99 protein-coding genes and 1 pseudogene are annotated in these 98,065 nt (G+C 38.5%); 76 read left to right on the top strand and 24 right to left on the bottom strand.

The annotated features are described in order from the left end of the window. Positions 1-86 precede the first annotated feature (86 nt). Complete coding sequence (locus ACTQX6_RS01695; RefSeq protein ID WP_294689272.1) at positions 87-1,508, top strand: DUF438 domain-containing protein; 1,422 nt, start codon at positions 87-89, stop codon at positions 1,506-1,508. Between the two features lie 15 nt (positions 1,509-1,523). Here the strand turns inward: ACTQX6_RS01695 and ACTQX6_RS01690 are convergent, their stop codons facing one another. Beyond that, complete coding sequence (locus ACTQX6_RS01690) at positions 1,524-2,201, bottom strand: Crp/Fnr family transcriptional regulator (protein ID WP_117447091.1); 678 nt, start codon at positions 2,199-2,201, stop codon at positions 1,524-1,526. Between the two features lie 86 nt (positions 2,202-2,287). On the opposite strand from ACTQX6_RS01690, the gene ACTQX6_RS01685 reads away from it, so the two are divergent. The 15 genes and pseudogenes from ACTQX6_RS01685 to ACTQX6_RS01615 all read left to right on the top strand — a co-directional run. Then, entirely contained in the window at positions 2,288-2,620 is a 333-nt protein-coding gene (locus ACTQX6_RS01685; protein WP_117447092.1) for a cupin domain-containing protein, read from the top strand. Positions 2,621-2,635: 15 nt separating this feature from the next. Then, entirely contained in the window at positions 2,636-4,204 is a 1,569-nt protein-coding gene (gene hcp, locus ACTQX6_RS01680; RefSeq protein ID WP_181965668.1) for a hydroxylamine reductase, read from the top strand. Positions 4,205-4,338: 134 nt separating this feature from the next. Beyond that, complete coding sequence (locus tag ACTQX6_RS01675) at positions 4,339-5,685, top strand: replication-associated recombination protein A (RefSeq protein ID WP_294689296.1); 1,347 nt, start codon at positions 4,339-4,341, stop codon at positions 5,683-5,685. Then, a complete protein-coding gene (gene tsaE / locus ACTQX6_RS01670) occupies positions 5,682-6,134 on the top strand; it encodes a tRNA (adenosine(37)-N6)-threonylcarbamoyltransferase complex ATPase subunit type 1 TsaE (protein ID WP_294689295.1) in 453 nt (150 codons plus the stop codon). Before ACTQX6_RS01675 ends, tsaE begins: the two co-directional genes overlap by 4 nt. Further along, positions 6,127-6,726, top strand: coding sequence for a tRNA (adenosine(37)-N6)-threonylcarbamoyltransferase complex dimerization subunit type 1 TsaB (gene tsaB, locus ACTQX6_RS01665; RefSeq protein WP_195222725.1), 600 nt, complete (start codon positions 6,127-6,129; stop codon positions 6,724-6,726). Before tsaE ends, tsaB begins: the two co-directional genes overlap by 8 nt. Further along, the gene (gene rimI / locus ACTQX6_RS01660) at positions 6,723-7,157 is read left to right on the top strand and encodes a ribosomal protein S18-alanine N-acetyltransferase (RefSeq protein WP_117447095.1); all 435 of its coding nucleotides are present in this window, start codon (positions 6,723-6,725) and stop codon (positions 7,155-7,157) included. The genes tsaB and rimI overlap by 4 nt, the downstream gene beginning before the upstream one ends. Before the next feature lie 12 nt (positions 7,158-7,169). Then, positions 7,170-8,171: a tRNA (adenosine(37)-N6)-threonylcarbamoyltransferase complex transferase subunit TsaD gene (tsaD, locus tag ACTQX6_RS01655; RefSeq protein ID WP_195222727.1), complete on the top strand. Its 1,002-nt coding sequence runs from the start codon at positions 7,170-7,172 to the stop codon at positions 8,169-8,171. A 92-nt stretch (positions 8,172-8,263) separates the two neighbouring features. Next, positions 8,264-8,683, top strand: coding sequence for a hypothetical protein (locus ACTQX6_RS01650; protein WP_272002593.1), 420 nt, complete (start codon positions 8,264-8,266; stop codon positions 8,681-8,683). A 48-nt stretch (positions 8,684-8,731) separates the two neighbouring features. Next, positions 8,732-10,405, top strand: a complete 1,674-nt coding sequence (locus ACTQX6_RS01645) for a hypothetical protein (RefSeq protein ID WP_294689294.1) — start codon at positions 8,732-8,734, stop codon at positions 10,403-10,405. 33 nt (positions 10,406-10,438) lie between these two features. Then, the gene (locus ACTQX6_RS01640; RefSeq protein WP_195222732.1) at positions 10,439-11,509 is read left to right on the top strand and encodes a chorismate mutase; all 1,071 of its coding nucleotides are present in this window, start codon (positions 10,439-10,441) and stop codon (positions 11,507-11,509) included. 1 nt (position 11,510) lies between these two features. Further along, the gene (locus ACTQX6_RS01635) at positions 11,511-12,740 is read left to right on the top strand and encodes a pyridoxal phosphate-dependent aminotransferase (protein WP_294689293.1); all 1,230 of its coding nucleotides are present in this window, start codon (positions 11,511-11,513) and stop codon (positions 12,738-12,740) included. 62 nt (positions 12,741-12,802) lie between these two features. Next, a complete protein-coding gene (locus ACTQX6_RS01630; RefSeq protein WP_294689291.1) occupies positions 12,803-13,645 on the top strand; it encodes a patatin-like phospholipase family protein in 843 nt (280 codons plus the stop codon). Positions 13,646-13,748: 103 nt separating this feature from the next. Then, positions 13,749-14,417 carry a hypothetical protein gene (locus tag ACTQX6_RS01625; RefSeq protein ID WP_195222736.1) on the top strand — a complete coding sequence of 223 codons (669 nt, stop codon included), beginning with the start codon at positions 13,749-13,751 and terminating at the stop codon, positions 14,415-14,417. 145 nt (positions 14,418-14,562) lie between these two features. After that, positions 14,563-15,222 (top strand): hypothetical protein, encoded by a 660-nt coding sequence (locus tag ACTQX6_RS01620; protein ID WP_294689289.1) that lies wholly within the window; start codon positions 14,563-14,565, stop codon positions 15,220-15,222. 220 nt (positions 15,223-15,442) lie between these two features. Further along, positions 15,443-15,847, top strand: a pseudogene (locus ACTQX6_RS01615) (helix-turn-helix domain-containing protein); the annotation flags it as partial. A 156-nt stretch (positions 15,848-16,003) separates the two neighbouring features. Here ACTQX6_RS01615 and ACTQX6_RS01610 read toward each other — a convergent pair. Then, complete coding sequence (locus ACTQX6_RS01610) at positions 16,004-17,137, bottom strand: PTS transporter subunit EIIC (protein ID WP_294689287.1); 1,134 nt, start codon at positions 17,135-17,137, stop codon at positions 16,004-16,006. Between the two features lie 125 nt (positions 17,138-17,262). Here ACTQX6_RS01610 and purF point away from each other — a divergent pair, with 125 nt between their 5' ends. Next, positions 17,263-18,642: an amidophosphoribosyltransferase gene (gene purF / locus ACTQX6_RS01605; RefSeq protein ID WP_294689286.1), complete on the top strand. Its 1,380-nt coding sequence runs from the start codon at positions 17,263-17,265 to the stop codon at positions 18,640-18,642. A gap of 140 nt (positions 18,643-18,782) precedes the next feature. Here purF and ACTQX6_RS01600 read toward each other — a convergent pair whose 3' ends face one another. Further along, complete coding sequence (locus tag ACTQX6_RS01600; protein WP_272002125.1) at positions 18,783-19,160, bottom strand: SdpI family protein; 378 nt, start codon at positions 19,158-19,160, stop codon at positions 18,783-18,785. A 167-nt stretch (positions 19,161-19,327) separates the two neighbouring features. Between ACTQX6_RS01600 and ACTQX6_RS01595 the strand changes: the two genes are divergently transcribed. Together ACTQX6_RS01595 and trxA are read left to right on the top strand one after the other, a co-directional pair. Beyond that, positions 19,328-20,209 carry a Cof-type HAD-IIB family hydrolase gene (locus tag ACTQX6_RS01595; RefSeq protein WP_294689284.1) on the top strand — a complete coding sequence of 294 codons (882 nt, stop codon included), beginning with the start codon at positions 19,328-19,330 and terminating at the stop codon, positions 20,207-20,209. A 31-nt stretch (positions 20,210-20,240) separates the two neighbouring features. Beyond that, on the top strand, positions 20,241-20,549 hold the full coding sequence (gene trxA, locus ACTQX6_RS01590) for a thioredoxin (protein ID WP_022790038.1): 309 nt from the start codon (positions 20,241-20,243) through the stop codon (positions 20,547-20,549). 60 nt (positions 20,550-20,609) lie between these two features. Here the strand turns inward: trxA and ACTQX6_RS01585 are convergent, their stop codons facing one another. Beyond that, positions 20,610-22,250, bottom strand: coding sequence for a hypothetical protein (locus tag ACTQX6_RS01585; protein WP_294689283.1), 1,641 nt, complete (start codon positions 22,248-22,250; stop codon positions 20,610-20,612). Continuing rightward, entirely contained in the window at positions 22,243-22,965 is a 723-nt protein-coding gene (locus tag ACTQX6_RS01580) for an ABC transporter ATP-binding protein (protein WP_205139545.1), read from the bottom strand. The genes ACTQX6_RS01585 and ACTQX6_RS01580 overlap by 8 nt, the downstream gene beginning before the upstream one ends. Before the next feature lie 310 nt (positions 22,966-23,275). Between ACTQX6_RS01580 and ACTQX6_RS01575 the strand changes: the two genes are divergently transcribed. The 6 genes from ACTQX6_RS01575 (at position 23,276) to ACTQX6_RS01550 (ending at position 29,451) form a co-directional block, all read left to right on the top strand. Beyond that, the gene (locus ACTQX6_RS01575) at positions 23,276-23,779 is read left to right on the top strand and encodes a GNAT family N-acetyltransferase (protein ID WP_272002152.1); all 504 of its coding nucleotides are present in this window, start codon (positions 23,276-23,278) and stop codon (positions 23,777-23,779) included. After that, on the top strand, positions 23,780-24,484 hold the full coding sequence (locus ACTQX6_RS01570; protein ID WP_294689279.1) for a YoaK family protein: 705 nt from the start codon (positions 23,780-23,782) through the stop codon (positions 24,482-24,484). It abuts the gene before it with no gap. A gap of 57 nt (positions 24,485-24,541) precedes the next feature. Beyond that, complete coding sequence (locus tag ACTQX6_RS01565; RefSeq protein WP_272005121.1) at positions 24,542-26,176, top strand: putative manganese-dependent inorganic diphosphatase; 1,635 nt, start codon at positions 24,542-24,544, stop codon at positions 26,174-26,176. Positions 26,177-26,372: 196 nt separating this feature from the next. Next, positions 26,373-27,719, top strand: coding sequence for a TrkH family potassium uptake protein (locus ACTQX6_RS01560; protein ID WP_294689278.1), 1,347 nt, complete (start codon positions 26,373-26,375; stop codon positions 27,717-27,719). 1 nt (position 27,720) lies between these two features. Beyond that, entirely contained in the window at positions 27,721-28,374 is a 654-nt protein-coding gene (locus ACTQX6_RS01555) for a potassium channel family protein (RefSeq protein WP_168965955.1), read from the top strand. 129 nt (positions 28,375-28,503) lie between these two features. Continuing rightward, positions 28,504-29,451, top strand: coding sequence for a class I mannose-6-phosphate isomerase (locus ACTQX6_RS01550; protein WP_294689275.1), 948 nt, complete (start codon positions 28,504-28,506; stop codon positions 29,449-29,451). A gap of 35 nt (positions 29,452-29,486) precedes the next feature. Here the strand turns inward: ACTQX6_RS01550 and ftsH are convergent, their stop codons facing one another. Then, entirely contained in the window at positions 29,487-31,364 is a 1,878-nt protein-coding gene (gene ftsH, locus ACTQX6_RS01545) for an ATP-dependent zinc metalloprotease FtsH (RefSeq protein WP_320863127.1), read from the bottom strand. A 261-nt stretch (positions 31,365-31,625) separates the two neighbouring features. Next, positions 31,626-31,871 carry a hypothetical protein gene (locus ACTQX6_RS01540; protein WP_320863128.1) on the bottom strand — a complete coding sequence of 82 codons (246 nt, stop codon included), beginning with the start codon at positions 31,869-31,871 and terminating at the stop codon, positions 31,626-31,628. A gap of 324 nt (positions 31,872-32,195) precedes the next feature. Here ACTQX6_RS01540 and ACTQX6_RS01535 point away from each other — a divergent pair, with 324 nt between their 5' ends. Beyond that, positions 32,196-32,447: a hypothetical protein gene (locus tag ACTQX6_RS01535; RefSeq protein ID WP_205141694.1), complete on the top strand. Its 252-nt coding sequence runs from the start codon at positions 32,196-32,198 to the stop codon at positions 32,445-32,447. Positions 32,448-32,472: 25 nt separating this feature from the next. Here ACTQX6_RS01535 and ACTQX6_RS01530 read toward each other — a convergent pair whose 3' ends face one another. The 8 genes from ACTQX6_RS01530 to ACTQX6_RS01495 all read right to left on the bottom strand — a co-directional run bounded on the left by ACTQX6_RS01530 (position 32,473) and on the right by ACTQX6_RS01495 (position 40,367). Beyond that, positions 32,473-33,312, bottom strand: coding sequence for an NAD(P)-dependent oxidoreductase (locus ACTQX6_RS01530; protein ID WP_294688646.1), 840 nt, complete (start codon positions 33,310-33,312; stop codon positions 32,473-32,475). Beyond that, complete coding sequence (gene bilS, locus ACTQX6_RS01525) at positions 33,309-33,818, bottom strand: flavodoxin family protein BilS (protein WP_117445982.1); 510 nt, start codon at positions 33,816-33,818, stop codon at positions 33,309-33,311. Before bilS ends, ACTQX6_RS01530 begins: the two co-directional genes overlap by 4 nt. Then, positions 33,815-34,126: a TIGR04076 family protein gene (locus ACTQX6_RS01520; RefSeq protein ID WP_167698349.1), complete on the bottom strand. Its 312-nt coding sequence runs from the start codon at positions 34,124-34,126 to the stop codon at positions 33,815-33,817. The genes bilS and ACTQX6_RS01520 overlap by 4 nt, the downstream gene beginning before the upstream one ends. Positions 34,127-34,143: 17 nt before the next feature. Further along, on the bottom strand, positions 34,144-34,980 hold the full coding sequence (locus ACTQX6_RS01515; RefSeq protein WP_294688650.1) for a prephenate dehydrogenase: 837 nt from the start codon (positions 34,978-34,980) through the stop codon (positions 34,144-34,146). Continuing rightward, positions 34,977-36,242, bottom strand: a complete 1,266-nt coding sequence (gene aroA, locus ACTQX6_RS01510) for a 3-phosphoshikimate 1-carboxyvinyltransferase (RefSeq protein WP_294688651.1) — start codon at positions 36,240-36,242, stop codon at positions 34,977-34,979. The genes ACTQX6_RS01515 and aroA overlap by 4 nt, the downstream gene beginning before the upstream one ends. After that, a complete protein-coding gene (gene aroC / locus ACTQX6_RS01505) occupies positions 36,232-37,347 on the bottom strand; it encodes a chorismate synthase (RefSeq protein WP_294688652.1) in 1,116 nt (371 codons plus the stop codon). The genes aroA and aroC overlap by 11 nt, the downstream gene beginning before the upstream one ends. After that, a complete protein-coding gene (aroB, locus tag ACTQX6_RS01500; RefSeq protein WP_294688653.1) occupies positions 37,337-38,350 on the bottom strand; it encodes a 3-dehydroquinate synthase in 1,014 nt (337 codons plus the stop codon). The genes aroC and aroB overlap by 11 nt, the downstream gene beginning before the upstream one ends. Positions 38,351-38,447: 97 nt before the next feature. Next, a complete protein-coding gene (locus tag ACTQX6_RS01495; protein ID WP_294688654.1) occupies positions 38,448-40,367 on the bottom strand; it encodes a BglG family transcription antiterminator in 1,920 nt (639 codons plus the stop codon). A gap of 236 nt (positions 40,368-40,603) precedes the next feature. Here ACTQX6_RS01495 and ACTQX6_RS01490 point away from each other — a divergent pair, with 236 nt between their 5' ends. The 12 genes from ACTQX6_RS01490 (at position 40,604) to ACTQX6_RS01435 (ending at position 53,580) form a co-directional block, all read left to right on the top strand. Then, positions 40,604-41,605 carry a Gfo/Idh/MocA family protein gene (locus tag ACTQX6_RS01490; protein WP_206198272.1) on the top strand — a complete coding sequence of 334 codons (1,002 nt, stop codon included), beginning with the start codon at positions 40,604-40,606 and terminating at the stop codon, positions 41,603-41,605. Positions 41,606-41,625: 20 nt separating this feature from the next. Further along, on the top strand, positions 41,626-43,056 hold the full coding sequence (locus ACTQX6_RS01485) for a PTS mannitol transporter subunit IICB (protein WP_117445974.1): 1,431 nt from the start codon (positions 41,626-41,628) through the stop codon (positions 43,054-43,056). A 62-nt stretch (positions 43,057-43,118) separates the two neighbouring features. After that, entirely contained in the window at positions 43,119-43,781 is a 663-nt protein-coding gene (locus ACTQX6_RS01480; RefSeq protein ID WP_294688658.1) for an HAD family hydrolase, read from the top strand. A 15-nt stretch (positions 43,782-43,796) separates the two neighbouring features. Further along, positions 43,797-44,246: a PTS sugar transporter subunit IIA gene (locus ACTQX6_RS01475; RefSeq protein WP_117445972.1), complete on the top strand. Its 450-nt coding sequence runs from the start codon at positions 43,797-43,799 to the stop codon at positions 44,244-44,246. Positions 44,247-44,250: 4 nt separating this feature from the next. Then, positions 44,251-45,135, top strand: coding sequence for an ROK family protein (locus tag ACTQX6_RS01470; protein ID WP_168966410.1), 885 nt, complete (start codon positions 44,251-44,253; stop codon positions 45,133-45,135). 80 nt (positions 45,136-45,215) lie between these two features. Then, positions 45,216-45,701 carry a MarR family winged helix-turn-helix transcriptional regulator gene (locus ACTQX6_RS01465; RefSeq protein WP_022790063.1) on the top strand — a complete coding sequence of 162 codons (486 nt, stop codon included), beginning with the start codon at positions 45,216-45,218 and terminating at the stop codon, positions 45,699-45,701. A gap of 255 nt (positions 45,702-45,956) precedes the next feature. Beyond that, complete coding sequence (locus ACTQX6_RS01460; RefSeq protein ID WP_220412065.1) at positions 45,957-47,357, top strand: FAD-dependent oxidoreductase; 1,401 nt, start codon at positions 45,957-45,959, stop codon at positions 47,355-47,357. A gap of 12 nt (positions 47,358-47,369) precedes the next feature. Beyond that, a complete protein-coding gene (locus ACTQX6_RS01455; protein WP_272005154.1) occupies positions 47,370-48,650 on the top strand; it encodes a citrate transporter in 1,281 nt (426 codons plus the stop codon). 18 nt (positions 48,651-48,668) lie between these two features. Further along, positions 48,669-50,801, top strand: coding sequence for a hydantoinase/oxoprolinase family protein (locus ACTQX6_RS01450; protein ID WP_294688663.1), 2,133 nt, complete (start codon positions 48,669-48,671; stop codon positions 50,799-50,801). A 13-nt stretch (positions 50,802-50,814) separates the two neighbouring features. Beyond that, positions 50,815-51,432: a hypothetical protein gene (locus tag ACTQX6_RS01445; protein WP_117445969.1), complete on the top strand. Its 618-nt coding sequence runs from the start codon at positions 50,815-50,817 to the stop codon at positions 51,430-51,432. A gap of 108 nt (positions 51,433-51,540) precedes the next feature. Next, complete coding sequence (locus ACTQX6_RS01440; protein ID WP_117445968.1) at positions 51,541-52,395, top strand: MurR/RpiR family transcriptional regulator; 855 nt, start codon at positions 51,541-51,543, stop codon at positions 52,393-52,395. Positions 52,396-52,761: 366 nt separating this feature from the next. Next, a complete protein-coding gene (locus ACTQX6_RS01435; protein ID WP_294686563.1) occupies positions 52,762-53,580 on the top strand; it encodes an Rpn family recombination-promoting nuclease/putative transposase in 819 nt (272 codons plus the stop codon). Between the two features lie 88 nt (positions 53,581-53,668). Here the strand turns inward: ACTQX6_RS01435 and ACTQX6_RS01430 are convergent, their stop codons facing one another. Next, the gene (locus ACTQX6_RS01430) at positions 53,669-54,247 is read right to left on the bottom strand and encodes a hypothetical protein (RefSeq protein WP_117445966.1); all 579 of its coding nucleotides are present in this window, start codon (positions 54,245-54,247) and stop codon (positions 53,669-53,671) included. 19 nt (positions 54,248-54,266) lie between these two features. Then, complete coding sequence (locus ACTQX6_RS01425) at positions 54,267-56,165, bottom strand: BglG family transcription antiterminator (protein ID WP_117445965.1); 1,899 nt, start codon at positions 56,163-56,165, stop codon at positions 54,267-54,269. Positions 56,166-56,426: 261 nt separating this feature from the next. On the opposite strand from ACTQX6_RS01425, the gene ACTQX6_RS01420 reads away from it, so the two are divergent. The 21 genes from ACTQX6_RS01420 (at position 56,427) to ACTQX6_RS01320 (ending at position 73,063) form a co-directional block, all read left to right on the top strand. Further along, positions 56,427-56,831: a PTS sugar transporter subunit IIA gene (locus ACTQX6_RS01420; RefSeq protein WP_117445964.1), complete on the top strand. Its 405-nt coding sequence runs from the start codon at positions 56,427-56,429 to the stop codon at positions 56,829-56,831. 4 nt (positions 56,832-56,835) lie between these two features. Then, positions 56,836-57,327: a PTS sugar transporter subunit IIB gene (locus ACTQX6_RS01415; RefSeq protein ID WP_117445963.1), complete on the top strand. Its 492-nt coding sequence runs from the start codon at positions 56,836-56,838 to the stop codon at positions 57,325-57,327. Between the two features lie 15 nt (positions 57,328-57,342). Then, entirely contained in the window at positions 57,343-58,137 is a 795-nt protein-coding gene (locus ACTQX6_RS01410) for a PTS mannose/fructose/sorbose/N-acetylgalactosamine transporter subunit IIC (RefSeq protein ID WP_320863129.1), read from the top strand. A gap of 1 nt (position 58,138) precedes the next feature. Then, on the top strand, positions 58,139-58,984 hold the full coding sequence (locus tag ACTQX6_RS01405; protein WP_205140433.1) for a PTS system mannose/fructose/sorbose family transporter subunit IID: 846 nt from the start codon (positions 58,139-58,141) through the stop codon (positions 58,982-58,984). 11 nt (positions 58,985-58,995) lie between these two features. Beyond that, a complete protein-coding gene (locus ACTQX6_RS01400) occupies positions 58,996-59,814 on the top strand; it encodes a sorbitol-6-phosphate dehydrogenase subunit (RefSeq protein WP_117445960.1) in 819 nt (272 codons plus the stop codon). Between the two features lie 51 nt (positions 59,815-59,865). Continuing rightward, on the top strand, positions 59,866-60,951 hold the full coding sequence (locus ACTQX6_RS01395) for an NAD(P)-binding domain-containing protein (protein WP_294686548.1): 1,086 nt from the start codon (positions 59,866-59,868) through the stop codon (positions 60,949-60,951). After that, positions 60,948-61,715, top strand: coding sequence for a Cof-type HAD-IIB family hydrolase (locus ACTQX6_RS01390; RefSeq protein WP_272005174.1), 768 nt, complete (start codon positions 60,948-60,950; stop codon positions 61,713-61,715). The genes ACTQX6_RS01395 and ACTQX6_RS01390 overlap by 4 nt, the downstream gene beginning before the upstream one ends. A 157-nt stretch (positions 61,716-61,872) precedes the next feature. Next, positions 61,873-62,100, top strand: coding sequence for an acyl carrier protein (locus ACTQX6_RS01385; protein WP_117445957.1), 228 nt, complete (start codon positions 61,873-61,875; stop codon positions 62,098-62,100). A 60-nt stretch (positions 62,101-62,160) separates the two neighbouring features. Beyond that, positions 62,161-62,592: an acetyl-CoA carboxylase biotin carboxyl carrier protein gene (accB, locus tag ACTQX6_RS01380; RefSeq protein WP_168965287.1), complete on the top strand. Its 432-nt coding sequence runs from the start codon at positions 62,161-62,163 to the stop codon at positions 62,590-62,592. Further along, positions 62,589-63,956 (top strand): acetyl-CoA carboxylase biotin carboxylase subunit, encoded by a 1,368-nt coding sequence (accC, locus tag ACTQX6_RS01375; protein ID WP_441657223.1) that lies wholly within the window; start codon positions 62,589-62,591, stop codon positions 63,954-63,956. Before accB ends, accC begins: the two co-directional genes overlap by 4 nt. Further along, positions 63,940-64,812, top strand: a complete 873-nt coding sequence (accD, locus tag ACTQX6_RS01370; RefSeq protein ID WP_294688002.1) for an acetyl-CoA carboxylase, carboxyltransferase subunit beta — start codon at positions 63,940-63,942, stop codon at positions 64,810-64,812. Before accC ends, accD begins: the two co-directional genes overlap by 17 nt. After that, positions 64,809-65,744: an acetyl-CoA carboxylase carboxyltransferase subunit alpha gene (locus ACTQX6_RS01365; RefSeq protein WP_117445953.1), complete on the top strand. Its 936-nt coding sequence runs from the start codon at positions 64,809-64,811 to the stop codon at positions 65,742-65,744. The genes accD and ACTQX6_RS01365 overlap by 4 nt, the downstream gene beginning before the upstream one ends. Next, positions 65,726-66,703 carry a beta-ketoacyl-ACP synthase III gene (locus ACTQX6_RS01360; RefSeq protein ID WP_294688001.1) on the top strand — a complete coding sequence of 326 codons (978 nt, stop codon included), beginning with the start codon at positions 65,726-65,728 and terminating at the stop codon, positions 66,701-66,703. Before ACTQX6_RS01365 ends, ACTQX6_RS01360 begins: the two co-directional genes overlap by 19 nt. After that, positions 66,700-67,647 (top strand): nitronate monooxygenase, encoded by a 948-nt coding sequence (locus ACTQX6_RS01355; protein WP_294688000.1) that lies wholly within the window; start codon positions 66,700-66,702, stop codon positions 67,645-67,647. The genes ACTQX6_RS01360 and ACTQX6_RS01355 overlap by 4 nt, the downstream gene beginning before the upstream one ends. Next, positions 67,641-68,702 carry an NAD(P)H-dependent flavin oxidoreductase gene (locus tag ACTQX6_RS01350; protein WP_294687999.1) on the top strand — a complete coding sequence of 354 codons (1,062 nt, stop codon included), beginning with the start codon at positions 67,641-67,643 and terminating at the stop codon, positions 68,700-68,702. Before ACTQX6_RS01355 ends, ACTQX6_RS01350 begins: the two co-directional genes overlap by 7 nt. Positions 68,703-68,705: 3 nt before the next feature. Beyond that, positions 68,706-69,641 (top strand): ACP S-malonyltransferase, encoded by a 936-nt coding sequence (fabD, locus tag ACTQX6_RS01345; RefSeq protein WP_294687998.1) that lies wholly within the window; start codon positions 68,706-68,708, stop codon positions 69,639-69,641. Then, positions 69,629-70,372: a 3-oxoacyl-[acyl-carrier-protein] reductase gene (gene fabG / locus ACTQX6_RS01340; protein WP_294687997.1), complete on the top strand. Its 744-nt coding sequence runs from the start codon at positions 69,629-69,631 to the stop codon at positions 70,370-70,372. The genes fabD and fabG overlap by 13 nt, the downstream gene beginning before the upstream one ends. Before the next feature lie 9 nt (positions 70,373-70,381). After that, positions 70,382-71,617, top strand: a complete 1,236-nt coding sequence (fabF, locus tag ACTQX6_RS01335) for a beta-ketoacyl-ACP synthase II (RefSeq protein ID WP_294687996.1) — start codon at positions 70,382-70,384, stop codon at positions 71,615-71,617. A 2-nt stretch (positions 71,618-71,619) separates the two neighbouring features. Further along, entirely contained in the window at positions 71,620-72,051 is a 432-nt protein-coding gene (gene fabZ / locus ACTQX6_RS01330) for a 3-hydroxyacyl-ACP dehydratase FabZ (protein WP_022789553.1), read from the top strand. Continuing rightward, the gene (locus tag ACTQX6_RS01325) at positions 72,051-72,377 is read left to right on the top strand and encodes a holo-ACP synthase (RefSeq protein WP_272002245.1); all 327 of its coding nucleotides are present in this window, start codon (positions 72,051-72,053) and stop codon (positions 72,375-72,377) included. The genes fabZ and ACTQX6_RS01325 overlap by 1 nt, the downstream gene beginning before the upstream one ends. Beyond that, the gene (locus tag ACTQX6_RS01320; protein ID WP_022789551.1) at positions 72,368-73,063 is read left to right on the top strand and encodes a lysophospholipid acyltransferase family protein; all 696 of its coding nucleotides are present in this window, start codon (positions 72,368-72,370) and stop codon (positions 73,061-73,063) included. Before ACTQX6_RS01325 ends, ACTQX6_RS01320 begins: the two co-directional genes overlap by 10 nt. Here the strand turns inward: ACTQX6_RS01320 and ACTQX6_RS01315 are convergent. Next, the gene (locus ACTQX6_RS01315) at positions 73,027-73,794 is read right to left on the bottom strand and encodes a biotin--[acetyl-CoA-carboxylase] ligase (RefSeq protein ID WP_294687995.1); all 768 of its coding nucleotides are present in this window, start codon (positions 73,792-73,794) and stop codon (positions 73,027-73,029) included. The two genes, ACTQX6_RS01320 and ACTQX6_RS01315, sit on opposite strands and share 37 nt — an antisense overlap. Before the next feature lie 89 nt (positions 73,795-73,883). On the opposite strand from ACTQX6_RS01315, the gene ACTQX6_RS01310 reads away from it, so the two are divergent. Further along, positions 73,884-74,861: an asparaginase gene (locus tag ACTQX6_RS01310; protein ID WP_294687994.1), complete on the top strand. Its 978-nt coding sequence runs from the start codon at positions 73,884-73,886 to the stop codon at positions 74,859-74,861. A 32-nt stretch (positions 74,862-74,893) separates the two neighbouring features. Here the strand turns inward: ACTQX6_RS01310 and ACTQX6_RS01305 are convergent, their stop codons facing one another. Further along, on the bottom strand, positions 74,894-75,136 hold the full coding sequence (locus ACTQX6_RS01305; protein WP_117445941.1) for a hypothetical protein: 243 nt from the start codon (positions 75,134-75,136) through the stop codon (positions 74,894-74,896). Positions 75,137-75,201: 65 nt separating this feature from the next. After that, the gene (locus ACTQX6_RS01300) at positions 75,202-75,876 is read right to left on the bottom strand and encodes a DUF975 family protein (RefSeq protein WP_294687993.1); all 675 of its coding nucleotides are present in this window, start codon (positions 75,874-75,876) and stop codon (positions 75,202-75,204) included. Between the two features lie 180 nt (positions 75,877-76,056). On the opposite strand from ACTQX6_RS01300, the gene uvrB reads away from it, so the two are divergent. From uvrB to ACTQX6_RS01230, 14 genes are all read left to right on the top strand, one after another. Continuing rightward, positions 76,057-78,024: an excinuclease ABC subunit UvrB gene (gene uvrB, locus ACTQX6_RS01295; RefSeq protein WP_205141677.1), complete on the top strand. Its 1,968-nt coding sequence runs from the start codon at positions 76,057-76,059 to the stop codon at positions 78,022-78,024. 93 nt (positions 78,025-78,117) lie between these two features. Further along, positions 78,118-79,557 carry a hypothetical protein gene (locus ACTQX6_RS01290; RefSeq protein ID WP_294687992.1) on the top strand — a complete coding sequence of 480 codons (1,440 nt, stop codon included), beginning with the start codon at positions 78,118-78,120 and terminating at the stop codon, positions 79,555-79,557. A 98-nt stretch (positions 79,558-79,655) separates the two neighbouring features. Further along, positions 79,656-80,243, top strand: a complete 588-nt coding sequence (locus ACTQX6_RS01285) for a TVP38/TMEM64 family protein (protein ID WP_168965317.1) — start codon at positions 79,656-79,658, stop codon at positions 80,241-80,243. Positions 80,244-80,255: 12 nt separating this feature from the next. Continuing rightward, positions 80,256-80,963, top strand: coding sequence for a response regulator transcription factor (locus ACTQX6_RS01280; protein WP_294687988.1), 708 nt, complete (start codon positions 80,256-80,258; stop codon positions 80,961-80,963). Continuing rightward, complete coding sequence (locus tag ACTQX6_RS01275) at positions 80,960-83,002, top strand: sensor histidine kinase (RefSeq protein ID WP_441657222.1); 2,043 nt, start codon at positions 80,960-80,962, stop codon at positions 83,000-83,002. Before ACTQX6_RS01280 ends, ACTQX6_RS01275 begins: the two co-directional genes overlap by 4 nt. Before the next feature lie 155 nt (positions 83,003-83,157). Continuing rightward, on the top strand, positions 83,158-84,132 hold the full coding sequence (locus tag ACTQX6_RS01270) for an amidase family protein (RefSeq protein WP_294687983.1): 975 nt from the start codon (positions 83,158-83,160) through the stop codon (positions 84,130-84,132). Between the two features lie 5 nt (positions 84,133-84,137). Next, a complete protein-coding gene (yhfZ, locus tag ACTQX6_RS01265; protein ID WP_272012556.1) occupies positions 84,138-85,067 on the top strand; it encodes a GntR family transcriptional regulator YhfZ in 930 nt (309 codons plus the stop codon). Between the two features lie 137 nt (positions 85,068-85,204). Beyond that, positions 85,205-85,546, top strand: coding sequence for a PRD domain-containing protein (locus ACTQX6_RS01260; protein WP_117445931.1), 342 nt, complete (start codon positions 85,205-85,207; stop codon positions 85,544-85,546). A gap of 17 nt (positions 85,547-85,563) precedes the next feature. Then, positions 85,564-85,929 (top strand): DUF2620 domain-containing protein, encoded by a 366-nt coding sequence (locus ACTQX6_RS01255; protein WP_117445930.1) that lies wholly within the window; start codon positions 85,564-85,566, stop codon positions 85,927-85,929. Positions 85,930-85,949: 20 nt separating this feature from the next. Continuing rightward, the gene (locus tag ACTQX6_RS01250) at positions 85,950-87,254 is read left to right on the top strand and encodes a YhfT family protein (protein ID WP_117445929.1); all 1,305 of its coding nucleotides are present in this window, start codon (positions 85,950-85,952) and stop codon (positions 87,252-87,254) included. A 12-nt stretch (positions 87,255-87,266) separates the two neighbouring features. Next, complete coding sequence (locus ACTQX6_RS01245; protein WP_294687972.1) at positions 87,267-88,145, top strand: phosphotriesterase family protein; 879 nt, start codon at positions 87,267-87,269, stop codon at positions 88,143-88,145. 12 nt (positions 88,146-88,157) lie between these two features. Continuing rightward, positions 88,158-89,264 carry an aminotransferase class V-fold PLP-dependent enzyme gene (locus tag ACTQX6_RS01240; RefSeq protein WP_294687969.1) on the top strand — a complete coding sequence of 369 codons (1,107 nt, stop codon included), beginning with the start codon at positions 88,158-88,160 and terminating at the stop codon, positions 89,262-89,264. Continuing rightward, positions 89,255-90,415, top strand: a complete 1,161-nt coding sequence (locus tag ACTQX6_RS01235) for a YhfX family PLP-dependent enzyme (protein ID WP_117445926.1) — start codon at positions 89,255-89,257, stop codon at positions 90,413-90,415. Before ACTQX6_RS01240 ends, ACTQX6_RS01235 begins: the two co-directional genes overlap by 10 nt. Then, entirely contained in the window at positions 90,408-91,619 is a 1,212-nt protein-coding gene (locus tag ACTQX6_RS01230) for a phosphopentomutase (RefSeq protein ID WP_195222442.1), read from the top strand. The genes ACTQX6_RS01235 and ACTQX6_RS01230 overlap by 8 nt, the downstream gene beginning before the upstream one ends. A 69-nt stretch (positions 91,620-91,688) precedes the next feature. On the opposite strand, the gene nudC is transcribed toward ACTQX6_RS01230, so the two are convergent. From nudC to ACTQX6_RS01215, 3 genes are read right to left on the bottom strand one after another with little or no spacing between them, the layout of a single operon-like run. Next, positions 91,689-92,510 carry an NAD(+) diphosphatase gene (gene nudC / locus ACTQX6_RS01225; protein ID WP_294687967.1) on the bottom strand — a complete coding sequence of 274 codons (822 nt, stop codon included), beginning with the start codon at positions 92,508-92,510 and terminating at the stop codon, positions 91,689-91,691. A gap of 38 nt (positions 92,511-92,548) precedes the next feature. Beyond that, positions 92,549-94,210, bottom strand: coding sequence for a glutamine--tRNA ligase/YqeY domain fusion protein (locus ACTQX6_RS01220; RefSeq protein WP_294687965.1), 1,662 nt, complete (start codon positions 94,208-94,210; stop codon positions 92,549-92,551). A gap of 39 nt (positions 94,211-94,249) precedes the next feature. Continuing rightward, a complete protein-coding gene (locus tag ACTQX6_RS01215; protein WP_294687963.1) occupies positions 94,250-94,786 on the bottom strand; it encodes a GNAT family N-acetyltransferase in 537 nt (178 codons plus the stop codon). A gap of 95 nt (positions 94,787-94,881) precedes the next feature. Between ACTQX6_RS01215 and namA the strand changes: the two genes are divergently transcribed. Both namA and ACTQX6_RS01205 read left to right on the top strand, forming a co-directional pair. Beyond that, a complete protein-coding gene (namA, locus tag ACTQX6_RS01210) occupies positions 94,882-95,919 on the top strand; it encodes an NADPH dehydrogenase NamA (RefSeq protein ID WP_294687961.1) in 1,038 nt (345 codons plus the stop codon). 616 nt (positions 95,920-96,535) lie between these two features. Beyond that, on the top strand, positions 96,536-97,201 hold the full coding sequence (locus tag ACTQX6_RS01205) for a hypothetical protein (protein WP_441657221.1): 666 nt from the start codon (positions 96,536-96,538) through the stop codon (positions 97,199-97,201). 418 nt (positions 97,202-97,619) lie between these two features. On the opposite strand, the gene ACTQX6_RS01200 is transcribed toward ACTQX6_RS01205, so the two are convergent. Further along, positions 97,620-98,036, bottom strand: coding sequence for an RrF2 family transcriptional regulator (locus ACTQX6_RS01200; RefSeq protein ID WP_022789536.1), 417 nt, complete (start codon positions 98,034-98,036; stop codon positions 97,620-97,622). Between the last annotated feature and the right edge of the window lie 29 nt (positions 98,037-98,065).

Genomic DNA, 98,065 nt, shown 5'->3' with positions numbered 1-98,065 from the left:
AAAGATTGAGAGGACAAGTTAGTTACTTTTTTATTCGTCAAATACGAAAAGAAGATCTTTTTAAATTTGCGATTACTTAAAAGGCTATGTCAACAAATTGGAGGTTAAGCGAAATTGATTTACAGAAAAGTGTATTTGAAATCTGTACGCAATATCCGGAAGTAAAGGATATTTTATTTCGACTGGGATTTACCGAGATTACTAAACCAACTGCCATGCAGACGGCAGGACGTGTCATGACACTTTTAAATGGCGCCAAAATCAAAGGGATTGATTTAAAGTTGATTGTCGAAGCTTTACAGAAAGCCGGTTTTGAAGTAGAAGGTTATGTGGATCGTCAGGCTTTATTAAAAAGTTATATCCAACGATTGAATGAAGGAGAAGACTTAGAAAGTGTACGTGCTGACTTTGTGCACAACTTTAAAGAAGTGGATGCTTCTGAAATCATGCAGGCCGAGCAGGAAATGATCATGTCCGGTGTGCCTTACTGGGAAGTGCAGCAGCTTTGTGATGTACATTCCGCTCTGTTTCACGGAGCGACAAGACAGGAAAAAATCGATCAGGCCGAACAAGCGGTAGAGGATTCGCTACATCACCAAAAGGCGGATGCACTGATTGCCATTCCCGGTCATCCTCTTTCTACGTTTGCCTTAGAAAATGTCTATATTGACAAGCTTTTAGAAAAGGCACAGGAACAGATAGAAAATGCCAAAGAAACCTTGGAGTTGTTGAACCAGCTTCGAGATATCTCCATTCACTATGCGAAAAAGGGAGATCTTTTATATCCGTTATTAAAGGTGCGTTATGGTATATCAGGTCCATCAGATGTCATGTGGGGTGTGGATGATGAAATTCGTGATCAGCTTCGCCGCTTAGCTAAAAATCCAACGATGGATGCGGATTGGAAAGAAACGTATCTAAACACCATTCAAAGAGCGCAGGAGATGATCTATAAAGAAAACAATATTTTATTTTCTTTATGTGCCGAAAACTTCACAAAAGATGAATGGGAGCAGATTTATAAAGATTCATTAGGCTATGAACCATGTCTTATGGATACCATCCCGGTTTGGGAAGAAGCTCGAACAAAACAGGGGGAAATGAAGTTGCAGGATCAGGAAATCATTTTACCGAGTGGGCATATGAATCCAAAACAACTGCAAGCGTTATTGAATACGATCCCTATGGAAATTTCCTTTGTCGATGAACAAAATATCAATCGGTATTTTAATGAAGGTTATAAATTGTTTAAACGACCGAATATGGCAATCGATCGAGAAGTTTTTTCTTGCCACCCGCCTAAAATCGAACCGATGGTTCGTAAGATCATCGATGATTTCAGAAATGGAAGAAAAGATTCGGTCGATGTATGGATGGAAAAGATGGGCAAAACGGTACTGGTACGATATATGGCCATTCGTGATGCGAACGGAGACTATGTTGGAACCGGAGAATTTGTACAGGAAATGGATTTTGCCAAAGAACATTTTTTAAAACAGACGAAGTAAAAGAAAAATCTGGTGTCATGCCAGATTTTTTTCATCCCAGGAAGTTAAGATAAATTCATTTTTATGATATTGAAGCAGTCCGTCTTTTTGCATCTTGGAGAGTTCATTGGATAAAGCGCTGCGATCCACACCCAGATAGTCAGCTAACTGCTGGCGGGAAAAAGGAATATAAAATCGATTGGTTCCATGCTGCAAAGCTTGTTCAGATAAATAAGATACCAGTCTTCCACGAATCGATTTGGGTGCTGTATGCAACATTCGTTTGGATAAATTCAAATTCTTTTGCGCAGAGATGCGAATCAAATTGTGGATAGCCCGCTGATGGTAAGGACAGGCGTGTTGACAAGTCGTCATAAGTTTGTATGTATCGACAAATAAGATATGACTGTCTTGATCAGCTATGACATTAACCAATAATTCTTCCTTACCCATGGCACTATAGGTTTCCGCAAAGATTTGACCGGGTGCCATATGACTAAAGATTGTACTGTTGCCCCAGTAATCATAGACAACAATATTGACACCACCGCTTAAAACCAGTCCTAAATCTTTAACTGTTTGTCCGGCCTGATAGATGGTTTGTCCCTTTTTATATTCTTTTTCATGGGCCCCTAAACATCTCAACATGGTTTCGATCTCATGCTCCCGGATTCCCTGAAATAATAGCGTTTTGGATAAGAAAGCTGTATTCATAAAAATCATCCTTTTTTGTTGTTAAAACAACATATTATTTTGTTTTATTGTAGTACTCTGTTTTCAGTAAGACAAGGAGGATGCCTATGGAAAGTCTTTTAAAGAATATTGAAAAATCACAGGTGCTTCGTTTGAAAGAAGAATTAGCCTACCAACAAGGCCAAATCATTTCGAAAACATTGGTGCAGAATGATGCGATAAGTATCACACTGTTTTCTTTTTCTAAAGGAGAAGAGATCAGTACTCATGAATCGAAGGGCGATGCATTTGTGACCGGTTTAGATGGTGTCGGTCTTATCACAATCGATGGAAAAGACTATGAATTGAAGGAAGGCGAATCCATCGTCATGCCGGCTCGACATCCTCATGCGGTGCTTGCCAAAGAGAACTTCAAGATGTTGTTAGTGGTTGTATTTTAGAAAAGAGGAATAAAAATGGAAAATCAAATGTTTTGTTTTCAATGTGAACAGACAGCCGGATGTACTGGTTGTATGGCACAAGCCGGTGTTTGCGGAAAACCCGCAGCCGTTGCCCGTCTGCAAGATCAACTGACTGGAGCCCTGATCAGTTTTGCCGATGCCCTAAAAGGCAAAGAGAATGTAGAAGATACGGTTAGAAAATTGTTTGTCGATTGTTTATTCACAACTGTCACCAATGTCAACTTTAATGAAGAGACAGTGCAGGCTTTGATCGATCAGGTGCACGCCCAGGAACAGGCAACTTTATCAGAGGTTCCTGTGGATTATGATATGAATCAAATCTGGAATGATAATGAAGATGTTCGTTCTTTAAAATCGTTGATCTTATTTGGACTTCGAGGCATGGCAGCCTATGCCTATCATGCCCGTGTGTTAGGGTATACCGATTCCGGTGTGGATATGTATTTTATTGAAGGCCTTCGCGCCATCAAAGAAAATAACAGTATGGAATCCTTATTGCCATATGTGATGAAAGTAGGCGAACACAACTATACGTGCATGGCTTTGTTGGATCAGGCCAACACCGAAACCTACGGAACACCGGAGCCGACCGTAGTACCATTGATGGTTGAAAAAGGACCGTTTATCGTAGTATCCGGACACGATCTATATGATTTAAAACAACTTTTGGAACAGACAAAAGATAAAGGGATCAATATTTATACACATGGAGAAATGCTTCCGGCGCATGGTTATCCTGAATTAAAGAAATATCCGCATTTAAAAGGAAATTTCGGAACCGCCTGGCAGAATCAACAGAAAGAATTTATGGACATTCCGGCACCGGTATTGTTCACCACAAACTGTCTGATGCCGCCACGTGCCAACTATAAAGACCGTATTTTTACCACAGAGCTTGTTTCATTCCCGGAATTAGTGCATATTGGAGAAGATAAAGACTTTACACCGGTGATCGAAAAAGCTTTGGAATTAGGCGGTTATGAAAAAGATACACAATTTACCGGTATCAATGGCGGTACGACAGTCACCACAGGATTTGGCCATGGAACGGTATTAGGTGTGGCCGATCAAGTTGTACAGGCGGTTAAAGAAGGAAAAATTTCTCGTTTCTTCTTAGTTGGTGGTTGTGATGGTGCAAAACCGGGAAGAAATTACTATACACAGATCGTAGAACAGGCACCTAAAGACAGTGTGATCCTTACATTGGCTTGCGGTAAATATCGTTTTAACGATTTAGATTTAGGAACCGTTGCCGGACTGCCAAGATTGATGGATATGGGACAATGTAATGATTCCTACAGCGCCGTACAAGTGGCCCTGGCTTTGGCCAAAGCCTTTAACTGCAGTGTTAATGAATTGCCACTTTCCATTATCTTATCGTGGTATGAACAAAAAGCAGTTTGCGTATTGTTGACCCTTCTTTATCTGGGCATCGAAAATATCAAGCTGGGACCAACCTTACCGGCCTTTGTATCACCAAATGTATTAAACTATCTGGTAGAAAACTATCATATTGCACCAATTACTACGGTGCAGGATGATCTACAAGCTATCGTGGGATAAAGGATCAATATAGGATCTATCTTTTCTGATAAATGATGAAAGAAAGGGTAGATCTTTTTTTATGGAAAGGAATTTTTTGATAACGAAGTGCTTTTTGAAGCACTCGAATTTGATTGTGCTATAATAAAAACACTATGGAACAAGAAGGTTTATTACAGGCAGAAGATATCCGTCCTTTGGCCGATCGAATGCGTCCGGAATCTTTAGAGGAATATGTAGGACAAAAACAACTGGTTGCCAAAGGAAATCTATTATGGAGAATGATCGAAAATGACAAAGTGACTTCTATGATCTTTTGGGGACCGCCCGGTGTAGGAAAGACAACACTGGCCAGGATCATCGCTCACCAGACGAAGAGTTATTTTGTCGATTTCAGTGCGGTCACATCCGGAATTAAAGAAATCAAAGAAGTGATGAAGCAGGCCGATTTGCGGAAGAATTTAGGCCAGAATACGATTTTGTTTGTGGATGAAATTCATCGCTTCAACAAGGCACAACAGGATGCGTTTTTACCGTATGTGGAAAAAGGCAGTATTATCCTGATTGGAGCAACCACGGAAAATCCAAGCTTTGAGGTCAACAGCGCCTTATTGTCAAGGTGTAAGGTCTTTGTGCTGAATTCTTTAGAAAAGGAAGATCTGATCGATCTGATTCATCGTGCCTTAACTTCCCCGAAAGGGTTGGCAAATTTAGATATCGAGATCGATGATGAGGCAGTTGATGCGATTGCTTCCTTTGCCGGAGGAGATGCCAGAATTTGTTTAAATACGCTGGAAATGGTCGTGAATAATTCACCCGGCGATATTGAGGGCATCCATGTGTCGAAGGAAATTCTTCAACAGTGCCTGCAAAGAAAAACATTATTATATGATAAACATGGGGAAGAGCATTATAATGTGATCTCCGCTCTTCATAAAAGTGTACGCAACAGCGATGTGGATGCGGCTTTGTATTGGCTGGCGCGTATGTTGGAAGCCGGGGAAGATCCGCTTTATGTCGCAAGGCGTCTGGTGCGTATGGCCAGTGAAGATATCGGTATGGCCGATTCCAGAGCTTTGGAGATTACTGTAGCGGCGTATCATGCGGCACATTTTTTGGGAATGCCGGAATGCAATGTGCATTTGGCGCATGCGGTCGTATATTTAGCTTTAGCACCGAAGTCCAATGCTTTGGAGGTGGCCTACAACACCGTTAAAGTGGATGCGATCAAGACCTTAGATCAGCCGGTTCCTTTACACATTCGCAATGCGCCGACACGGCTCATGAAAGATCTGGGCTATAGTGATGGGTATGAATACAGTCATGATTATGCGTTTCATATGACAGATATGACCTGTCTTCCGGATATCTTGATCGGTAAGGAATACTATCATCCCAGTAATCAGGGCTCCGAGGTCAAAGTGCAGAAACGATTGGCTCAAATCAAGGCCATTAAAGCCAATTATCATAAGATCAGACAACAGAAAGGAACAAAAAAATGAGAATAGAAATTCATTCGATAGAAGAAACACAAGCTTTGGCGCAAGCAATCGCCAGGCTGTGTCAGAATAAACATGTGGTGATCACGCTGGATGGTGATCTGGGAGCCGGTAAAACCACCTGGACCAAGGCTTTTGGAAAAGCATTAGGGGTGACAAGTACAATCAATTCCCCTACGTTTACAATCTTAAAGTCGTATGCACAGGGCAATGGGCAGCCTTTACATCATATTGATGCCTATCGTCTGGAAGGAGCCAGTCAGGATCTCGGCTTTGAAGATTGTTTTGATGAAGGAATTACCGTCGTCGAGTGGTCACAGTTTATTCAAGACCAGTTGCCGGAAGACAGACTTTCGCTTTCTTTTGAAGAAGGAATCGATGAAAACAGAGTGATCACTATGGAAGCCAAGGGAGATGTCTCCAAATCGATCCTGGAGGGATATCATGATTAGTTTATGTATGGACAGTGCGTATAAGCAGTTGGTTTTAGGACTTTATAAAGATCAAGAGCTGTTGGCCGGTATTAGCTTAGAAGCCTTTAAGAAACAAAGTGAAACGATTTTTGTGGAGTTGAATCGGCTTTTAAAGGAAACAAATTTAGACTATAAAGATATTGATCGTGTCATCATCACAAAAGGACCGGGTTCTTATACCGGTATTCGTATTGCGATGACCATTGCCAAAGTGCTGTGTTCACAGATGCACAAAGAATTATATACGATCTCAACGATGCAGTTGTATGCCGGTATCGAAAAACAGGCCAATGTGATTTTGGATGCCCGCAGTCAAAGAGCCTATGTGGCACATTTGGAAGATGGACAAATTCAGGGAAATACACAGATCCTGACACTGGATGAAGTCAAAGAATTTATCGAAACAAATCCGGGAATCGTATTGGGCGATGCGGATTTGATGGGACAGGATGTACAGAAAGTGGATTTCTTAAAGAATTTCATCGAATTGGAACCCTACTATGAAAAAGTAGAAAACATTCACGCCCTGGTTCCGGACTATTTAAAAGAAAGTGATTCCTACAAAGTATGAATGTAACAGAAATGAAGGAATCAGACTTAGATATCGTTGTTGAACTGGAAAAACAATGTTTTAAACAACCTTGGAATAAAGAACAGTGCTTGTATGAGCTTCAGGAAAATCCATTTAGTACCGGTTATCTTTTAAAAGAAGATGATCACATCGTCGGTTATGCCTTTTTATGGATCACATTTGAGATTGCTCAGCTTGCTCGTATCGGTATTGATTCTGCCTGTCGAAAGAAAGGTTATGGGACATATCTTATGGATGCTTTATGTAAGCATGCAAGAGAAGCACAAAGCGAGTTTCTTTCATTAGAAGTGCGAGAATCTAACCAGGCGGCTTTAAAATTGTATGAAAAGCTGGGTTTGATTCCTGTCAATGTATCGAAGAATTATTATCCGGATGGAGAAAATGCCGTAGTGATGTCTATGGCCTTATAGAGAGGAGTTTCTATGATCGTTTTAGGAATTGAGAGCAGCTGTGATGAAACGGCAGTTGCCCTTGTCAAAGATAAAAAAGAAGTACTTTCATCGATCGTTGCCAGTCAGATCGATGTACATAAAGAATTTGGCGGTGTCGTTCCGGAAGTCGCCAGTCGTATCCATATTGAAAATATTTCCTATTGTATTGAAGCCGCTTTAAAGGAAGCCGGATGTACGATGGAGGATGTTGATGTGGTTGCGGTGACAAAGGGACCGGGTTTGATCGGTTGTCTGCATGTCGGTGTGCAGGCGGCCAAGACGTTGGCTTTCGCCTATCACAAGCCACTGATACCGGTGCATCATCTGGCAGCCCATATTTACGCCAATGAGTTGGTGGTGGATATGAAATATCCTTTATTGGCCCTTGTTGTATCCGGAGGTAATACCGAACTGGTCTATATGAAAGATGAAACCAGCTTTGAGATTTTAGGCGAAACACAGGATGATGCGATTGGAGAAGCGTATGATAAAGTCGCCAGAGTGTTAGGCTTGGGCTATCCTGGCGGTCCCAAGATCGATAAAATGGCTAAAGAAGGAAAACCGGTTTATGAGTTGGCAAAGCCGAAAACACAGGGGCGTTACGACTTCAGCTTTTCCGGTTTAAAGAGCAGTGTTCTTCAGTTTACCAAACGTATGGAAAGACAGGGAAAGACTTATGATTTGAACGATTTGGCTTGTTCTTTTCAGGAGTGCGCGTTGGATGAAATCTTTTCCAGAATTCATGCGGCTTTGGATGATCATCCCGAAATTCGTCACTTTGTCGTAGGTGGTGGTGTCAGTGCCAATTCCAGACTTCGTGAAAAGATCGAAGAATTAAAAACGGAATATCCAAATATTACCTTTACCGTGCCACCGATGTATTGTTGTACAGATAATGCCGGAATGATCGGAGTGGCCGGAACGATTGCTTATGTATCCGGACGAAGAGGCGATGAAACCTTGACCGGAGATGCCAGCTGGCCTATTCAATAGTTTTATATTATCCTTACCCTATGTGGTAAGGCTTTTTTATAAGGTTGTGTGATTTGAATTCTTTTTGATAGAATGTTATATAGGTGATGAATATGGAAGATCAATTCAATAAGGAAATACAAGAAGCGATTCAGGCGGCCAATCATGCTTTGGCATGTTTAAGCCAAGCCGATGCCTATCTTCAAAGTGCCAAAAACTGGGGCTTGTTTGATATGCTTGGCGGAGGTGCGTTAACGACCTTTTTTAAACATTCGAAAATGGACGATGCCCGTTATGAAATGGAAAGAGCCAAAAGAGCACTGCAGGACTTTCGTAAAGAATTGGCGGATGTCGATCAACGCCTTCATTTAAGTTTGGAGATTGGAGATTTTTTGACTTTTGCCGACTATTTCTTTGATGGACTTATCGCGGATTGGCTGGTACAAAGTAAGATTCAAGATGCGAAAGCCCAAGTAGAAAACGCGATCATTCAAGTACGACAGATTCGTGAAGATCTGTTACGCTATCGATAAAAGAAGAAAAAAGATGCGATCCAATATATATGATTTAGGGAGATTGTTATGAAGAATAAACATTTTAAGACCAGTTTTAACTGGAAATACGAAGGGCCTTCCTTCACTAAGGATTTATCCACAAAACAAAAGATCATTTTATTGATTTTATGGCTTGTTGCCGGGGCTATCGGTTATTATGTGTTCCATCCGGTCATTAGCTATAAGACGGTTACTGGCTTTGCCTATGTGATCTATATCATCGTATTGGTTGGCATTGTATCCTTGTTCTTTCAGAAATCATCGATTTCGTATGGGAAATCGTCTTTTAAAATGACGGCTTTAAAGATCATTTTAGGACTATCTGTTATTTGGGTGCTTGGCTCTTTAGCCGTATGCAATCCAGTATTTATGGCTTCTTATTTTGCCGATCGTATTCAGATTGAAAATGTTGATTTTGATAAAGTAAAAGAAGTGGATTTTACTAAGACACCAATCATCGATCGCGATTCAACGATCGTTTTAGGCGACCGTGTAATGGGTGAGATGCCGGAGCTTGTTTCTCAGTTTGAAGTCAGTGAAGAATATACACAGATTTCTTATAAAGACAGCGTCTATCGCGTGACACCGCTTGAATATGCTGGTTTCTTTAAGTATCTGGGAAATCAAGAAGAAGGTATTCCTGCCTATATTCTGGTCAATTCTGTTACCGGAGAAGCTGAGCTGGTGAAACTGGAAGATTTGGGATTGGATGGAATGAAGTATGTTCCTTCCGGTTATTTTAATCATGATCTATATCGTAAGCTGCAAATGCAGTATCCAACTACGATTTTTGGAGAGCCCTCTTTTGAAATCGATGAAGAAGGGCATCCATGGTATATTTGCACAACGTATGATTATGCCGCTTTTGAAACTAGAAAAACGGTTTCCGGTGTTGTTTTATTTGATCCGATCACAGGAGAATCGACAAAATACGATGATGTGCTCGATGCGCCAACCTGGGTCGATCGCATTTATCCGGAAAGCTTGGTCACAGAACAGGTGAATCAAAATGGCTCCCTGCAAGATGGCTTTATTAACTCTGTTATCGGTCAAAAAAATGTCACTTATACCAGCGAAGGCTATAACTATCTGGCACAGGATGGGGATATTTATATTTATTCCGGTATCACATCGGCTAATAAAGATTCCAGTAATCTAGGCTTTGTGTTAGTCAATTTAAGAACGCATCAAGCCATGAAGATCTCATCACCGGGTGCCAATGAAACCAGTGCCATGGCCTCGGCAGAAGGCGAAGTGAAAAACTATGGCTATACATCTACCTTCCCGCTTTTGGTCAATGTCAATGGTTCACCGGTCTATATGATGGCTTTAAAGGATGACAGTGGCCTGATCAAAATGTATGCGATGGTAGATGCCAGCGATTATCAAAAAGTCGCAACGATTGCATCCGATGAGGGATTTGAGAATCTGAAAAAGAAATTTTTGGCCCTGGAAGGGACACAAACAATGGATAAGGATGGACTGGAAACCAAAGAGATCACGATCGAAAGCGTACAGATCTTAGCCATTGAAGATACGACAAAGTGTTTTCTGACAGATACCGAACACAATCGTTATAAGTTTACGATCACGGATCAAAATGAGGATGTAGCCGCCTTTTTAAAGGCACAGGATGTCGTAACGATCACATACAGTCCGCAGGAAGATGTCAATCTGATTCAATCGATTGAAACCAAATAAGTCAATTGTATGGTTTTGTGCTAAAATATCACTATGAATAAGTTAGAAAACGCAAGAAAAACGATCAATCAGATCGATCAGGAAATGGCAGCCTTGTATGAAAAGCGAATGAATGCGGTTCAGGAAGTGCTGGCCTATAAAAAAGAAAATGGACTTCCGGTCTTCGATGCATCCAGAGAACAGGAAGTCATAGAAAGAAATCTGGAGCATATTCAAAATCCGGATTACAAGCTCTTTTACAAAGATTTTCTACATCATGTGATGGAGAATTCAAAAGATTATCAAAAAACACTTTTAAGTGAAGATGTCGTTGCCTATGCCGGTGTACAGGGAGCTTTTTCTCAAATCATGGCACAGCGTTTATATCCGGAAAATCGGAAGCTGAATCTTAAAAACTTTGATGAAGTCTTCAAAAGCGTTGTGGAAAAGAAGGCACAGTATGGTGTCATTCCTTTTGAGAATACGAATTCCGGCTCGGTAGGAGAAGTGTTAGATGCTTTATTGGAGTATCCGGTCTATATTCAGGGAATCTATGATCTAAAGGTAGAACAATGTCTTTTAGGAACAATGGATGCGACATTAAAAGATATCGAATGGGTGTATTCCAAAGATCAGGCATTATGGCAAGCTAAAGATTTCTTAAAGGAATTGGGCGTGCAGACAGTCAGTTATCCCAACACAGCCATGGCTGCCCAATACGTTGCCAGTGAACAGGATAAGACCAAAGCCGCTATCGGCGCCAAAGAAAATGCACAGTTGTACGGCTTAAAGGTACTGGCTTCACAAATTGAGGCACATACCGAAAACACAACTCGTTTTCTGGTCATTGGTTTAGAGCCTTTGAACAAGGGTGATCGCTTTAGTGTGATCTTAAGCGTTAAGCACCAGAGTGGTTCTTTGGCAAGGATCATTGAGATCATTGCCCGCTATCACATCAATATGGAAAGTATTCAATCGAGGCCGATCAAAGGAAAACCATTTGAATATTTCTTCTTTATTGAGATGGATGGAGATTTAAACAATGCCCAGGCATGTTTAAAGGATATAGAAAAAAATTGCGAGAGTTTAAAGGTTTTAGGAACTTATGCGTTAGGAGGGAAATAAGATGAGCTTTGTCAAAGAAAATGTAAATCACCAACCGATTGTCGATACTGTATTCGCTATCGTGAAAAAGGCAAAAGAAGATAAAGAAAAGATCGGAGAAGAAAATGTTGTGGATGCGACAATTGGTTCTTTGTATAACGAACAAGGAAGTCTGGTTGCCTTAGACAGTGTATTTTCTTCGTTGAAAAGTCTGGACAACAAAGTATTGGCTGCGTATGCGGCAAGCTTTACCGGAAATGATGATTTTAAAGATCGTGTTTATAAGTGGGTGTTAGACGGAAATAGCCACTTACATCATGAAGTGATTGCGACACCGGGTGGTACCGGAGCTGTGGCAATGACCATTCAGGAATGTCTGGATGTCGGACAAACTGTCATCCTGCCGGAAATCGCATGGGGAAGCTATAACTTAATGGCACAGATGAATAACCTATCTGTTAAAACATATGCGTTGTTTGAAGAAGATCACTTTAATCTGGCTTCTTTTAAAGAAACTTGTGAAAAAGTTATGAAAGAACAGGATAAGCTGGTGATCGTCATCAATGATCCTTGCCATAATCCTACCGGATATTCACTGTCTTCACAGGAATGGAAAGATGTGATTGCGTTCTTGAATGAATGCTCTAAAACGCATAAAGTTGTTTTGTTGAATGACATTGCGTATATTGATTTTGCCTATGGACAAAAACAGGCTAAAGAATATTTCTCTGTCTTTGATGATATTTCTGAAAATATGGCAGTGATCGTAGCTTTTAGTTTAAGCAAATCTATGACAAGCTACGGTCTTCGCTGTGGTGCTGCCATCGTTATGGCACAAACGGAAGATATCGTACAGGAATTAAAAATTGTCTTTGAAAAAGATGCCAGAGCTACATGGTCAAACATCAACAACGGTGCTATGGCTGCCTTTGTCGATGTGATGGATCATCATTTAAAAGAATACGACCAGGAGCGTTTACAGTATGTTGCCTTATTAAAAGAGCGCAGTGATCTTTTTGTCAAAGAAGCCAATGAAGTCGGCTTGAAACATTATCCATATAAAGAAGGTTTCTTTGTGACACTTTCAATGGACAATACGACAAGAGATGCCTATCATGAAGCTTTGATGAAAAATCATATCTATACGGTAAAGGTCAACAAAGGAATTCGTGTTGCGGTATGTTCTTTATCTCTTGATAAAATCAAGGGATTGGCCAAGAAAATGAAAGATATTTTAGATACAATTCAATAAAAGAATGCAGATAGACAAAAAAATAAATGTGTCTATCTGCTTTTTTGTTTATAATAGAAAATATGAAATGGGGAATTATTGATGTAGGCGGTGGTATGCGCGATATTTTCGGTACCGGTGTACTGGATGCCTGCTTAGAAAAACAAATTCAATTTGATTATGCGATCGGTGTATCGGCCGGCAGCGCCAATCTTGCCAGTTTCTTGTCCTGTCAAAAAGGAAGAAACAAGCGCTTTTATACCCAGTATGCCAAACGTAAAGAATATATGTCTTTGTCCAACTGGATTCAAAAGAAAAACTATTTAGATCTGGATTATATTTATGGTACTTTAGCTAACAGTAATGGTGAAGATCCAATGGATTATGAAACATTTGCCAAGGATCCTACTGAATTTGAAGTTGTTTGTACGGATGCCGGCACAGGCAAACCAGTCTATTTTTCAAAAGAAGATATGCCTTTGGATCAGTATGACATCCTAAAGGCAAGCAGCTGCATGCCTATTGTGTGCCAGCCATATCCGATTTATGATGCCTTGTACTTTGATGGGGGAATATCCGATCCGATACCTGTTGAAAGAGCCTTACAAAAAGGATGCGATAAAGTTGTTGTGATCCTGACAAGACCAAAAGAAGAAAAAAGAAATCCGAAAAAAGATAATTTGACCTCTAAGATTTTAAGGAAAACTTATCGAAATTCCGGAAACAGTTTAAGCCAAAGAGCCTATGTTTATAATGAGAGCTTGGAACGCATACAACAGATGGAAAAAGAAAATAAGGTTTGTATTTTGGCGCCGGATACGATTGGAAATATGAAAACACTGACAATGGATGAAAACTGTCTGGAAGATTTATATCAACAGGGAAAAAAGCAGATCCAAAAATTGATGAAATTTATGCAGCGATAAACCTTTTATATAGTGACTTGATTTATTTATAAGTCATTTAGTACAATGGTGTCAGAAAGGGTACGTATCGATCTTTTAGATCGGATACGATCAAAAACATATTATGATCAAAAAAATAATATCTGCGGTATTGGTATGTGCTTTTGGTATTCTGTTATTTGGCTGTGGAAGCTCTGAAAAAGTGCAGATGCAGGAAGCAAAGGAAGTTGTGGCCGATTATTTTGAAGATTTGAAGTCTGCACAATTTGACAAAGCATCCGATTATGTTTCATCAGACTATAAGGACCCGTTGCGACTGGAAGAGATAGAACCGGCTTTGTCAGGTTTGATGTTAGGAATGAACGCTTCTATGAACACGGGTGAGGAATTTAAAAAAAGTTTTCATCAATTTATGGATGTAGTGATGAACCAAATCGTGAATACGTATGACATAGAAAAGGCCAAATGGCAAAAAGATGGTGTAGTGGATGTTCAGGTCAAGTTTGAAGGAAAAGATCTGGCTTCTTTTGATCCTGCGGACTTAGATGAAGATGCGAATACATATATGGAGTCTTATCTTGTAGAAAATCAAGATCGTTTAATGGCATTGTATGAAGAAAAAGGCGAGCAGGAGGCTTATAAAGTCATTTTAGATGAACTGAGTAAACCTTTGTTTGAATTATTGGAAAAACATGTCAAAGAAGACTTACCGGATATCACGTATAAGGTACGATTACGTGTTGAAAAACAGAACGATGAATGGCTGATCACAAAATCAGAAATTATGAATTAAGAGGTTTCAAGCCTATTTTTTTGTTTCTAAAGAGTAGTGTATAAATCAAGTGTATATTTTACAGAATCCGAACATTTTATTCATTGAATACGCTTACAAATGTGTTACATTTTGATATAATTGAGATAAATAAAGGAGAAAGATTATGAAAAAATTAGTATCTTTGTTTGTGGCAATGGCATTTGCCATAGGCGTAGCTGGTTGTGGAAATAATAATGAAGCACAGATACAAGCAGCTACCGATGTTGTCAGTGGGTATTTGGATGCGATTCAAAATGGAAATTTAGATGAAGCAGAAGAATACACAACAGATTCCTATATTGATCCTTTAGGTATTGATAATATGGATTCGTATATGGAAAGTCTGTTAGAAAGTTTGGATATGGGTGATACATTTGATCAGGAAGCCAATGATTTTGCGACAAATGCGGTAAAAGCAGCGATTACATCTTACGAGATCAATGATACAAAAATGGAAGAAGATACGATTTCAGTATTAGTTGATATCGATGGAAAAGATTATGAAAATATTGATTTTACGGCTATGGAGAGTGAATTAACAACTTATACGCAGAATTATGCCAATGAAAATTTGAATCGATTGATGCAGATTTACAATGATCAAGGAGAAGATGCCATGATGGAGGCAATGATGCAGGATATCGGCGGCTATATATTTGATAGAATGGAAACTTTGTTTACCGGTGCAGAACAAAAGAAATACCAGATGCGTTTTGATTTAGTTCAGGATGAAAATGAATGGAAAATTAAAGCGGCAGAGATCTCTGAAGAAGCACAGTCATAAAATTGTAAAAGTCTATTGATCATAACTTCAATAGACTTTTTAAGTGTTGAATTTTAAATTCATGGTTTGCATAAAGGAAAGATTTAAAATAAATCCAGACAGATCAACACAGGTAATCGTGGTCGCTAAACCGGGGAGCGTTAAACCTCGTTAACATAAATGGCCTGATTTTAGCGGTTAAAATGAGATGATCGCCATGACATAGTTTGAAACACTATGTGATCGTCTTTATATCGACCAATCTACCCTTTCTCGATGTTTGAAAGAAGTCCGTAATAAACTAAGTCAATACAATTTGGAATTAATCAGTCGCCCGGGTTATGGACTGAAAGTGCAGGGTGATAAGTTGGATGTACATCTTTATATGGCCAATAGTAAAAGTGTACATATCTTTACATCTCTGGAAGGGTATAAAGTCAGTTTTTTCAGACTAATTATCGTTCCTTTATGCACGGCTATTTTTATGATGTTGTTGCCTATACAGTTTTATGATATTCGAATGACTTTGTTAATTGCAAACAGCACACCCGTTGGTGTCATGCTTGCGATGTTTTCGCAAATGTATGCGGGAGACTTTGAACATGGTGCGCATTGTCAGTCTTTCTACTTTATTATCTCTCGTTAGTATTCCATTGGTGTTGAGTATCACACGTTTATTGTGGTAAATTGTATCAAAATGATTCAAAATGTATATATAAGAAATAAAAAAAGTATCATAAATCGCAATTTATGATACTTTTTTATAAAAATCATGCCAATTTATTTCATGGATGATACAAAATCATTGTTTAATTACTTCTTTATTCTCATTTTTGGATTCATTGACACCCAATACATACGTTACGACTGTGGAAACCACAAAGGCGATGACAGCTCCAATAACGGCATAAACTAAGTTCATGGTGCTACTACCAATAAAACTCAGTAAGCCTAAGAAACTGGCAACGGGTAAAAAATTATAAACTTGTAATCCGACAATCGATGCGAATAATCCGGCGGCAATTCCACCAGCCATCATGCCGATAAACGGTCTTTTGTATCGTACCCCAATTCCATACAAACCAGGTTCAGTCACACCGCCAATCATCTGGGCGATAATATAGGAAAAGGCAAGGGCACGCTGTTCTTTGTCTTTGATTCGAAGCATGGCACCTAAACACATTCCACCAACGGTGAAGGCGGCCAGTAAAACAGAAGGGGCGACAACCGATTCTACGCCATCTTGTGCAAGAATCATAAAAATGGTTGTGATAAATAGCCAATGCATCCCAGCCATAACGATATATTCCCAAAGGGCCGCAATCAATGCCATGGAAAGAATTGTGGCAAGACCGCCCATATTACCTAAGGCAATCAGAGCGTTACTGATGTATTCGCCTACGATGGAACCAATTGGGCCTAAGATACAAAGGGCAATCGGAAGAATTATGGCAATGGATAAGGTGGGGGCGAAAATGGCAGATAATGTCTGTGGTATATGTTTATTGAAAAAGCGTTCAATATAGGAAAATACAAAGACCGATAACAGAATTGGGATGATTGTAGAGGAATAGTTTTGTACATGGCAGGGAATACCATACACATCAAAGGCACTGCCAGTTTCAGCCATTTGCACAAATGTAGGATGCAACATGATGGCACCTATAAACATTCCTAAGATGACATTACAGTTAAAGCGTTTGGCAGCCGTATAGCCGATCATGATTGGGAAGAAGTAGAAACCGGCATCACCGACAAAGGTAAAGAGGACATACAAAGAACTCGAAGCATCGATCCAGTGTAACATATCCGGCCCTAAAATGGCTGCCAAGGTCTTAAACATGGAAGCGGCAATTAACATCGGAATCAAAGGCATCAGGCAGGATGCTAAAACATCCAGAAAAACAGAAAGGCTGTGTTTACATTTTTCAAGCATAGAATCATCTCTTTTCACTTTTAGTATAATAAGAAACACAAAATTGGAAAGGGGGAAAATCAGGAAAACATCATACCATCCTACAAGAACATGCTATAATGGACGGGTAAAAAAAGGAGAACGTTATGTTTGATGAACTTCATGAGGAATGTGGTGTATTTGGTGCGTATCGAATCGAAAATGCCTCGAGTATAACATATTATGGATTACACTCTCTTCAACATCGTGGACAAGAAGCCAGCGGTATGGCTGTATGTGATGGAAAAGAGATCCATGTGCAAAAGGGAAAAGGTTTAACAGTCGATGTTTTTAGAAAAGATAAATTAAATCAGTTGGAAGGGGATCTGGCTATTGGACATGTGCGCTATTCGACAGCTGGAGGACAGGAAAATGAAAATATTCAGCCTATTGTGTCTAAAGGACATTTAGGTTCTTTGGCTGTGGCACACAATGGGCAGATCGTTAATGAAAAAGAATTGCGGCTGGAGTTAGAAAATCAAGGTGCCATTTTTCAGGGAACCAGTGACAGTGAAGTGCTGTTACATCTGATTCAGAAAGAAAAAGGAACACTATTGGAAAAGGTCATCAAGACCGCAAGACGATTAGAAGGAGCATTCTCTTTTCTTGTGTTGGATGAAGATTCCATCTATGCAGTACGAGATCGACATGGACTTCGTCCTTTAAGCTATGCAGCGTTTAAAGATGGCTATGTGATCAGTTCGGAAACGTGTGCTTTTGAAGTCATGGGAATCTATGATTCGACGGATCTAAAGCCGGGAGAAGTTGTGGAATTTAAAAAAGGATTGGTTAAGAAGTATCAATATACACAAGATATTACACATCATATGTGTGCTATGGAATATATTTATTTCGCAAGACCGGATAGTGTGGTGGAAGGAATCAATGTACATGCCTTTCGTAAAAAAACAGGAGCCGTTCTGGCTCAGAAAGACAAAGGATTGGATGCCGATATCGTAATCGGCGTTCCAGATTCTTCGTTAAGTGCTGCCATTGGATATGCGGAAGCTTCCGGTATTCCTTTGGAAAAAGGATTATATAAGAACCGTTATGTAGGTCGTACTTTCATTCAACCAACACAAGCCATGCGTGATCGTGGAGTTCGTATGAAGCTAAGCCCCGTAACCAGTGTTGTCAAAGGAAAAAGTGTTGTCATGATCGATGATTCCATTGTACGAGGGACTACATCTCGCCGTATTGTTCGTCTGTTAAAGGAGGCCGGTGCCAAGGCGGTTCATGTGCGTATTGCTTCTCCGGTCATTACACATCCTTGTTTTTATGGAGTCGATACCTCAACCAAAGAAGAATTGATCGGGGCTCGTATGAAGCCGAATGAGATTGAAAGATACATTGAAGCTGATTCTTTACAATATATGGAAGTGGAAGAACTTCAGCAGGTAGCTAAAGAGATCGGTTTATGTGTCGCATGCTTTAACGGGGACTATTGCACACCGCTATATTCGTATCAGAAGGTGCTGGAAAAATAATCGAGGAATAAACTAAAAAAGAGCTAATGCAAATGGAATTTTCACTTCATTTGGCATAGCTCTTTTTTCATCGATTTATGATAGTGGATCTATTTAAGCGAATCAAGCAAATCGAAAAAACTTTCAGTATCTGTGGAATATTATATGGGCATCCCATTAGAATCGAAATTCTTATGCAGGGTATGTTCTGTGATTGCTATGGAAGCGAATAAAGGTATCAGTTGAATACCGATTAAGATCAGACCGGCAATACTGATAAACGTTGTGTCTTTACCGATGGCCGGCAACATAAAAAGTATTGTGATGGGTAATTGAATCCAGCCGAAACGATAAGATATTTTACCAAAATAATGATTTGCAAACTGCCATGTCTGCTCGTTTTTCATTGACATTTCTGTGCGATAACCAAATAGAGGATTAATTTCTTTTGGTATATGTTTGGAAAAATATCTTCCAAAACCAATCATGGTAACAGGAAGTAACAGATCCATAACAAGCATAAAAATCCAATAGCCCATCTTAAAATACCTCCGTAGCTTTCTTAGGGTTATTGTAGTGCCGATTCATAGTCTGGTAAAGTTAAAATGGTATTAAAATGATTGTAAAATGGAAAGAAACAAAAAAGGTTTTCGAATAGAAAATGATATAATAGAAACGAAAATTAAGATTTGGAAAGGATACAACTATGACAATCAAGTGTTTAGCTTTTGATTTAGATGGAACATTATTGACTGATCAAAAAGAAATTAATCCACGTACTAAGGAATCCATTCAAAGAGCAATGGAGCAGGGAATCCATATCGTCATTGCCAGTGGAAGAGATAAAAACGGAACTTCATTTGTCTATGAACCCTTAGGCTTGGAGCAAGGAAAACATTATTTGGCTTTGGTCAATGGACAGATCATCTATGATTTTGAAAAGAAAGAATATGATTTGGATGATGTATTGACACCGGAAGATGGGTTAAAGATCCAACAAGTCTGTAAGCGGTTTGATATTGAAGGCATATTTTGTTGTGGCTATGATTTTTATAGTTATATTTCGGAAGCCAATCGTCAGAAAAAAATCGAACGCGAGAAATTATCAGGACAACCGATGGATTATGGTTTAAAAAAAGGGGGACCCAATCGTAACTTTATTGATCTTCCTTATAAAGAAATTGAGTTGACACAAGATATCAATAAAGTCATTATGGTGCATACTGCACAGTTCTTTGAAAAACATTTAGACGATCTAAAACAGGCATTATCAGATTATGATGTGCTTTTGATTGGACCGGAATGGCTGGAAATCATGCCAAAGGGCGTATCCAAAGCCAGCGCTTTAAAAAAGATCTGTAAAAGAGGTGGCTTTACCATGGATGAGATCATGGCTTTTGGAGATGCTCAAAATGATATTCAGATGATCAAAAGCGTGGGAATCGGTGTAGCCATGGGAAATGCGATGGAGGAAGTTAAAGCCGTAGCTAATGTGATTTGTGATACGAATTTGAACAATGGAATCGGTAAAACGATCGATGCGCTTTTGATGGGCAAAGAAATAGACTTACGCCATGCAAAGCTGTAAGATAAGACTATAGAAAGCGATGGTGAAGGATATGGAAATTATCAATGCACAACAATTTAATGAATACATGAAGGAAGATGCGGTTTTAGTAGATTTCTTCGCAACATGGTGTGGGCCATGTAAAATGTTAAGCCCGGTATTGGAAAGTGTAGCTAGTACATTAGAAGGCAAAGTGAAGATCGTAAAAGTCGATGTGGATCAAAGCCCAGAATTGGCTCAACAATACGGTGTTATGGCTGTACCGACAATGATCCTGTTTAAAAAAGGACAGCAGGTTACCGCATTCTCCGGTTATATGCCGGAAGCACAGCTTGTTGCCGGTATTGAAAAAGCACTATAATCAAAGAAAGTGTCATTCTCGTAATGGCACTTTTTTTATGGAAAAGAAAAATGCAGACAGCTATTTGCTTGTCTGCATCAAATGTTTCAATATGACTTTTGGTGTAATGATCACAAAACCGATCGTAATCAATAAGATGATAACCAACATGATGATAGAATACATTTCCCAGCTTGCCATTAAATCAAATAAGAAGAATGGTGCTACGGTTACCGCAAGGATAGTCCAGCTGATCAAGAACTCTAAAACAACGTTCATATTGTTTTTAACGGCACTGGTTTCATCTTCCCAGTCGGTTTTTGGATGAATACCATCGACAAAAATCGCAATCACATTGACTAACACGGTTGTCAAAATACTGCCAAAAAGGAAGAATACATCGTACCAAATTGGATAAGGCAAGATCATATGAATGCTAAACAACATCAAAACACAAGTTAATACCGAGAAAAGTGTTCCTACCGAACCTTTGATCATGACTTGTTTGGTAAAGTCAAAAGGAATGTATTTGACAAAGTCTAAATTCTTTCCTTCTCGTGAAAAGGCAGTAGCACTGATTCCGTTTAACGATCCGGCAAAGAAACCAACGGCTGCTCCGGCAATCACCAGGATCAAAGGAAGATTGACTAAATCTTGAACGATGATAGCCTGACTTGTTAACATTTCTTTAATTTCACTCATACCCGGTGTGACGATTGCCATCACGATAAACATGACCGGCATGACCAAAGCGGATAAAACACAGTTAGCCATATAGGCAGGGGTTCGAACCAATCGTAAAAATTCAACCTTCCAGTAGCTCCAGCTGACAGAACCTTGATTTCGATAAGAAACCTTTTTCTTTTTTCCGGCTGATGAAACCTTGGATTCTCTGGCAACACTTAAATACAGCCTATCGGCACAAATGACAAAAACAACTCCTAAAATCAGTGTAATGGCCAGTGTGATCAAAAAATCTATAAAGGATACTTCCACAATCGATCTGGCGGCAAAAGGCACATTGGCGAAAATACGAACGATCTTCAATAGATTTTCAGGATTGTTTTGAAGCATATCCATTAAGAACATAGGATTTTCTACGTTAGCACCTAGCTGACTGGAACCGATACCGATCAATACGGCAATACCGATCGATAGAACTCCGGTGATCATGTTGAAACGATCTTTATTCTTAAAGAATGGCAATAGTCTTAATATGATCATCCAGAAGATACTTGCGACAAAGGCGGTCGGTGCTCCAATTAAAAGAATCTGAGGGATAAATAATACAATTGATAAAATATTCACATTTCCGGCGCTGATATACGCAATTAACATCGGTACCATCCCTAATAAGCTTACTAACAGCAGGGATACATAGACGATCACAAACTTACTGGCAACGATGACTCTGGGCGTAATGGGAAGTACCAGTAAATGCTCCAAATCATTGGAGAAATAAAAGATCGATGGAAAGATAAACAAGGCTGTCCACAACATCAAAAAACAAATCATCGCAAAGCCCATTTCCATGATCAATAAATCGACGGTATGAGTCGCAAAACCAGTTTGAAACATATTAAACAGTAAGGCAAATGTGGGCAGTAAGCAGATAACCAGTACGGCTGCGACCGCGATTCCTTTTTTACCTTGTTTGGATTTTAGATCCATTCCGTAATTGGCCTTAAATAAGGCTTTTGTCACTGTCAGAAAATCACGCATTGCGTGTAACCTCCAGGAAGATTTCTTCCAAAGAATCCTTGTCTTTATGTAGTTCTTTTAGTTCATCCAGTGTACCGTTAAAACAGATGTTTCCATGATTGATGATGACGATCTTATCACATAGCTTTTCCGCAACCTCCAAAACATGGGTGGAGAAGAAAACAGTATTGCCATTATGAGCATGTTCTTTCATCATTTCTTTCAATAAGTAAGAAGAAGCAGGGTCTAATCCGGTCATCGGCTCATCCAAGATCCAGATGTTAGGGTTACATACCAACGTGGCAATCAGAATGGCTTTTTGTCGCATACCGTGGGAATAGCTGGACATGCGATCACTTAAGGCATCTTCCATACCGAAATCTTTGGCATATTTTTGAATACGCTCATTTCTGGTTTCTGTATCGATATGATAGATATCTGCCATAAACTGAATATATTCCATACCGCTTAAACGTAAGAACAAATCCGGAGAATCCGGTACCAGACCAAATTCACGTTTGGCATTGACCGGATCTTTTACGATGTCTTTTCCGTTTAAAGTGATAGTTCCTTCATCCGGTGTCAAGACCCCTGTCATCATATGGATCGTTGTTGTTTTACCAGCCCCGTTCGGGCCAATAAAGCCAACAATGCATCCGGTAGGGATGTCAACAGTCAGTTGGTTCACCGCTGTTTTTTCACCAAATCGTTTTGTCACATTTTTAATTTCAATCATATTTCAATCTCCTTTGCCGTATTATACCACCGGGGGGGGGGGTAAGCAATACAGGCATTAATTAAGATTATATTAATATTTAGTTAGTGTGTACAGTTAAATTTGGTTTATGTTCTCTATTTGCATGATATAAGTGCATTAAATGGATCACAATACTTAGAATATATTGAATATAAAATAGACAAATGGTTTAGTTAAGTGCGTTTATGGAATTTTAGTTCAAACACAATTGGATAAAGAAAGAATAGATCGTTCTGTTATGGATATAAAGTTTGGTGTACAATAGACAGCGTAAAAAAGGAGAGAGAATATGTCAAACACATTATTGATTGAACCTTGTATAAATGATGAGCAGCTTCATCAAACGGCTGATCTGGCTAATGCCATCTGGCATGAGTATTTTCCATTTTTGTTAAGTGATGAACAAATTGATTATATGGTGGAAAAGTTCTGTAGCTTTGATGCGATGAAAGATCTGGAAAAACATCATAATTATCATTATTTTATGGTAAAGGATGATCAAGGTCTTGTTGGCTATATCGCATTAGCGCATGAAGAAACACAGTTGTTTTTAAGTAAGATCTATTTAAAGAAGGAAGCCAGAGGATGTGGGTATGCTTCTAAAATGTTTGCTTATATTCAAGAACATGCCAGAAAATATCAGTATAACTCGATTTATCTGACATGTAATAAACAGAATCGTCATTCTTTAGATGTATATAAGAAATGGGGATTTAAAAAAGTGGATGAGGATGTGACAGATATCGGAAACGGATATGTAATGGATGATTATATCCTGGAGTACACGCTCTAAATGAAAAAAGAATATCTTGCCTGTGAGCGTAGGGAAGTCTTTATTTTATTGATGTTTGCGGCAGGAATGATGGGCGCCTATACATTTATCTTACGTGGTGGTGTCTTCTGTAATGCGCAAACCGCAAACTTTGTGATGATGGGAGTCTCTTTAGGGACAGGAAAGTTTTCACAGGGTTTGTATTATCTGATTCCGATCACCGCTTATTTTGCGGGGACCATCCTTTCCGAACTGTTGCCAAATCCGGTAAAACGAATTCATCTGTTTCGCTGGGATACCTATCTGGTGGCTTTTGAGATTTTCGTGTTGTTTATCGTTGGATGGATTCCGTTGACAATCAACCATCATGTTGTGCAAATTATGATCAACTTTATTGCTTCGATGCAGTATAACACATTCCGCCAGGCAGAAAGCATTCCTATGGCTACCACATTTTGTACCAATCATTTGCGACAGACAGGACTGGGCTTGATCCACTACATCAAAAAAAGAGATATCAAAGCGTTATCGAAAGGGTTGGCGCATTTATCGATGCTTTTGAGTTTTTTGCTTGGTGGTATCGTTGAAGCAGCTGCTTGTTTGTGGTTACAGGAAAGAGCTATCTGGATTGCACTACTACCTCTTTTGGTGACCTTTATACTTTTGGCATGTGGGGATATTAAAGAAGATCATCGCGATTTTCAAAAGATCCCTTCCGGGCATTAACACTCTTCATTGTAAAACCTATAGAAAAAATCTATAATGAAATCAAATGGAGGGCTGATGATGCAACAGGAACCACTATATATTACAGGACATATCCATCCCGATACCGACAGTGTGGCATCGGCGATTGGGTATGCCTTTTTAAAAAGAGCGATGGGCATTCCCGCCAAGGCATGTCGATTGGGAAATTTGAATACCGAAACACGTTATTTGTTGGAGCGTTTTCACTTTGAAGAACCGGAATTATTAGAAGATGCCAGGATCCAACTGCAGGAAATGCAGCTGGATCATCCGGTCGATCTAAATCCAGAAACAACTATTTTTGAAACCCTGCAACTGATGCAGAGTGGACAAGGGCAAGGCTTTGGGGTAACGGATGAAAATGGTGTTTTGATCGGAATCGTTACACGCAGCGATATCTCCTTTGTAGGTTTGGGTGATACGGCTCAGGGTATCGATCTGTTAAAGGAAACACCGGTTGAAAATATTGTGAAAACAATCAGCGGAAAATTGGTTTATAGAGATGAAAATCGTCATATCAACGGGAAAGTGTCAATCGTCGCATTAACGAAAAATCATGTTAAGAACTATGATATTCAGGATCGAATCGTTATTATCGGAGATGATACACAGGCACAGTCTGACTTGATTCGAAAAGGCGCCGGTATGCTTGTCATGGTTTGGACAAAAGAGGTACAGCCGGAAGTCATTGAACTGGCAAAACAATATCATTGCCAGCTTGTTCTATCGGGTCATGGAAGTATGAATACTTCACGTTATTTGTATTTTTCCGTACCGATCGGATTGATCATGACGAAAAAAGTAGTTACATTTTCCGATTATGAACTTGCCGAAGATGTCTCCAGAAAGATGTTGAAGACGCGTTATCGCATGTATCCTGTCGTGAATAAAAAATATCAGCCAATCGGTTACGTGACTCGTTATCATATGATGAATTATACGAATAAGAAGATCGTTATGGTCGATCATAATGAATTTTCACAGTCGGTTAAAGGGATCGAGCAGGCCGAACTGGTGGAAGTATTGGATCATCACAGGATCTGTGACTTTGCGACAAGCAAGCCGGTATCCTTCCGAAATGAAATCGTAGGCAGTACCGCAACGATCGTCGCCAAGATCTTTAAAGAAAACCAGATTCCGATTCCCAAAGATCTGGCTGGTCTGCTTCTGGGAGCGGTTCTTTCGGATACCTTGAAGTTCCAGTCGCCAACGACAACGCAAAAGGATATTGAGGTGGCCAACATGCTGGCGGCGTTCGCGTCCCTGGATATCGATGCCTTTGCGACCGATATGTTTACAGTCAGCTCCGATATTTCCGGAAAAAGCGTGGAACAGTTAGTCAATACCGATATCAAATACTTTGAGATTCGTAATCAGAAGCTGATGATTTCGCAAGTGATCATACCTTGTGTGGACTATGTGCTAGGTTTGGATGAAGAAATCGAAGAAGAGCTTTCCAAGCTTGTTAAACAAAGAGGGTTGGATGTATGTGTAGGTGTTTTTACAAGCATATTGGAAAATGGCTCGGTCTTTTTCGCAGCAGGGCCTAAAAAACATTGGGTAGAAGAAGCCTTCCCTTCCTATAAAAATAGGCATATCGTACAAAAAAATATATTATCGCGGAAGAATCAGATTGTACCGATGTTGACAGATGTGATCACAAAATCTTAATACAATTTTAATACAAAAGAACAGAACACTAATTAAACATTAATATCTTTTGTGATACTTTTGTGTGGTGTAAAATAAGATGGAAATTCTAGCGGTTTTTCTTCTATTTGTTTATATCCATGCCGTGCTATATACATTATATGTATATAAGAAGAAACGTGGTTCACGCTAGATATAGAGAATTTGGAGAAGAGATATGTTTAAAAAAATTCAGAGGCGATTTAGCCATGCACAGACTTTGGCCATCGGTCATTTTCTGGTGATCTTGATGGGTGCCTTGTTGTTGATGCTTCCTATTTCTTCCAGAAGCGGCACATCGACTGATTTCTTGTCTTCTTTGTTTACTTCAACGAGTGCGACTTGCGTGACTGGACTGGTTGTGGTAGATACCGGAACACACTGGAACTTTTTTGGGCAGTTAGTCATCATCACATTGATTCAGATTGGTGGACTGGGCTTTGTGACCATGGGTGTTTTGTTTTCGATGTTCTTGAATAAAAAGATCAGTTTACGAACTCGTGGACTGCTGCAGGATAGTCTTAATGTTGATAAGGTTGGCGGTGTTATCCGACTGGTCAAAAAAGCCTTGATGGGAACTTTGATCATTGAATCGATTGGTGCTGTTTTACTGATGTTTCGCTTCATTCCGGAATTTGGCCTGCAGACAGGTTTGTGGATGAGTATTTTTCACTCCATATCGGCTTTCTGTAATGCCGGCTTTGATATTCTGGGGAGCTTCTTTGGGGCTTATAGTTCCCTGGAAACATATGCCGGGGATGTACTAATCAATATGGTTATTATGTCATTGATCGTCATCGGTGGTATCGGTTTTATCGTATGGGCTGATCTTTTGGAACATAAATGGCATTTTAGAAAATATCGTTTACATACAAAAATCGTACTCGTCACAACATTTATCTTGATTTTTGGAGGAGCGTTCCTCTTCTATTTATTTGAAAAAGAGGCGATTCTGGCAGGACGACCGATTCATGAACAGATTTTATGTTGTTTGTTTAGTTCGGTTACAGCACGTACAGCCGGTTTTAACTCTGTTGATTTCGGTGTGGTACGACAAAGCAGTGCTTTATTGATGTGCGTGTTGATGTATATCGGAGGAAGTCCCGGATCAACAGCCGGTGGTATCAAAACGACAACGGTAGCAGTTTTGTTCTCTTCCTGGTTTAACAGTGTACGTGGTCATCATGACTGTAATTTATTTAAACGACAGGTTTCCAAGGATACCGTACGAGAATCCAGCAATGTTTTGATCATGACGATGACCTTGGCGCTAGTATCCATCATGACGATTTGTGCAATACAGGATTTGAATATGTTGGATGTGGCGTTTGAAGTCTTCTCCGGTTTAGGAACCGTAGGTATGACGACCGGAATCACAAGAGACCTTGTGCCTGTCTGTCGTGTGATCATTATTTTGATGATGTATTTAGGACGTATAGGATCGATGTCCTTTGCATACAGCTTCTTTGAAAAGAAGAGCGTGCCGGCCGTACAGAACCCGGTAGAGAAAGTGATGGTAGGTTAAGATGAAAACAGTATTGATTATCGGATTAGGACGATTTGGACGTCATTTGGCCACTCGAATGGCAAAATTAGGCAATGAAGTTATGGTTGTTGATCAGGATGCCGAAGTAGTAGAAAAGTTGTTGCCAATTGTAACAGATGGAAAAATCGGTGATTGTACGGATGAAGAAGTACTTCGCTCTTTAGGTGTCAACAACTATGATATTTGTTTTGTCTGCACCGGAAGTAGCTTCCAAAGCTCTTTGGAGATTACTGATCAATTAAAGGTTTTAGGTGCCAAGAAAGTCATTAGTAAAGCGGATCGTGATATTCAGGCAAAATTCCTGTTGAAAAACGGAGCGGATGAAGTCGTGTATCCAAACCGGGATATTGCGGAGAAAATGGCGGTTCGCTGCAGTATGAACAATGTCTTTGATTATGTAGAGCTTTCACAAGGATACTCCATCTATGAAATTCCACCATTACCGAAATGGGTAGGAAGAACAGTCGGTGAAGTTGATATTCGACGTCAGTACAGTCTGAGCATCATCAGCACGAAAAAAGAGGGAAAGCTGGATATGCTTCCAGGTGCCGGTCATGTCATTGAAGACGATGAGCATCTTGTTGTGATTGGGCTCCAAAAAGATATCGATAGAGTAGTAGGACAATTTAAGTAATAGGTTAAGCCATGATCGTACAAGGTCACGGCTTTTCTTTTTATAAAATCATAGGAAAAAAGGAATGTACGATATGTGATAAATACGATATAAATGAGATAAAGATGAGAATACAGGAGAATCAAGCTCATGAAAAAGATCGTTAAAATCATGCCACATTATGAGCCCAGAATGTGGGGCGGAGGCATCCGGCTAAAAGAAGAATTTCACTATGATACAGATGTAGCTCCTTTAGGGGAAGTCTATAATGTGGTGGCATTGCCGGGACATGCGGATTGTGAAGTGCCGGAAATGAATTGCACATTGTCGGAATTGTATGATCAGAAGCCAGAGTGGTTTGAATGTGAGACTAAACAGTTGCCGGTTCGTGTCAACATCTTGGATCCCATGGAAGATCTTTCTATTCAAATCTATCCGGATGATGCATTTGCCAAAGCGTATAACGGAGGTCGAGGGAAACCGGAGGCATGGGTCATTTTAGATGCGCCAAAAGATGGATATATCGAATTTGGGCATTGGGCCAACACGAAAGAAGAATTTATGGAATGGACAAAGCAGAAAGAATGGAAAAAACTGTTACGTTACCTTTCTACACCAATAGATGGATTTATCGATATTCCTACCGGTACGCTGCATGCGATAGGAAAAGGAGTGCTCACATACAATATATCCCGAAATGCAGATTTGACACTGCGCTTGTATGATTATGATCGTATTGATCCAGGTACACATAAGAAAAGAGAGATTCAACCGCAGGAAGTTTTTGAGAATGTCAATATTCCGGATAAAAGGATTGAATTTCAAATGTTTCCGTCTTCTTTTGAATTTGGCTGTAGAGTTACACGATATGGGGATGAACCCGAATTATATACATTATTTCGCTTACAGATCGATGAAAAGGGAAAATTTCTTCATGATCGATTTGCCTTCTATACCTGTGTAAAAGGGCAGGGGACAATCAATGATATCCCTATTCGAAAAGGCGAAACAATACTGGTTCCAGCTGATATGGGATGGATGCATTTTGAAGGAAAGATGGATCTTTTCCTGGCATCTTATCGTAATGAAAATGTTTAAAAAAGAGCTTTGAGTTTGTTCTCAAAGCTCTTAGCCTATGCGTTAGTTTCTGCATTGTTTAAAGAAGTCGGAATTTCTACCGGTTTATTTAAAATGTACATAAACTGTTCGCCGGTGATAGTTTCTTTTTCATAAAGATATTTGGCAAGTTCATGCAGCTTCATCTTATTGTCTAATAAGATTTGATAAGCTTCATCGTGGGCTTTTTTGATTAGAGTGGCTACTTCTTCATCGATTTTAGTTGCGGTTTCATTCGAACACTGAAGACTGGTATCGCCACCTAAGTATGCATTGTTTACTGTTTCCAAAGCCATCATGCCAAAGTTATCACTCATACCGTAGCGTGTGATCATGGCTCGTGCCAGCTTGGTAGCCTGCTCAATATCGTTGCTGGCGCCGGTTGTGATGGAATTAAAGATCAGTTCCTCGGCACATCGACCACCAGTATAGATCATCAATCGATGATAAGCATCTTCCTTAGATACTAAGTATTGTTCGTTTTGTTCAACCTGCATGGTATAACCTAAAGCCCCTTTGGTTCTTGGGATGATCGTGATTTTATGAACCGGAGCGCTGTTTTGACATTTGGCAGCGACTAAGGCATGGCCAATTTCATGATAGGATACGATCATACGCTCTTTATTGGAAATGGCCGTTCCTTTTTTCTGTTCACCGGCTATAACGATTTCAATAGCTTCTTCCAAGTCACGTTGAACAACCATCTTTCGTCCGTCACGTACGGCTAATAAGGCTGCTTCATTGACCATATTGGCTAGATCAGCGCCACTGGCACCGGCACTGGCTCTTGCGATTACGTTAAAATCTATTTCCGGAGAGCATTTTACATCCTGTGCATGGAGTTTAAGAATAGCCTCTCGTCCGGCAAGATCCGGTAATTCTACAGGGATACGACGATCGAATCTTCCTGGTCTTGTCAAAGCCGGGTCTAAGGATTCCGGACGGTTAGTTGCTGCCAATAAGACAACACCTTTTGATCCGTCAAATCCATCCATTTCTGCTAACAGCTGGTTTAGGGTCTGCTCTCGTTCATCGTTTCCGGATAATCCGGCACCATCTCGTTTTTTACCAATGGTATCGATCTCATCAATAAATACGATACAAGGTGCTTTTTCACGTGCTTGTTTAAATAAATCCCGGACCTTGGCAGCTCCACGACCGACAAACATTTCTACAAATTCAGAACCGGAAATAGAGAAGAAAGGAACACCGGCTTCACCGGCTACTGCTTTGGCTAATAAAGTTTTACCGGTTCCCGGAGGGCCAACCAACAAAGCACCTTTAGGCATCTGTGCACCAATCTCTTTATATTTTTTCGGGTTGTTTAAGAAATCCACGATTTCTTTTAAATTTTCTTTGGCTTCTTCCTGACCGGCTACATCATGGAATGTCTTTCCGGTCTTTTTGCCTTCATAGACTTTTACATTGGATTTTCCTAAATTTCCAAAACCAAAACCTCCCTGTCCAAAGGACATACTTTCGTTTCCAGTCTTGCTTTGGATTTTCTTAAACATACGTCGTCCAAACCACCAGAAGATAAATATCGGCAAAAATAGAGTTAAGAGATAATAGACAAACGGATTGATCTGTGTCGGGATGACCTGTGTAAAGTTAGCGCCGGAAGCATCCAGTCGATTTACCAGATCATCATCGTTCATTAATCCGGTTTCATAGGTTTTGTTGTCTTCACCTTTTAATGTGTAATATACCGTCTGGTCTTCAATCTGTACATTTTCAACATCTTTTTCTTCAATCGAATCTAAAAAGTCAGAATATGTTGTAGTTTCCATACGACTGGAATTGAACAGAGGCATCACAATAAAATTTAAAGCCAGGATAATAATTAATATAATGGCATAGTAACGATATAAGGATCGTTTGGGTTGATTGTTCATGAGTCTATCCTCCTAAAAGAATTGATATCATTATAAATCTTTTTAGCACTCTGTCAATTGGTTTGCTAAAGAAAAGATAATTTCACATAATGTAAAGAAGATATCTATAAATTTTGTTGGACACTAGGGTAAAAAATAGATAGAAAAGAGTTCTATCCATAAAAATCTTTGTTCAATTTGTATAAAAAGGGCCAGGCAGTTTTTAAATTTCTGCCTGGCAGTTTTTAGTAGAGATTGATTTTGAAAAAATACAATATAAGTTTATTTCAATATATTTTGTATTTCTTCTAATGGTTTTTGAGTTGTTTTAGAAATCTCTTCTGCAGTCATTGTTTGGGATAATAGCTTTATTAAGTCTTTCTGTCCTTCTTCACGGCCTTTCTCTTTTGCCCGTTTGATTCGTGCATTTTCCATTCGAATACTGTCATTGATACTCAACTGTTCGAATTCTTCATTGAGCTGATCGATCCATTCCTGGCTCATATACTTGATGATCTTGTCTGCCATGGCGATTCCTTCTTCCTGCTTGATTACTTCTTTGATTGTAGACTGTTTTCCTTCGTCATTTCATATTGTCTATCAGCTATCAAAACAAGGCAGTAAAAGAAGGCAGGTAAAAACAGATTTCACATACTAGCAATAATAGCCTCACTATTAGATACGAAATAAATCAGGAAAACTATTAAAAAAATGACGAATATTTTTATATCGTGTTTTAAGCCAGAGAAGACAATTCTTATGTTTGACAGATTTGATAATTTCACACATTTAAACAGTACTGAAAACACAGAAAACGCATATAGTATATGGGCAAATAAGGGGATGATTTCTATGAAGAAGGATGTATATCGTTACATATTGTTTTTTATATTGAACTTGATCTTTTTTATCTATACATGGATTTGTAATACGCATATGTCAATGTTACATATCGGATTGGCGATATGTTGTCTAGTTGGAGATGTGGGATGGCTTGGCTGGTCTTTTTATCATCATCAAAAATGGTATGAAAAATATTCAGCTTTTTTCTGTGCCTTGGTTCCATTGTTGACATTATTGATTTATTTTCGGGGAACTCGGTAAAGAAAAAAGAACCAGCGAGTGGTTCTTACTGAAAATATTTAATCAGAGCTTGCGTACCTAGATCCTGATATCCTTGATCCATCAGAGTGATGTATTCTTGGATCACATTTTCTACGCCGGTCAGTTTTGCTTCTTTTTGATCCAGAGCAATTCTTAAATCTTTGACAAAGTGTTTGATGTAGAAGCCGGGATCAAAATTATTTTGAAGCATTTTTGGTCCTAAGAGTTCTAACTGACGGGAACCGGCAGCTCCATTTTGCAGATTTTGAATGACCAAAGTAGGATCGCAGCCTTGGCTCTTTAAATAGGTCATAGCTTCACAAATACCCTGCAGTGTATTGGCAATCATGATTTGGTTGGCAATCTTTACTTTTTGACCGGCTCCGGCTACTCCGCAATAAAAGATATCTTTACCAAATGCGCTGAAAACAGGCTGTAGCTGATCAAAAGTTTCTTTTGGACCGCCGACCAAAATTGTTAAGGTTCCCTGCTTGGCGCCGGCATCACCACCGGTAACAGGTGCATCAAGTACCGTTACTTGTTTATCTTTTCCCTGCTGTGCTAACGCAACAGCCAGAGATGGTGAAGATGTAGTAAAGTCGATGCAAATTTTACCGGGTTCAATGTGTTCGAAAATTGTGCCATACACTTCTTTTACATCACTAGGGAAGCCTACCATGGTACAAATTACATCGCTGTGCTGCACCAAAGAAGCAATGTTTTCTTCTAAAACAGCGCCTTCTTCAACCAGATTTTGTACTTTTTGTGGGTGTCTGGCATACACATGAGCCTCGTGTCCATTCTTCAATAAGTGGTGCACCATGGGATTTCCCATGATTCCGGCACCGATCCATCCAATTTTCATTGTAGAGCCTCCTTTATCATTTCTTTGGCCCAACTTTGTGCCTTGTTTATATCTTCTGTATTGGGCCTAGTCTTTACCTCTTCAAAATTTTTTAAACTGACTTGCAGCTTTTTGTCCTCCGGATGTTCCTGTAATAATTTCACATAACGATCTTTAATGGCTTCCGGCATTTTTCCGGGACAAAAGAAATGTCCTAAAATGACGTTAGAATCATCAATCTGACTTTTGGCTCTTTGATACAAAGAAGCATAGTATTCTGATGATCCTCCAAAACCGCATGTGCCAAAATACGCAATCTTTTTATTCTTTAAAGAAGATAAAAGGTTTTGTATCACAGAAGAACAATTGCCTTTATCCGTCCAGGAACCAATAAAATATAAATCGGCTTCCTGTAGTTTGTGTGGTTTACCGCAATATACAACCTCGTCTTTACAAGTTTCATAAATCGCATCGGCAATCTTTTTTGTGTTGCCGGTTATACTATCGTAATAAATACAGATTTTCATGATTTTTCCTCCATCACTTCTAAAAGAAAAGATACTGGACGAAATCCATCGTTACAGCTGATCAAAGCCGATCTTGAATCCTTCATCCATCCATCGAAAAAATCCGTTGCGCCATGTGCTAAGGCAAAAACATAGGGGTATAAGTTCTGCCAGGCGCTTTGGCAAAAGTCGGATGGACAAAGTGCGTTGGAAACGACCCATGTTTGCCCTTCCGAAACAGGGCAGGCATGTTGAATCGGGTTTTCATATTTTTGAATCAGATCGGTGTAGATCGTCTGTTTTAAAGCGGTGATACGTATCTTTTTCATAAGGATATTGTATCACCTTATCGATTAAAAAGCTTTCTTCGTTTTGTGGATTGAATAAACAGACGTTTCATTTCTTCGACATCTTCCTGGTCCAAAACATCTCTGAAGTGTTGGATCGAAGCGATAAACTGGTCTGTTTCATCTAATAAGATTTCTTTGTTTAATAAGAACAATTCGCTCCATAGATCTTCGTTGATTTCGGCAATACGAGTCAGATCGCGAAAGCTGTCACCGGTATATTCTACAAGATGTGCATTTTCATGTGTGTTCATCAGACTGACCGCAATCACATGAGTCAACTGGGATAAAAAGCCGATCATGCGATCGTGTTCTTCAATACTGAGGGTACTGATGTTTTTAACACCTAAAACCACACCCAGTTGTCTGGCCAGTTCAATCGCTTCCGGTGTATTTTGATCGGTTGGTACAACGATGTAGTTGGCATGATCAAAAATCATTTCATCGCTAAACTGTATGCCTCTGGATTCTCTACCGCACATGGGATGAACGCTGATGAGCTCTAAATCCTCTCTTAAAATGGATTGTACCGGTTCGATGATATTGCTTTTGACACCGCTGATATCCATGAGAATCGCTTTATCTTTGCAGGCATGCTGGTATTGTCTGATCCAAGGCAAGATCTGTGTTGGGTAAAGGGCAATGATGATCAGATCGCATTCTTTTAACAGGGTTTCCGGTTCGGTCGTACCTTTTTGAATGATCTGATTCTGTAAGGCAATGTCCAGTGTTTCCTGGGATCGTTCAAAACCATAAACCGTATAGCCTTTATGGCTTAAACGGCTGGCAAAGCTTGCGCCCATGACACCTAGACCAACAAATCCGATTGTTTTCATACGATTTCCACCTTTCCATGGATTTTAAGAATATCATCGAAAAATGTCGGATAACTTTTTGTGATGGCTTCAGCACCTTGAATCACAGAAGGATGTTTTGCACAAAGACCGAAAACACTCATCGCCATCACGATACGATGATCATTATGTCCATCAATGATAATGTCTTTACGATCATAAGCTTCTTTTCCATAGATGGTGATCGTATCTTCGGTAGATGAAATATCTACACCCCATTTTTTTAATTCCGTTTCCATAGCTTCTATGCGGTCGCTTTCTTTGATGCGAAGTCGCTTTGCGTGAATGAAGTGCGTGCATCCTTTACAGAAGCTTGCTAGTACACAAAGAATAGGGCCAAGATCCGGGCAATTGGCCAGATCAATGGTCTGTGCCTGTAACGGTTGATGGGTAACGGTAATTTGATCGTTTTTGATGGATATCTTGGCTCCAGCATTTTGTAATTGTTGTAAGATGGCTTTATCTCCCTGCATGGAGTCAGGATCCATATTCGTAATCGTTAATTCACTTTGTAGAGAAGCCAACACCCCAAAGAAAGCCATTTGGGAATAATCGCCTTCCACGTGAACATTTTTTGCCTGATAGTGCTGACTGCCGGGAATGCTATACGTATTTCCTTTTTGATGAATCGTTATACCAAAATTCTTTAACATTTGCAGGGTCAAATCTATATAACTTTTGGATTCAAACGGTTCTTGAATCGTTATTGTACTTTCCTTTGGAAGTAAGGGAAGTGTGAATAAAAGCCCGCTGATAAACTGACTGGATACATTGCCTGGAATCGTATAGTGGTTCTCTTTTAATGCACCCTGAATTTCAATATGATCCTCTTCCTGTATAAAGGAAAGATTTTGCTGGTCGAATAAAGTTTGGTAGATATCCATAGGACGTTTCATCAGTCGTCCTTGTCCGATAAAAGTCACTTTTTGGTTAGTTAAGGAAGCTACTGGAATCAAAAAACGCAATGTGGAGCCAGATTCGTGGCAATCACAGAGGATGTTTTGTACCTGTACTTGTAAGTTGCTTCCATGAACGATGTAGTTGTCCTCTACTTTTTCGATTTTTGCACCTAATGCCTGCATGCACGAAATGGTAGCTTCAATATCTTTGGAAGGCATGATTCCAGAAAGTGTGCTGCACCCTTTGGCCAAAGAGGCACAGATCAAAGCACGGTGGGCCATGGACTTACTGCTGGGAATGGCAACGGTTCCATGAACTTTGGAAGGATAGATCTTAACTTTCATGATGTTCTCCTTCAAAGGGGGCCAGAGCCGCTTTTGACATCCATGCATCTAATAAACCAAAGCTTAACATGTTATCGACGACGATACGGGCGCGATGAATGATGCAAGGATCGTGACGACCGACGATCTGCAGCTTTACATTTTCCTTAGTCGAGTAATCGACGGAATCTTGTACTTTATAAATAGAAGAAGTTGGTTTGACACAAGTATGAATGAGGATTGGCATTCCGTTGGAGATTCCTCCATTGATTCCGGCATTGTTGTTCGTTGTTGTACGAATCTGGCCATCGAAATAAAAAGGATCGTTTGCCTGACTTCCTTTTAAATTCGCAAAGCCAAAGCCTAAACCAAAGCTGACGCCTTTAACAGCGGGAATAGAATATAAAATCTGTGTCAATGTGCTTTCCAAGGCTCCAAAGATGGGATCACCGATTCCTGCCGGATAACCGGTGATGGCTGTTTCTAAAATACCGCCAATTGAATCGCCTTCTTTTTGTGCCTGTAAAGCAGCTTCTTTCATCGGTTCTTCCATGGCTGCATCCAATACGGCAAACTTCATTTGATTGACCTGTTGGATTTGTTCATTCAAAACGTTGATGTCTGAACTGAAAGGAATGTCTTTTAAGTTGTATAACTGTTCCATGTGAGAGCCAATCTGAACACCTTTTGCCATTAAGATTTGTTTACAAATATTTCCTGCAGCTACCATGCAGGCGGTCAACCGACCTGAAAAATGACCACCACCACGATAATCCTGATAACCATTGTATCGTTCAAAGGCAGTATAATCCGCATGGCCGGGGCGCAATCGTCCCTTGATCTTTTCATAATCCTTTGAATGTTGGTCTTTATTGGCAATCAACAGAGTTAAAGGCGTACCCGTTGTATAACCATTGAAAAATCCAGATACAATCTCCGGATGATCCTCTTCATGGCGTTGCGTAGAAATTAAACCTATAGCCCTTCTTTTGTACATATCTTCATAAAGAAAATCTAAGTTGATTTTAAATCCGCTAGGTAATCCATCCAAAGTAACTCCAATATAAGGACCATGACTTTCACCAAAAATCGTCATTGTGATATTGTTTCCGATACTATTTTTCATAGGGACCTCTTTCTAATACGTTTCGGATTTGTTCGTATGTCATCTCTTCAATCTCAAAAGTTCCAGCCTGTCTAACTTTTACGATACTAACCGTTTGCGCACTGCTTTTTTTGTCATGTTGAATATAGCTCATTAAAGTATCGATGTCATAATCGGGAACTTTAGGCAGATCGAGTCGTTTATAGATCGATAAAACACGCTCTTTTAATGGCTGATCTTCAATAAAGAACAACATTCCCATTGCTACACACTCTCCATGCAGATAGGTATCGAGCCCATAGGCACCTTCGATCGCATGACCAATAGTGTGCCCAAAATTTAAGATTTTTCGCAAGCCGCTTTCTTTTTCATCTTGTTCAACAACTTGTCTTTTCACATTGATGGAACGTTCAATGATCTGTGGAATATCAAGCGTGTCTTGTTCAAAAAGTTCGACAAGCTTTTCATCTTGAATCAACCCGGTTTTTAAAGCTTCCACAAGTCCATTATGAATTTGTCTTTGAGACAGCGTAGAGAGAACATCCGGATCAATGATTACACCTTTTGGCTGATGAAAAGCACCAACGATATTTTTATAAGAAGCTACATCGATGGCTACCTTACCGCCTACACTGGAATCGACTTGTGCCAATAAAGTAGTGGGAATATTATAGAAATCGATGCCACGCATATAACTGGAGGCCACAAATCCTGCCAAATCACCGGTCACACCACCACCGATAGCCACAATCGCATCTTTTCTTGTCATATCATGATCAATACATTGTTTTAATAGATTTTCATATTGTGAAAAACACTTGGATGCTTCTCCCTGGGGAAAACGAATCACAAAGCTGTTTGGACACTGGTCTTTGATCTTTTGTATCCATTGTTCCGGAATCGCATCGTCGGCAATCAAAGCCAGTTTTCGATTAACATCGAGTATTGTATCTATATGAGAAAGAGCACCACTTTCAATTAAGATCGGATAAGAGCGATCTTTAAGATTAACTGTCATTTTCATATGTTTCACCTCTGCATTATGATACCATGAAAATGGATTCATGATGTAAAGAATGAAAGATTTTCAAAACAAATGAAAAAAAGGACTGCTTGAGTCCTTAAAAGTTATCTAATGAAATGTGATCTTTTAAGATTTGTAAAAAATCATTTAGATTTTCAGTTTTCAATAATAAACTCTGAAGTTGTGGGTTGTGCATCATTTCTACAAAGGTATCGTAGAGCTTTTCAATATCTTTTTTAGATTCATCGGATAACCCTAACATTAAAATAATTTGTGCTGTATCTTTACCAGACCAATGAATAGGTTCATCCAATATTCCTATAGCTATCTTACTTTTAAGCGAACACATTTCCAAAGGATGGGGAATTGCAATGACTCCATCCATTACTGTAGAAACCTTGTTCTCTCTTTCAAATACACTTTTTTCAAAACGTTCATCTACATATCCGGCATTTCGAAGAAGTTCACAGAGTATATGAATAATTTCTTTTTTATTGTGGACACGTGTGTGAACAAATAATTTAGAATCAAAAAAGTTTTGAATTTGATCTACAGGATGCATATTGCTCATAGTAAGAGCGCGAGTGATATTCTCAATATCTTTTCTTAATAAGGGCATTTCAACAGTTACGCATGGAATCTTTGTATTAGATAAGGGAACCGTAGAGATTATGCAGTCCACTGATTCTAAATCCATATCTTCCAATTCATTGGAAGGAGCCACCTTGATGATATCAATATTATTTGAGAACAATTTGCTGATTTTGGCGGATAAAAAGCTTCCAGTTGCATAGCCATTATCATAGAGAATCATTACTTTTTTATGTTTTGAATTCCTTAAATCAAAATATCGTTCAATGGCTGCACCGATATGAAGGGAAATGTACCCGATTTCATCATCGCTGAGATCAAAAGGTTCATTCTTAAAAACTTGTTTAATTACCGTTTCAGTAACTTCATAAGAAAGAATATAGTTATTTTTGATCGTATTCAATAAAGGATTCTTCTTATGTAAATCTAGATAATGTGTATTGAGTATAGACTGAAGATGATGGTTTAAATCTCTTTCCAAAATATAGTCAGATCTTAAATCAAAATGATAAAGCTCATAGATCATGTTGATGATACTAGAAACAATTTGATGTACATAATCAATATTCGCATGGTTGTTTAAAAGCTCATTGGTATTGGATATATAATGCGAATAAATGTAGTTTTTTTCGCTTTCGCTAAAACGAGTATGAAATGTTGATTCTATACATTCAATCAATGGCGAAAGAAGGTTTTGAGTCTGACTATCTACAGAAAAGTCATGGCTCTCCATATTTTGATCTGCCTGAATTCTTGATACGGATAAGGCAATATGAAGAATCAGGTTTCTAAGATTGTAGTCTGAAAAGTGCATGCCGTTTTTCTTGTTGAAATCTGTGACCAGCTCTTGGATCTGCTCAAATTCTAAATCTTTTAGAAGCGCCTGCTGCTCATTTGAAAACTTAGATACATAAGCATTGTAATTGGATGTGACCAAATCTATGATGCAATTTCGCTTATTCATTTCAGAACCTTCAATTTTGTAACCTACATTGGGCTTATTTTTGAGGGTTAAATCATATTTTTGAAGAATCAAACGTACAGTCTTTAGATAGCTAATAATCGTATTGATGCTTACAAATACTTCATTGGCAAGATCGTCTTGTGTTTTGAAATCATCTGAGTAAAGCATATAGATGATAATGTGATTAATTCTTTTATCTACAGAATCTAAACTTCCATCTGGCGTTGTATCATTCTGCAATAGGATCAATGAATCTTCGGGAATTTCCAAAATATAACCATTCCCTCTTTTCGTCAAAATCTTAGCATTCCATGGTGCCAGTTCTTCGTTGAGGATGCGGATGTCATTGCGTAAAGTTCTCTTGGAAATCTGAAATTTTCTAGCTAGCTCTTCAGGGGAAAGGGGTCCTTTTTGAGAAGCGAGGAAAGTAAAAATTTCTTGTAAGCGATTATAAGAAAACACGGACACACCTCCTAATCATCCATATTTATTATAACTTTTGTGAAAAAAGATAGCATTATAAGTCATTGCCAACTCAAATGGCAATTTTAGAATAGAATATATTATAAACTACTGCCATTTCAAACGGTAAATGCTTGTCTTTTATTTAAACATTAAACAGAATAGAATGGAATCAGAAAATGAAAGGCCTTTCAATCTAACGAAAGATGCATATTTTGCAAAGAGGAGGAATTACGTTGAGTACAATTAAAGTAGGAGTTATCGGAGTAGGACAGATGGGAACCTACCATGCGCAGATTTATCAGAAGTTGCCACAGGTAGAACTGGTTGCGCTTTGTGAATTTAATGATACAAGAAGAGAGCAGTTGAAAACTGAATTCCCTGGTGTTGCTTTATATAAGGATTATAAAGATCTTTTAGCAGACAATAGTATTGAAGCTGTAAGTATTGTATTGCCAGACAATTTACATAGAGAAGCTGTGGAGCTTGCGGTAAAAGCAAATAAGCATATTCTTTTGGAAAAACCATTAGCGAAAGAATTAGAAGATGGAAAAGCTTTGTATGAAATCACAAAAGACTATGACAAAGTGTTTACAACAGGTTTCTTGTTGCGATTTGATCCACGTTTTGCGATGATCAAGGAACGTTTAGATAGCGGAGAATTAGGTGATATCATCCACTGTTATGTGCGTAGAAACTCACCAATTATTGGTCCAAGACGTTATATCGGAGCTAGTGATTTGAGCATGCACGTAATGATTCATGATATTGATTATCTGAACTGGTGGATTGGATGTCAGCCAGTAAAAGTGTTTGCTAAGAACCGTAGTGTATTGTTGAAAGAAAATGGCATGAATGATGTTATTTATGCCATCGTAACCTATGAAAATGGTACGGTTGCATGCATGGAAGCTTGTTGGACATTGCCGGAAAATTCCCCAACAATCATTGATGATAAAGTTGAATTAGTGGGAACAAAGGGTGTTGCTTACGTTGATTCTTGTGATTACGGTGTACGTTTTGTATCCGAAAAAGGAATCGAATATCCGGATAGCCGTCACTGGTATTATGTCAATGGTGAAGTTTGTGGAGATTTAGCCGAAGAAGTTATGGCTTTTGTTAATAATGTAGCTTCTAACACAAAATCAATTATTACACCTAAACAGTCTTATGATGCATTGCGTGTAGTTGATGCAATTGAAAGATCAATCAAAGAAGGTAAAGAAGTTGAATTATAACTAACAAGAAGGGAGAGTATATGTCAAACAATGTCTCGTTGCGTGTGAAAGCGCAGCGTCTAGGTGGTAAGTTAAGTGCCATGGTGCTTCCTAACCTGGGTGCCTTTATGGGATGGGGTATCTTAACAGCTTTAGGAATTTGGCTTGCGAATGATACATTAAAAGGTTTTGTAGCTCCTGTATTGACTTATCTTCTTCCGGTACTGATCGGTGTTGCCGGAGGGAAGATGGTCTATGGAGAAAAAGGAGCTGTTATAGGAGCCTTTACTACTATGGGAGTTGTTATTGGTGCGAATATTACGATGTTGTTAGGAGCAATGATCATTTCTCCAATTGCAGCATGGATATTGAAAAAAGTGGATGGTGTGATTGAACCACACATTCCTGTTGGATTTGAGTTATTGATTGGGAACTTGACAGTTGCAATTCTGGGTGCCATTATTGCGGTATTTGGTTGTGTCGTATTAGCGCCAGCCATTACATCACTTTCCGGTTTCTTTGCAGCTGGTGTGTCAGCTTTGGAAAACAATAATCTGTTGCCTTTGACAGCAATCTTTATTGAACCGGCTAAAGTGTTATTCTTAAATAATGCGATTGGTCAGGGGATTTTGACACCATTAGGAACTACTCAGTTGGATGAATTGGGTAAATCTGTATTGTTCTTATTGGAATCCAATCCAGGACCAGGTTTGGGAATTCTGTTAGCCTACTGTCTGTTTGGAAAAGGAAATTCCAAAGCAAATGCATATGGAGCCACGGTGATTCATTTCTTTGGTGGTATTCATGAGATTTATTTCCCATTTATTTTGATGAAACCGGTATTGGTTATTGCGGCTATTGCCGGAGGTATCGTAGGAACATTCCTGTTTACGTTATTTGGAGTAGGATTAGTAGGTGTTAGTTCACCAGGAAGTATCATCACAATCATGATGATGTCTGCTGCCGGCGATCAGTTAAAAATCTTATTAGCTGTTCTTGCCTCGGCTGCTGCCAGTGGTATTGTAGCTTCTATTATTTTAAAAGGCTCTAAAGATGTAGATGAAGCGGAAGTTAACAAGAGCTTAAAAGAAGCAGCTAAGACAATGGAATCTTTGAAAGGTAAGAAATCTAGAATCTCTTCTGTCTTTGAAGATAAGGAACAAGAGGTTGATTATAGTGCTATAAAAAAGGTTCTTTATGTATGTGATGCCGGATTGGGGTCTTCAGCTATGGGAGCCAGCGTTATCGCGAAAAAGTTGAAGAAAGCTGGTATAACTGATATTGGTGTCGAACATGCCCGTGTCATGGATCTTCCTAGAGAGGATGCAGATATTATCGTAACGCATGTTTCATTAAAAGATGTAGCTCACGAAAAACAGCCGGATATCAAAATTATTTCTATTGAAGACTATCTGAATGCACCGGAATATGACGAACTGGTGAATAATATCGTTTCATCAAGAAATAAATAAACAAAAGGCAAGGATCCTCCGGTTTTGGATTCTTGCCTTTCATTGAAGAAAGCAGGGAAAATATGTTAAAAGCACTTGTTTTTGATTTTGACGGTGTCATTGTAGATACAGAAGCAGAATGGTATTATATATACAAAGAATGGCTAAAAAAAACATATGATTATGACTTGAAAGTCAATGATTATTTAGTGTGCGTGGGAGCCAACAGTCAGAACCTGTTTCGATTTATTAAAAAAGAATTGGGAGATCATGTTCCTATTGAAGAATTTGAAAAAGAAGCAACACAGGAATATATTGAAAGAACCAATCGCCTTCCGGCGATGGAAGGTGTTAAAGAGTTGATCATACGGGCCAAATCAGAGGGGTTAAAATTAGCAATTGCAACTTCGGCAACGCGAAAAAAGCCTGTTACACAGTTAAAAAGGTTAGGCTTATTGGACTATTTTGATGCTTTTTCGACTGCTGAATTAAGCGAGAATATAAAGCCGGCGCCTGATATTTTCCTTAAAGCAGCTGAATTATTGGATTGTAAGCCGGAGGAATGTCTGGCTATTGAAGATTCTTTGAATGGGCTTATTGCGGCGCAAAGAGCTTCTATGCCGTGTTTGATCGTTCCTAACATGATTACAAAAGATAGTCCGTTTACTGGCTATTATAAAATGGTTAACTCTTTAAAGGATATAGATTTGAGCGAAATTGAATCATATTTTTTAAAAAAAGAATAAAGGGAGGATAAACAGATGCTGGAAAAGATTTCAGAAGAAAATATAAGTATTGGAGTTCATGCAACAGATTGGGAAGATGCCATACGAAAATCAGCACAGTATTTGCTGGAAACAAAAAAAATAGAAAACAGTTATATTGATGCAATGATTGAAACTGTACATAAGATTGGACCGTATATCGTATTAGGCAATCACGTAGCTTTAGCACATGCTAGACCAGAATGTGGAGTAAATCAGTTATCTGTGCATTTTACAACATTAAATCCTCCTGTACCTTTTGGAAGTGAAAAATTTGATCCTGTTTCTTTGGTAATCACATTAGCAGCAGTAGATGCTGATAGTCACCTTGAGTTAATCAGTGAATTAGCAAATGTATTGATGGATGAAGAAAATGTTGATAAGCTTGTAGAGTCAAAAAATGCCTCAGAATTTTTGAGGCTGCTTAATGAAATGAAGGAAGAATAAATTTATGATCATAACATTTGATATTGGAGGAACATCTATAAAATATGGACTTATAGATGAAAAAAAGGGTGAATTAACATTTGTAGAACGTGGCGAAGTAGATACAGATGCCAAGGTTATCAAGGGGCCGGGTATTTTAAAAAAAGTAGAATCAATCATTCAGGAAAATCAAAAGACTTACGAAATCAAAGGAATTGCTATTTCGACTGCAGGTATGGTGGATGCGCAGAAAGGTTCAATCATTTATGCAAATGAAAACATTCCGGAATATACAGGAATGGGATTAAAAGCCTATTATGAGCGTGTATTTGGCATTCCATGCTGGATGGAAAATGATGTAAATGCTGCAGCGTTAGGAGAAGCAGTTTTTGGAGCAGCTCAGGGAGCACAAAGTGCGCTGATGTTAACAATCGGCACAGGTGTAGGTGGAGCATTGATCATTGATGAGCAAGTATATCATGGTTATAGTGGTAGTGCCGGAGAAATTGGGTATATGTGGCTGAATGGAAAGCATTTTGAAAATACAGGTAGCACGACAGCTTTGGTGCATTATGTAGAGGAAAAGACATCTCAAAAAGGACTGAACGGTAAAATCATCTTTGAAAGAGCCAAGCAGGGTGATTTAATGTGCGTAGAGGCTATTGATGTACTTTGTAGAAACATCATACAAGGCATCAGTAACTGTGTTTGTTTATTCAATCCTCAGGTAGTGGTTCTTGGTGGGGGAATTATGGCTCAAAAAGAGTATTTAGAGCCTATTATGCAAAAATATATGCAGAAATTTTTGAACGAAGAGATGTATAGGAATACAACTCTGAAATTCGCAACTCTACAAAACCAGGCTGGTATGGCTGGAGCTTATGCATATTGGCTTAAACAAGAACTATAAAATGGGACCTGTTGAAACAAACAGGTTCTTTTTGAATTCCGTGCTTGACTTGTCTTTCAAAACAAGGTATTTTGATACCAATGACACAAGAAGAAAAACAAGAAAGAAAACAGAAAACACGCCATACATTGAATGAGCTTTTAGTTGGATTGTTTAATTATATTCTATATATTGAAGCCAATAACCTGAAACAAAAGGGTGTAGAGCTGTCGATTACAGAAGTTCATATTCTGGAAAGAATTCAAAGAGCTAGTTCCAATACGATGAGCCATTTAGCCAGAAGTTTAATGGTGACATCAGGGACTTTGACAACCAATGTTTCTCGTTTGGAAAAGAAGGGTTATGTAGAACGTTATCGTGATGAAAATGATCGTAGAATTGTCCGATTAAGAAATACACCTAAAGCGTTGGATGTACTAAAGATTCATGATGAATTCCATGCGAATATGATCGATAAAGCTATTGGTGATCTAGGTTTGGAAGAAAATGAAGTCTTAAACGAGGCATTGGAAAATATCTTAGAATATTTCAGCGATGAATATTCGGATCAAAAGAGAGGAGCATAAACTGCCGCAAGGCAGTTTTTTTGTCAAAACTTTACACATATAAAGACAAGAAATAATCATAAAATCAATTGTAAAGTTAAGTATAAAAAGAATTTCAAAATAAATTTGATTTTAAAATGTCAATTATATTGACATAAACTGACATATTGATATACTTACTATGTAAGCGCTTAAAATTTGAATCATGTAATGAAAGGAGAAAGGATATTGTATTGACCGTCAGATGAGTCTCTACAATATATCAAGAAGAAGAATGTGATAAAAAAAGAATATGATGTTATTGTTGCTGGTGGAGGAATGTCGGGTACTTGTGCAGCAATTGCAGCTGCTCGCAATGATATGAGTGTTCTGTTGATTGATCAGAACGGATATTTAGGAGGCACGTTAACTGCAAATGGTGTAGGACCTATGATGACTTTTTTTGCAGGAGAAAAACAAGTTATTCAAGGTATTGGAGAAGAAATCGTAAAAAGGTTAAAAGAAAGAGGGTATTCGCCTGGGCATGTTTATGACTCTACTCATTATATTTCTTATGTGACGCCTTTTTCTGCGGAAGGATTAAAAATAGTTTTAGATGAAATGGCTATAGACAGTAATGTTACGCTCTTATATCACACCTATATTATCGGTATAAATAAAAACGGGAATACAATTAAATCGATTGATATTGTAAATAAGGATGGCATATCTACTATAAATGCAAAAATCTTTATTGATGCGACAGGAGACGGTGACTTAGCTGTTGAGGCCGGTATTCCATTTACATTAGGTAGAGAATCAGATAATGCAACTCAACCGTTAACAATGAATATGAAAGTATATGGAGTTGATACAAGTAAATTGAAGAAAACAGTTTTACAGAATCCAAAGAAATTTCCAAGGCTAAACAGAGATATAGAAGTGATGAAAAAAGTAGAAGCATTATCATTTGTAGGCTTTGAAGAAGAGTTCAAAAGGGCGAAGGAATTAGGAGAGATAACAATACCTCGAGAAGATGTATTATTCTTTGAAACCAGTACACCAGGTGAATATATTATCAATACGACTAGGATTATTAATGAAAACGGTGCCTCAGCTCTAGGATTGACGAATGCAGAAATCATAGGACGTAAACAATGTGAAGAGTTATACAAGTTTCTTATAAAATACGTTCCAGGTTTTGAAAACTCTAAGATTGCTTATACTGGTCCTAGTGTGGGTGTAAGAGGATCGAGACAGATTCAAGGAGTTTATAAGTTAACAGGTGAGGATCTATTGGAACAAAAAAGATTTAACTCAGTCATAGCTCATTCTGGCTATCCGATAGATATTCATAATCCTAAAGGAGAAGGAACACTGTCTGTACACGTAAATAAACAAGAAGAGAGCAAAGAAGCAAAATTCGATCGTTCGACTTTTGATAGTTATTATTCAATTCCATATGAAATTATGATCACAAAAGAAATTCAAAATTTGATTGTGACCGGAAGGTGTGTCTCCGCCTCTTTTGAGGCACAGGCAGCAATCCGTACAACGCCAACAATGACAGCATTGGGGCAAGCAGCTGGTACTGCTGCTGCATTAGCAATACAAACAAATCAATCTGTTAATAAAATAGACATTAAAAACCTTCAAAATCTTTTGATTGCGCAAGGTAGTTATATTGAGAAAAAATAAGAGGGAGAAAATATGGAAACTATCCAGTTAATAGGAATTTTATTGGTGTTTTTTATAATGGTAGGTCTGATGATGGCAAGAAAGCTACCAACTATTATTGCTTTACCAGTAATGGCAATAGCTATATCTTTTATAGCGGGTGTAACATTTATGTCTTCTGATCCTGAAAAATTTACGATTGTAAAAGATGTATTAGAAGCAGGTTCAATGAGAATGTCAACGGCTATTTCAGGTTTAGTATTTGGTGCGATTTTTGGGAAAGTTCTTTCAAAAGTTGGAGTTACAGAGACTATTATAAAAAAAGCTGCCGAGTTGGCTGGAGACAAAGCATTGCCAATAGCACTTGTGTTTTTGGCAGTATGTTCAGTAATTTTTGCGGCTAGTAACGGATTAGGAATGGTGATTTTGGTTGGAACAATTATTATTCCAATTATGATTTCTGCAGGATTGTCTCCTATGATTAGTGGAATTATTCTATTATTATCTAGTGCCATTGGGGTAACATTCTCTGTGAATACACTTGCAGTTTATTTAGATGTTTTAAAGTTGGATTTAGATGTCGTGACAGGTTATTCTTGGATGGTTGGACTTCCTTTAATTATCGTATCTGTAATTATGATTATTTATTATATCCAGTTTCAAGGAAAAACAAGTAAAGCTTGGGCTATGCCTAATAATGCAAGAAATGGACAACAGGTTCGAGCAATTGCATTAATTTCACCGATTGTTCCGGTGGCATTAGTTTTTGCGTTTAAGGTACCTTTAATTGCATCCATACTAATTGGGATAGTAGTTGCTTTGGTATTATCTACTCCAAAAAATCCAATTCATGTTGTTTCATCTGCATTTGTTGAAGGAATTCAAGATGTTGCAGGTGCAATGGGATTAATGATTGGTATCGGAATGTTACTAAATGCTGTAATGTCCAGCGAGGTATCTGCTATCTTGTCACCGGCTATTTCCTTAGCGATTCCTAAAAATCAATTAATGTTTGTCCTGATTTTTGGCTTATTGTCACCATTAGCTATTTATCGAGGACCTCTAAATGTTTGGGGATTAGGATCGGGGATAATATCATTATTAGTTGCAAGTGGTATGAATCCTGTTGCTGCAATGGTAGCACTTCGTCTAGATTCAAATGTACAAGCAGTGTGTGATCCAACAAATTCACATAATGTATGGATTGCAGATTTCACGAAAACAGATGTGAATGAAATTTTAAAGAAGACTATTTTATGGATTTCAGTTTCAACGCTGATTGGATTAATTATATCGTCATTTTTCCTATACTAGAAATTTGAGGTGTTAAAAGTGGGAAAGAAAGTTAGAATTGGCATTGATGTAGGAGGAACTTTTACAGATGCTGTAGCTATAGATAATGAGACATATGATGTTATTGCGAAGATGAAAATTCCTACTACACATAAGGATGGTGTAGCAAAAGGTATTGTAACAATCATTCAGAAGTTATTGTCTGAAAATAATATACTTCCTGAAGATGTTAGTTTTATTGCCCATGGGACAACACAAGCCACAAATGCATTATTAGAAGGCGATGTAGCAAAAGTAGGTATAATCGGCATGGGAACAGGAATGGATGCTCGTTCTGCAAAAAAAGAAACATCCATTGAACATATTGAATTAGCACCTGGAAAATATTTAACATCTACTCATGAATTTATTGATTCTTCAGAAATAAATGACGAGATGTTGGGGGAAATAATCAGTAAATTAAAAGATGCTGATTGTGAGGTAATTGTTGCATCCGAAGCATATTCAGTAGATGATCCGGAAAACGAGAACAAAGTTATAAAAAAGGCGCAGGAGCTGGGTATGTTCTCAACAGGAGGACATGAAATTTCACAACTTTATGGATTAAAAATGCGAACTCGAACTGCTGTGGTAAATGCCTCATTGATTCCGAAAATGATGCAGACAGCAGATATGACAGAAAAAGCAGTACAAGATACTAAAATTAAGTCCAATTTAATGATTATGAGGGCGGATGGTGGAGTTATGAGCATTAATGAAGTTCGTCAACGTCCAATTTTAACGATGCTTTCTGGTCTAGCAGCTGGTGTTGCCGGAGCTCTAATGTATGAAAAAGTTTCGGATGGAATTTTCTTTGAGGTCGGAGGGACATCTGTTGATATCTCAGTCATTAAAAATGGAAAAGTAATGATCAAGTATGCACAAGTGGGAGGACATAAAACATATTTGCGTTCCCTTGATGTTCGAACATTAGCAGTGGCTGGTGGATCTATGATACGAGTTAGAAATGGGGAAATCTGTGATGTTGGTCCGCGATCAGCTCATATTGCGGGTCTAGATTATGAGTGTTTTACAGATGCAGAGAATTTAAAAGATCCACTTATATCTTTTATTTCACCAAGACAAGGAGATCCAGATGAATATGCAATCATTACAGGGGAAAAAGGCACATCGTATTCTTATACTTTAGCAGGTGCAGCTAATCTCTTAGGATATGTTCCAGCTGGAGATTATGCACAAGGAAATCAAGAAAGTAATATTGTCGCATGGAAGGCATTGGGAGATTATTTACATATATCTGCAGAGGAAGCAGCGCAAAAAGTAATTGATTTGGCAATTTCTAAATTAGAGCCAGTCGTACAAGAATTAATCAACGAATATGAAATTGATCCTGGATTTGTGATGTTGGTTGGAGGCGGTGGCTCAGGTGCAGTTGTAGTTCCGGCGCTTGCTAAAAAGCTAGGCTATAAATGGAAAATAGCTAAGAATGCCCCATATATTTCAACCATCGGAGTAGCTTTGGCTATGGTTCGTGAGCAAATCGAACGCTCTATTGCAAATCCTACAGATGAAGATATCAAAAAGATTCGTTTAGATGTTATTGAAAAGATTGTGCAGTCAGGAGCACAAGAAGAGACAGTAGAAGTAAGCATAGAAGTTGATTCACAACGGAATATAGTTCGTGCAATCGCAACAGGAGCTACGGAGATGCGTCAAAAAAATTTGAAAAATTCGATCATTAGCCAAGAAGAATTGATAAAATTGGCTTCTGATGCATTAGGCGTAGATTCTTCATCAATAAAACTTATTGCCCAAACAGGCCGTTGGAATTTAATGCATTCCCAAACTATTAAAAAGAAATTTATTTTTAAACAAAAGAAATCGGATGTTTGTATGATTGATCGTGAAGGTGTTGTGCGATTCAAAGGGAGTAACACATTCTACCATATCTTTGAAAAGCGAGAATTAGAAAGTTCATTTCTACCATTTGTTGACGAACATACAATATATTCAGATGCAAATGCAACGATTCCCAAAGTCTATCTTTTCTATAAAGAAAAGATGTTAGATTTAACTGGAATGCAAACTATTGAGCAACTAGTTTCGATTATGGAAGTGGAAATTGAATCTTTAACAGATACAGATACAATATTTGCAGTGGCATATCAATAAAAAAGGTAAAGGTATGATTGATTATTCAGATGATTTTTTAGGGTATTTACAACTTAAACAAGATTTATTATTCAATAAAATTCCAAAGAAAAAAATTTTGTATTATATACAAGAATCATTAGATGAAGGAAAAAAAAGAGCAGCTGAGTTTAAAAATATGAGTATCAAAGATATTATTACTCAGCTGAATATAGATGTTCACTATACAGAAGAGAATGGTGACTTCTTTAAAGTTAAGTTTAGGGCTCAGTCGTCGATCGACAGGGAAGGAAAAATAAAAATTCTTCTTTATAAACCATCTGTTCAAGAACTTGCACAAGCCAACACAGTATCTTTTGAAGAAATGTGGGAAATTATACTTGCTCATGAATGCTTTCATTTTCTTGAGTTTTCCAGCAAAGAAATTGTTTCCGAAAAACTAGATTCAATATCAACTATTAAAATATTAAATTATACTAGAGAGGCTAAGATACAATCTGCTAGTGAGATTGCGGCAAATGGATTTGCAAAAGAGTTATTGCATCTTACTTATTTGCCAAACTATTATGATTATGTATTTATGCTCAAGGAAGGGAGCATAACATATAGTGATATTGAAGACGAATATCAGGAATTTACAAAATTATTTTAAAAAATGCCGGGACTCCATTCTCAAACAAGAGGATGGAGTTCTCTTTTTGAAAAGATATTTTATTGCGTATAAAATATTATATAATGATTGTATCGAAATGGAGGAACTATGAAATCACCAGTTGTTTTAAAAATTATTTCACTTGAATCTTCATTTACATCCAGCGAATATGAAATCAGTCAATTTGTTATAAATAATCCAGACTATGTAATTGCTAATTCGATTTCTGAATTAGCAAATAAGATAAATACATCGGAAGCAAGTATAAATCGATTTTGTCGAAAAGTAGGTTTTAAAGGCTTCAATAAATTTAAGATGGCTTTGGCGCAAAGTAATACACAGTTGGATAGAATGTCAGAAAATGAAGTGGATGCAGATAATCTTTTGGATTATATTACTTATGATTATCAACAGATGATTTTAAGTACATGTGCTTTATTGGAAAAGGAGGATATTGAAGAAGTAGCTTCTTTGATTCCATTAGCTTCAAAAGTGTTTATGTATCCTATATACACAACATCATTTGTTGTAGGAGAATTTTCTTTTAAACTTCGCCAATTAGGAATAGATGTAATAGAACTTAAAGATCATCTTGAAGCCCAGCTAGCTATAGAATATATGAACTCGGATTCTTTATTAATTACTGTTGTTCCATCAGTCACAAGCAAGGGTGTTTTACCTTTTTTAGATAAAATTAGGACGAAAAATGTAAAAACTGTTTTAATATCTGAAAATGATAATCCTAAATTAAGTGACCTGATAGATGTTAAGATTTTGATACCTGGATCAATGACTGCCAAAAACCCATTAGTAATTTCAAATTCTCCCATGATATCTTTAGTATTCGATATTATTTATGCGACTATATTAAAAAATAATAAAGCGTTTCGTCAAAGAAAACTAAGTAGTGATACAATTATTGATTCTTTCGAAGCGGCAGAGTCTGCTCGATATGAATGGTAAGAGGAATAGTTATTTGATTGATTGCTAAATTTAGAGTATAAGATACTTTTCTTTTAAAAATGATTAAAAGTTTACATATTTATTAAACAGGATAATTTACTTTCTTTTTCATGATATATCTCATTAAGGCTCAATCATATATAAGTGTGATTGAACCTTTTTTAATCATAATATGTATTGAACATATTATCCTATCGAAAATATTAAGGACAAATTGTTAAATACTTTCTTAAATTTCAATGAAAATATAAAAAATAAAAAATTTTTCAAAAAAAAGTCTGAACTTTGAATTTTTATATGTATATAAAATACAGAAGATCTTCAAAAAGCATATAACAAAGGAGATGAAGTGTAAATAAAGACAGTATTACGAAGAAATTATTTGAAGATAAAGAAGTATTCGCAAGCTTTATCAATGGTGTGATCTACCATGGAAAGAAAATCCTTTCCTCTCATCATTTAAAAGAAATCAATCTTTCTACGATCAGTGACAGCTTCAAGGAAAGAATACGCGATATCGTACAGGTCTATCAGACAGGGGATGAGATCTTTGCCCTCTATCACAACGAAAGTCAGTCCGTTGTGGATTTTTCCATGGTCTTTCGCATGATGGAATACCAGGCAGAACTGTACTTAAAGAAATTCAAAGAGAATCACAGACACAGAGAAAAACTACCGCCGATCATCAGTGTGGTGTTCTATACAGGGAAAGAGGAATGGAAACAGTACAGAAGTCTGTATGAATGTGTTCAGCTATCCAAAGAGATCGAACCATGGATCAGCGACTATAAGCTGCATGTGTTTGGGTGTGCCCAGAATGAGATCGAATTTGATAATATGGATTTAAATTTCTTTGCATGGGGACTAAAATACAGTTATCAGGACAAATGGGAATATTTAATGACCAAATTCAAAAACAAGATCATAAAGAGAAGGACGATGAAAATGTTATCGGAGATGTGTGGACAGAAGGAGGAGTTAAAAGACATGGAAGAAAGAGTTGAAGTCACTCATGAACTGGGCAGTTATCAAAGAAGAATGATCAATCAGGGGATTGAACAAGGAATACATCAAGGCGAATGTAATGTAATTAAAACTCTGTCACAGACAATGTCAGTGGAAGAAATCTCAAATGCAATACAAAAACCAATTGAAGATATTAAAAGGATTTTAGAATCCAGATAGTCAAACTAAAAAAGGCAGGATTGAAGATAATGATTTTGTCCTGCCTTTTTACCAATATAGAAAAGTCTTTAGCATAAGTGATATTTTTTTAATGATGTAATGCTTGTTTTGCCAATGAATGATAATGATGCGCTTGTTCTAAATCATGAATATTTTCATATTGTTGAGCAATGAGTGTATATATGGATGCCTGCTTTTCATTTTGATACTGTAAAGCCTGTTGTTTTAATGGCTCAATATAGTTAGCTTTATGATCAAGAAAAATATCGTAGATCATTTTAGCTTCTGCATACATAGGGTTGTTTGAATCCATTTTTTCTAAGATTTCTAAACAGTGGCCTTTATCTTTTTGTTCTAAATAATAATTAAAGGCAATATGAATAATTTCGTTTGATCGTGCCTCATTTAGCGGCATTTGTAAGAGTGTATTCAATTGATTTTGAACGCCTTGCTTGTTTTGTTCTATTCTATATCGATTCAATAATACATATTCTTTTGTATATTTATCGATGAATATTCGATTGATTGAATTATTTAATAGTTGGTCCATTTTTATAAAATTTTTTTCTTTTAAATATGTAAAAAGCTTCTTTTTTTGTCTATAAGAAAAGAGTATAAATAAAATGACAAAAATAAATAGAAGAAACCCTGTAACTAAATAAATCATATCTATTCTCCTCGTATAATTAGAACGCGTCTTTTAAAGAAGTTGTCAAAGATTGAATAAAGGCTTCATAGGTTGGATTCTTCAATATCATATCTAATGTGTCATCATTTCGTACTAAATTAGAAAGATAATGCCAAATCTGAAAAGCTTTTGGATTGTTTTTTTCAACAGATACCAACATAATCAGCTGAACCATATGTGATGCATCCCAGCGTATCGGTTTATCTAATATCGCAACCGAAACAAAAGTATCTTTGGACAATGGAGTTAAGGGATGTGGTACCGCAATATGGTTTCCAAAATATGTAGGAGAAATATCTTCTCTGGCTTCAATTGTTTCCATGAAGTGATCCGGAAGTTCATACTTTTTAGAGGCGTTGTCACAAAGTTGTTTCAAAACTTGTGATTTGGATGATAAAGAACCAGAAAAGAAACAATCTTTATCAAATTTATCCAGAATGCTCTTGATGCTGGTATAACCATTGATTGCCAAATTGATGCGGTCAAAGTCTTTTTCATCTGGAAAAATATTGATCTTTGTGATTCCGCCTTTGTACTTATCCATATCATCATCGGTCGAAAAAATCGCATCGTAGTTTTCAATATCGTAATCATCAGAGTTTGAGTCGGCAAAAGTGACTTCTGAAATCTGGTTAGGGAACCAGCTTAAAATTCTATGGCGCAAAAGAACTGTTTCAGACTTTCGCAGTGTCGTTAAAATCAGAACTCTCTTATTAAAATTGACTAAATTTAACTTTTCCAAACCGTAGTTAAAATACAATGCCAAAAATGAAACTTCATCTTGTGAAACATCTAAATCAAAATGTTTAGATAATAAAATGGAGAAGTAAATCGCAATATCATAAGCAAGAGGAAATGTTTGGCGAATTTCAGGAGCCATTTCATTTTCTAACTGTGTTCGAGAACGTATGCGATAAAACATAGGGATCAGATGAAGAGCCAAATATAGTTTCATGGTTTCATCCGTTTCATAGTTTACGCTGAATTTTTGGTGAATCAGGATAAAGGCCTGATTGATAAATTCGTTGATGTCTGAGCGTAATTCGTTATCTTGCCAATATCGACCTTTTCCAAGGATGGTTTGCGTTAATAAAATAGTTTCATTTTGGAAAGAAGTAACGCTGATATTATAAATTGGTAAAAAATGGTTCAAGATATTTTCGCTGATCTTATATTCGATTCGATCCATGATATCTTGATCTTCCTGCATTTCCACAACGTTTCCATGTTTTACACGATGCACGGCAAGGGCGACATGGGTTGTGATGTTTTGTAGCGATTGCTCATTAATCTGATATTTAAAACGAATAAAGGCATCCGCTACAATATTGTAGATCCTTCCTAAGTTTTCGGAAATTGCATAGGGACTTAAATTATCATAAATCATATCGTTTTGTATCATGCAGAGCCGTTTATCAATTTCTCGTCCCTCAATCTTATATCCGTAGTTTGTTTTATATACTAGAGATAACTTATATTTTTTTAGCTTTTCACGAACTTCATGAATGCTTTTATATAATGTAGATTCACTGATATATAGTTTTTCAAATAATGTGTATTTCGATACATAACCGGTAGAATCTAATAAAAGTTGAATCAGAGTGAGTGTACGGTCACCCTGCTGTTTTTTAATAGCTTGATTCATTTGTTTTTTAGAAGATTCAATAGTCATATAGGCTTGTTCAGAATTTTCTGTCACTACACGTGTGCCTTTTGAAGGGAGAGTCTGCAATTCAAAGGTGTTTTGTTTTGCACTGAATTGTTTGATTGCTTTCATGTCTGTTTTGATTGTGCGTACGCTGATACCAAATAAATCCGCAAGAGTTTTAGAAGAATAAAATTCACCTTCGTGATGTAACAAATGCTCAAGGATTTCATATTGTCTTTTTGTCATCATCTGTTATAGAGTCTCCTTTCCTTTTTAAGTATATATGAACTGAGATTCTTTTTTTTTTGATTTCTTTGCACCATTCTTAGTGCAAAGAGATAGGCAATTTTCTTTTACAAAGTTGCACTAAAATAGTGCAAAAAAATACAAAAAAAGAAGTTTTGAATTGCACCAATCACGGTGCAAATCTTCAAGAAAAAACATAAATTCTGAATGCTATACTGAGGATGAAATTCAAAGCGCTATGAATCAGTCGAAAGGAGAATTCAGATGGAAGAACAACTTTCTATTTTCATCTTCAATCATGGTCGGTTCGGAGAAGAACTGATTAAAAGTGCCGAGCTGATCACAGGAAAGATTGATAATATTCAGGCTTTCTCTTTGTTGCCGGGTATGTCGATTGAAGATTTTTATGAAAAGGTAAAAGAACCGGTACAAAAAAAGGAAGGAAAAAAATTGATTCTTTGTGATCTGTTTGGTGGAACACCATGCAATGTAGCGATGATGATTTCTCTACAGCAGAAAATTGATATTGTCTGTGGAGTAAATCTGCCCATGTTGATTGATGTGGTGTTATCCAGAGGATCAGGAAAATCATTGGATGAAATTGTAAAGGGTGCATTGGAAACCGGTCAAAAGTCGGTTAGCACACCGGAAAAGATACAGAGAGGGTGAGAGAATGGCAGGTATTAAATTGGCACGTGTGGATTTCAGATTGATGCACGGACAAGTGGTGACAACCTGGATCCAGCAAGTATCCGCAAATGCGATATTGATTATTGATGATAAATTAGCATCGGATAAATTTTTGGCACAAGTTTTCTTGATGGCAGCGCCTCCGGGTATTAAGATTGCGATCAAATCAATTAAGAAAGCAGTTGCCGGTGTTGAAAAAGGTGCTTACAACAACTTGGATCTTCTGGTTTTGTTTAAATCTGTAGAGAATGCGAAGAAAGCAATTGATGCAGGATTCCCTGTAGAAAGTCTTCAGATTGGCGGACTGGGAAGTGGAACGGATAAAGTAATGATCTCCAATGAAATTTCATTAAGTCAGAAAGAAGCTGACATGTTGGAAGAATTGAATAATAGAGGCATAAAAGTCACTTTACAAGTAACACCAAAAGATCCGCTTATTACTTTGGAAGAAGCGTTAAAAGAAGTTAGGAAATAAGCAGGAGGAGAGAATATGAGTTTTGGATTAGCTTTAACGTTTGGAATCTTATATTGGTTCGCAACGAACAAACTTTGGTATGGTTGGCTGCATCTGACAAGACAACCGTTAGTATTGGCAGTTCCTATTGGATTGATCATGGGAAACTTAGAAGATGCGATGAAGATTGCCGCATCTTTACAGCTGATTTACTTGGGTGCCATTGCACCAGGAGGTACTTTACCTTCTGATGAAGCTCTGGCTTCCTGTATAGCGATTCCGTTGGCACTGGCTGCCGGTTTGGAACCAGAAGTTGCAACCACATTGGCAGTTCCGGTAGGACTGTTAGGTGTATTGATTGATAATATCAAACGTACTTATCATTCTTATTTTGTACATAGAGCAGATTTGGCAGCAGCCAAGGGCGATACCAAAGGTATGGGACGTAATGAGTTTTGGTATCCTCTATGGTGTTCACTTCCTTTAAGAATCATTCCTACAACATTAGCTTTGATGTTTGGTACAGATGCTGTGGCAGCTTTCCTGGAAGCAATTCCGGCATGGGCTACAAATGGTTTAACTGTTGCCGGTGGTTTGTTGCCAGCTCTTGGATTTGCGGTAACGATTATGGTAATTGGTAAGAAGGAACTGATTCCTTACTTTATCTTAGGTTTCGCGGTATATGCATTCTCTGGTATCAATACAATCGGATTGGCCGTAATTGGTATCTGTATCGCATTCTTGCAGTCACAGTTTGCGCCTAGAGCACAAGAAGGATCATTGGCTACCGCTGCCGTAGAAGATGATGAAGGCGAAGAGGGGGATTTCTAATATGAGTCAACATACATTAACAAAGAAAGACGTCGTTCGTGGTTGGGCCAAGTATTACACTTGTGCAGAAGTCAGTTCAGGTTTTGAACGTTTGACAGCACCGGCATTCTCCTTTGGGATGAATGATATCTTAAAGAAACTATATGGTGATGATCATGATGAATACATCAAAGCGTTAAATCGTCATTTGATGTTCTATAACTCTGAAGCTACTTGGGGATCATTGATCTTTGGTATTACATGCGCATTGGAAGAAGAACGAGCTACGATGCTTCATGAAGGAGCACCGGCTGAAGAATTGGAAGCTTCTTCGGAAATGATCTCTAACTTAAAAGTTGGTCTGATGGGACCGTTGGCCGGTATCGGAGATACGGTTAACCATGGTATGCTTCGTCCATTATTGTTGTCGATGTTTATTCCAATTGCATCGGCTGGATCTTGGATTGCCGGTATTGGCCCATTAGTAATTTGGGCTGTTGCAATTTCGATCTTTGCCTATATTTTAGTGACAAGAGGATATGTACAAGGACAAAAATCGGTTGTGTCAATCCTGAAATCAGGAAAGCTAAATCAATATATTCAGATGGCCAGTGTACTAGGTCTGTTTATGATGGGTGTACTTTCCAGTACTTACGTTAAACTATCAACCGCTATTTCCTGGACTAATGCTGTTGGAGAAGAACAAACTTTACAGTCTGTATTGGATGGAATCTTCCCGAATGTATTGCCATTGTTAGTTGTATTTGGTGTGTATTTCTATATTAAGAAAGCCGGACCGAAATATGTACGTATTCTGATTTCGATTCTGGTGATCTCGGTAGTATTGTCATTCTTTGGAATTGTTTAGGAGGCATCGTTATGGATAATGAAAAATGGATCAGTTTAGATGGTAAGGTTGCAATCGTAACCGGTGGAGCTATGGGTATTGGTGAAGCTATCGTCAAAGATTTAAAAGGATGTGGAGCCAAAGTCGCAATTTTTGATATGGCAGACCCAAAAGAAGAATCTTTGGATGAAAATACAATTTTCGTTAAACTTGATATTCGCGATAAAGAAGCTGTGGAAAAAGCAGTACAGCAGGTTGTTGATACATTTGGTACAGTTGATGTGCTTGTCAACAATGCAGGGGTAACACGACCTCGAATTTTGGTTGATTACTATGGAGAACAGCCACAATATGAGCTAAATGAAAAAGATTTCGACTTCATGGTTAGTATCAATGAAAAAGGAACGTTTATCGTATCACAGGCTGTTACTCGTATATTCTTTAAAAAGAAATCAGGCGTTATTATCAATATGTCATCTTGTGCAGGCTTAATGGGATCCAGAGGGCATAGTTGTTATTCCGCAACAAAAGCTGCGATTCATGCCTTTACAATTTCATGGGCTAAAGAATTAGGCCCTTACAATATCCGTGTTGTTGGGGTAGCACCGGATATTTTGGATAGAACACCAGCGAATAATGACGAAAAATATCGGGCACAAGCCTATGGACGTGGCTGGAGCGTAGATACAAAGCCGGAAGAATTCTTTAAAAACTACAAGAAGTCCATTCCGTTAGGAAGGCCGGGTCATCTATCAGAAGTTGCAGACTTGATCTGTTATCTGGTTTCTGATCATGCAAGCTATATTACGGGTATTACCATTCCGGTTTCCGGAGGAAAAAGTAAAGGATAAAAACGAGCCTGCGGAATGCAGGCTTGCTTATTCTAAAGGAGTTTAACTATTATGAAAAATGCAGTAATTATCGGTGCTGGGCAAACAGGTCGAGGTTTCATTGCTCCAATTCTTCAAGATGATGAATATACAATCACTTTTATTGATAAGGATGAAGAATTGATCAAATCTTTAAATCAAAAGAAAGAATATTCAATTCGCTATTTTGGTAATACAGCACCAACTAGAAAAATCGATGCGTTCAAAGCTTTCGCATCTACTTCAGGAGAAGCGGTAGAGGCCATTAGAAATGCAGATGTGATTTGTACAAGTGTTTTTTCCAGTCATTTGGCAGAATTAATTCCTTTGTTTAGGGAGGTTGAAAAAGAACGAAAAACACCAATGCAGATCATATGCTGTGAAAATGGGGTGAATGTTAAAAAAGATCTTGTTGCCGCAAAGCTAAACGCATGTATTACAGAAGGAATCATTTTTTGTACGACACTTCGTCCCAATAAAGATTCACTAGATCTTTTATGTGAAAACATACAAGATTTACCGATTGATGTTTCAGTCGAAGGATTAACAGTATCTGTCAGACGCATGCCGTTAGAAAGAAAATTTGCGGATTTAATCCAAAGAAAAATTTATACATATAACTTCATGAGTGCAATTGTATCGTATTTAGGATGGTATAAAGGATATGAAATATATGGAAAGGCTGCTAACGATTCAGATATTGCTTATGTAATAGAAAAAATCAAACCAGTCGTAAGCAGGGTCATTGCTCACGTTTATGCGATTTCTGAGGAAGAACAATTGGCTTTTACACAGCGTGCTATTGATAAGTTTCAAAATGAGGAAATCATTGATACGATTTATCGAAATGCCAGACAGGCGAAAAGAAAGTTGGGAGCGAATGAAAGAATTTTATCGCCTATGCGCATGGCTACCCAACAAGCAGAAGATATCACGTGGATGAAACTGATTGCGGTTGCGGCTATGGATTATGCGGTTTGCGAAGAAAACGAGGAACTGGAATCAGTATATCAAGATTTACAGGTATTTCTTTCAGAAAAAGATATACTTGATATCCGCAACTTGTTAGAGAAGTTTCAATCCAAAGAGTCATTATCAAAAATGATACAAAGTTTATGATTCGTGTAGCTTTTTTTGATATTGATGGTACTTTATTGGAAATGGGCAACCCTCATATGTCAGAAAGTACCATACAGGCTTTGTTCCAATTAAGGGAAAAAGGAATCAAAATTGTTATCGCAACAGGAAGGTCTACATTAAGGATGCCGGAACTTCCTATATCGCTTGATGGTTATATTAATTTTAATGGGCAATATTGTGTAGTAGAAAATAAAATTATTTATGAAAATTGCCTTCAAAATGATGAAGTACAAAAAATCATAGAGAATGCTCATGCTATGAATAAAGGTGTAGGATTGGCAGGATTAAATTTCTTCGGATGCAATCTTTATGACGAAAGATTGGCCAGATATTTAAAAAATACCAGACCAGACTATCCTTTGTTGAATAATTTTAAAGATCATGCAAAAGAAAAAATATTTCAAATGGTGATACCGGTATCTAAAGAAGAAGAGGAGATTTTGTTTAAAGGTACAAAGAACAGTAAAGCGGTGCGATGGAGTTCGATGGCTGCCGACATCATTCCAAAACAAGGTGGAAAACAAATTGGTATTCAAAGAGTACTGGATGCTTATCATATTTCCAATGAAGAGGCTATTGCCTTTGGAGATGGAGAAAATGATATACCGATGTTGAAGATGGTAGGCTGTGGTATTGCCATGGGGAATGCATCAAATTTAGTGAAAGAGGTGGCCGATCATGTCACTGATGTTGTGCAGAAAGATGGAATTTTAAAGGCTTTAAAAATATTACATATCTTATGAAATCGGGGAAATACGGAGACTAAAAGGGTTTCCGTATTTTATTTTTTCGTAAAAAATCATAAATTTTGAATATCAAACTATTTACTTTGAAAGTCAAAGTAACTATAATACCTTCGTTAGATGTTTTGAATGTCAAAACAAATAGGAGGAAAAAGTTATGTTTGAAGAAATTAAAAAAGTATTGGTAGATGCGATCAATGTAGATGAAGAAGAGATCAATCCGGAAGCAAAATTAAATGATGATTTAGGAATTGATTCTTTGGCCGCTGTTGAATTGGCATTGGAACTGGAAAATGAATTCGATATCCGTATTGAAGATGAAGAACTGGCTAAATTGGAAACAGTTCAGGATGTTATGGATATCATTGAAGCAAAAAAGAAGTAAGTTAATAAACAATCAATGAGCTAAGCAAACTTGGCTCATTTTCAGTAAGGAGCGATGGATATGGAAACAAATCAGATCAGAGAAATCATTGAAATCTTTGAAGCTAGTGGACTTTCTCATATGGAACTGGAAGAAGGAAATCTGAAGATTCGTTTGGAAAAACCGGCTACACCTTCTATGAATGCACCGGTGACACAAATTGTGCACACCCCGATGCCAAAAGAGGTGGAGAAAGTCAAACCTGAAGAAAAGATTACGGTCAATTCGCCATTGGTAGGAACGTTCTATCGGGCAAAATCGCCTAAAGATAAACCTTATGTACAGGTAGGAGATCTCGTTCATGTTGGTGATGTGATTTGTCTGGTCGAAGCCATGAAGACCATGAATGAGATTCAGTCGGATAAAGAGGGAACCGTCAAAGAAGTTCTGGTAGAAGATGGAGCGATGGTGGAATTTGATCAAGCCTTGATCGTATTAGGAGATATGGAATGATCCGCCGTTTACTGATCGCCAATCGAGGAGAGATTGCGGTTCGTATCCTTCGTGCCTGTAAGGAAATGGGCATTGAAACCGTCGTGGTGTATTCCAGTGCCGATAAAGAGTCATTGGCGGTACAGTTAGCCGATCAGGCGGTTTGTATCGGTCCTGCCATGGCTAAAGAAAGCTACCTGAATATGCATATGATCTTACAGGCGGCTTGTTCAACGGGTTGTGATGCGATTCATCCCGGTTATGGCTTTTTAAGCGAGAATGCCAAATTTGCTCGTTTGGTTCAGGAATGTGACATGATCTTTGTCGGTCCCAGTCCACGCTTGATTGATTTGATGGGAGATAAAACACAGGCTCGAAAACGGATGAAGGAAGCTGGTGTACCGGTCGTTGAAGGCTGTGAGGATTCATTGACAAGCTTAAAACAGGCTAGATCCATGGCCGATTCCATCGGGTATCCGGTCATTATCAAGGCCAGACATGGCGGTGGCGGACGTGGTATGCGTATCGTTTATCAGGAAGATGAGCTGGAAAATGCGTTTATCGAAGCCAAACAGGAAGCTAAAGCTTGTTTTGAAAACGATGAAGTGTATATGGAACGGTATGTACAAAATCCTAAACATATCGAAGTACAGCTGTTAGGCGATCATTATGGTCATGTGATTCACCTGTATGAAAGAGATTGTTCGTTCCAGCGAAAAAATCAAAAAATAATTGAGGAAGCACCTTGTTCCATCTTAAAGGAAGAAAATCGTCAACGCCTTCTACAAAGTGCCGTAAACGCCGCAAAGTCGATTGGTTATGATTCTGTGGGAACCATGGAGTTTTTGATGGACTCTCAGGGACGTTTCTACTTTATGGAGATGAACACACGAATTCAGGTCGAGCATCCGGTAACGGAAGCCATTACCGGTATCGATCTTATCAAATGGCAGATTCGTGTGGCCGCCGGTCAAAAACTGACGATCCAACAGGAAGATGTTCACTGCAACGGTTATGCGATGGAATGCCGTATCAATGCCGAGGATGTAGCTCATGATTTTGCACCGAATCCCGGCCCGATTCACTTTATGCATACACCGGGCGGCTTTGGTGTTCGTGTGGATACAGCTGTTTATAATGGCAGCGTGATTTCACCGTATTATGATTCGATGATCTTAAAGCTGATCGTGTTTGCCCCTACTCGTTTAGAGTGTATCAAAAAGATGCGGGCGGCTTTGGAAGAAACGATCATCGTTGGTGTAAAAACAAATATTGAGTTTAATTATCTGGCATTATACCAGAAGGAATTTATCGAAGGCAGTCATAATATTGGCTATGCCCCGATCTTATTAGAAAGGTTGAAGGAAAATGGACAGTTTATTTAAGGAACGGAAAAAACGTCTGGATATCTTTCATCAGTGGCGTAAAAAGCCACAGCCCAAGGCCAAAGAGATTCCGGATCATGTTTTTATGACCTGTTCGCATTGTCATGCTTCTATTGCGACAATGGATCTGATTCAGGATCAATATGTCTGTCCAGTTTGTCATCATCCTTTTAAGATATCGGCTCGTGAACGGATTCGTCAGGTTGTCGATGAGAATACTTTTAAAGAAACGGAAGCGAAAATGATCAGTATGGATCCCGATCATTTCCCCGGCTATCAGGAAAAGTTGGAACGTATGCAACATCAAACGGGTATGCGGGAAGCTGTGATTACCGGAATCGGAAAGATTCAGGGACATCCGTGTGTGTTGGCAGTCATGGATTCCAATTTCTTTATGGGAAGTATGTCCGCTGCTGTTGGTGAAAAAATCACACGTGCCATTGAACTGGCCATCAAAAAGAAAGTGCCGGTCATCATCTTTTGTACCAGTGGTGGAGCGCGTATGCAGGAAGGGATTCTTTCGCTGGTGCAAATGGCTAAAACATCAGCCGCTTTAAAGAAACACAGCGATGCCGGTTTACTATCCATTACCGTGTTGACCCATCCGACCACCGGCGGTGTCAGTGCCAGCTTTGCGATGTTAGGCGATATCATTTTAAGTGAGCCTTATGCCCTGGTTGGGTTTGCGGGCAAGCGTGTTATCGAAGATACGATCCATGAAAAGCTGCCGGAAAATTTTCAGACAGCTGAGTTTGTCTTGGAGAAGGGGTTTATCGATCGTATCGTACCTCGTGAAAAGATGAAGCAGGAATTGGGAATGTTGCTGGGATTTCATTCCGGAAGGAGTGCATCATGAATTTAAAGGAAGCACAAAAACAAATCAGTGAGATCAAAGCCCGTCAGATGGCATTGGATGAAAAAGATATTGATACCTGGCACCAGTACCAGAAACAAATTCGTAAGCTGGAACAGGAAACCATATTAACCCCCTGGGATCATGTGGAATTAGCGCGGCGTCCTGACCGCCCGAAAGCCCAGGATTATATAGAATTGTTGTTTGATGATTTTATGGAGCTGCATGGTGATAGAAGGAGCTTAGATGATCCGGCCATGTTGGCAGGGATTGCCCGATTCCATGGCATCCCGGTTACGATACTTGCACAGTCCAAAGGGAAAACGGTGGAGGAAAATCTTCGCCAGCATTTTGGAATGCCACAACCCGAGGGCTACCGCAAGGCTCTTCGCCTGGCGAAACAGGCGGAGAAGTTTCACCGCCCTGTCATCACATTTGTCGACACGCCTGGTGCCTATCCGGGCAAGGAAGCCGAAGAAAAAGGACAGGCACAGGCTATTGCTGAATGTTTATACACTTTTTCCTCTATACAAACGCCTGTGATCTGTTTCGTGCTTTCTGAAGGTGGCAGTGGCGGTGCACTTGCGTTAAGTGTCGCAGATAAGATCTTTATGTTGGAATATGCAGTTTATTCGGTTCTTTCACCGGAAGGCTTTGCCTCGATTTTGTGGAAGGATGGATCGCGTGTAAAAGAAGCCTGTGATGTCATGAAGATGACAAGTGCAGATCTTTTGGAAAGAAAGGTCATCGATGCCATTGTTCCAGAACCATTCGGAGGAGCTGCTACCGATATTCATGGTGTGGCTGAAAAGATGGATCAGATGCTTCGTCAGGCACTGGAAGAAACACTGCATACCAAGGTGCGTGCTTTAGTGGATGCACGCTATGAAAAGTTTAGACGTTTAGGAGATGGCGCATGGAAAATGTCAAAATAGTAGGATGTGGCTATGCCAGAGCCTCTTCAAAAATAGAAAATGAAGCTTTAAAAAAAGCGGTGGATACCAGTGATGAATGGATCCAAACTCGTACCGGTATTGCTTCTCGCTATATCTCTGAAACAGAGAATACCAGTGACTTAGCTATACGTGCGGCGCAAAAAGCTATACAGAATGCGCAAATCAATACCTCACAGATTTCCATGATCATCGTGGCAACCTGTACACCGGATAACGTAACCCCTTCGGTTGCCTGTATTGTGCAGGAAGCATTAGGGTTAAATGATAAACCGGTCATGGCCTTTGACATCAATGCCGCCTGCAGTGGATTCTTGTTTGCCCTGCAATGTGCAGCTTCGATGCTTCAAAAGGGATATGCGTTAGTCATTGGAGCCGAAACTCTATCCAAGATCTTAGATTGGAGCGATCGCAATACGTGTGTATTGTTTGGAGATGGAGCCGGTGCGGTTTTGATACAAAGAGCGCAGGATGGTTCTACAATGGATTTCTATGCTCGCTCTAAAGGCGATAAAGAACATGCGCTCTATTGTGCCGGACGATCTTTACAGCCGGATTTTGAGAATGTAGCACAGGATAAACCGTATTTATCCATGAATGGTCGTGAAGTCTTCCGCTTTGCGATTCAGGCGATGCCCGATGCGATCTATGGAGTGTTACAGGGACAGCCGGTAGAAGAGATGGATTTGATGATCCCGCATCAGGCCAATATGCGCATTTTAGAATATGTCAGTAAGAAAATGAAATTCCCAATGGAGAAGATGTTTGTCAATCTGGATCAGTTTGGTAACACTTCGGCAGCCAGCGTGCCGATTGCGTTAGCACAGGCATGGGAAGAACACAAAATCAAAGAAAACATGGATCTGGTACTGGTCGGATTTGGAGCTGGGTTTACCTGGGCCGCCTGTAAGATCCATATCGAAGGAGGAAAACACCAATGATGATCAACCAGATGTTACAAATCACATATCCTATATTTCAGGGAGCTATGGCCAATATTGCGACAGCTCGCTTTGCAGCCGATGTATCCAATAGTGGCGCCTTAGGTATTTTAGGAACCGGTGCAATGAATGCGGCACAGGTTGCCGAAAGTATTGATGAAATTCGGACATTAACGGATAAACCGTTTGGAGTCAATGTGATGTTGATGAATCCGGATACCGATACGATCATGCAGGTGATTGCCGAAAAAAAAGTTCCTGTCGTAACAACCGGTGCCGGAAATCCCGGAAAATATATGGAAATGTTAAAGGCTAGTGGAACCAAAGTCTTTCCAGTCGTAGCCAGTGTAGCGTTGGCAATCCGAATGGAAAGAGCTGGAGCCGATGGCATCATTGCCGAGGGAACCGAAGCCGGAGGACATGTCAATGAACAAACAACGATGGCATTAATCCCACAGGTTGTCGATGCGGTCAATATTCCGGTCATTGCGGCCGGTGGTATTGCCGATGGACGAGGCTTTAATGCCGCTTTATCCTTAGGTGCTGTTGGTGTACAGGTAGGAACTTGTTTGTTGGCCAGTGAGGAATGTCCGATTCATGAGGCTTATAAAAATGCGGTTTTGAAGGCCAAAGATACAGATACCGTGGTTACCGGAAGAACATTAAATACGCCGGTTCGAATTTTAAAGAATTCAATGAGCCGTCAGTATTTAAAGTTGGAAAAAAGTGGAGCTAAGCCGGAAGAAATGGAAAAGCTGACCTTAGGTGGTTTGCGCAGAGCTGTTTTTGAAGGAGACATGAAAACCGGTTCGGTCATGATGGGACAGGTTGCCGGTCTATGTAAAGAAATTCGTCCGTTAGCAATCATTTTTGAAGCGATGATGCAGGATTCAAAAAGACAGTTTGAAGAACTTAAACAGAAAATTGAGGCCTTAGAATGTTAAAACCGGTAAAGATCAAAGATAAGGTCTTGGAAGTTCCGATCATTCAAGGTGGAATGGGAATCGGCGTTTCTTTATCTAACTTAGCTCTGGCTGTTCGAAAAGAAGGCGGCATGGGTGTGATATCTGCCGCTATGCCAGGCTTTCAGGAGCCGGATTTTGAAACCCAGCCGATTCAGGCCAACATCCGTGCGCTTCAAAGAGAAATTCAGAAAGCTAAGATGACCGAACGTGGTTTGTTAGGTGTCAATATTATGGTGGCCAGTCAGAATTATGGAACCTATGTCAAGGCAGCTATAGAAGCCGGTGTTGATGCGATCATTTCCGGCGCTGGATTGCCATTGGATCTGCCCAAATACAGCAATGGTAATGTCTTGTTGGCGCCTATTGTATCCAGTGGAAAGGCGTGTCGCCTGATCTGTCGAAGATGGGATTCGCATCATAACACAGCACCGGATTTTGTGGTCATTGAAGGACAGAAAGCCGGCGGACATTTAGGCTTTAAGCTAAAGGAATTACAGGAAGGCACTTTTCAGTCACTGGAAGAAATCTTAGAGGATGTTCAACAGGAACTGGAAGTCTTTCGTCAAAAATATCAAAAAGAAATTCCGGTTTTTGTAGCCGGCGGCGTTTTCACTCATGAAGATATTGAACATTTCATTGAGTTGGGAGCGGATGGTGTACAAATGGCTACACGTTTTATCGCTACCAGAGAATGTGATGCCCATGAAAACTTTAAACAGATGATCATACAAGCTAAAAAGGAAGATATCGTATATGTCAAAAGCCCGGCCGGTTTTCCCGGAAGAGCGGTTCGCAATGCCTTTGTTCAAAAGACAGAGAAACAGGCAAATCAAAGAATCACAAATTGTTTAGGTTGTATGATTCCTTGTCATCCTGGTGATACACCATATTGTATAACACGAGCTTTGATTCGTGCGGTACAGGGAGATCAGGAAAATGGTTTGTTTTTTACAGGAACCAGTGCGGAAATAATAAATGAAATGACAGATGTACATACATTGATGGAAAGCCTGAAAACAGGCAGGAAAGGATAACTTATGACAACAGCATTTCTGTTTGCGGGACAGGGATCTCAGATTGTCGGTATGGCCAAGGATTTTTATGATCATTGTCCAGAAAGCCGAGAGCTGATGGATTCCTTTACATGTGATTATGATATCAAAAAGTTGTGTTTTGAAGGACCACAGGAAATTTTGAACGATACAGCCTATGCCCAAAGTTCAATCGTAGCGGCTTCTTTAACGATTTTAGAAGCCATTAAAACAAAAGGAATTCAGGGTGATGTTTGCGCCGGTTTATCACTTGGTGAATACAGCGCGTTATGTTATGCCGGAGCGATGGATGCCCAAAGTGCTATTGATATCGTTCGTCAAAGAGGAATTTTGATGGCTAATGCCTTACCGGCCGGGACAACAGGAATGTCGGCTGTTTTGGGGTTATCGGCAGAAAAGATTGAAGAGGTTTGTAAGGAGATACAAAGTAAAGGGCTGGTTTTAGAAATTGCCAATTATAACTGCCCGGGACAGATCGTTGTAACCGGACAAAAGGAAGCCTTAAAGCAGGCAGAAGCTTTGTTGATGGAAAAAGGAGCACGAAGAGTACTGCCTTTAAGTGTCAGTGGTGCTTTCCATAGTTCTTTACTGCAGGATGCCAGTCTGGAACTGGAAAGGGTCTTACAACAAAGCAAGTTAAGTCTGCCAAAACTTTCGGTCTATCACAATATCAGTGGCGATAAAGAAACAGTAAACTCTACCGAAGATCTGATTGAAATCTTGAAACAACAGATTTGCCACAGTGTACGCTTTGAACAGACGATTCGCAATATGATTCGTGATGGTGTGGATACCTTTGTAGAGATCGGACCGGGAAAAACATTAAGTGGATTTGTGCGAAAAGTCGATCGAAGCGTAAAGGTTTATACGATCAATACGGTAAAAGATCTGGAAGGAATGGTTGAAGCATGGAACAAGTAGAAAAGACTGCACTGGTCACAGGGGCCGGAAAAGGAATCGGTAAAGCCATTGCCCTGGCATTTGCGCAGGCCGGTTATAATGTAATCATTAACTATAATGGTTCAAAAGAAGCGGCACAATCGGTACTAAAGGAAGCCGAAAGCTATGGCGTTAAGGCGATTACGATACAGGCGGATATATCCAATGATGAACAAGTTAAAGCGATGATCGATCAGGCAATGGAGCAGTTTAGTCGTATTGATGTGCTGGTCAACAATTCTGGAATCAATAAAGATGGATTGATGATGCGAATGAGTTTAGAAGATTTTCATAAAGTCATTGCGGTCAATCTGGAAGGAACGTTTAACTGTATCAAACATGTATCACGTATCATGATGAAACAACGTTCTGGTTCGATCATCAATATGTCCAGTGTAGTGGGTTTGATCGGAAATGCCGGACAGGCAAACTATGCATCCAGTAAAGCCGGTGTGATAGGTCTGACAAAATCGGCAGCCAGAGAACTGGCATTACGACAGATTCGTGTCAATGCGATTGCGCCGGGATTTATCGATACGGATATGACAGCCAAACTGGCAGAGAAAGATAAAACAAAAATGATGGAACAAATTCCATTAAAAACATTTGGAAAACCGGAAGATGTAGCCAATGTATGCGTAGCACTGGCCAGTGATGCGTTTAGCTATGTAACCGGTCAGGTCATTCATGTCGATGGCGGCATGGTCATGTAGGAGGGTCCTATGCGAAGAGTAGTGATTACAGGATTGGGCGCTGTTTCCCCAATTGGAAATGATGTGAATACCGTATGGAACAGCATTGAACAAGGTGTATGCGGGATTGCCCCGATTACACATTTTGATACATCGGATTATAAAGTAAAACTTGCCGGAGAAGTCAAAGACCTGGATATGGAAGCTTATTTCTCCAAACGTGATTTAAAGTTCAATGATCGTTTTACGCAGTTTGCCCGTATTGTTTCCAAACAGGCAATGATCGATGCCGGATTTGAAAAAGATCCGGATGATGCGATGCGTTTTGGCTGTATGATTGGTTCTGGAATCGGAGGCATCGATACGATCGAACAGGCATCCAAGACTTTGGAAGGCCGTGGTCCGTCTCGTGTATCTCCTTTCTTTATTCCTATGTCATTGGCCAATCTGGCAGCCGGTCAGGTGGCCATTGATTGGGGTTTAAAAGGAGCCACTTCTTGTGTGGTAACAGCCTGCGCTGCCGCCAGCAATGCGATTGGAGAAGCTTTTCATCGCATTCGTGACGGGTATGAGGATGTTATGTTGACAGGAGGTAGCGAGGCAGCCATTACACCACTGGCCATTGCCGGATTCCAGTCGATGCGTGCTTTGCATACCGGTGATGATGTAAATCGTGCCAGTATTCCGTTTGATGCCGATCGCAGCGGCTTTGTCATGGGAGAAGGTGCCGGTGCTTTGGTTTTAGAAGAGTTGGAGCATGCCAAAGCCAGAGGGGCAAAGATCTATGCGGAGATCGTAGGGTATGGTGCCAGCTGTGATGCTCATCATATTACAGCCCCATTGGATGATGGATCCGGTGGGGCACAGGCAATGGTGCAGGCGATAAAGGATGCCAAAATCCTTCCGGAAAATATCGACTATATCAATGCGCATGGAACCAGCACTCCATTGAATGATAAAACGGAAACGGCAGCCGTTAAGGCAGCGTTTAAAGAACACGCTTATCAATTGGCCATGTCCAGCACGAAAAGTAATACCGGACACTTATTAGGGGCCAGTGGTGCCGTTGAGGCCATCATCAGTATCAAGGCTCTACAAAATAGTCTGATTCCCCCAACGATCCACTATCAAAATCCAGATGCACAATGTGATCTGGATATCGTGGCCAACACTCCACGAAAACAAGATATAAGGTATGCTATGAGCAATTCTCTAGGTTTTGGTGGGCATAATGCCTCTTTGATCTTTAAAAAATGGGAGGACTAAACATGTTGTCAAATGAAGAAATCAAACAGATCATTCCCCATCGCTATCCGTTTTTATTGGTAGATAAGATTGAATCGATCGATGAAGAAACCAAAACGATCGTAGGCATCAAATGTGTAAGTGCCAATGAAATGCAGTTTTTAGGCCATTATCCGCAACATAGTGTAATGCCAGGTGTTTTGATCGTAGAAGCCATGGCACAGACCGGTGCGGTATTGTTGTTGAAAGATCCGGCCAACAAAGGAAAACTTCCTTTATTTGCCGGTATCAATAAGATGCGTTTTTCAAGACCGGTCGTACCTGGTGATGTATTAAAGATGACCGTACAGTTTAAACGCATGATCGGTGGTATCTGTATTGCCAGCTGCGAAGCAACAGTGGATGGCGAAAAAGCAGCTTCCGGTGAAATCTTATGTGCTCTGCAGGAGGCCTAATGCCAACGATTGGCTGTGATCTGGTCCAGATCGACAGGATTCAAAATGTGCAGGGAATTGCCAAACGTTTGTTGAGTCCTAAAGAATACAGCCAGTTTCAAGAACTGCATGGACAAAGACAGAAAGAGTTTTTAGCCGGACGCTTTGCGGCCAGAGAAGCCATTGTCAAAGCATTGCCGATACCGGTAGCGTATTCAGAAATCGAAGTCGATCCCAAAGATGTGATACATTATCAGGACTATCAGATTCAAGTGTCCATTTCCCATGATGGACCATTTGCGATGGCTGTAGCCATTGCCTGTAAGGAGGAATCCGTGTGCGAATAACACAGATTGTTAAAGCATTACCGTTTTTACCAGCTTCCTGGATCAGTTCAAAGATTTACCAGAACAAAACGCAGGAAGAAAGTCAGATTCGTTTAGAAAAATGGAGCACGTTGATCCTTAAGGTTTTAGGCTATCGATTGCAGGTACAAGGTGTTGAAAATGTGCCGATGCAGGAAACCATCTATTTTGTATCCAATCATCAGGGTACGCTGGACCCGGCTTTGATCTTGGCCAGTTCACCTGTCCACTTGGCTTTTATCTCGAAAAAAGAAAATGAAACGATGCCGATCTTTGGTCGTTGGGCCTGCAATATTGGTACGATCCATTTTGATAGAGAATCCAGGGAAGGCAATGTCCATATGTTAAGAGAAGCGGCAAGGGAACTAAAGCAGGGAAAGAATCTGTTAGTATTTCCGGAAGGAACTCGTTCTATGGGCGATACCATGCACGATTTTAAGGCGGGTGCTCTTTTGCCGGCATATTTATCCAAAGCTACGATCGTTCCGATCGCTTTAAAGAAATCGTACAGTTTTGATATCAAAGGCGATAAGACAAAACAGTTAGGCATTGAGTACGGAAAACCGATTCGCCCAGAAGAATATAAAAAAATGGACCAGGAAGATCTGGCCCAACAGCTGCATGACTGGATTCAAAGTCGAATTGAGATTTCTCCGGAAGATAAATAATCGATGGAGCCATCTGCTTTTTGGATCTTTAGACGGCATCGATCATCGACACCCAGTAAAATGGCACTATAGGTTTCCTGTGGAGTGATGACTTGAATCGTTTTTTGTACAAATGCCAAACGTTGACGATATAAAGATCGAAAATCATCGGATTTAGAATAATAAGAGTAAAAAGCAGTAAGAAACTTCGCAATAAGTTCGTTGCGAGGTTTTTTTATGGCTGTATAATCTTCAATTGATGCCGCAATAGATTCCAGTTCCTTGGGACGAATAAAAGAATGGACGTTGATGCCAATGCCGATGATCAGATATTCCATGTGGTTTTGATACAGTTTTCCTTCACAGAGAATACCAGCCAGTTTTTTTTGATCCAACAAAATATCATTCAGCCACTTGATGGAACAAGCTAAGTTATATTGTTCTTCAATGGCTTTGATACAGGCAACTGCTGCCATTGCTGTACATTCCAGTACATCCAAAAGGTTTTCCCGAGGGTTTAAAAGTAAAGAACAATAGATTCCGGATCCTTTAGGCGAATGAAAACTTCTTCCATTTCGTCCTCTTCCCTGTGTTTGTTCATCAGCCAGTATTACGGTGCCTTCCGGTAGTTTGCTATGTTCTTGAAGCCAGGTATTCGTACTGTCTAAGGTATCAAAAATATGGATATCATAAAAAGAAGGGCAGTTTTGTTCAATATTTTCTTTTTTTAACGGATCAACATAGTAAAGCATATTTTTATCATACCATATTCATCAGCAAGCCATACAATTTAAAAGATAAATATGATATATTGTAGCGTGAAATGAAAGAGTGGATGTAGATGAAAAATATAGTGATCATCGCAACCGGAGGGACGATTGCGGGAAGTGGAGAAGCAGGCAAATCCGCGGATTATGCAGCTGGGAAATTTAAAGTGTCTGATATTTTGGCCAGTGTACCGGCCATTCAGAATTTAGCCCATATTCAAACGATTCAGCTTTGTAATGTGGACAGTAATGATATGAATGAAAGCCGATGGATCGAACTCAGAAACTTAATTCATCAATGTGATAAAGATCCTCAAGTTGACGGTGTTGTCGTAACACATGGAACAGATACTTTGGAGGAAACAGCTTTTTTCCTGAATTTGACGATTCATACACATATGCCGGTGGTTTTGACAGGTTCAATGCGACCTGCCACAGCAGCCAGTGCCGATGGACCGATGAATTTATACCAGGCAGTTGCCTTGGCAGCCAGCGATCAAGCAAAAGGCGCCGGTGTTTTGGCCGTGTTTTCCGATACCATTTATTCAGGAAGAGATATTCGCAAATCCAACAGCTATAAAACAGATGCGTTTGAAATCGGACACTTTGGTTCGTTAGGCTATATGCGAGATGATCAGGTATATTTTCTAAGCCAGAGTCAAAGGCCACATACTTTAACTTCACCATTTTCGGATATGGAAATTCAAAAACTTCCCAAGGTGGGAATCGTATATTGGCATTGTGATGCCGATCTAAAAATTTTAGATTTTATGGCAAAAGAATACGAGGGAATCGTAACAGCTGGAAGTGGCAGTGGTAATTATGGTTCGGCATGGAAAGAATACTTTCATAAACTAGCTAAAGAGCACGTAATCGTTCGTTCCAGTCGGGTTGCGCAGGGCATCGTATTTGATTCCAGCTTTTTTGATCCGGAGCGGGATACGATACCAGCCTTTACATTTTCACCACATAAAGCGCGTATTTTGTTGATGTTGGCGTTAATGAAAACTAGGGATAAACAACAGATTCGCACATGGTTTGAGACATTATAATAGAATCACAATAAAAGCAGGTCACCCTGCTTTTATTGTGGTTTAGTTTTCAATGTGTCTTGGATTTCTTCAATTGGCTTTTTCAAAAATGCATTGCGTTCTTCGGCAGACATTCCCTGTAAGGTCTGGATTAATTCTTTTTGTCCTTCTTCACGGGCCCATTTGATTCGTGCATTTTCCATTCGAATACTGTCATTGATACTCAACTGTTCGAATTCTTCATTAAGTTGATCAATCCATTCCTGGCTCATATACTTGATAACCTTGTCTGCCATGGCGATTCCTTCTTCCTGTTTGATTATAGATTAAATTTTTTATCAAATAATATTCAGAATTATACTTACAGTATTTCAGGAATTGGCGGAAGTTCCGGTTGATCGATTCCATGAATTTCTTTGAGCTTCAGATATAAATGCGTCATGGTGATATCAATATATGGACTGACAAAGATTACACCGATTCCGCAGCACATCATTCCCAAAAAGAGCCATCCGATAAAAGAAATTTCCAAAACAAAGATATTCATTTTATTATTTTGCGTTAGCATTCGGGATCGTTCAAAAACTTCTGTCGATTCCATCTTTGGATGTTCGGCAAGAATATAAGGAACCATGCAATATTCATACGCTTTAATAATGCCGGGCACGATAAAACATAAAGTCCATAAAACGATCTTTATCTGATAGAAGAACATGACTTTGACAATGTTCCAATAGGAGGTCTTGAAAAAATCAAATAAAGTGGAAGTAGAAGGATTTTCCTTTATGGAAAGAATAAAGTATTTATAGGCTCCAATAAGGATCGTATGTCCCAGGAATATGGAATATAAAAACGATATCACTGTGACGATGATCCAAAGTCGAATCAAACCATTTACATCAATGGCATAATTTCCCAAAACAGTTAAATAAGTATGAGTTGGATTGACCAATTCTGTAATGATGGTAAAAAATGATCCTTGAAGAATACCGGCTAATACAGAAACACCTAAGATTGTCCAGTATTTATCGCGCAACGTATTTTTAGCATTTTGTTTTAGCTCTTCGCGTGTCTACATAAGTTCACCTTCTTTCATCCTCATTTTAACACACTTTGCCTATAGATTGTATAAAAATAAAATTGTTTTGTGAACGTATAGAAACTTGTGCAATCATAGTTCTTGAATGGCTATAATTTATTTCCTATAATATCTTATATGGACAAATTTGAATTAGTATCAGACTATAAACCAAGTGGAGATCAGCCTAAAGCAATCGAAGCATTGGTTAAAGGTTTAAACGAGCATAAAAAATATCAGGTTCTTTTAGGGGCTACAGGTACCGGGAAGACATTCACTGTCTCGAATGTGATTGCGGCGGTGAATCGGCCAACATTGGTTTTTGCACACAATAAAACATTAGCCGGGCAGTTGTATTCGGAATTTAAAGAGTTCTTTCCACATAATCGCGTAGAATATTTTGTTTCTTATTTTGATTATTACCAACCGGAAGCGTATTTGCCGAAAACGGATACGTATATTGATAAAAATACCAAGACCAATGAAGAATTGGATATGCTGCGAATGGCGGCTGTTAATTCAGTATTATCAAGAAGAGATACGATTATCGTGGCCAGTGTGGCCTCTATTTACGGTGCCAGTAATCCGGATCAGTATCGGGATATGATCTTTACTTTGCGGGTGGGACAGGAAATCTCTCGTAAAGAGTTGATGAGTGATTTAGTTTCGCAACAATACAAACGCAATGACAGTGATCCGCTTCGTGGAACGTTTCGTGTACGAGGGGATGTCATAGAGATCACACCGGGACATACTGATACGTATTTAATTCGCATTGAGATGTTTGATGATGAAGTTGAAAGAATTTGTGAAGTCGATCCCGTAACCGGTAAAGTACGACAGGCATATTCTGTTTACAATATTTATCCGGCAAATGGCTATGCCACCAGCATGGATATCATGGAACGAGCTGCCAAGACGATTGAAGAGGAACTGGAGGAACGCCTGGATTATTTTGAAAAGGCGGGAAAACCACTGGAAAAAGAGCGCTTGGAACAGCGTTGTCGTTATGATATAGAGGCGTTACGTGAGTTTGGTGTTTGTCCGGGAATCGAAAACTATTCCCGTCATATTGATGGTCGAAAACCGGGCGAGAGACCTTATACATTATTTGATTATTTTCCTAAGGACTTTTTACTGATCGTTGATGAAAGCCACGTGTCTTTACCACAGATTCGCGGAATGTACAATGGCGACAGAGCGCGTAAAGAAGTATTGGTGGAATATGGATTCCGTTTACCAAGTGCTTTGGATAACCGTCCTTTACGCTTTCCTGAATTTGAACAACTGATTGATCAGGCCATCTTTGTTTCTGCTACACCGGGTGACTGGGAATTGGAACAGACACATAACGAGGTAATCGAACAGATCATACGTCCAACCGGTTTATTGGATCCTGAAGTCGAGGTTCGTCCGATTGAAGGACAGATCGATGACTTGGTGGATGAGATCAAAGAGAGAGTTGCCAGAGGGGAAAGAGCTTTGGTGACAACACTGACAGTGCGTATGGCAGAGGACTTAACGGCGTACTTAAAAGAAATGGATCTCAAGGTTGCCTGGCTGCATCATGAAGTGAAGACCATTGAACGTACCGAAATCATTCATGATCTTCGTCAGGGAAAATACGATGTACTGGTAGGAATCAACCTGCTTCGAGAAGGATTGGATATTCCGGAAGTTTCTTTGATTGCGATCCTGGATGCGGACAAAGAAGGCTTTTTACGAAGCAAGCGTTCATTGATTCAGATCATCGGTCGTGCGGCTCGAAATGCTCAGGGAAAAGTCATCATGTATGGAGATCATATCACCGAAAGCATGGCGTATGCCATTGAGGAGACAAAACGTCGCCGAAGCATTCAAATGGCCTACAATGAAGAACATGGCATCGTTCCTAAAACGATCATCAAGCCAATTCATGATGTGGTTCGAAGCAAGGAAACCAAAGAGATGGCGGCTCGGTATTTAAAGAAAAAGAAAATGCCGGTCAAACAAAAAGAAGTTATGTTGGAGAATATCGAGAAAGAAATGCGGGAAGCAGCACGTACTTTGGATTTCGAACGAGCTGCGCAGCTTCGAGATATCTTATTTGAATTAAAGGAACAATAGAGCAAACATGTTTTGCTCTTTCATTTGGTATAGAGTGTGGCAAGGATTGTTGTAATAAAAAAGTTATAAGTTTGCCACGTAGAGAGGGTTTTTATGTCAGAGTTTTCAGAAATGTTAGAAAGCTATGTTACGACAAAGAAAGTGAATAAATATCAGATGGCCAAATATTTGTCGATCGACCGCTCTTCTTTGCATAAGATCATACAAGGACAGCGCAATGCCCCTTCGAAAGATCTGGTAAAGCACATGGGAAAATATCTGGAGCTTTCTCCTTATGAAACAAGTGAACTTTTAGAACTTTACTCGATTTCCCTGGTCAGTCCGGAGAGATATTATCGAAGAAAGAATGTGTATTTGTTTTTGTCTTCTTTTCATGCGCAGCCTTTAAAAATTGAAATGCCGGGCTTTCAAAAAAGTGATTTTCAAATACAGGATAAAGAAGTAGTTCCTTTTTCCGGAACCCGACAATCTTTGGAGTATTTGATTTATCATTTAGTGACAAAGGAAAATGAAAATGGTAAGGGCATGATCAAATTCTTAGGAACGCCACAGCTTCCCGGATTTTCTAATATGTTTCCTTTGATTCAGGGGAAAACGGTTTTGCGTCATATTTTATCTTTTTCTAAATATGACAGTATCTTGGAAATTCGAGATGATCATAACTTTCAATCGCTCAGTCAGATCATTTCACTGTATGCGCAGTTTGCCAATCGCGGTGTTCGTTATGAAACGGCCTATTACTATGGGACGGATTTTTCGCATTCCGCATTTCCACCGTTTCCTTATATGATCGTGACTTCGCAATACGCACTTTCCTTATCTGGAGATTATCAAAACGGCTTGTTGTATAAGGATAGTGAAACGGTGAACTATTTGAATCAAATTTTTGATGCACTGTATGAAAAGACAACACCACTGCTTGTTCCAATTCAGGATCTGACTAGCCAGTTAGCCTTAAATCAGAAGATCATGTCTTGTAAAAGCGACTCGGAGATTTTATTTCAGCTGGTGCCTTGTCTTGTACCGTTTATTCAAAAAATTGATATTCACAAGTATTTATTAGACGACATGGCCCAAAAAGAATATTTTATCAGTGCTTTTACGACATATATTCAGAACTTGATTCATCGCCATGAACAGATTCATCCGCTTCATTTCTGCAGCTTAAATGGAATTCGGCGATTCTTGGAAAAAGGTGTATTTGATGAATTTTCAACCGATTTTTATCGTCCTTTAGATAAGGCAGATCGTAAAAAGGTTGTGCAACAGTTCTTAAAATATGCTTACATCTATGATTTGCGCTTGTTACGAGAGGACCTTGGGGAATTGAGCAATGGTTTAAAAGTGTACTTGTCTGACAGCTTGGGATATATTCAGTTTATGAGCAGTGATGGCAATGTGATCGTATTGACCTTGGAGAATCCGAATTTTCTTTCATCATTTAAAGATTATTTTGAATCTATGGATGCGGATTTGTATTATCCAAAAGAGGAAGCATTGATTCTCATACAAAAATTGTTAAATCAGTATTAGGAATCCACGGATTCCTTTTTCTTTAGAAAAACTTAAGGATTTTCAACACTGGTTTTTTACATTTCTCTTTTATTCTATGTATGGATGGAGGGATCTGTATGAATGCCAGTCAAAAATGGATATCAACTCTAACGATAGCCGGAACGATTGCCTGTGTGATGTTTTTAGTTTTCCTGGGGACACAGGGCTATTTATTGGATCCGCAAAAGCTGCAGTTTTTATTATCAAAATCAGGCTTTGCCGCTCCTTTCTTGTTTATGACACTGCAGATCTTTCAAACCGTTATTCCAGTGATCCCCGGAGGAATCACCAGTGCGATTGGCGTAGTCAGCTTTGGCAGTGTATTTGGTTTTGTTTATAATTATATTGGATTATGTATAGGATCTTTGATCGCCTTTTGGCTGATCAAACAATATGGCAGACCATTTATGGAAAAAGTGTGTGATCAAAAGACGGTTCAGAAATATATCGGATGGCTGGATAAAGGAAAGAAGTTTGAGATCTTCTTTGCGTTTGCGATTTTTGTGCCCGGCTTTCCGGATGATATTTTATGTATGATTGCCGGTTTGACCAAAATGTCGTATAAAAAGTTTATGATGATTATCTTGTTGTGTAAACCATTCGGGTTATTATTATATAGTCAAGGTTTAACGTTTTTACTGCAGTGGGTTGCAGGATTATTTTAGAAGGGGAAATGTATGGAACATACCGTATTAGTAGTTGAAGATGAGACAGGTATTCGCAAGGCTATCTGTATTTATATGAAGAATCAGGGCTATCGTGTACTCGATGCGCCCAATGGCAAAGCGGCTTTGGAAATCATAGAAAGAGAACCGGTACATTTGGCCATCGTGGATATTATGATGCCGGTGATGGATGGCATTACGATGGTCATGAAGGTTCGAGAAAAGTATGATTTTCCTATTTTGTTTTTGAGTGCGAAAAGTGAAGATATTGATAAGATCAACGGATTGAATATCGGTGCGGATGATTATATCACCAAACCGTTTACCTCTTTGGAGTTGATTGCCCGTGTTCGTGCACAGTTAAGAAGGTATGAACAAATTTTAAGTCTAAAAGAAAATCATTATGAGAATAAAGATTGTTATGTGGTCGGTGATCTGGAATTAAATACACTGACAAAAGAAGTCAAAGTGGAAAATCGCATCGTTCATTTAACACCGAAAGAGTTTTCCATCTTAGAGCTTTTGATGAAAAATCCGGGACGTGTTTATTCCGCAGAACAAATCTATGAAACGATATGGCAGGAAGATGCGATCAATACTGAAACAATCATGGTGCATATTCGAAAGCTGCGTGAAAAGATCGAAGCCAATCCAAAGAAGCCGGTTTATATCAAAGTCGTTTGGGGCATTGGCTACAAGATTGAAAGGATGGAACCATGAAACGAGTACAAAACTTGTGTTTAAGTGGGTTCCTGCTGCTTTGTGCTGTTTGTTCGGCCGTTGTGATCTTCTTGTATCCACAAATCCAGTTTAGTTCGGTAACCGATTTTGATGAGGTCAATTATGAATTGAAAGAATCGATTGAGTGGCTGATCTTAGGAAAGATGCAACAGATGGATCCTTCGTATCGATTCATTGAGTCTTCAGATGCGATATTGGAACAAAGTGTAGATGATGCGTCACAAAATTCCATTCGTGAGTCCGTGTATCTCTTGGATAACGATGAAAACTTTGCGTATCGTATAGAATGGAAAGATCAGGTCTTAAGCAATCATTTTAGTGAAGATACCAATTCAAAAAATGCTTTGTTCTATGGAGAACTGACTTATGATGAAAATGGCAATTTAAAACAGTCCGGAAATATGGATGTGACAGACTTCAGTTTTTTATCGCTCTATAATTTTTATACTTTAAATGGCATTGTTTCCGAGTTGATGAATGATTCAGATCAAGATGTGAAATTAAATCCTCCCACGAATTTAAAAGTGACCTTATTTATTCCCAAGGAAATGAAAGCCGGAGGACTGGTCTATACCTCTGTGTACAATGATTCGGTATGGGTACCATTTGTTCTGTTGGCCTTTGTGATAAGTGCTTTTATTGTCGGCGTATATTTATTCCTTGTTTCCTGGAAGACATTGGCAAAGACACAGTTATTGAAAACGATTCTTTCCTGGAAAGCGGAATTTAATATTTTCTTTTTCGGCACACTGACCATTTTGATTGTTTCGATTTGTATTTATATTATGGGAGTGACCATTAACGATATTCTATTACCGGCCATGGTACGCTATGGCCTTCCGGCTGCCGGAGTATGGGTCAATGTCATCAATTTCAGTTTGTTCTTTTTATCTTTATTTTTTATCGGTATTGATATTTACTATGTAAAATACTCTTTATGTTCCGGTTTCGTGCGTTTCTTAAAAGAAGATACATGGATAGGCAATCGCATCGTCGAACTATATGCGGGCATCAAGGATCTTTCAAATTATGATTTAGATCAAAAAATTAAAAACTTGATTCTAAAAGGTGTTTTATTAAATACAGCCCTGATGTTTCTATGTGCTTTATTCTGGAGATGGCTGTTTGTGTTGATCTATGGTGTGGTGTCCTATATTTTCCTTTTACATCAGGCACAACGTATCGTCAAAGAATACGATAAATTGTTGGTGCGTTTAGATCGAATTGCACAGGGTGATTTTAAAGTGGATGAGCAATATCAAACTTCTATTTTGCCATCCCTGCAGGAAAAACTAGATACGGTACAGGAAGACTTTGAAGAAGCTGTCAAAGAAAGAGTGCGTTCACAAAACTTACGAACAGAACTGATCACTAATGTGTCTCATGATTTAAAAACGCCTTTAACGGGAATAAAGAATTATCTTGAATTATTAAATGATCCACAGTTAAGTACAGAAGATAAAGAAGAATATCTGGTTCGCCTAAATCAATATACCGATCGATTAAGTAAATTGATTGAAGATCTCTTTGAAGTTTCCAAAGCAAATTCCGGAAACATCAATTTAGAAACACAGAATGTAGATATTGTTTCCCTGGTGGAACAAGTAGTAGTGGAAAATGAAACAATGTTAGAGAAAAAGGGATTGTCATCCGTTATACGTAAACCACAGGAGCCTGTCATTTGTCTTCTGGATGGCAATAAAACAGTGCGTATCTTTGAAAATTTATTGTCGAATGTGGCAAAGTATGCATTGGAGAATACACGTGTTTTTGTGACGATAGAAAAGAATCAGGATCAAGTTAATATCACGATTCAAAATATTTCCAAGACGCCACTGGATTTTGATCCCCAAGATATCACAGAGCGGTTTGCTCGGGCGGATCAATCACGTCATGAAGAAGGCAGCGGCTTAGGTCTTGCGATCGTCAAAAGCTTCTGCGAGATTCAAAATGGCAGCTTTACAGTACAACTCGATGGGGATGTGTTCAAGGCTATTGTAAGCTTTTCGGTAAAATGATGAATGATAGAAGTATGTTTGAGCTTTCGTTTAGACATACTTTTTTTTAGATTGTTTGAAAAGAAAAGCCTTGTTGACAAACATCAGTTTGATATTTATCATTAATATACAAAATATTGTATATTTTACCTGTCTTAATGTGAAGGATTGATTTAATGAATAAGATAATTACTTATGCGAAGAAAACTATGTTAGCCATAAAGAATCCATATGGAAGTGTAGTTAGAGTTTTTCCTAATGCACTTAATGCGTTTGAAAATAGCGAGAATGTTCTGTTTTTGGGGGTAAAAGATCATTCATCAATTCCTCATAAACTTGTTCATTTACTTGAAAGTAATAATATGATCTTACACACAATTGATTCTTGTTCGTTGGGAGGACGAGCCATTGATTATAGATTGTTTCATCCTATTCATGGCGGATATATGACTGGGTCAAGCAGCGGAACTGCTCTAAACGTTTTTTTAGGAATAAATGATATAGGTGTTGGTACAGATGGCGGAGGGTCTGTTTTAGCTCCGGCATTGTCTTTGAACCTTTTTGGTTTTATCAGTCCTTTGATTGAGTGGGAATATATGGAAGGATTTAGAAAACAATCAACAGATGGAATTTCTTTTGTACCTTCTATAGGATTTATATCCAAAGATTTACAGCTAATTCTTGATGCAATCTCATTAACGTTACAGACGGATCCAAAAAATCATAATAGAATAGATATTTTCGAAGTGAATAAAGAAATAAATTATAATGATCGAAAAACTTGTATGAATTATCTACGAGAGCAGCTTTCCAAATATGATGTGGTGGTCGAATACAATAGGAATATTGATGTTTTCGGGAAAGGGGATTCCATTTATGGACATTATGATTTAAGAACGCAAGAAGAACAAAAGAAATCCAATAAAGGGCTTTTAAGGGTAGCAAATATGGTAGGCGCTACGGCATTAGCAATTCCATCTAACGAATTATCTAGTGGCTATGTCCTTTTTTGTAAGTCTGATTTGGCGAGTATAAGAAAAATGTTGTCAATAGCACCGAAATATTGTCAAAAAGAGGATGAGATGACAAAAAAGTATTTTGGTAATATAGATATGTATTTTGATGAAGGTTACTTTAATAGAAAGGTCTGATGTAAGTGAAAAACTATCAAACGTTGTTATATAGTAAAAATGGATATTCTTCAATGTGTTTAGCAAACATGATGCTCTCTATTCAGCAGGGAGAAAGAATACCCACTGTTCAGGAATTCAGTGTAAAAATTGGATTGGCAAGAGGAACTATACAAAACGCTTTGAAATTTTTAATTGACCAAAATGCTATTGAATTAGAGTCAAGAGGGCATTTAGGAACTTTTTTAAAAAAGAAGAATATGCGCGCTTTATTTGGATTTGCCGGTATTGATTCAATTGTGGGAGTTATGCCTTTACCGTATTCGAAACGTTATGAGGGATTGGCGACCGGTTTAATTACAGGTTTGGAAAATCAATATGATATTCCAATGTCTTTGGCATATATGCGGGGAGCCCAAAACAGAATAGCTATGTTAATGGATGGACGTTATGATTTTGCTATAGTATCCCAATATGCTGCACAAGGGATTATTAAAAATGATAAGGCTAAAATTCGCATTGTAAAATCGTTTGGCAGGCAATCTTATTTAGCTAATCATATTTTACTTTTGCACGATAAGAATGCGAATGGTATAAGAGATGGTATGCGTATAGGAGTTGACAAAGATTCGGTGGATCAGATGAAATTAACAGAAAAAGTGTGCAAGGATTATACTGTTGAATTTGTTCCTATGAATTATAACAATGTTATTGATTTTGTGGTCAAGGGTAAAGTAGATGCTGCTATTTGGAATGAGGATGAGCTTCAAGATAAAGCGCTGGATATAAATTACATTGAGGTGAATTCGGATCATCAAGCAGATACAGAAGCGGTTTTAGTAGTTAAAAGAGAGAATGAAACAATGTTCCGGTTGTTGGATGAGATTATTTCGGTTGAAACGGTACTGGATACACAAAGACTGGTGATGGAAGATAAAATTTCTCCGAGTTATTAAGACGTACTTTCTGAGTGCGGTTTTTATTATTTTCAAAATACAAAATTTTGGTTGAATATAAATATCAAGTATGCTAATATTCAAATGTACAAAATATTGTATATTCATTGACCAAAATTTTGTATAATGGAGGATCTATGCTAAGTGAGAGAATTGAAATTTTAAAAGAAGCGGATGTAATTAATGAAAAAACAAGCTTGTATGTACTAAGTGTTATCGAACAATTAGAAGATGAATTTAATGAGAAGGAGCAGATTTTAGAAATGTTTACTACGCATCTAGCGATGTGTGTACAAAGAGTTTTAAATCACGAGGAAGTGGAAAAATTGGATGATTCACTATGGAAGCAAGTTGAAGAGTCTAGTGGGTATGAAGAAGCTAATAAATTACTTCAGAAATTATTAATAAATGCACCATGTGAAATACCAGAGTCAGAGAAAAGATTCTTATTGATGCATTTATGTAATTTATACCAATGACAAAGGAGGAGAATAAAATGAAAATTGTAGTTGGTGGACAGATTAACAAGAAGGAGATTGCAGAGTTTACAAAACAATATCTGCAGGATTCAAGTGAGGTTGATGTTAAAGGTGATCTAGAAGCTGTAAACGCTGTAAAGAAAGGGGAATATGACTATTATATTGGCGCTTGTAACACCGGTGGCGGTGGTGCGTTAGCTATGGCAATGGCTCTATTGGGAAAAAATAAATGCCAGACAATTAGTATGCCAGGTAAAATCTTTTCGGATGCCGATATTAAAGCAGCTGTAGAAGAAGGGAAAATTGCTTTTGGTTTTACAGCCCAACATGCAGAAAAAGTATTGCCGGTATTATTGGATGCATTGAAAGAAAAAAATAGTTAAGGGAAAAAAGAGGTAAATATATGAAGTATATAGTAATCGCATTAATTGGTGGTTTGGCTTCCATTTTAGCAAATAGAGGAATCGCAGTATTCAATGATGGATTCAGAGCTATCGTTCCACAATATTATGATGGATCAATTTCACGAAAAGAATTGGCAACTATGAGTTTTGCAATCAGTTTTGGACTTGTAATTGGATTTGGTATTCCGACCTCGATTGCAGCCAGTATTTTGTTGATTCACAGTGTATTGCTGGCTACAGATATTATCGGAACATGGTCTCCAGATAGTAAATTGGGAATTATTATTTCGGGTGCTGTTGGTGCCGTATATGGTATTGCATTGGTAGCTGGTTTAGACTTTATCGTTTCTCTGTTTAGTTCATTACCTTATAATTTCTTGAATGAGTTGGGAAGTGTATCGGCATATGTTATGGTTGCTTTTGCAATTTTCCCTTCTATTGCAACTGGTTTACAACATGGATTTAAACAAGGATTAATTGTAGGTGTTATTACCGTATTGTCTTATTTCTTCTTTAAAAAGTTTGGAGTATTTGCCATTGGTGATGTTTCAGTTACGTTAAGTGCAGAAGGAATGGCGATGCTGGTTGGTACAGTTTTAATGTTATTCTTTGCGACTAGAGTAAAAGGCAATGAAGAAAGCTCAAATACAGAATTAGTCAATGTCTTCGAGGAAAAAATCGCCAAGATCCGTAAAAATTGGCCTTTATTGACTGTTATGGGAGCGTTGCTTGCTTGCGGTACAAGTATGGTTATTGTTGCAGGTGATCCAATTTCGTTAGCATTAGCGGCAGATGGCTCGTTTTCGGAAGCAGCTTTAGCAGCATTTGCTCGTGCAATTGGTTTTATTCCATTAGTATTTACAACGGCAATTGTAACTGGTGTTTATGCGCCGGCCGGATGTACGTTCGTGTTTGCGGCAGGTTTATTCTTACATGGACAACCATTATTAGCATTAATTGCCGGCGCAGTTATTATGATTGTTGAGTTATTATTGATTAATGTTTTCGCAAAGGCAATGGACCGTTTTCCAGGTGTTAAAGAAATGGGCGAACACATTCGTACATCAATGAATAAAGTATTGGAGCTTGCTTTGCTTGGAGGTGCTATTACAGCTGCAGAAGCTATGGCTGGAATGTTTGGCTTAACCGGTGTAGGTGCTATGTTTGTAATTGCTTGTGTATTGATTAACCGCATGTCTTCAAAACCGATTGTAGAAATGGCAATTGGACCGGTCGCATGTATCCTGTTTGGGATTGTACTGAATATATTAGCATTCTTGCAGATTATTACCTTAGTTGCATAAAAGGTGTAGTTTATGAAACTGGTTGATGGTTACACATTAATGCATGAGCATGTGCACATTGATTTATCCAGAATAAAAGATGATTTGGATACATGCTTAGATTGCAAAGAAGAAACAATTAAAGAATTTAAACGATTATACGAATTAGGTGTTCGAAATATTCTCGAAGTTACAAATGTTGGCATGGGACGAGATGTGGCTTATATAGATGAAGTGGCACAGGCTTCAGGCATAAATATCATTAAATCTACAGGTTGTTATAAAGATCCATTCATTTTAGAAAATGAAGTTTTGATGACTACAGAACAACTGGCAGAGTTCATGATAAAGGAAATACAAGAGGGCTTTTCAGAAGGTCATGGGAAAGCAGAAGCCATTGGTGAAATTGGTACGAGCAAAAATGAATGGACTGTAAATGAAAGAAAACTGTTCGATGCAGCTATTTTGGCACATAAAGTGACGAATAAACCGATTTATACCCATACCACTTTGTCAACTTTAGCATTAGAACAAGCAAAGTATTTTGTTGAGAAGAATGCTGATGTTTCGAAAATAATTATTGGTCATGTTGATTTAAATTCTGATATTGAGTATATCCTATCAGTATTAAAAACCGGTGTAAATGTTGGATTTGATACAATCGGGAAAAACAATTATTTACCAGACGATATTCGTATAGAACATCTTTTAAAGATTGAAAAAGAAGGATATTTAGGACAAGTTGTTCTTTCGGAAGATTTAACAAGAAAATCCCACCTTCTTTATAAAGGTGGGATAGGATATGCATATTTATTTGAAAATTTTCTTCCTAGATTAAAAGAAAAAGGAATGTCGCAGGAGAATATAGATAAAATGCTGATTGAAAATCCTAAGCGGATTTTAGAAAGCTAATGGGAGGTAAGTATGAAAACATATCCATTAGAAAGTATTAATCTTGAAAAAGCCATAGAGTTTCAATTTAAGATGGTTGATTGTATCACTCATCATTTTAGTGGACAAGAAACGTTAACTCGAGGTGATTTAGGTGTTGTTCCGGGATTAAATAAACCTAAGACAACATATAAAGCAGAGAAAGTAATTGCTGAGTTTTTTGATGCAGAGGCAAGTATTTTAGTGAGAGGCTCAGGAACAGGTGCAATTCGCTATGCACTATATGCGGTAGTGAAACCTAATGATACAATTTTGATTCATAAAGCACCTGTGTATTCAACAACTGTAACAACAATTAAAATGTTAGGATTGCATACTATTGAGGCTGATTTTAACAATTTAGAGGAAATCGAACGTGTGATGAATAATCACTCAGAAATAAAAGGAGCATTGGTTCAATATACGCGCCAAAGCATTGAAGATTGCTACGATATAGAAGCAGTTATTAAAACAATAAAAGCATGTAAAGACATTCCTGTTGTCACGGATGACAACTATGCTGTGATGAAAGTGGAAAAAATAGGAACACAGTGTGGAGCGGATTTATCTTGTTTTTCAACATTTAAACTACAAGGACCAGAAGGTATTGGATGTATAGTTGGAAAAAAAGAGTATATTGATTTGTTGGTAAAAGAACATTATTCTGGAGGCTCTCAAACACAGGGTTGGGAAGCCATGGATGTTTTGCACGGTCTAGTCTATGCACCAGTATCCCTAGCTATACAAGCACGAACCAATGATGAACTTGTATCTCGTCTAAACAACAAGTCTGAATTTGATTATGTAAAGTCTGCTTTTTTAGCAAATGCGCAATCCAAGGTTTTGTTAGTAGAATTTAATGAGCCTATCGCAAAACAAGTGTTGGAAGAAGCCGCTAAATTAGGAGCGTTGAGAAATCCGGTCGGTGCTGAATCTAAATATGAAATGTGTCCTTTGTTTTATCGAGTTTCAGGAACTTTCAGAGCGAGTGATCCAACTTTGGAAGATCGTATGATTCGAATTAATCCAAATCGAGCTGGTTCTGAAACAATACTTCGTATTTTAAATGAGAGTGTGAAGAAGGTGACGAAATGTTCTTAGAACAAACGATTCACAGAAACAAACAATTAGTACAGACATGTTTTCAACTTCATCAAAAATATAAAATTCGCCCGGATACTTATGTAGTTGATCTTGATCAATTATTGGAAAATGCGAAGCAAATGTTGGATGTTTCAAGAAACAATAATATTGATTTATATTTCATGTTGAAACAATTAGGGAGAAATCCTTACATTGCGAAAGAATTGGTGCGTATAGGATATAAAGGAGCCGTAGTTGTAGATTTTAAAGAAGCTGCTGTTCTGATGCAGCACAATATTCCTATTTGTAATGTTGGACATTTGGTACAAATGCCCCGATGCATGGTACAAGAACTAGTCAATTATGGTTGTGAATATTTTACAGTTTTTTCTATAGAAAAAGCTAAGGAGATTAATGAAGCCGCTGAGAATGCAGGAATTATTCAAAAAGTACTTTTGAAAGTAGTAGGCCCTCAAGACATGATCTACAGTGGGCAAACTGCAGGCTTCTATGTAGAATCTTTAGAAGAAGTGATTAAAGAATTAAAAAAATTAGATAATATCAAAGTTTCAGGAGTCACTTCATTTCCAAGCTTTTTGTTTGATGAAAAAGAAGAAAAAATCATTCCTACTCCCAACTTGAGTACACTTATGAAGGCTTGTTCAATTCTAGAAAGTAAGGGAATTCAAGTAGAGAATGTTAATGCACCTAGTGCTACATGCTCATATAGTTTGGAACAAATGAAATCCTACAGAGTGAATAGTGCTGAGCCTGGTCATGGTCTAACAGGGACAACACCAATGCATGCAAATGGAGAATGTGTTGAAAAACCTGCTGTATGCTATGTGAGTGAGATATCTCATAATTTTAAAGGGAAAGCATATTGCTATGGTGGAGGACATTATCGTCGTTCACACGTTGCCAATGCGATTGTGGGGAAAAACTTAGAAAATTCACAACGATATCAGGTTATTCCTCCAACCGATGAAAGTATTGATTATTATTTTGGCTTGGATAGAGAGGCCAATGTTTCAGATACAGTAATTATGTCTTTTCGTTTCCAAATTTTTGTCACTCGTAGTGATGTTGTTTTGGTGAAGGGAATACATAAAGGCAATGCAGAGATAGTTGGTATATACAATAGCTTAGGAGATGAAATACATGAATAGACGGTTTGTTGTAATTGTATTAGATGGTTTTGGTATGCAAGCTATGAAAGATGCCAAGGAAACCCGTCCAGGGGATGAAGTAAGTTCAACATTAGGAAGCATACTGCATGATTTTCCAGATTTAAAATTACCGAATTTGGAAAGATTAGGATTAATGAATGCTTTTGGTAAAGAATCAAAGTGTATGAAATTTTCAAAAGATGCTGTATTTGGGAAAAGTGAATTAATGCATTTTGGTGCTGATACATTCATGGGACATCAGGAAATTATGGGCAGTTTACCGAAGAAACCAATTCCACAGTGTTTTAGTAATCATGCAGAAGAAGTAGCTAAGCATTTAATAGAACATGGACATAAAGTAGAGTATAAAGGAAACGAAAAGCTAAAATATTTATTGGTTGATAACTATTGTACTGTGGCAGATAATATTGATTCAGATTTAGGAATGGCCGTAAATTGTACAGCTCCATTAGATTTTATGTCTTTTGAAGATGAGCTTAAAATTGGACGCTTGGTTAGAGAAATTGTTACTACGAATCGCGTTATTGTATTTGGCGGTACGGGAAATACTGTTGAAGATATATTAAATGCTGAAGAAGTTAGAGAAAACAAATATATCGGATTATTAGCTGCTCGAACGAAATCTTATGATCAGGGATATCAATGCTTACATTTAGGATATGGTGTTGATGCATCAGTGCAGGCACCAACAATTTTAACTAATGCAGGTTATAAAGTTTCTCTTTTTGGTAAAGTTGCGGACATTGTACATAATGAGGGAGGCAAATCTGTTTCCTGGGTAGATACAGCAGAAGTATTGGATTTAACAATTCAAGAAATCAAATCTATGAATGAAGGTTTTATTTGTACAAATGTTCAAGAAACTGATCTGGCTGGACATAGTCAAGATTCTAAAAGATATAAAGAAATATTGGAAATTGCTGATGGAAAGATTGGAAAAATCTGTAGTTTGTTAGGAAAAGAAGATATTCTTGTGGTTATGGCTGATCATGGAAATGATCCTAATATTGGTCATAATAAACATACACGAGAAAATGTACCGTTGCTTGTACAGGCTGGAGATGCTCACTGTATCAATCTTGGCTTAAGAAAAACGTTATCGGATGTAGGTGCAACGGTCTGTGATTATTTTGGTGTAAATACGCCACAAAATGGTACATCCTTTTTAGAAGAGATAAAGTAAATATTTTCAGTTTAAAAAAAATAGAGAGACTTTCATACGATATGAAAATAAGCTTTTTTGAGGGATGTTCTAACGATAAGTGTCCATTTTGAACTGATAGATCATTTCAGAAGTTAGGCTTCCATCTAAGTTTTCTTTTCCATAACGAAGTTCATCTCTAGAGATCCAATAGGCACATTTAAGTTCATTAGTGTCTAAGCGGATCTCTTTTTTACTGTCTAGTTCGCAATAAAAGCCAGCTAGAACATCACTGACGATACCCCAAGGTTGAGATTTATAATAACGAATATTTTTCACTTTTAGGCCCACTTCTTCATATACTTCTCTGGCTACTGTTTCTTCTAAAGTTTCACCAATTTCCACAAATCCGGCTAATAAGACTTGTTTTTTCATATGCGGATACTGCGCTAATAAAATTTGATCTTTATGTGTTACGGCAATGATCACGGCTGGAAAGATTCGTGGATATTCAATAACACCGCAGTTTGGACAGACGAGTGATCTTTCCGTAGTTCCGGGTTGCAGCTTTGTTTGACAACGACCACAATAGATACGGTTTCTATACCAGTCATACAGATGAAATCCGGTCGCATAGGCAAAACCAAAATAGTCTGGCTGTGATTTCGTCACAGGTCTTAATGGCTGATAGGTAAAACCATTCTGTTCGGGGACATCACTCACTAAAAAATAAGGATGATCATCAATGGAAAATAAATAAATCGCATTCTTTGTATCTATTGACAGATCTTGAAAAGTAGGGCACTGTATGCAATCTTCTTTACTTTTTGTCAGTGCCGTTTTGCCTTGAAACGAAAGAACAAAGTCTTTGGAAGAGGGCTTGATTTGCTTAAATGAATTATCAAATGTATGGGGTGCAATATCTTGTATCATGTGAAATCTCCTTTTGAAAAAGGCTTGGAAATCCAAGCCTATTTTGGTAGTTTAAATGAACTTTTTAAAGATACGATACGGTTGAATACTAAACGATCATCTGTTGTATCTTTTTCATCAACACAGAAATAACCATTCCGTACAAACTGGAACTTATCCTGTTTCTTGGCATCTTTGGCAAATGGTTCGATGTAACAATGCTCTACAACCTGTAAAGAATTCGGATTCAGATTTAAAGAACCGTCTTCGTTGTAAACGCCCTTTTCTTCATCTACCAGATTTTCATAGAGTCTGGCGGTTGCTTCGATGCAGTGATGAACAGGAACCCAGTGAATTGTACCTTTGACTTTACGTCCGGTAAAGCCGGAACCCACCTTTGTTTCCGGATCATAAGTCGCATGAACTACGGTTACGTTTCCGTTTTCATCTTTTTCAAAGCCTGTGCATTTGACGAAGTAAGCATTCATCAAACGTACTTCATTACCGACAAACAGACGGAAATATTTCTTTGGCGGTTCTTCCATAAAGTCTTCGCGTTCGATCCAGAGCTCTCTTTCAAAAGGAAGTTGTTTCTTGCCGGCTTCCGGGTTATCCATATTGATGCTTCCTTCTACCAGCTCGTATTCACCTTCCGGATAATTGTCAATCACTAGTTTGATGGGATCTAAAACAGCCATGATTCGTGGTGCCTTTGGCTTTAAATCTTCACGCAGGCAATGCTCTAGATACTGATAGTCAACGGATGAATTTGCTTTGGTTACACCGACCAGATTCATAAATGTTTGAATGGATTCCGGAGTAAAGCCGCGGCGGCGCAAGGCTGCGATTGTGACTAAACGAGGATCGTCCCAGCCATCGACAATACCTTCATCGACCAAACGTTTGATATAACGTTTTCCTGTGATGACATTGGTTAAATACATTTTCGCAAACTCGATCTGCTTTGGTGGCTGTGGATATTCCAGCTCACGAACAACCCAGTCATACAAAGGACGGTGATCTTCAAACTCTAAAGTACAAATGGAATGAGTAACACCCTCGATCGCATCTTCGATTGGATGGGCAAAGTCATACATCGGATAGATGATCCATTCATCACCGGTGTTATGATGCGTTTGACGTGAAATACGATAAATAACCGGATCACGCATGTTGATATTTGGGCTGGCCATATCGATTTTGGCTCGAAGCACTTTGGATCCATCTTCAAATTCACCGTTTTTCATCCCTTCAAACAGACGTAAGTTTTCTTCGATACTGCGGTTGCGATAGGGAGAATCTTTACCAGGTTCTGTTAATGTACCGCGATAAGCACGAATTTCTTCTGCGCTGAGATCACAAACATAAGCTTTTCCTTTTTTGATTAGTTTAATGGCCGCTTCATACATTTGTGGATAATAGTTGCTGGCAAACTTGACATCACCATCGTAATGACAGCCTAGCCATTCCACATCCTTAATGATCGAATCCACAAATTCGACTTTTTCTTTTGTGGGGTTAGTATCATCAAAACGTAAGTTAAATTTTCCACCATATTCTTTAGCCAATCCATAGTTTAATAAAATACTCTTGGCATGGCCTACATGCAGATAGCCGTTTGGTTCTGGTGGGAAACGAGTGACAACACCACTGTAAGTCCCATTTTTTAAGTCTTCATCTATGATACGTTCAATAAAATTCTTACCTTCATTTGTTTCCATTGTTGAACATCCTTTCACATTCTTTCCAAGTATATCATATCAAAGGCAGTTTTGGGCAGATTGTCTTTCTTTTAATAGCACAAAAAGTTCTTTCCAAAGCTGTACATACTCCCCATTTTTCAATGTGCCGTTGGCCGTTAATAGATCAAAGGTGTCGCCATGCCAATGATAATGATCTTCACTGGCACTAAATCCATTGCGATAATAAAACTGTTTTCGTGAAATTCTTTGATCTAAATTATCGCAGGGGACACTGTCTGATTCGACATCAATCACAATGACAGAATTTTTTCGATTTTCTTTGATCCAGTCCAAGATTTTAGAACCGATTCCTTGTCCACGGCAACTTTCTTCGGTAGCCAGATAGCGAACCTGGCAAATTTGTTTATAATCCAGTATATCTAAAAGCCCGACAAATTCATTCGCATGGGCATCTTTATACACGCCATAGAAATGACTTCCGGGCAAAATATCCAGTTCATAAAAGGGAATTCTTTCCTTTTCGGGGAAAGCCTTTTGATAGAGCGAACGAAGGCGCGGATCCGTGTTTTTTGTTTCTATAAAATATAACTTCATGGGCTTATTCTACCATGTTTAATAGGGGAGTTCAAAGCACATGAATTGCATGTCAAACTGCGAAAACCTATAATCAAGTCAAAGGAGGTTTTGATATGTCAAAATTATTAACACCGGTACAGATTGCCGGATTATCATTAAAGAATAGAGTTGTCATGCCACCTATGTGTATGTATGAAGTAAAGAATAAAGATGGAAAGGTCACGGATTTTCATTTGGCACACTATGGAGCCAGAGCAATTGGACAAGTGGGTTTGATCATAGTAGAAGCTACAGCTGTACAGCCGGATGGACGTTTGACCGATCAAGATTTAGGTATTTGGAGCGATGATCATATACCAGGTTTAAAACGTTTGGTGGATGCGGTGCATGCCTTAGGCTCACAAATTGGTATTCAGCTGGGACATGGTGGCCGCAAGGCTCAGGATGCCAAAGTAAAGCTGGCACCAAGTGCTATTGCGTATAATGAAGAGTACGGCATGCCGGAAGCTATGATGCAGACAGATATTAAAACTTGTCAGCAGGCTTTTGTTCAAGCAGCTGCTCGCGCTAAACAAGCAGGATTCGATATGATTGAGCTACATGGTGCACATGGTTATTTGATCAATGAATTTTTAGAACCGTTGACCAATCGAAGAGAAGATGAATATGGAGGGTCTCTAGAAAATCGTTATCGATTTGTAAAGGAAATGCTTCCGGATGTAAAAGAAGCTTTTGGTGGCCCGGTATGGATGCGTTTGTCTTTGACTGCCTATGATCAAACCGGCCAGCAAAATACGATTGAAGAGTATCAACAGATTGGAAAATGGCTGGAAGAAGATGGTATCGACTGTATTGATGTATCTACCGGTGGTTTGTTAGATACGACACCAAATATTCCTATTTTTGCGGGCTATCAAGTGGCTTATACACAAAAAATGAAAGAAGCAGTTTCCATTCCGGTAACAGCAGTAGGACTGATTCATGAGCCGGTTTTGGCAGAATATCTTCTACAAAGTGATCAGGCAGATTTGATTGAAGTCGGGCGCGCTCTGATTCGTAATAGTGCTTGGGTCGTAGATGCGGCAAAGATGCTACATGATAAAAACTTTGCGATCTATAACAACTCATATCAAAGAGGGCAGTTGGATTAATTATTTACTTTGAAAAACACAAGACCTTGTTGATCTTTTTAGGATGAACAAGGTCTTTTTGTAGGCTTGAAAAATTTTTGAATTTTAAATTCATAGTTTGCATATAGGATATTTAATAAAATAAATCTGGACAGATCAACACAGGTAGTACTGGTAGCTTAGACCGGGGAAGCGTTAAACCTCGTTCACATAGATGGCCTATAAGGAGGTGAGCGCTATGACATCATTTGAAACATTGTATGTAATGTTAATGATGTTTCATATAGTCGTGATACTTCTGATTGAAACCAATCGTAGTAAATGACATATAAAAAACTACCTGTCTGGGTGTAATTAGGTAGTTTTTTATAGACACTTAATAAATCCAGGACTCGTGTTGATCTGTCCTTTTACATGTTCATTATAACATACGATTTAAAACATACAAGTAAAATATGTATTAGTGAAATGGCTAGATTGAACTAGATTTGCTTTGTTTAAGGACAAAGTATAAAAAATGTGAGAAACTTGCAACAAATTAGGTCAAATCTGCTTTAGGTAAAGAACCTTCATTGAATTTTGCGTTCAATGACAAAGTTAAAATAATCATTTATAATCATGGCAAATGGAGGTCATGATGATGGAAGAGAAAATGTTAGTGACACAGGCCTTAGATCAACGAGATCTTTTGGTAAAGAAGATTTGTGATAAGATTCGTAAAGCTAGTTTTACAGAAACAAAGAAACATAATGAAGAAAAAGTTATGGAAAGAAGAGTAACACAGAAAGAATTTGAAAAGGAGGCACGTTCTTCTTATCAACAAATCATTGATTTGATTCACTGGTATGATAAAGTCGATCAGGCAATATTGCGTTCTAATGCGGAAACGATGATTGAAACAAGTTATGGAACGATGTCAATTGCGAATGCATTAGCCCTGCGCAGTCGTTTAAACTGTAGTAATGCTTACGATTCGGATTCTAATTTTGAAGGAAACCTCATGATGAAACTGCAGGAGGAACTCAATGAGAAAATACGAGTTATGGAACAGAAAAACAAGGGCTTACAGAATACGGCAGAAACTATGCGCTTGAGCATCTTGGGAAAAGATACAAAGACAAAAGATGAAACGCCTTTAAAGGTTGTTGATGTCTATGTACAGGAGAATACAACGGAATTGATTGATCCGTTAAATGTGCGCAAAAAGATTAACGAACTGAATGAGAGAAGAGAAACGATCTTGAATGAACTGGATACAAAGATCAAAGTATCGAATGCGACAACTTTTGTAGAGATCAACTGATAAAGCTTCCTGCTGCATGAAAATCATAAACTTCGTTCTCCCGTATAGGGAACTTACATTTAGATGATGAACACAATGAATCGATATAGCTCAATCGATAGAGCGTACAGCTGATGACTGTAAGGGTAAAGGTTAAAATCCTTTTATTGATTTTGTTCCTTATATTATTCGATCTATATTTTAGATGTTGTATTCTTTGTGAATTGTTTTGTTTGAAAGCGTATTTGATCAACGATTTTGGATGAATGTTGTGCAGACATACCTATGTTGAAAACCGCGAAAAAAGGTTAGGAATAGAACGAACTGTCCGCTGGTTTCCTCGCGGCTATGTAGTTGGGATTCCCATTTATCTTGATAAGAATCACCTTGTGGCACGTCTGCAGGGCGATTTCTTTTTGCACAAAAAACAAGAAGAAGATTACTCTTCTCCTTGTTGTTGAATCATATCTTGTAATGTAATCTTGGAAAAATAGTCTTTAACAAGTTCATCAAACTTTTTCCAGACTGGTAAAGTTGGACAAAACTCTCTTCGCTCACAAGGCATGGCATGTTCTTCCAGACAAGCAACACAGGCTAAACTTCCCTCTGTTGCTTTTAAAACATCATATACACTGATCTGATCTGCCGGACTGGCTAAACGATATCCGCCTTGATAACCACGGTTTGCACACAGAATACCAGAACGATTCAAAACTGGTACGATCTGTTCCAAATATTTCTTTGAGATGTTCTCTCTTTGGGCAACGTCTTTTAAGGATACATATCCATCACCCTGATAACGGTTTAAATCGATTAACATACGCAATGCGTATCTTCCTTTAGTTGAGATCTTCATAATCTATATTTTACACCCCTCTCCCTAAA

The organism is Faecalicoccus sp. LCP19S3_E2 (assembly GCF_052121255.1).
Classification (GTDB): Bacteria; Bacillota_I; Bacilli_A; order Erysipelotrichales; family Erysipelotrichaceae; genus Faecalicoccus.
The sequence above is the reverse complement of the archived record's forward strand: the minus strand, read 5'-3'. Positions and strand labels throughout refer to the sequence as shown.

Excerpts from the sequence above, each read along its gene's own strand:
- ACTQX6_RS01220 (WP_294687965.1), bottom strand. The coding sequence starts at position 94,210 with ATGGAAACAAATGAAGGTAAGAATTTTATTGAACGTATCATAGATGAA.
- ACTQX6_RS01395 (WP_294686548.1), top strand. The coding sequence starts at position 59,866 with ATGAAAAATGCAGTAATTATCGGTGCTGGGCAAACAGGTCGAGGTTTC.
- ACTQX6_RS01625 (WP_195222736.1), top strand. The coding sequence starts at position 13,749 with ATGATCAAAAAAATAATATCTGCGGTATTGGTATGTGCTTTTGGTATT.
- ACTQX6_RS01645 (WP_294689294.1), top strand. The coding sequence starts at position 8,732 with ATGAAGAATAAACATTTTAAGACCAGTTTTAACTGGAAATACGAAGGG.
- tsaB (WP_195222725.1), top strand. The coding sequence starts at position 6,127 with ATGATTAGTTTATGTATGGACAGTGCGTATAAGCAGTTGGTTTTAGGA.
- ACTQX6_RS01575 (WP_272002152.1), top strand. The coding sequence starts at position 23,276 with ATGTCAAACACATTATTGATTGAACCTTGTATAAATGATGAGCAGCTT.
- ACTQX6_RS01390 (WP_272005174.1), top strand. The coding sequence starts at position 60,948 with ATGATTCGTGTAGCTTTTTTTGATATTGATGGTACTTTATTGGAAATG.
- ACTQX6_RS01235 (WP_117445926.1), top strand. The coding sequence starts at position 89,255 with ATGTTCTTAGAACAAACGATTCACAGAAACAAACAATTAGTACAGACA.
- accB (WP_168965287.1), top strand. The coding sequence starts at position 62,161 with ATGGAAACAAATCAGATCAGAGAAATCATTGAAATCTTTGAAGCTAGT.
- ACTQX6_RS01695 (WP_294689272.1), top strand. The coding sequence starts at position 87 with ATGTCAACAAATTGGAGGTTAAGCGAAATTGATTTACAGAAAAGTGTA.
- ACTQX6_RS01280 (WP_294687988.1), top strand. The coding sequence starts at position 80,256 with ATGGAACATACCGTATTAGTAGTTGAAGATGAGACAGGTATTCGCAAG.
- ACTQX6_RS01560 (WP_294689278.1), top strand. The coding sequence starts at position 26,373 with ATGTTTAAAAAAATTCAGAGGCGATTTAGCCATGCACAGACTTTGGCC.
- fabD (WP_294687998.1), top strand. The coding sequence starts at position 68,706 with ATGACAACAGCATTTCTGTTTGCGGGACAGGGATCTCAGATTGTCGGT.
- ACTQX6_RS01480 (WP_294688658.1), top strand. The coding sequence starts at position 43,119 with ATGTTAAAAGCACTTGTTTTTGATTTTGACGGTGTCATTGTAGATACA.
- ACTQX6_RS01230 (WP_195222442.1), top strand. The coding sequence starts at position 90,408 with ATGAATAGACGGTTTGTTGTAATTGTATTAGATGGTTTTGGTATGCAA.
- ACTQX6_RS01425 (WP_117445965.1), bottom strand. The coding sequence starts at position 56,165 with ATGATGACAAAAAGACAATATGAAATCCTTGAGCATTTGTTACATCAC.
- fabZ (WP_022789553.1), top strand. The coding sequence starts at position 71,620 with ATGTTGTCAAATGAAGAAATCAAACAGATCATTCCCCATCGCTATCCG.
- ACTQX6_RS01250 (WP_117445929.1), top strand. The coding sequence starts at position 85,950 with ATGAAGTATATAGTAATCGCATTAATTGGTGGTTTGGCTTCCATTTTA.
- ACTQX6_RS01410 (WP_320863129.1), top strand. The coding sequence starts at position 57,343 with ATGAGTTTTGGATTAGCTTTAACGTTTGGAATCTTATATTGGTTCGCA.
- uvrB (WP_205141677.1), top strand. The coding sequence starts at position 76,057 with ATGGACAAATTTGAATTAGTATCAGACTATAAACCAAGTGGAGATCAG.
- ACTQX6_RS01285 (WP_168965317.1), top strand. The coding sequence starts at position 79,656 with ATGAATGCCAGTCAAAAATGGATATCAACTCTAACGATAGCCGGAACG.
- ACTQX6_RS01325 (WP_272002245.1), top strand. The coding sequence starts at position 72,051 with ATGCCAACGATTGGCTGTGATCTGGTCCAGATCGACAGGATTCAAAAT.
- ACTQX6_RS01555 (WP_168965955.1), top strand. The coding sequence starts at position 27,721 with ATGAAAACAGTATTGATTATCGGATTAGGACGATTTGGACGTCATTTG.
- ACTQX6_RS01640 (WP_195222732.1), top strand. The coding sequence starts at position 10,439 with ATGAATAAGTTAGAAAACGCAAGAAAAACGATCAATCAGATCGATCAG.
- ACTQX6_RS01520 (WP_167698349.1), bottom strand. The coding sequence starts at position 34,126 with ATGAAAAAGATACGTATCACCGCTTTAAAACAGACGATCTACACCGAT.
- ACTQX6_RS01595 (WP_294689284.1), top strand. The coding sequence starts at position 19,328 with ATGACAATCAAGTGTTTAGCTTTTGATTTAGATGGAACATTATTGACT.
- hcp (WP_181965668.1), top strand. The coding sequence starts at position 2,636 with ATGGAAAATCAAATGTTTTGTTTTCAATGTGAACAGACAGCCGGATGT.
- tsaE (WP_294689295.1), top strand. The coding sequence starts at position 5,682 with ATGAGAATAGAAATTCATTCGATAGAAGAAACACAAGCTTTGGCGCAA.
- ACTQX6_RS01315 (WP_294687995.1), bottom strand. The coding sequence starts at position 73,794 with ATGCTTTACTATGTTGATCCGTTAAAAAAAGAAAATATTGAACAAAAC.
- ACTQX6_RS01445 (WP_117445969.1), top strand. The coding sequence starts at position 50,815 with ATGATTGATTATTCAGATGATTTTTTAGGGTATTTACAACTTAAACAA.
- ACTQX6_RS01260 (WP_117445931.1), top strand. The coding sequence starts at position 85,205 with ATGCTAAGTGAGAGAATTGAAATTTTAAAAGAAGCGGATGTAATTAAT.
- ACTQX6_RS01635 (WP_294689293.1), top strand. The coding sequence starts at position 11,511 with ATGAGCTTTGTCAAAGAAAATGTAAATCACCAACCGATTGTCGATACT.
- ACTQX6_RS01630 (WP_294689291.1), top strand. The coding sequence starts at position 12,803 with ATGAAATGGGGAATTATTGATGTAGGCGGTGGTATGCGCGATATTTTC.
- fabF (WP_294687996.1), top strand. The coding sequence starts at position 70,382 with ATGCGAAGAGTAGTGATTACAGGATTGGGCGCTGTTTCCCCAATTGGA.
- ACTQX6_RS01475 (WP_117445972.1), top strand. The coding sequence starts at position 43,797 with ATGCTGGAAAAGATTTCAGAAGAAAATATAAGTATTGGAGTTCATGCA.
- ACTQX6_RS01675 (WP_294689296.1), top strand. The coding sequence starts at position 4,339 with ATGGAACAAGAAGGTTTATTACAGGCAGAAGATATCCGTCCTTTGGCC.
- ACTQX6_RS01365 (WP_117445953.1), top strand. The coding sequence starts at position 64,809 with ATGAATTTAAAGGAAGCACAAAAACAAATCAGTGAGATCAAAGCCCGT.
- ACTQX6_RS01415 (WP_117445963.1), top strand. The coding sequence starts at position 56,836 with ATGGCAGGTATTAAATTGGCACGTGTGGATTTCAGATTGATGCACGGA.
- ACTQX6_RS01245 (WP_294687972.1), top strand. The coding sequence starts at position 87,267 with ATGAAACTGGTTGATGGTTACACATTAATGCATGAGCATGTGCACATT.
- trxA (WP_022790038.1), top strand. The coding sequence starts at position 20,241 with ATGGAAATTATCAATGCACAACAATTTAATGAATACATGAAGGAAGAT.
- ACTQX6_RS01205 (WP_441657221.1), top strand. The coding sequence starts at position 96,536 with ATGATGGAAGAGAAAATGTTAGTGACACAGGCCTTAGATCAACGAGAT.
- ACTQX6_RS01215 (WP_294687963.1), bottom strand. The coding sequence starts at position 94,786 with ATGAAGTTATATTTTATAGAAACAAAAAACACGGATCCGCGCCTTCGT.
- ACTQX6_RS01690 (WP_117447091.1), bottom strand. The coding sequence starts at position 2,201 with ATGAATACAGCTTTCTTATCCAAAACGCTATTATTTCAGGGAATCCGG.
- ACTQX6_RS01620 (WP_294689289.1), top strand. The coding sequence starts at position 14,563 with ATGAAAAAATTAGTATCTTTGTTTGTGGCAATGGCATTTGCCATAGGC.
- nudC (WP_294687967.1), bottom strand. The coding sequence starts at position 92,510 with ATGATACAAGATATTGCACCCCATACATTTGATAATTCATTTAAGCAA.
- ACTQX6_RS01240 (WP_294687969.1), top strand. The coding sequence starts at position 88,158 with ATGAAAACATATCCATTAGAAAGTATTAATCTTGAAAAAGCCATAGAG.
- aroC (WP_294688652.1), bottom strand. The coding sequence starts at position 37,347 with ATGAAAAATAGTATCGGAAACAATATCACAATGACGATTTTTGGTGAA.
- aroB (WP_294688653.1), bottom strand. The coding sequence starts at position 38,350 with ATGAAAATGACAGTTAATCTTAAAGATCGCTCTTATCCGATCTTAATT.
- ACTQX6_RS01430 (WP_117445966.1), bottom strand. The coding sequence starts at position 54,247 with ATGATTTATTTAGTTACAGGGTTTCTTCTATTTATTTTTGTCATTTTA.
- ACTQX6_RS01585 (WP_294689283.1), bottom strand. The coding sequence starts at position 22,250 with ATGCGTGATTTTCTGACAGTGACAAAAGCCTTATTTAAGGCCAATTAC.
- aroA (WP_294688651.1), bottom strand. The coding sequence starts at position 36,242 with ATGAAAGTTAAGATCTATCCTTCCAAAGTTCATGGAACCGTTGCCATT.
- namA (WP_294687961.1), top strand. The coding sequence starts at position 94,882 with ATGTCAAAATTATTAACACCGGTACAGATTGCCGGATTATCATTAAAG.
- ACTQX6_RS01405 (WP_205140433.1), top strand. The coding sequence starts at position 58,139 with ATGAGTCAACATACATTAACAAAGAAAGACGTCGTTCGTGGTTGGGCC.
- ACTQX6_RS01570 (WP_294689279.1), top strand. The coding sequence starts at position 23,780 with ATGAAAAAAGAATATCTTGCCTGTGAGCGTAGGGAAGTCTTTATTTTA.
- ACTQX6_RS01200 (WP_022789536.1), bottom strand. The coding sequence starts at position 98,036 with ATGAAGATCTCAACTAAAGGAAGATACGCATTGCGTATGTTAATCGAT.
- bilS (WP_117445982.1), bottom strand. The coding sequence starts at position 33,818 with ATGAAAATCTGTATTTATTACGATAGTATAACCGGCAACACAAAAAAG.
- ACTQX6_RS01600 (WP_272002125.1), bottom strand. The coding sequence starts at position 19,160 with ATGGGCTATTGGATTTTTATGCTTGTTATGGATCTGTTACTTCCTGTT.
- ACTQX6_RS01470 (WP_168966410.1), top strand. The coding sequence starts at position 44,251 with ATGATCATAACATTTGATATTGGAGGAACATCTATAAAATATGGACTT.
- tsaD (WP_195222727.1), top strand. The coding sequence starts at position 7,170 with ATGATCGTTTTAGGAATTGAGAGCAGCTGTGATGAAACGGCAGTTGCC.
- ACTQX6_RS01455 (WP_272005154.1), top strand. The coding sequence starts at position 47,370 with ATGGAAACTATCCAGTTAATAGGAATTTTATTGGTGTTTTTTATAATG.
- ACTQX6_RS01275 (WP_441657222.1), top strand. The coding sequence starts at position 80,960 with ATGAAACGAGTACAAAACTTGTGTTTAAGTGGGTTCCTGCTGCTTTGT.
- accC (WP_441657223.1), top strand. The coding sequence starts at position 62,589 with ATGATCCGCCGTTTACTGATCGCCAATCGAGGAGAGATTGCGGTTCGT.
- ACTQX6_RS01310 (WP_294687994.1), top strand. The coding sequence starts at position 73,884 with ATGAAAAATATAGTGATCATCGCAACCGGAGGGACGATTGCGGGAAGT.
- ACTQX6_RS01305 (WP_117445941.1), bottom strand. The coding sequence starts at position 75,136 with ATGGCAGACAAGGTTATCAAGTATATGAGCCAGGAATGGATTGATCAA.
- purF (WP_294689286.1), top strand. The coding sequence starts at position 17,263 with ATGTTTGATGAACTTCATGAGGAATGTGGTGTATTTGGTGCGTATCGA.
- fabG (WP_294687997.1), top strand. The coding sequence starts at position 69,629 with ATGGAACAAGTAGAAAAGACTGCACTGGTCACAGGGGCCGGAAAAGGA.
- ACTQX6_RS01385 (WP_117445957.1), top strand. The coding sequence starts at position 61,873 with ATGTTTGAAGAAATTAAAAAAGTATTGGTAGATGCGATCAATGTAGAT.
- rimI (WP_117447095.1), top strand. The coding sequence starts at position 6,723 with ATGAATGTAACAGAAATGAAGGAATCAGACTTAGATATCGTTGTTGAA.
- ACTQX6_RS01360 (WP_294688001.1), top strand. The coding sequence starts at position 65,726 with ATGGAAAATGTCAAAATAGTAGGATGTGGCTATGCCAGAGCCTCTTCA.
- ACTQX6_RS01400 (WP_117445960.1), top strand. The coding sequence starts at position 58,996 with ATGGATAATGAAAAATGGATCAGTTTAGATGGTAAGGTTGCAATCGTA.
- ACTQX6_RS01530 (WP_294688646.1), bottom strand. The coding sequence starts at position 33,312 with ATGAAAATTGGATGGATCGGTGCCGGAATCATGGGAAATCCCATGGTG.
- ACTQX6_RS01515 (WP_294688650.1), bottom strand. The coding sequence starts at position 34,980 with ATGAAAACAATCGGATTTGTTGGTCTAGGTGTCATGGGCGCAAGCTTT.
- ACTQX6_RS01350 (WP_294687999.1), top strand. The coding sequence starts at position 67,641 with ATGTTAAAACCGGTAAAGATCAAAGATAAGGTCTTGGAAGTTCCGATC.
- ACTQX6_RS01540 (WP_320863128.1), bottom strand. The coding sequence starts at position 31,871 with ATGGCAGACAAGATCATCAAGTATATGAGCCAGGAATGGATCGATCAG.
- ACTQX6_RS01270 (WP_294687983.1), top strand. The coding sequence starts at position 83,158 with ATGAATAAGATAATTACTTATGCGAAGAAAACTATGTTAGCCATAAAG.
- accD (WP_294688002.1), top strand. The coding sequence starts at position 63,940 with ATGGACAGTTTATTTAAGGAACGGAAAAAACGTCTGGATATCTTTCAT.
- ACTQX6_RS01550 (WP_294689275.1), top strand. The coding sequence starts at position 28,504 with ATGAAAAAGATCGTTAAAATCATGCCACATTATGAGCCCAGAATGTGG.
- ACTQX6_RS01650 (WP_272002593.1), top strand. The coding sequence starts at position 8,264 with ATGGAAGATCAATTCAATAAGGAAATACAAGAAGCGATTCAGGCGGCC.
- ACTQX6_RS01535 (WP_205141694.1), top strand. The coding sequence starts at position 32,196 with ATGAAGAAGGATGTATATCGTTACATATTGTTTTTTATATTGAACTTG.
- ACTQX6_RS01465 (WP_022790063.1), top strand. The coding sequence starts at position 45,216 with ATGACACAAGAAGAAAAACAAGAAAGAAAACAGAAAACACGCCATACA.
- ACTQX6_RS01440 (WP_117445968.1), top strand. The coding sequence starts at position 51,541 with ATGAAATCACCAGTTGTTTTAAAAATTATTTCACTTGAATCTTCATTT.
- ftsH (WP_320863127.1), bottom strand. The coding sequence starts at position 31,364 with ATGAACAATCAACCCAAACGATCCTTATATCGTTACTATGCCATTATA.
- ACTQX6_RS01355 (WP_294688000.1), top strand. The coding sequence starts at position 66,700 with ATGATGATCAACCAGATGTTACAAATCACATATCCTATATTTCAGGGA.
- ACTQX6_RS01610 (WP_294689287.1), bottom strand. The coding sequence starts at position 17,137 with ATGCTTGAAAAATGTAAACACAGCCTTTCTGTTTTTCTGGATGTTTTA.
- ACTQX6_RS01580 (WP_205139545.1), bottom strand. The coding sequence starts at position 22,965 with ATGATTGAAATTAAAAATGTGACAAAACGATTTGGTGAAAAAACAGCG.
- ACTQX6_RS01290 (WP_294687992.1), top strand. The coding sequence starts at position 78,118 with ATGTCAGAGTTTTCAGAAATGTTAGAAAGCTATGTTACGACAAAGAAA.
- ACTQX6_RS01565 (WP_272005121.1), top strand. The coding sequence starts at position 24,542 with ATGATGCAACAGGAACCACTATATATTACAGGACATATCCATCCCGAT.
- ACTQX6_RS01255 (WP_117445930.1), top strand. The coding sequence starts at position 85,564 with ATGAAAATTGTAGTTGGTGGACAGATTAACAAGAAGGAGATTGCAGAG.
- ACTQX6_RS01420 (WP_117445964.1), top strand. The coding sequence starts at position 56,427 with ATGGAAGAACAACTTTCTATTTTCATCTTCAATCATGGTCGGTTCGGA.
- ACTQX6_RS01485 (WP_117445974.1), top strand. The coding sequence starts at position 41,626 with ATGTCAAACAATGTCTCGTTGCGTGTGAAAGCGCAGCGTCTAGGTGGT.
- ACTQX6_RS01685 (WP_117447092.1), top strand. The coding sequence starts at position 2,288 with ATGGAAAGTCTTTTAAAGAATATTGAAAAATCACAGGTGCTTCGTTTG.